The sequence below is a fragment of the Duncaniella muris genome (assembly GCF_003024805.1).
GTDB lineage: Bacteria > Bacteroidota > Bacteroidia > Bacteroidales > Muribaculaceae > Duncaniella > Duncaniella muris.
The window spans coordinates 57,216-172,558 of sequence record NZ_PUEC01000003.1; the positions used below are offsets into that span (position 1 = coordinate 57,216).

Sequence of the window (115,343 nt, forward strand, 5' to 3'; positions counted from 1 at the left end):
CTATGACACCGGCCGCCGCACCGCCCTCGCCATCCTCCCCCGTCTCAAAAAATTCCTCCTCTGAGAGCAGAATTGTGAATTGCACGGAATATAATTGAATGACAGCCTAAATGAAAAATATCCGTAAAAAAATTACGGCAATCGGATTTATTCACTATATTTGTGCAACTAAACAATTGATTCAATATGCTCACCAGATTTGAAGTATCCAATTTTAAATGTTTTGATGAGGTGCTGAAATTTGACCTTTCGGCTCCAAGCAGTTACACATTTAATGCCGAATGTATAAGAAACGGCAATGTAAATTGCGCGATGGTCTATGGATACAACGGCTCAGGGAAATCAAATCTTGGATGGGCAATATTTGATATAATCGAGCATCTTACAGACCGGAAGCGTTTCGAAAAACCGTATAAGCATTACACCAATGCAGCCAACAGCTCCGCCGAGGCTTCGTTTCTCTATGAATTTTTGATCGGAGGGAAGAAAATCCGCTATGAGTATTGCAAGATGGATTACAAGACTCTGACCTCTGAGACACTTTGGATTGACGGGCGCCGGATGGTCTGCTTTGACCGCCGGGATGGCAACGAGACATTCTGCTCTGACCTCAAAGGCACGGAATCGCTCAATAATGTGATCCGTGACCCGCAGTTGTCAGTTCTGAAATATATCAGAAACAACTCTTCGCTTGATGAGAACGCAGACAACAGAGCCTTCCTTGATCTCTTTTCATTTGTGGAGCGGATGCTCTTTTTCCGTTCGCTGGAAGACCGCACTTATATCGGGCTTCAGCATCATGACGGATCGCTCACCGACTATATCATAAACACTGACAAAGTCAAAGACTTTGAGGCCTTTCTGAATGAAGCCAATATAGACTGCCGGCTTGTTGTGGTCGATGTCATGGACAGCCAGGAACTTGCATTTGATTTTGGCGATAAGAAGATTCTGTTTCGTGACATCATGTCAACAGGCACAAGCGCACTGATGCTTTTCTATTGCTGGTATCAGCACATAATTTCATCAGAAGTGTCATTTGTGTTTATAGATGAGTTCGATGCGTTTTATCATCACGAACTTTCACGGCTGGTGGTGCGGAAACTCATTGATTCAGGAGTGCAGTTTGTGCTGACAACCCACAACACTTCGATAATGAGCAACGACCTGATGCGTCCTGACTGCTATTTCCTGATTTATAAAAGCCGCCTTCTGCCTCTGTCAAAATGCACGGAACGCGAACTGCGCGAGGCTCATAATATTGAAAAAATCTATAAATCAGGTGCATTCCATGTCAGATGATAAAGCGCGCCATCTCTTCATTTTCGAAGGAGGAAGAGCTGAAAACAAAATCTTCAAAAAACTTGAGCAGAATTTTCTTGGCCGGAAATTCGGAATAAAGTGTGTCTATGATGCAGAGGTCTATCAGCTGTACCAGCAGTTGAAAGCTGATGATTTCGCGCTTGACATAGTAAATCTGCTCAAAGAACGGAACTCGATACTTGCCGAAGAGCTTAAAGATTATAACCGCGACAGCTTTGCCTCTGTCTATCTCTTTTTCGATTATGACGGTCATTCGACTCTCGCTGATGACAGAAAGTTGATCGAGATGCTTGATTTTTTTGACAACGATACAGACAACGGATTGCTCTTTATAAGCTATCCGATGGTCGAGGCCTTGCGCCATTATCGTGATATGGAGAGTTTCAAAGATCTGACTGTCAAATGCAAGCGCGACAAATGTCCGTATGCCGATGACTGTGACAGCAAGGACAGTTGCCTGGAAGAACCTCATTATAAGAATTTTGTCCCGACAGACAGCAGACCGTCGTTGTCAAATATCAACGGTTATACATTTGAGGTCTGGAAAGAATTGGTTACAGCCCATCTCTGTAAGATGAACTATCTTGTCAATGACAGTTTTTCAATGCCGGAGACCGTCGTCGGGCAGCGGCAAGTATTTGACAGCCAGTTGGAGAAACATATTCTGCACAGATGTCCTGAAGTTGCAGTTCTGAGTGCCTTTCCTCTGTTTGTGCTTGACTATTTCGGAGTGGAAAGGCTTATTTCCATGCTTAGATAAACACCCGGTCGTTGAACAGGCGCCCTTTGAGTGCCGCGAAGTGGCGCGAGGCGTCTTTGGAGCGCAGATAAGCGTCGATCGTGTCTGCATGGCGGTGGTTGTGGAGGTCTGTACCGAGAAAATCCACATAGCCTTTTTCAATCAGTTTTTCAGCCGCTTTTTTCTCTTTCCGGGTATAGCTTCCGGCAAGCGAAAGCACATTGATCTGAAACAGATTGCCGGCACGGTGAAGTTCATCGTAACGATTGGGATGCTCCTCGAAGTAATAGAAGAAACGCTCCGGATGAGCGAGTATCGGGCGGTAGCCTTTCAGTTTCAGGTCAAACAGAAACTGATCAAGCTGCCAGGGCTCTTGAATAAACGAATTCTCCACAAGAATGTAATTGTTGGGATAGGGCGTGATATTTCCGGCTGCCAGTTGAGTGCGGAAATAGTCGTCGATGCGGTTTTCCGACGAACGGCTCAGATCAATGCTGATTTCGCGCTTGGCGAGTTCGTTTTTAAGAGCATCAAGCGCCCGGTCGAGCGTTTCAGGCGTATTTTCAAAAGAGCTTTCAGTGATGTGAGGAGTGGCTATGATGCGGCTGATGCCCCATGATTTCATCCGTTCCACAAGCTCAGCCGAAGTCTGCACATCGGGAGAGCCGTCATCGACATCCGGAAGAATATGGCAGTGAATGTCTGTTGCGAACGGCAGACATAACGGATCGCTTGATTTTGAAAGAAAACTGAAAAGGCCCATAGGTCATTCTTTAAACAACTCTTAAATAATTTGCAAAGTTAAGCATAAGCGGTTAGAATAGCCCGCTTCGGGTAGTTAAATTCTTATAAGGACTCAGAGCTGAGATAGTCGGTCACCATGTAGTCAACGCCGAGATTGCTGAGGCGTGAACACTCCCGGCGAGTATTCACGGTCCACACATTCACCTTTACGCCGGCTTCGTGATAGCGCCTTACGCAGTCGGCATCCACAAGATCGGCTCTGATCTGCACGTCAAGTCCGTGGGCTGTCGACCACTCGAACATCTCCTGCCACTTCGCATCGGCCTGATACTGCAGGCGGATGTCGGGATGGGCCGCGTTGTCTGGAGTTTTTAAGTCGGATTTCAGTATATAGTTATTTCAATGGGATCATACTCTTATGAAGGGGAGGAGGATGGAATTGGAGGTGAGCCAGCATGATTCGGGGATCACGTAAGCGCCGGAAGGGGAGATTTCGAGGTCGCCTGCAGAGATCAGCGGAATGGCCGTTGCCGTGAAAAAGTCGCGGACCGACCGCCCGAAAAGCCGCTCAACTTCATCGGGGTGCAGCCCGTGGCGGGTGCGCAGGCGGGTGATCAGCAGGTCATTGAAACGGCTGTCGGTGCTTTCTTCCTCCGTGATGCCGAAACCGCGGCCTCCGGAGGCTATATAGTCTTTAAGCGACGACGGGTTGAATGATCTTCTGAATCCGTCAAACGAATGTGCCCCAGGGCCGAGGCCTATGTAGGGCGAATTGTCCCAATAGGCCGAATTGTGTACGGCCTCGCAGCCCGGAAGCGCGAAGTTTGAAATCTCATAGTGAACATATCCGGCCATGCGGGTCATGTCACACAGAGCCTCATACATCGCCTCGGCCATATCATCGTCCGCCTCGGTGACCGTCCCTTTCCGGCGCATCGCATCCAGGCGGGTTCCAGCTTCATATGACAGCAGATAGGCCGAGATATGTTCCGGTCTGAAACTGATCAGCCGTTCAAGAGACCTGCGCCATGATCCGGCCGTCTGTCCGGGAAGTCCGTAGATGAGGTCGCAGCTGAGATTGTCTATGCCGCCACGGCGCAGACAGTCGATAGCCTCCGCCGCACGGGCCGCACTGTGGCGGCGTCCTACGGTGACAAGTTCGTCATCGCAAAACGACTGGACCCCCATGCTCACGCGCCTGAACGGAGTCTCGCCGCTGATGAATCTTACCCAGTCATCGGTCACATCCTCGGGGTTTGCCTCTATTGTAGCCTCGCGCAGATTCTCGGTCTGAAGAGCCTCAAGCAACCGTCGGAGCAGTTCAGCCGGAAGTGACGACGGGGTGCCGCCGCCGAAGTAGAGCGTATCGACCGGCTCGCTGAGCCCGGCTGACCGTTCTCCCCACTCGCCGATGGCCGCATCGACAAAGGCCTCCATCCACTCGCGGCGCGGAGTTGAATAGAAATCGCAGTAAGCGCATTTGGCATGGCAGAAAGGTATGTGGACATATAGTTTCATAGACGGTATGAGTGTGGGGGGATAGCTGTAAGACGGTCAGATCATTGCGGATTCCTGCGACAGATAGCCTTGAAACTGCAGAAAGTGCAGCTGTCTTCCTTGAGAGCCTGCGTAAACGGTATGTCGGGGTTGAAAATCTCAGCGATAGTCGAGCGGAAGCGCTCCATGAACTCCTCGTTGACCGGGCGGTAGTCGTCAAGCGCCTCGCCGGAATACTTCAGAGGGGGCAGCCCCGAAGTGGAGAGAGTGCGGAAGGGATAGATCTGAGGCCTGATGGCTCCGTCATATCCTGTCTGCTGCGCATAGGCGTTGCAGTAGAACAGCAGCTGGAGTATGGCCTTGCGGCGGTCTTTCATCTCCGGATCGAAAAGCTCGTCCATATCTTTGAATTCCGTCAGATCGCCGCCGGTCTTGTAGTCGACAATTCTGAGCAGCCCTAGACCCTCGCCATAGCGGCCTGAGGGATAGACGCGGTCTATGCGGTCGATGATCTGATAGATGTTGACGCTCAGAGAGTCGGTGATGCGCATGGTGCCTCTGACCTTGTGCTCGCCGTCAATGAAGTCAAAGGGTGCGATCCCTTTTTCCGCGCGGAACATCAGTATCAGAAAATGTTTCATCACGCGGGCCAGCACCTTGCATTCGCCCACAAGCGGAGTGCGGTCGCCGGCCGGATAGCGGTTATATTTTTCGTTGATCAGTTCCGTGATCACCGTATCGAGCTTTATTTCGTCCTTTATGAACGAATCGAGAATCTCAGAGGTGATCTTCACCTCGTGGCGTGAACCGCGCAGCTCCTTATAGAGTCTTTCGGCTGCGGCGTGCATGATGTCACCGTAGGTTCCGGAATCCATATAGTCCATCACCTCCTCGTCAAGGTCAAGTCCGCAGACTCTTTTCAGGTAGAACGAAAGCGGGCAGTTGATATAGCCGTTGATCGATGATGCTGAAAGCGTTCTTCCGCCTTCAACAGTAAATTCTTTCAGTTTGGCCATTATTTCAGGCGTTTTCTCCACGGTCAGCCCGGCCTCCTCGGAGATTACGCTTGAGAATGACGCCAGGTCATGGTCCACCTCGCATTCCGGGAAAAGATAGAGCAGCTGGGCTATGTAGCGTGATATCTCACTGTTTTTGCCGCTGAGAGTTCTGGCATCGTAGAAGAGCCTCACATTGGTGGCGCGGGAGATCAGGCGGTAGAACGAATAGGCGAAGATCGATTCCTGCAGTTCGGTGGTGGCCATGCCGTAGCTGCGCCGCAGCGAATCGGGAATGAACGAGCGCGAATACTGTTTCCGGGGGAAGACTCTCTCGTTCATTGACAGTATGATGAGGTTGTCGAAGTCAAGCGCGCGCGTCTCCAGCACACCCATCACCTGCAGGCCTTTCAGCGGCTCGCCGGTGAAGCGGATGCTGGCCGACGAGATGGTTGACTGAAGCAGTTGTATGAAGGTGGTGTCCTTCATGCTGATCTTCCAGTTGCGGCAGGCTCGGCGTATGTTCTCAAGCTCTATCAGATAGGTGTCGAGAAAATAATTTTCGATCATCCTCTCCTTATCGCCGGCGGTGAACTCGCGCAGAGTGCTTGCGAGCCTGAAGAAATAGTCGTGTACCTCATCTATGCCATTGGTGTCGGTCACCGGAGTGAAAATGAAAGCCAGTGCCGGAGCGGTCTCGGCTATCAGAGCGGCGCTGACCATGTAGAGACGGCGCTCCACCATCAGGCGCAGCAGCGCATTGCATCCTTCAGGAGCATAGCTCTGGAGCATGGGGTGGGTGAGCACTGCCCGCATGTCTTCATAGAAAAAGCTCCACTCGCCGCGGGAGCGGGAACTCCTGAGATGAAGATTTACGATGGCCGACATGAGCGATGAAACCGCTGTGTTTTTAAGCGGGAAACCCATTGTGACATTCAGGGCGCTGATGGCGGGGGGTACGGCGTGGACCATCGGGATGAACAGGCTCTCGTCAGGAAGCACAACGGCTGTGTCTATCGCATCGGCCGTATCCGTAACAGCTCCTGAGGCTATCCACCGGTCAAGCTGCTGTCCGGCAAGTTTGGTCTGACCGAATGCGCTCGGCACTCCGGTGATATGTATTTTCGGGAAGTCCGGATTTTCAGGATAGAGTTCGCCCAGATCATAGAGAGAAGGGAAGCAGCCCACGTTCTGCTGCATGAAAAGCGATGCGCGGTTTCCTTTTGCGCTGAAAGCCGGCGAGGCCATGTCCCAGTAGAAATCGGCACATCCGCGCGCCTGCAGTTTTTCGAAAATCTTGATCTCTGAAAGCGTCAGCACATTGAATCCCACAAAGATGTAGCGGCTGAAGGGCAGCTTGCGGTCTCTGCCTTTGCTCAGAAGATTGACGGCGTTGCGGGCAAACATGCCGCGGGTGGCCATGCCGTTGTCAAGCAGGCGTTTGTGGAAGCGCTCGAAAAGCTCGTCAAGCACCTCCCACAGTTGCAGAAATTTGTTTTCGAGCGGAGTGGGGGTGGAGTGGATGTGGTTCCAGAATTCATCCGGGCTGGAGTGTACGAACTTCTCGCCCCAGTAGCGGTTGATGATCTCGGTCTGCTCCTCGGTCAGATAGTTGGCGCTCACTTCGCGGAAGCGCTGGAGATTGACAAAGAGCTTGTGGGGGTCGACCAGATAGAGATCCACATCATTGAAATCGTTAAGCAGCATCTCGCCCCAGAAGAGGAAACGGTCGAAGTCAGCCACGTTCTCGCCGCTCAGTTCGCGGTATTCATTATAGAGAATGAAAAGCTGGTCAAGGCGTGGAGCCTCGGTCAGAGCCGAAAAACTGCGCGTTACCTCTGCGATGGTGGCTATCTCAGGCATCAGGAAGGGCTTTCCTGCGGCTTCGAGCGCAAGATAGTGGGTGAAGAAGACTCCGCTTCGCTTGTTTGGAAACACGAAGCAATAGTCCTGGAGATTGCCGAGTTCATTGGCCGCATAGGCCCCGGCCACTTGGCGGAGGAAGGGGATCATTGGCTTTCACATTTGGTTTTAAACAACCTCAAAACCTCTTAAGGCGAGTGGGGTGGAGTGCTGGTGAGTGGGGGGATAAGGCCTCTGCGTCATGCGCGCCGGGGCCGGACTGTCAGAAATTCTTGATCAGGATGATCATTTTAATCGCGAAATCGAAGTTCACTATCTTGCCGTTTGCATTTCCGGCAATGTCAGAAGCCGCCCGGTTCATTTCGGCGATGATGCGCTCGGCATTGTTCTCGGTGATGAAGCGGGCGAAGTTCTTGCTGAACTGGGCCTCGTTGCGGTTTAGATAGAGAAGATCGGGAATATTGAAGTTGTAGATGAAATTCTCGCGGATGAGGCGCTGGGAGTAATCATAGAACTTTACAGCCTGCTCTCTGCCGAGGGCCGCCACATCGGCGCTCCACTCCTTCAGGCCTTTGACATCGCGCTGGTAGGCCAGGCGCATGAGTCTGACAAAGAGATCGAAAAACATCCGGCTCACGCTTGTGGCATCCATAGCGCGCAGCGCGCTGTTGACATCGCCGGCGGCTATATGGGCCATCGAGAGCGCATCCTGCGGATCTATGGCCAGATTCTCGGTCAGATAACGGGCCACAGTCTCATCGCTGAGACGCTTCATCTCTATCGGGCGGCAACGCGAGTAGATTGTCGGTAGAATGGAGGCCGCATTGTCAGAGACGAGTATGAAAATCGTGTCGGCAAAAGGTTCCTCAATGAGTTTCAGCAGTTTGTTGGCTGTCTGTTCGTTCATCTTTTCGGGAAGCCAGATGATCACGGTCTTGTAGCGCGAGAGGGTGGTTGTCACCGCAAGCCGCTGCTCAAGAGCCTCGCTCTCTGAAACGTAGATCGCCGGCTGGGCGTTTTTCTTTTCGAAATATCCGGTCCAGCGGTCGAAATCCATGAAGGGGCTCGCGCCGACAAATTCCTTGAACTCCGACATATAGTCATCAGATACCGGAGATTTCAGCTTTTCGGTCTTGACCACCGGAAACACATAGATGCTGTCGACATGGTTGAAACTTTCATGCTGAACGCATGACCGGCAGCAGCCGCAAGGCTCGCCGTCAGGCGTGGGTGACTGGCAGTGGACAAACTGGGAGAACGTGCGGGCAAGCATGAATTTTCCTATGCCTGCCGGACCGTGGAGAAGCAGCGCGTGGGGAATGCGGCCGTCGGCCACCATGTCACGCAGCTGCCGCTTGACATTTTCATGTGATGGAATCTGACTGAACTTCATGGTAATGCAAATTTAGCATAAAAACATGAGATTTTAGACATTCTCTTGAACCGCCTGGGTAAAATCTCGCGTTTTTATACTAAATTTGCATCTGTTATGCTTGACATGTTGAAATTTTCGCGCAAGCCATATAAACTCGGACTTGTCCTCAGTGGAGGGGGAGCCCGCGGTTTTGCCCATGCCGGTGCTCTCAAGGCTCTTGAGGAGGTCGGCATAAAGCCCGACATTGTGGCCGGCGTGAGTGCCGGCTCGGTAGTCACGGTGATGTATGCATCCGGAATGGCTCCTGAAGAGATCATCAAGGTATTCAGCGATGCCAAATTCGGCGATTTCGCTGAATTGGGTGTGCCGCGTGACGGCTTCTTCTCGATGGACGGCTTCAAAAAGTTTCTGCGCAGGCAGGTGCGCTATGAAAATATCGAAGATCTGCCTCTGCCGGCGGTGGTCTGCGCTACGGACCTTGACAACAACCGTCCGGTGGCCTTCTCGGAAGGCACTCTTGTGGACTGTGTGGCGGCTTCGTGCAGCATTCCTATTATATTCAAACCTGTAAGAATCAAAGGTGTCACTTACGTCGACGGCGGAGTGCTCGCCAATCTGCCTGCCTGGGCGCTCAGAGACAAGTGCAAATATCTCATCGGCATCAACTGCAGCCCCATGCCATCGCGCGGCAAGCCGAAATCTCTGATGGACATAGCCCACCGCACCTATGATCTGCTTGTCAAAAACAATTCGCAGGCTCAGATGGAGCTTTGCGACCTTGCCATCTCTATTGACGATGTGGCATCTTACAAAGTGTTTAATCTCAAAGAAATAACCCGTGTGTTCCGCTCAGGTTACGACAATACGCTCCAGGCTCTCCTGGATGCGGGATTCACCCTGCGCGGCGAACGGCGGAAGAAAAAATGAAACCATCCATAATGGACAGAAAACCCATCATCTATCAGCTATTACCAAGACTTTTTACAAACTCAAACCGTAACTGCATTCCCGGAGGCACATATCAGCAGAACGGTTCAGGCAAGTTCAACGACATAAACGAGGCCGTGCTTTCAGGCATCAAGGAACTTGGAGCCACCCACGTGTGGTACACCGGAGTGATCGAGCATGCCACACGGACCGACTACAGCAGCGAGGGCATAAGCCCCGACAATCCTCACGTGGTCAAAGGCCAGGCCGGTTCTCCATATGCCATCAAGGACTACTATGACGTTGACCCCGATCTTGCTGTCAACGTCGGCAAGCGAATGGAAGAATTCGAAGCTCTCGTGGCCCGCACCCATGATGCCGGTCTTGACGTGATCATCGATTTTGTTCCGAACCACACAGCCCGCTGCTATCACAGCGATGTGAAGCCGGCCGGAATCAAGGACCTCGGCGAAGATGACAATACCGACATGTTCTTCGATCCGAACAACAATTATTATTATATAACCCGTCAGCTTTTCGCTCCGTCGGTCGACATGGGCAGCGGGAAGAAAGCATATATCGAATTTCCGGCCAAGGCCACGGGTGATGACTGCTTCTCGGCTTTCCCTGGCGTCAACAACTGGTATGACACCGTCAAGCTGAACTACGGGCGTGATCCCGGCAACTGGAGCACTCACTATTCGCCCATCCCTGACACCTGGATGAAGATGCTCCACATTCTGCGCTTCTGGGCCTCGAAAGGAGTCGATGCGTTCCGCTGCGACATGGTCCACATGGTGCCGCTGGAATTCTGGCAGTGGGCCATCCCTAATGTCAAGGACCGCTATCCGCACGTGAAATTCATAGCCGAGCTTTATGACATCCATATCTACCGCGATTTCATCGAAAAGGGCGGTTTCGACTATCTCTATGACAAGGTGAACCTCTACGATACTCTGCGGGCCATCCAGTGTCACAACCATTCGGCTGCTACAATCACAAACTGCTGGCAGACTGTCGAGGGCATTTCCCGGCACATGCTCAACTTCCTTGAGAACCATGACGAGCAGCGATTCGGCTCAAAGTTCTATGCCGGCGATCCCGCCAAAGTGATTCCGTCGCTGGTGGTCAGCTCCATGATTTCTACAGGTCCGATGATGATCTATGCCGGCCAGGAACTCGGAGAGCAGGCCACAGACAGCGAGGGCTTCAGCGGTTATGACGGACGAACCACAATTTTTGACTACTGGAGTGTCGGCACTCTGCGCCGGTGGTATAACGACGGCAAGCCAGGCGGAGCCTTGCTGACTCCGCGTGAGCGCTGGCTGAGGTCAAAATATTGCACCATTCTTAACATCTGCAACCGCGAGAGAGCCATCTCCGAGGGGCGTTTCTTCGACCTTATGTATGTCAACTATCATAACCCTACACTCAATCCTCACCGCCAGTATGCCTTCATGCGCCACTGCGACGGCGAGACTCTTGTGATAGCAGTGAACTTCTCGGCTGATTCCTGTGATCTCGGCATCAACATTCCGCGCCATGCGTTCGAGATGTTAGGCATAGCAGAAGGCGAGGCCGTAGCCACAGAGCTCATAACCCGCGAGCAGGACACCAAACAGTTGAGCAGCACCGAGCCTTTCCGCACAATGGTGCCGCCTTATGATGCCGTGGTCTGGAAAATCCGCCACAATCAGATCCGTCAGAAAGCCAAAAAGTGATCAACCCGCAACCGCGTCGTTGCGGTCATGAAATAGTGAAAGGGGATGCGCCTGTCACCGGACGTTTCCCCTTTCATATTTTAAGATGGCTCTCTAATAGTCCAATACTATCGGCACCCGGTGTTCTTCCGCAAATCGGACAGCCTGGTAGAGCATCGAGTAGGCGCATTGGGCAAGATCTTCAGTGCGGTATTTTTCCTTTGGTGTTTTGTTAGTCCGTCTGATGAATCCTAAAATGAGTTTCGGCTCTTTGGTTTTTACCGGAACATAGTATTTATCGTTGCGCCATGAGAGGATAGTGGCCTCATCGGCTTTCCACAGCTGCCGGTTCAGTTCTTCCAGTTCCTTTTTCAGAAGTGACACCGTGGAGATTGAGCCTTCATTGCCTGTCGGGTATGCCGCTATAAAAATAGCATTGTCAGGAATGGGCAGCCAGAGATCTACATTATAAAGCAATGAATTGACAATCTTTTTCGACATAGCTTCCTTGACTATAGGATCTTCAAGTGCGTCCCATCTGTTTTCCACATATTCCGGCAACGGGCGATTCAGAGACTGGCAGGCCTGCAACAACATCAGTGCGCCGAATGCTTCCCAATCCGGTTTGTCGGTATAGTAAGCGCATTCGCTTGTCTCGTCCCATAATGGCGAAGGGAGAGGCTGGTCGATGCCGGTGGCGATATTGTCAATCCATCGTGTGACCGTTTCTCTTATCTGATCAATTTCCGACGGATCTTCAACCGGTTTCATTTCATTGCCTGAACCGTCTGTCATTACGCATTTCTGTCCGTTTTCCTCAGACATCTGCTGGACGATGGTTTTCCAGTTGCGGCTGTAGTAGCGGGTCAGTTTTCCTGAATATATATCTAAGCCCATATTGCGAGAATGTTCTTTAGTCCGCTTGCAAAGTTAATCTTTTTATTCAGATATACATTCTTTATTGTTCCGTAAATGGCGATTTTCAAGGTGAAAATTTTGTATTCCGACTCGATTGTGTAATTTTGTAATAGTATTGGCATTGTTCAGTCCCTGACATTTTGAAATAGCAGGAAGTGTTGTGCTTATCATGTCTTCTATATCATAGAAGTTAAATCAAAATAATTAAATATAACATGAAGAAAATTACTGATTATCTGCTTGTGGTTGTAATGCTTTTCGCTTTGCAAGCTTGCTCGGACGATGACGAGCCCAAACATGTCGATCCCGCACGTATTTCGGGCAATTGGTACATTACAAATATCAGAGGTTGGGAATATGTTGGTGATGCTCAGGATGAAAAATATGAGTTTGACGAAACATTTAACTTTAATGGACAGGGTATTCCTGTCGGTGACAACATTATAGACGCTCAGAAAGTTGATATCGAAGTTGGCAGTTTCGATTCGGGAACCGAATCCTATAATATTGAAATTATCAGTTATTATTGGAGTGCATCAAGCCGGGAATGGAAGTTCAATCAGTCTGGCGAAGTAAGACTTAAGGGTAACCAATTCATTGACGGAACAATGAAAGCTACAATTAAAAAGCTCACTGACACTAACATGACAACGTATCAGAAAGACCAGGATGGGGAAACTTATATAACTTACACCAAGCTGTAATACGAACTCCACATAAGCTCAACTGCTGAATCATACAAATCCATAACTTGTGAAAAAAACAATCACAAGTTATGGATTTTAATTTGCTTTAATTTTTTATCAGAGGTTGTTTTTAATGACCTCTGATAAAAAATGCCGTCAGAGGCTGCGATATCAGACGCAATCTCTGACGGTCAGATTTTAGAAACTGTAGGTTAAACAGCCTTTCGGTTTCGGGTACTGTTATTTCACTACCACGCGGCGGATGTCGGTGAGGTTGGAGACGATGTAGAAGCCGGGTGTGAGCGGAAGTGTGGCGCTTCCGCTGACTGTGCGGTCGGCGAGGATCATGCCTTCGAGATTGTAGACGATGAAGCGGGAGGCTTCGCCGTGGTTCTCGATGACGAGTGAGCCGCCGAGCGAGTAGGCTTCCCAGGTCTGGATGTCATCTACTATCTCTATGGCTGACTGGCCTGCATAGTCGGTCACGGTGAAGTTGTCGATGTTCACGCGCTCGCCGGAGGTCTGGCGCAGACGGATGAGGTTGTCGCCTTTGACGTTGACCGGGAAGGTGAATTCCGTGTAAGCCGATGAGCTTATTTCGGCTTTGCCTGCGCTCTGCCATGTCTGGCCGCTGTCAGCCGAGTATTCCACTTCGATGACTGCGTCATCATCGGTGCCGAAGCGTTTGGCCTGGAAGCTTATGGTGCCGATGCCGGCAGGCTTGGCCGATGCGGTGGTGATGGAGCTTGATGTGGTTTTGCCGAAGCGCACGGCGCCTGTTTTGTCAACACCTTCCGATGCGCTGAAGAGCACATCTTTGCAGTTCCATGTGGTGGCCGAGCCTTTGTAGACGTGGTTTCCGTAAGAGGTGCTTCCGATGGGGTTGAATGTCTCGATGAATGTCGGCACCGAGGGATCGGTCACGATGGCTTCCACCATTGAGTCGTCGGTGGAATAGCTTCCGGCGGTGGCAGTGATGAACGTTTCGTAGTGTCCGGCAGGGCTTGCGGCGATGCGGATGTAGAAGCGGTCTTCCATCGGGCGGAGGATCAGGGTGCGGGTCCATTCGGCTTTGTCGGTCGAGAGTTCGAACGGGCTGTTTACCGAGAGGGTGATTTCAGAGTCGATGTTTTCGGTCTCCAGCCAGAATTCCTCGCAGTCAGAGGGTTCGCCGGGCATTGCGGTGAGCACCACGCGGCTGTCGGAGCCATAGTGCATGATGTCAATTGAGGGCTGTGGCACGGCTGTGGTCACGGTCACGATATTGGATTTCATTGTGGCCGACGAGAGCTGATAAGTATAGGTGGTGCCGGGTTCGAGACCGGTAACGATGTGGCGTCCGTCATCGGCACGCACGGTCACGGGATAGCCGCTGATCGGTGTGCCGTTGAGGCTGACGGTCAGAGTGTAGTCCGAGTCTCCGGCAAGACCGGTCCAGCAGGCGGTGAAAGAGTCTTCGGTCACATAGGCCGCCTCATGGGCCGGGATGCCGTTGATGGCACTGGCTGTGAGGTTAACTTTTGTCACGAGTGATCCGGAGCTGAGAGTCAGGACAGCAGTGGCGTTTTTTGCTGTCGATGAGCGGAAGGTGACATTGACAGTGGCTGCCGAGCCGTTGATTTCGGCTGCCGGGACTGATGTGCGCGAGAGTGAGAAATCGGAGGAGCTGACGGTCAGGCTGACAGCCGATGTGAGATTCATGCCTTCGATTCTTACCGGCACCTGCAGGGGATAGTTGACGGCTGTGACTCCGAAGTTGACTGTCGAGCCGTTAAGCGGTAAATTGATCACCGGCTGCTGGACTGCTGATGAGTGCCAGCCTTCGGTTTTCTTGTCACCCCAGATGTGTTCGGCCAGATCGGGGCAGTCAATGAAGGGGTTGCGGTTGCCCTGATATCTGCTTACGGCTTCGTTGCGGTCTATTTCTTTCTGGCTGACCGGGTCCTGGCGATGCCATTTGAGAAGCAGACTGACGGCCCAGGCATCGAACACCGGATAGCTGTTCTGGTCGAGCATGGCTCTGGCTTCGGTAGCGTTCCAGGAGGCGATGCGGTCGTTGTAGGCCGCGGCCATATAGAAATAGGAACGCGCGAAGTCACCTTTGTATTCATCAACGGGCTCAAACACAGTGCCGGAATAGCCGGGGAAGGTTGAGGCTCCGAGCTTGCCGAGAGGCTTGACTCCGTTGGCGGCGGCAACAGAAGAACCGTTGGCGCATTCGCCGTAGGGATGGTTGCTGCGCTGTCCGTTGACCTTGCCGTCAGTAGGATAGATGTGGAAAGCATCGGAATACATCGGACTTGCATCGTTAAACCAGCTTTTCGGCAGGGAGTGTTCGCGGTTGTAGCAGTCGCCTACTTTCGTGTAGCCGCTTCCGCATTGTTCTTTGCGGAAGGTCCAGCGTTTGGTCGAATACATGTCCCAGATCTTTCCGTTTTCGTCAATATCGGAGGATCCGTAGACGTCCCACAGGCCTTTGTAGCCTACGTTGGTGTGCGGGCCTACAACCTTGCACAGGGCTGACAGAAGATCAGCTGCTTTTTTGCCTTCGCAGCTTTTGTAATAGTCGGAGGGAGCGGCCCCCCAAAGAACTGCCGCCATTAGGAATGACGGCAGCAATGAGAGCAGACGTTTCATAGATGTCATATGAAGTCTTTATGTTGTCGGGTGAATTATCGTATAGATTATTTCAATGTGCGATATTGTTTCGAGTAGCGGAGCACCTGGGGGAGATAGTCTTCGTCGTAGCTGATTGTCACGTCGGTGATGTTGCCGTCTTTGTCGGTGACAGGTGTGTAGACGGGGTTGACGAAGCCTTTGTAAGGTGCGATGTTGAGTTTGGCGTAGCGTCCGAGTACTTCCTTGTGGAGGGCTGGATCGACTTTGACACCGTAGTTCTCCACGAGATCGCGTCCGGCCTGGTAGTCGCCTTCGCTCTTGATGCGCTGCACTTCGCCGAGAAGCTGACCGAAGAGTTCACGGAGTTTGGCGTAGTCGTTGATCTTGATGTAGGTTTTGCCGTCGCGTTTCACCATTTCGATCACGTTGTCGGGCTTGCCTTTTTCATAGACCCAGGCCGAGATGAGCTGGCGGTTGCGCATGTGGGCTTCCTCTACGTCTTTTCCGGGCTCGATGCGCATGAGCTGTGTCATGAGGCCGTTGAGGATGTATTTGTAGTACTCGGCCTTGTAGGCATCGGGGTTGTCGAGCAGACCGAGCTCAAGGAGCTTCGGATCGGCCAGGTAGTAGAGGGCAAAGAGGTCGGCGCGTGCTTCTTCAAGGGTTGATCCGTGGGCTTTCAGCGCATCGGGGTCTACACCGGGGAGCAGGCGTCCGGAGGCATGGCCGAGGCATTCGTGGAGGTCTGTGTGGAGGTTGTCAGTGATGAAGAGGTATTTGTCAAGGAGGTCGGATGTCTCCTTGTCGATGACGAATTCTTCGTTGAAGCCGTTGCCGTGCGATGCCTGGTCATATGCCTCGGTGATGTTTTCGAGGGTTACAGACTTCGAACCGTGGGCTGCGCGGATCCAGTTGGCGTTGGGAAGGTTGATGCCGATTGGTGTGGCAGGGTAGGCGTCGCCGGCGAGGATGGCGGCGGTGATCACCTTGGCGCTTACACCTTTCACTTCGTCTTTGCGGAAACGGGGATCGACGGGCGAGTGCTGCTCGAACCATTCGGCGTTGCCTGAGATAACCTCGGTGCGGTGGGAGGCTTCCTGATTTTTGAAGTTGACGATTGATTCATAAGCACCGGTCATTCCGAGGGGGTCGCCGTAGCTTTCGATGAATCCGTTTATGAAGTCGACCTGCGAGGCTGTGTCTTCAACCCATGCTATCGAGTATTCGTCGAAGGTCTTCAGGTTGCCGGTGCGGTAATATTCGATGAGCTTGTTGATGATGGCGCGCTGGGAGTCGTTTTCGGCATATTCCGCAGCTTTGCCGAGAAGATCCACTATTTTTGAGATGGATTCGGAGTAGAGACCGCCTACTTTGTAGACCTGCTCGACTACTTTGCCGTCCTGCTTTGTGAGACGTGCGTTCAGGCCCCATGAAACGGGGGTGGCATCGGTAGTGTCTTTAAGTGCGTTGTAGTAGTTTTCTACTTCGGGCTGCGAGATGTTGTCGTAGAGATTGTTGGCAGATGTGAGGATGAGGTCCTGTCCTTCGGCCTGGTTGACGCGCTTGGGCATCACTGAGGGGTCGAAAATGATGGTCAGGAGTGTTTCCAGATCTTCGGGCTGCTGGTCGGCGGGGAGTTTTGCCGCCAGGCCGGCGAGGAATTCGCGGCTGAACACGGGGGTGAACTTATCCATCGAATAGTGGTGATGGATGCCGTTGGCAAACTCGATCTGCTTCAGATAGAGTTCGAGACCTTTGAATTCGTCGCTCTCGCGGTCGCCGTCGAAGTTGGTGTAGACGTTCTCGATGAGGTCGCGGATAGCGAGGTTGTATTTGCCGTTCTGCTCCCAGAGAATGTCGCGGCCGGTGATGGCTGCCTCTGTCAGATAGTAGATGAGGATGCGCTGCTGAGGGGTCAGATTCTCAAAATCGGGCACTTTGTAGCGAAGCACCTCGATGTCGGCGAAACGGTCGACTGTGTAGTCGAAATCGTCAGCCGTTTCCTGTGTGGCTTTTGAGCCACAGGCTGTGATTGCCATTGCTGCCATTGCAGGAACAATAAATTTGGTTAATGACATGATTATGAGATTGGTTATGAGAATGTTTTTTTGACGTTCTGTCAGTTGGTTTGGCCAACTCTCTTACTCGACGTAGAGCACGAGGCCTTTGAGGTATTCGCCTTCGGGGTGGTAGATGTTGACCGGATGGTCGGCCGGCTGGGTGAGCTGATGGAGAATGCGCACCCGGCGGCCGGACATGGCTGCAGCGGTGAAGACGGCCAGACGGAACTGCTCTTTGCTGATGGCCTGCGAGCAGGAGAAGGTGAAGAGCACTCCTCCGGGAGCGATTTTCTCGAAGGCGGCGGCGTTGAGCCTGCGGTATCCTATCATTGCGTTGCGGATTGCGCTGCGGTGTTTGGCGAAGGCCGGGGGGTCGAGTATGATGAGGTCATAGGCGCCTTTTTCAACCTTTGCAAGATATTTGAAGGCGTCTTCGGCAAATGATTTGTGGCGGGTGTCGCCGGGGAAGTTCAGCTCGATGTTGGCATCGGTGAGGGTTATGGCTTTGGCCGAGCTGTCGACGGAGTGGACCAGTTCGGCGCCGCCGCGCATCGAGTAGACCGAGAAGCCGCCGGTGTAGCAGAACATGTTGAGCACTCTGGCTCCGGCGCTGTATTTCTGCAGCAGCGAGCGGTTGTCGCGCTGGTCTACGAAGAAGCCGGTTTTCTGCCCCTTGAGCCAGTCGATGTTGAATTTCAGGCCGTTTTCAATTGCGATATTAGTGTTGTAGCCACCTATTATATAGTCGTTGACCGGATCGAGGCGGGCTTTGAAGGGGAGGGTTGTCTCTGATTTGTAGTAAACGTTCTTGATTCCGGCATCGGGCAGGCGGGTCAGTTCTTCGGCTATGGTCAGGCGGGCGTAGTGCATGCCGGGGCTATGGGCTTGGAGCACTGCTGTGTCTCCGTAGATGTCTACAACGCATCCGGGCAGGAAGTCACCTTCGCCGTGGACCAGGCGGAAGGTTGAGTTGTCGGGGCGTATCAGGCCGAGGCGCCGGCGCAGGTCCCAGGCGTGGCGCAGACGCGAGGCGTAGAAGTTGCCGTCGATTGCCGAGTCGGTGTTTTCGAGCATACGCACGGCTATGGAGCCGATCTCATAGTGGCCTGTTCCGAGACAGCGTCCGTCAGAGGCTTCTACTCTTACGGTCTCGCCTTCTTCAAGACCGTCGGGCAGGCTGGCGATGGCACCTGAAAATACCCACGGGTGGAAGCGCAGGAGCGATTCTTCTTTTCCGCGCTTGAGGGTTATGGTTTTAAGCTGTGATGATGACATATTGACAGTTTATAACAATGTGTGTGGGCGGGGGAGAGGGGCCGGGTTATTTGAAGAATGCCCGGAAAATATCGTTGCCGTTGGCGTAGAGCAGCAGAAGCAGCAGGAAGGCCATGCCGATGTATTGGGCTACGATCAGAACCTTTTCCGGAGCCTGCCTGCGGGTGATGATCTCGTAGAGGAGGAACATGACGTGCCCGCCGTCGAGTCCGGGAATGGGGATGATGTTCATGAATGCGAGCGCAACGGAAAGGAAGGCGGTTATTTCCCAGAAACTGAGCCAGTTCCAGCGTTCGGGAAACATGTTGCCGATTGCTCCGAATCCTCCGAGGCTCTCGGCCCCCTCCTGCGAGAAGACGTGTTTCATCGAGCTGACGTAGTTTGTGAGGGTGGTGGTGCCGATTTCCCAGCCTTTGGGGAATGACTGGAAGAAGCTGTAGTCAATAGTCACTGGGTTGTAGACGGCTGTGATCGGTCTGAGCTGGAAGCCGAGTTTGCCGTGTCCGTTGGGGGTGACTGGCAGACGCAGGGTCTTGCCGTCGCGCTCCACGGTCACTGTGGTCTCTTTCCCGGCATGGCTGACAAGGGCCGGGGTGAGCTCGGTGAACGAGGGAGTGGCTGTCGAGTCAACGGCTATGATGTGGTCGCCTTCTTTCAGTCCGGCCTTAGCGGCGGCCTCGCCGGGTACGATGCGGTCTATGTAGACCGGCAGGCGGTAGGCCAGGAAGCCCTTGTCTTCGTTGAGACGGAAGATGAAGTCATCGGGGATGGCGATGTCGACGGTATCGCGGTGGTTGCGGATCACTGTGACCACGTCGGCGTCGGCCATATGGTAGGGATAGTCACCCTTCGATGCGTCAAGCAGACGGCCGTCGGCCTTGTAAGGGATGTCGCCGTTGCGGAATCCTGCTTTCTGGGCAGCGGGAGCGAAGTCGAAGCCTTCGGTGGCAGCTTCGAAAGGTATGTACTGCGATCCCCAGTGCATGGCAATGCCGGCATAGATCAGAATCGCGAGTATGAAGTTGAAGAGCACGCCGCCGAGCATCACCAGCAGTCTCTGCCAGGCCGGTTTGGTGCGGAATTCCCAGGGTTTGGGCTCCTGCTTCATCTGTTCGGTGTCCATCGACTCGTCGATCATGCCGGAGATCTTGCAGTAGCCTCCGAGCGGGAGCCAGCCTATGCCGTATTCAGTGTCGCGCCATGAGCTTTTGTTTGGGTCTGCGCCCTCTTTGGCTTTGGGTTTCCACTTGAACAGCGAGAAGTAGGGGTCGAAAAACATGTAGAATTTCTCGACTCTGATGCCGAAAATGCGGGCGAAAATGAAGTGGCCGAATTCGTGGATGATCACGAGGAAGGCCAGGGCCACTATGAGCTGAAGGGCTTTTATAAGGAATGTTTCCATAAAAATTGTCAGTGTTGCTTATGATGTTGTTTTTTTACAACCTCTTTATTTGCGTGTCAGATTTTCTTCGGTAAATTTGATGGTGGCGTGATGTGTGGCCACATAGTCATCGAGCGACGGATATGCAATGAAGTCGATGGCCTCAAGCGCCTGGGTGATGCAGCTGTAGATGGCTGGGAAGGAAATGCGTCCGTCAAGGAAGGCGCGCACTGCCACTTCGTTGGCGGCGTTGATGATGCAGGCCGTGTTTCCGCCGCGGCTGAGGGCATAGGGGGCGAGGGTCAGGCAGGGAAATTTTTCTGCATCGGGCTTCTCGAAGGTCAGCGTCGAATAGTCGGCAAGACTCAGCGGGCGTTCCGATGAGGGCAGGCGCGAGGCATCGCCGAGAGCATAGCGGATCGGCAGGCGCATGTCAGGAATTCCGAGCTGGGCTTTGACGGCACCGTCTATAAATTCGACCATCGAGTGGATGATTGACTGTGGATGCACCACGGCCTCGATTCTCTCCGGCTCAATGTCGAAAAGCCAGCGGGCCTCGATGATCTCAAAGGCCTTGTTGAGCATGGTGGCTGAGTCGATAGTGATCTTGGCTCCCATCTGCCAGCGCGGGTGCAGCAGGGCCTCGCGGGCGGTCATCCGGGCTATGTGCTTGCTGTCCATTGTGCGGAACGGACCTCCCGAAGCGGTGATGATAAGTTTGTTGACCGAGCCTTTTTCCTCGCCGACCAGACACTGGTAGATCGCCGAGTGTTCCGAGTCGACGGGTATCACTTTTGACTTTGATTCGGCGAGAAGGCGGCTGACCAGTTCGCCGGCCACTACAAGAGTTTCCTTATTGGCCAGAGCTATTTCCTTGCCTGTGCGGATGGCGCGGACAGTGGGGAGCAGGCCGCTGTAGCCTACGGTGGCGGTCACCACCGTGTCGAAATCGTCGCGCTCCATCGCATCGGCTATTGCCGCGGCGCCGGAGGCAGTCTCTATACCTAAGGGAGAGAGAGCCTCGTGCAGACGGGCATATTTCGACTCATCGGCTATGATAGCAAGAGCCGGACGGTGAATGCGCGCCTGCTCTATCAGCTCGTCGACCTTAGAGCCGGCTGTCAGCACCGTGGCCTTGAACCGGTCAGGGAAGTGGGATATGACATCGAGTGTCTGCGTTCCGATCGAACCGGTTGAGCCGAGGATTGCTATATTATGTGGCATATGTTTTCAGATTGGTTGCTTTAAGAAGTGCAAAAATACGGAAAAATCCTCATTTTGGCATGATTTTTGCGGGAATAATAGTAAATTTGCATATACACGAACTCCAATGAATCACCATATAGATATTTCAGGAGACATTGACCGTCTTCTTGACTCAGGGCGCATCAACGACGCTCTCGATCTCATCGACAACGCAGCCTCGTCGCTCGGAGCCATCGCCGAGATCCGCTCGGCCACAGCCCGTCTGCGCGAAAGCTACAGGCTGATGACCCACTACGCCCTTCAGGGGCTGCCCGATCCGGCCCGTCCGCAGCTCTTCGCCGAGCTTTGCGGCTCGGTGCGCTCGCTTGCCGACGATCTTCACCGCCGTTCGCGCATAGCCGATGCCCCGACGCTATATTTCAACACCCTGCGCTTTCAGCTCAGCAGCCGCGACCTGACAGTGGCCGCACTCATCGGCGAATATCACCGCGTCAACCGCCGCCTGCAGATGGCAGTGCTGACCGAAGACGCTGAAAAGGCAGGCCGCGAACTGACCGTCAGGGCCGAGTCGCTGGAGAAAGATATCTTCAACTTCATCTGGACCACCTCGCCACTGTCGGTCGACGATGCCGTCGCCATAGGCAATGTCATGGCCGATCCCTCGCTGCCGCGCCATTTCAAACTGCTCTGCATCGGGGCTGTCATGATGGGCGAGCTTGAATATCACGACGAACGCCGCCTGCGTCTGCTGATGGATGCCTATACTGTTGACGATGCCGAAATTTCAGTCCGCGCTCTCTGCTCTCTGCTGATAGTCATGTCGATGCGCCGCGACCGTCCGTTCTCACCCTCGCTCTCGCGCCGCTTCGACTCTCTGCGCGAGGATCCGCGCTGGCGCTCTGACGTGCGCATGGCTTTCATGCAGTTTATCCGCGCGCGTGACACCGAGCGCATAGGTCGAAAACTCACCGACGAGGTGATTCCCGAAATGATGAAACTGCGTCCTGAGATCGAGAAACTCGGCCGCAAGCCGCTCGATCCTGAGGCTATGGAAGAAAACCCCGAATGGGCCGAACTGCTTGACAAATCCGGAATTTCCGACAAGCTGAAGGAGCTTCAGGAGATACAGGAAGACGGCGGCGATGTTATGATGGTGACCTTCAGCAAGCTCAAGACATTCCCGTTTTTCAACGACATATCAAACTGGTTTCTGCCCTTCCACTCGTCTCACTCCTCGATAGCCGGAAGCGGCGACACCTCAGTGCGCCTCCTCGGCGAGATCATGGATGCCGCGCCGATGTTCTGCGACGGCGATAAATTTTCGATCATCCTCTCGCTCTCACAGGTGCCCGCATCGCAGAGAGAGATGATGGCCTCGCAGCTCAAGGCCCACTCGGCCCAGATGGCGGCCATGAGTTTCGGCGATCTGCCGCAGGCTGGCAAAGACCGCGAGCGCATTGCCGGGCGCTATGTGCAGGATATCTACCGCTTCTTCCGCCTCTTCCGCCGCAAGGGTGAGTTCCGCGACCCCTTTGCAGTGGCCTCGTCGCTCAACCTTGTCACCCTGCCGCAGCTCTCGGAGGTGTTTGACGATGCCGACACCCTGCGCCTTGTCGGAGAATTCTATTTCAGACACGGCCACTATGCCGATGCCTTTGACCTCTTCGACCGCCTCTCGTTCAAAATGCCACCTTCCGCCGAACTCTTCCAGAAGATGGGCTACTGTATGCAGATGACCGGCAATCTCGCCGAGGCCATACGCTATTATGAACAGAGCGAGTTGCTCAACTCGCAGAGCGAATGGACCGTCAAGCGTCTCGCCTTCTGCCACCGTCAGAACGGCGACTGGGAAAAAGCTCTCTCTTATTATATCCGTGTGGCCTCAGCGCGCCCCGACGACTCCGCCCTGGCTCTCAACATGGGCCGCTGCCACATGCTCTGCGGACGCTATGAAGAGGCCCTGAAATTCTTCTATAAAGTCGAATTTCTCGCCGGAGAGTCTGACCGCTCCTCGCGCCCAATAGTCCGCTGCTCACTGCTCTCAGGCGATCTCGAACGCGCGCGCCGTTATTCCGCTCTGATTCTCTCTCGCGATCCTTCCGCATCCGACTTCCTTGCCGCCGGCCATCTCGAAGTGCTGAGCGGAAGCCTCGACAAAGCCGTGGAGCGCTATGCCTCCTCAATTGCCGCGCGCAACTTCGACCGCGATGACTTCATGCGCGACTTCAACGCCGACCGCCACCTGTTCAGCTCGTTTCCCGCGCCTGACTCTCTGACCCTCGGCCTGCTGCTTGACGAAGCCTTCCGCCGCTCCTCCGAACTCGGCCAGAGCCTCTGATCAGCTCCTCTCAGATATCCACACCAACCGCACAGAACCTTTACCCCTCCTCCGATCCCCACATGTCACAGACCCAAAATCCATTTTTCTCGGAATTTACCTCCACTCCATACGGCACCGCACCCTTTGACCGCATCTCGGTTACCGACTACGAACCCGCCATCGACCGTGGCATCCGTCTCGGCCTTGAGGCTGTCGATGCCATTGTTGCCAACCCCGAACCCCCGACGTTTGAAAACACCATCGTGGCGCTTGAACATGCCGACCGTGATCTCAACCGCGTGCTTATGGTCTTCGACCCGCTGCTCTCGGCCATGACCGACGATGCCATGATGGAACTCTCGCTCAAGATCACACCCCGCCTTTCTGACTATTCCACATCAATCTCGCTCAACCGCAGACTCTGGGAGCGCGTCAAGGCCGTCTATGACAAGCGCGATTCACTTGGCCTCGACACCGAAGACTCCATGCTCCTGCGCCGCACCTACGAGTCGTTTGTGCGCAGCGGCGCTCTGCTCGAAGGCGATGACCGCGAGACCTACTCATGGCTCTCAAGCCGTCTGAGCGAACTGACCACTCTTTTCGGGCAGAATGTGCTCAAAGAGCTCAACACCTACGAGATCTGGCTCTCTGCCGATGACCTTTCCGGACTCCCCGAAAGCTCCGTCGAAGCCGCAGCTCTTGCCGCCAAGGAGAAAGGCCGCGAGGGGGAATATCTCTTCACTCTCGCACAGCCCGTCTACATGGCTTTCATGAAATACAGTGACCGCCGCGATCTGCGCGAAAAGATGTATCGCCTCTACTCCGGACGCAACGTCAGCGGCGACTTCAACAACCTCCCCGTCATGAAAGAGATAGCCGAGACCCGTATGCACCTCGCACGGCTTCTCGGCTACGAGACCTTTGCCCACTACCGTCTGGAGAAATCTATGGCGAAGACCCCTGAAAAGGTCTATGAGCTGCTAGATTCGCTGCGTAATGCCTATCGCCCCGCAATGGAAGCCGAGCTCCGCGAACTTTCGGCTTATGCCTCGCAGACTGAAGGCCGGGAGATAGAGCTGTGCCCCTGGGACTACAGCTACTATGCCAACAAACTGAAAAACGCGCGTTATGCCTATGATGAAGAGGCCCTGCGACCCTATTTCGAACTCGGCAACGTCATTGACGGAGTTTTCGGACTCGCCACCCGTCTCTACGGTGTCACATTCAGGGAAAACAATGAAATCCCGGTCTATCATCCCGATGTAAGGGCCTATGAGGTCATTGACCGTGACGGTTCCTTCCTCGGAATCATCTACACCGACTTCTTCCCGCGCGACAGCAAGCGCCCCGGTGCGTGGATGACTGAATTCCGCAGCGAGGAGATCACCCCTGAGGGTGAACATATCCGCCCTCACGTCACCATAGTGATGAACTTCACAAAGCCTACCGCCACCCGGCCCTCGCTTCTTGCGCCCTATGAGGTCGAGACCTTCCTCCATGAGTTCGGCCACGCGCTCCACGGCCTCTTCGCCGCCACAAAATATGCCTCGCTTTCAGGCACCAACGTGTTGCGCGACTTTGTGGAACTCCCCTCGCAGTTCAATGAAAACTATCTGACCGAAAAAGAATTTCTCGATGGCTTCGCCCGCCACTATCAGACCGGCGAACCGATTCCCGCCGAACTCGTTGACCGCATAGTCGCAGTCTCGCGCTTCGGTGCGGCCTATGCCTGCCTGCGTCAGCTCAATTTCGGACTGATTGACATGGCCTGGCACAGCATCACCTCGCCGGTCGACGATCCGGAGGCATTCGAATGTGAGGCCGGAGCGCCGGTCGCAATGTTCGCCCACATTCCCGGATCCGTCATCGGATCTACCTTCTCCCACATCTTTGCCGGCGGATATGCCGCAGGCTACTACAGCTATAAATGGGCCGAAGTGCTCGATGCCGACGCTTTTGCAAAATTCAAGGAAAACGGTATTTTTGACCGTGCCACGGCAGAATCATTTCGCACCTGCATTCTAATGCGCGGAGGCACCGAAGACCCCGATCAACTCTACCGCCGTTTCCGAGGCCAGGACCCCTCCATCACAGCCCTTCTTGCCCGCGACGGCATCACCGAATAGCTCCTGACAGCCCTGCCTCGGAGAGGCTATGTTTTCGAGACATTTAGGAGAGTTGCGATCTCATCCGAACCCCGCCTTGTCGGACACCCGACGTCTGTGGTGCCATCCGGGGCGGTAAATCGGTGTCCTTGACCGGACACCACATTTGTTTGAATGTCTTTTATCCCCCGACACCTACGCGCAATGCGCTGCGGTGTCGGGGGCTACTATTAAATCGGTGTCCTGCCGGACACCCGCTGACCGGAGACCCTCCGGCCCCCCGTCATCCACGGCCCATCCGGACACACTTTGTCTGACCCCCGCTGACCGCAGACCCTCCGGCCCCTGCCATCCACGGCCCATCCGGACACGCTTTGTCTGACCCCCGCTGACCGGAGACCCTTCGGCCCCCGCCATCCACGGCCCATCCGAAACCCGTTTTGTCTGACTCGTTTCAGTCTGTGGATCTGTCTGTGTCAAGCTTGCGCGTGTTGGTCCGGATTTGTCCGTGTCAAGCTTGCGCATGTTGAGACCGGATCTATTCGGGCCACGCAGCGCGCTGAGACCGGATGGTGATGTCCGTCAGGACATCGGTTTACTCGTAGCCCGTGACACCGCAGCGCAAAGCGCGCAGGTGTCACGGGTTTGGAATTCCCACCTGCATGTGGTGTCCGGCAGGACACCGATTTACCGCTCCGGATGGGGTTCCTCCGCATTATCGCACTATTTTCGGGGGTGGCGTGGTGTATATTTGCAAAAATTATAAATTTTTGTGCTCTATGAAACCCACCATCCCCCAGGACCTCCCGGTCTCGAAAAAATTTTATACCCGTCTGAGTGACAACATCCGCTCGGCCATCGAGTGCGTCAGCTGGACCGGGCGTACAGCCTCATATTACGAAACTATGGAGGCCATCAACATCTATCTGGTCCACCGTATTGAACCCGCAGGTGACATCTCGACAGACTCCCTGCTGATCTTCTATCTGCTCCGCCCCGACATAGACAAAGCCGTAGAACGCTCCCGCAAGGCACGCGAAAGCGCGGCCCGACGGCGCCGGGCAAAGAAGTCAGTTTCTGATGAAAAGGGTAATAGCTTGTCAGACAGTGAATCACATTCCGACCATGCGGGCGAACGAGGCCGGTACCGGAGTGGAGAAGTTCATGTCCTTCCGGGTCATCGGATGGATAAAACGAAGCGTCTGAGCATGAAGTGCCATACGGTGAATGGGCGAACTTTTCGCCCCGTAGCGGCGATCGCCGGCAATGGGGTGACCAAGATCTTTCATATGGACACGGATCTGGTTTTTGCGTCCGGTGTCCAGAGAGACCTCCATCAGCGAATACCCGTTGCGCGAGCGCAGGGTCCGGTAACGCGTAACGGCTAACTGTCCCTCCTCAGGCTTATCGGTGGAATAGACTTCAAAACGCGAATTTTCAGCAAGATAGCTGCGCACTTCCCCCTCTTCGGATTCCGGACGTCCCTCCACAACCGCAAGATACTTGCGGGCAATCACCATATTGTTCCAGTTGTGCTGGAGCTTGTCTTTGGCCTCCTGGCTCTTGGCGAAGACCATCAGTCCGGATGTGTCGCGGTCGAGACGGTGAACTATGAAGAGCTTGTTGCGCGGGTCCTGCCATTTCAGATATTCGCGCAGTATGCTGTAGGCCGTCCCTTCCTTGATCTTGTCAGTGCCCATTGACAGCAGTCCGTAGCCCTTGTTGACCACTATGATGTCATCGTCTTCATAGACCAGCTTAAGACGGCGGTTGTAGAACACGCGGAACTCGCGGGTGAGATTGGCTTTCACCTCGTCGCCGGCCTTCAGCGCCATGTCAAACTGGGTGGTCGGAATGCCGTTGACTGCTATCTGGTTGTGGCTCAAAAGATTCTTGATCGCTGTGCGTTTGCGCTGAGGCATCGCGCCGATCAGAAATTCAAGAAGTGCGGCCTCCTCGGCCACCTGATAGGTTTCGATTACATCGGGCTTGAACTTGTTGCGTTCGGCGCCCGGCTTGGTTGAATATGTTCTTTTGGCCATTGATTGGGTAATGTGTCTGATGCTGAAAGGGGGTAGGGGAGAGCTATTGATTATTTCTTGCGTCGCACAGTGCGCTTGGGCGCCTTCTCCTGGTCTGCCATGATAGCCTTGACCTCATCGAGAGTAAGAGCTGCCGGATCGGTCACACTTTTCGGAATCTTATAGTTGGTCTTGTTGTGGGCTATGTAGACACCGTAGCGGCCGTTGAGTATCTGTATCTCCGGTTCCTCGGCGAACGTCTTGACAACCTTGTTGCTGTCAGCCTCGCGCTTGGCGCGGATCAGCTCGGCGGCTTCTTCAAGGGTAATCGAAGTCGGTGAAAGGTCCTTGGGGATGCTGACAAACTTGCCGTCGTGGCGTATGTAGGGCCCGAAACGGCCTATTGCGGCAACCACTGTCTTGCCTTCTATTTCGCCAACAGTGCGGGGCAGGTCGAAGAGTTTCAGAGCTTCCTCAAGAGTGATGTCAAAAACGCTCTGGTCTTTGCGCAGAGACGCGAAACGCGGCTTTTCCTTGGAATCGGCTGACCCGATCTGCACCACAGGCCCGAAACGGCCTATCTTGACCGAAACAGGTTCGCCGGTGGCCGGATCGGTGCCTAACTGGCGTTCGCCCACCTTATGCTCGGTGCGCATTTCGTTGGCCTTCTCCACTTCCGGATGGAAGAGTCCGTAGAAACGGGCTATCTCCTTGTTCCAGTCACTTTCGCCTTCGGCTATGCGGTCGAATTTCTGCTCCATGTCGGCTGTGAAGTCATAGTCGAGAATGTCAGGGAAATTGGCCGTGAGGAACTCATTGACAATAATGCCGGTGTCGGTCGGGATGAGCTTCCCTTTTTCTGCACCTACGCTTTCGGTCTTTGTGGCCGAGCTTAGTTTGCCGTCGGCTTTAAGTGTCAGAACCTTGAACGGACGCTTCTCGCCGGCTTTCTCCCCTTTGACTATGTATTCGCGGTGCTGGATGGTCGAGATGGTCGGAGCGTAGGTCGACGGGCGGCCTATGCCGAGCTCTTCCATCTTCTTGACGAGCGATGATTCGGTATAGCGCGGAGGCGCGAGAGTGAAACGCTCCGTGGCGCTGATGTTTTCGGCTGTAAGCTGTTCGCCGGGATTGACCTGCGGCAACATGTCGTCACCTTCGGGACTCTGGCTGTCATCATCATCGTTGCCTTCGAGATAGACTTTCAGGAAACCGTCAAACTTGATGACCTCACCGCTTGAAGTGAAATGCTCCTGACGGCCTGAGGGACTGATGTCGATAGTGGTCTTCTCCAGTTCGGCATCTGCCATCTGTGAAGCCATTGTGCGCAGGCGGATCAGGCGGTAAAGCCGCTTTTCCTGCGAGGTGCCTTCCACCGTCTCCTTGTCGATATAGGTCGGGCGGATGGCCTCGTGAGCTTCCTGCGCGCCTTTAGAGTTGGTGTGATAGCGGCGCACCTTCAGATATTTATCGCCGAGCTCTTCGGTGATGAGTTTCGATATGGTTGCCACAGCAAGCTTCGAGAGGTTGAGCGAGTCGGTACGCATATAAGTGATGTGACCTGCTTCGTAGAGCTTCTGGGCCACCATCATGGTCTGTGACACAGTGAATCCGAGCTTGCGGCCAGCTTCCTGCTGGAGGGTCGAGGTGGTGAAGGGGGGCGCCGGCGACTTTTTGAGAGGTTTGACGCTGATGTCGGAAACCGTAAACACTGCCTTCTTGCAGGCTTCGAGGAATTCACGCGCGCTTTCCTCATCAGGAAGACGCTTTGACAGTTCCGCCCTCAGCTGGGCACCGCCGGGAATGGTGAAAAGCGCTGTCACTCGGTAGTAAGGCTCCGACTTGAAGGAATTGATCTCGTTCTCGCGGTCAACTATCAGACGAACGGCCACTGACTGCACACGGCCGGCCGAGAGCGCCGGCTTGATCTTCTTCCAGAGCACAGGCGACAGCTCGAAGCCCACCAGACGGTCGAGCACCCGTCGGGCCTGCTGGGCATCGACAAGATGCAGGTCGATGTCACGCGGATTCTCGATCGCTTCAAGAATAGCGTTCTTGGTGATCTCGTGAAAGACTATCCGCTTGGTGTTTTCCGGCTTCAGTCCGAGCACCTCGTAGAGATGCCATGCTATGGCTTCTCCCTCGCGGTCCTCATCAGATGCGAGCCAGACTGTCTCAGCCTCCTTGGCGGCTTTCTTTAGCTCGGTGACAAGATTTTTCTTGTCGGCCGGAATTTCATAGACTGGCTGGAAGTCGGAATCAACCTTGATGCTGATATCTTTCTTGCGGAGGTCACGGATATGACCGTAGCTCGACATGACCTTATAGTCCTTGCCGAGGAATTTCTCAATGGTCTTGGCTTTGGCCGGAGACTCTACTATGACGAGGTTTTTCAACATATTATAGTATAACGCTATGGGTGGTGCGCCTTGACTGACACTCTGCCCCACCGATTCGGGTGGCCTGGATGATGGCCGGATTCAGAGCGCAAAGGTAGGAAAAATATAAACAGATTCTTAAAATTAGGTTAATCCTTTAACAATTTCTCACATTTAGAGATTGTAGCAAACTGTTTTGCAAGGATTTTCAACTTGCCGGAAAGCCGCTTAGAGTTTTTTTAACCTCTTATTTTCCTTCGGGCCTGAGAAGCTCTATGAGCCGGGTCACTCCCTGAGTGGCGGTCGCAGGGATCACTGTGACATTGTCAGGAACTGCCGCCGGACGCGGGTCTATGTAATAGACCGGAACTCCCGGCCTGACGTAGTGAAGCAGACTCGCCGCCGGATAGACCGCGAGCGAAGTGCCTATCACCGCGAATATGTCGGCCTCGCGCGTCCATTCTATAGCCCGCTCGATGTTGGGCACAGCTTCCTGAAAGAAGACTATGTGGGGTCTCACCGGATCTCCGTAGCTGTCGCGCGTATCCGGACTGGTCTCAAGATGCTCTTCATCGAGCGTGTAGATGCGGGTGTCATCACGCATGGACCTCACCTTCATCAGCTCGCCGTGGAGATGCAGAATCTTCGAACTCCCGGCCTTCTCGTGGAGATCGTCGACGTTCTGTGTGATCACATACACGTCATACCATTTCTCCAGCTCCACAAGCCCCCGGTGGGCGGCGTTGGGCAGGCACTTCACCAGCCCCTTGCGCCGTTCGTTGTAAAACTGGTGGACAAGCGCAGGATTGCGCGCGAAGCCATCCGCGCTACACACTTCCATCACTGGATAGTTCTCCCACAGACCTCCCGCATCGCGGAACGTCGAGACTCCGGATTCGGCCGAAATACCGGCTCCGGACGAGATTACAAGTTTCGGTTTCACTGTCAGGCTATCTTTTATTGATCAACTTATGTTTTTTTGATTATCTATGGAGAGGGAGCCGTCAGACTTTTCTGACACCGGCATATTCTAATCTAACGCTTCGACTTGAAAAAAGTGCGCATCAGCTCCGCACATTCATCGCCGAGCACACCGGATGTCACCGTGGCCCGCGGATGGAAAGGCGATCTCGACGTGAACGACCGGTAGCCCCGCTTCTCATCCGCCGCCCCGTAGACCACACGGCCTATCTGCGCCCATCCTATGGTGCCCGCACACATCAGGCAAGGCTCCACTGTGACATAGAGCGTACAGTTCTGAAGATACTTCCCGCCAAGCATCTGCGCCGCAGCGGTTATGGCCTGCATCTCCGCGTGGGCCGACACATCGGCCAAAGCCTCCGTCAGATTGTGGCCACGGCCTATGACCATGCCCCGCGGCGACACAATCACCGCACCTATCGGCACTTCGTCTCGCTCCATAGCCTCCCGCGCCTCGGCCAGAGCCATGCGCATGAACTTCTCGTCGCTTTCCTCTTGAGTCATAAATCCAAATCTTGATTGTCGGAATGCAATTGTAAGTAACTCTGAAAAATTAATTTATACGATATGCGGGATTTATTCAGAGGCAGAATCGAGGACTGAAGAGGGAGTTTATAGACATAAACGACCGATGAAGAACTTGATTCTGACCGGAATAAAACCGCAGAGAGTATAAAAGATCATCCATAGGAGATACTAATGTACATTATATCGTTTAATTTTGAAGAGTTACTTAAGTGCAAATATAAACTTAAAAATCGAATGGACAAAACCGGAATTGCCTTTGCCCGCCTACGGAGCAATCCCCGGTCTCAGCCATGTGAAACCGGGGATTGCTCTGGTGTAGTCGGTCCGTTGATAGAGCGCGGACTCTCTTAATCGGTCTTATTGGGGATTCTGTACAGTGATATCCGCAGACGGTGATAAAGGCCGACGAGGCGGGGGATGAAAAAAGCCCGCTTGGTGAAGCGGGCTTGGTGTGACTCCTACAGGATTCAAACCTGTAACCTTCTGATCCGTAGTCAGATGCTCTATTCAGTTGAGCTAAGGAGCCGTTGTGTTGTCGTTTTTGACTCTGCAAAGTTAGAAATAATTATTCAATTGTGCAAAAAAAATATCATTTTTTGGCAATTTTTATATCAGGGGTTGCTTATAAGGGCTTTTTGATGTAATTTTGGATTGAAATAAAGCAGTCAAATATAATCACACACGCGCTAATGTTATGAAAAAAATCTTTACCGCCGCCGTCATCGCTGTCGCAGCTCTGTTATTCCCGACAGCTGTAAAGTCACAACTGATTGTCTATGGTAAGCCCGATAAATTTTTCGAGACCCAGGTCCACTTGCTGGCAGGTGGCAGCTACGTGACGGAAAACTATAAGAGCTGTTTCCCGGCTGTTTCTGATGTCAACAATTCGATGGGTTTCGCCTGGGGTGTGGGCTTCAGGGCCAAGTTCAATCTGACTTCTTTCGTCGGGCTCGGCACTGAGCTGAACTATCTGCGCAATTCGGGCAAACTGGATCTGGCGGTGACCCAGGAGGGTGAGGCCAATGTGTCAAATGTATTCATCAAGAATAATTACCGTACGTTCAACGTGCCTATTTTCGCGTCATTCACTTTCAATCTGGCTCCGAGAGTAAAATGGAATGCCGACGGCGGTATATTCATGAGTTTCGGCATAGGAGGTAAGCAGAAGGCTACGATATATAATGCCAAGGTCAATGAGCTTGGCCAGCTCGTGACAAACATATCGCACCCGACGGCCGATTACTATAAGAGTGACCGCGGATTTATCAACTCCTATCGCGATTTCGACATGGGATTGCATCTCGGCACGGGCCTTACGTTCATGAACAAGATCTCGCTCGGAGTGAGATGCCAGTTCGGTTTCCGGAATGTGGCTATGGGCACAAGTGCCGCGATAAAGACTCCGAATTCTCATAATGTCAATGTGATGGCTACCGCAGGCTATATTTTCTGATATTCCTGATCCGATCTCAGATCAGGTCGCGGAAGATGTCAAAGGCGGCCAGAATTTCGTCTGCGGATGCGGTGCGGTCGATCAGCGGCTGTCCGGGAGCTGAGAGGAGGGTAAAGTTGATCTGCGAGGGAGTGTCGTTTTTCTTGTCGTGGCGCATATATTCGAGAAGAGCCTGATAATCGTTGCATGAAACGTCTGGCGATCCGTAGCCCTGGTCCTTCAGATAGGCGGCATAGCGGTAAAGTTCGGCCGAGGGGAAGGCTTCGAGCGAGTGCGAGATGATCATTTCCACCAGTATGCCGAATGCGACTGCATAGCCGTGGGGCATGGGTCGACCTTTGTGCATGGCAAGCGCCTCGAAAGCATGGCCGGCTGTGTGGCCGAGGTTCAAGGCACGGCGTATGCCTTTTTCGCAGGGGTCTTCCTCGACTATGCGCTCTTTGACACGCACGCTTCTTTCGAGCAAGGGAAGCAGACGGCTAAGATCGGCATCAAGAATGTCGAAATCAAGCAACGCGGCATAGTCGGCGGCTGACGAAAGAAGACCGTGTTTCAGCATCTCGGCATAGCCTGAGAGCAGTTCGGTTTTCGGAAGAGATGCAAACAGGATTGTCGAGATGACCACTGCTTCTGCAGGGGCAAAGGCTCCGATCTCGTTTTTGAGTCCCTCGAAGTTTATGCCGGTCTTTCCACCTACAGCCGCATCGACAGCCGAAAGCAGAGTGGTCGGCACATTGATGAAGCGCACTCCTCGCTTGAAGGTGGCTGCTGCAAATCCTCCCATATCGGTTACAACGCCGCCACCTATATTAATTACGAGTGATTTCCGTGTGGCTCCCTGGTTGATCAGGCTACTCCAGATGTGGCTCAGAGAATCGAGATTCTTATGGTCGTCGCCCGCAGGGACGGTGATTACCGGATAGTCGAGTCTGAGTTTCGGGAGCACTGCATCCGCGACGTTGGTGTCGGTTATTATGTGGACGCTTGCGGGTGCGAGTTCGTTGACGAAAGTTTTTATAGCTTGGGCTACTTCATTTGTGTAAACTATTTTCTGCATTTGGAAGGCGTGGGTGTAAGAGACGGGGTTAATGAGATTCAGGTGGCTCTTGGATGGTGCTTAATAGTCGCTGGTGATAGTCAGCAGCGAGAGGAGCAAGGACGGAAGCATGTGGGCGAATTCAGGCATTGAGCTGAACACTACTGCGGCTCCTGCTTCTTCCATAGCCTCGCGGGGAATAGGGCCGGTGGTCACTCCGACTGTAAAGGCTCCGGCACGGTCGCCGGCTTCGACACCGAGGGGGGCGTTTTCAACAACTATCGATTGTGAGGGGCTTACCCTTGCAAGCTGCATGGCTTTGATGAAGGGTTCGGGGTGAGGCTTCCCGTGGGTGACGTTGCGGGCGGTGATGCGTTTGTCATCGTCAAACATTCCGGGGAAGTCGCGCGAGATGTTGTCAAGCACCGACTGCTGTCCGGAACCTGTGACAAGCACGCGCTGCATTCCCACTTCGCGGAAAACGGAGAGCATATCGAGAGCTCCCTCCATAGGAAGCACCGGTGGCAGTTCACGGAAATATTCGGTTTTGCGCTGATAGAGCGATGTTTTTTCTTCATCTGTGGCATCGCGCCCGAACTGGCGCTGGAACAGGGCGTTGATTGTCGATGCTCCGGTGCGGCCTTCATAGAGATAGAATTCATCGCGTGTACATTCGACTCCGAGTTCGGTCATGAGCCGGTGCCATGCGCGGGTGTGGTTTTTCATCGAGTCATAGAGAGTTCCGTCCATGTCGATGAGGGCCGCGCGCGGGGTGACGCGTTCGTAGTGATGGCGCTTGAGAAAGCGGAGTATTTCAGGGGCAAAGGGAAGCGGAGGCTGTGTCATTTGCGTTTCTTTTTCTGTTTGGCAGACTGGAGCGGTGTGGCGGTGACGGTGTCAGGGGCCGGGATCAGTCCTTCTTTGATGAAATATAGCGAATCGGCGTGAGAGATTGTGTCGGTAGCCGGATAACTGTCAGCCGGACTGACGGCGGGACTGCGGGAGAAGTCGAGACTGTTGATTCCGGCTGTCCTTACACCTCGGCGGAATATGTTGCCAATCTCGCGCACGAGGTTGATGCGGGTGGTGTCAGCAATCGCAACGGTGCGCGGGATGTTCTTTTCGTTGAACTTTGCGCGGCCAAGTCGTATCTTCATGTTGTCTACATCGCCTTTGATGTTGATGCCGAACTTGAACGGCAGGGGTGATTTGAGCACGGCCACATGATAGTTGAGGTTCATGGCCATGTCATTCGAGCCCATTACGCCGAGTTTGTAGCGGTCGAGATTGAAGATGAAGGGGAAGAGTTCGAGCTGCGAGTTGTTGACTATCATCTCTACGTTCATGCTGTCAATGACGTTTTTCTCTTTGTGCTTGAACAACAGCCATTTGCCTATTGTACGGAATGTTTCCTGGTCAATCAGCACAAGGCTGTCGCCTGAGAGCTTGACGGCAGCTTTCAGAGTGGGTATGTCAATGTTCATGTCTGAATCCAGTCCGGTGGTAGCGGCGATATCGGCGTTGATGATGCCGCTGATGTCGGAGAGGAGCGGCATGATGGTGTCAAGCGACGGAACGAGGTCGAGGAACTGGGCTATGTGGAAATCATTGACTCTGAGTCCGAAGGCAAATGTGGCGTCATGTTTTGTCGGCGCACTATAGAGGGCGTTCAGATCGAGCGATCCGACATCAGAGCGAGCCGTCATCTGCTCAAGATTTATTGCACCCTTGTAGACGTTGAGCTTTCCGTTGAAATCGTGGAAAACCATGTTGGAGTATAATATGTCAGCGGCATTGACTTTTAGAGTTCCCTCGATGTTTGCCGGAACTACGAGCAGGGCCGAGGTGTCTGCTCCGGCCTGGACTGAAGCTGCAAGCACTGCCTCATTGTCGGTGTCAGGCGCGACGAAAGTTCCGGCAGAGTCTTTTTCGGCGAATGCTGCGCCTGAGAAAGCGGCTGCGGCGAGTTGGTTGATGTCAAGAGTGTCGCCTGAGAGCGTGAAGTCGAGTTTCAGAGGCTGTGAGTGGGTTCTTGATGTCAGGGCCTTGGTGATGTTGCTGATAGATCCGTTGATGGTGAGACCGCTGTTGCCTGACCGCAGGCGGGTGTCGGAGATGGTGACAGAGTCAGATGTGAAGCGCATGTTGAGATCTGTCAGGCTGTTGCGCAGCGGGAAGTATGGTGTGAAGACTGCCACACGCTTGGCGCGCAGTATGCCTTTCGCATCCCAGTGGCGCATGAGGCGGCGCATGGAGTTGTCGACCGAGATGTCAATCACCTCTCCGTTGGCCACAGCGGCGCTGTCGGCGTTCAGGCGGTTGTTTCTACGGGTCTGTCTGATCGAAGCCGCGAGGCTGCGCAGGGAATCCTGAGAAAGTTCGGGATGGGCCACAGCGAGAGAGTCGAGCAGACGGCTGTTGCGGTTGCGGGAAACCGCCGGGAGTGAGTCGGGATGAACGGTGACGTAGAGCAAGGCCTTGTGTAGCATGGCGCGGTTGACGCGGTCGCCGTAGAAGGCGCCTTCGGTGGCTACGTCCAGATGGAGTTGCGGTTTTTTTGCATCGCCTTTGTAGCGGCGGAGTGTGGCCCCGACGGTGGCCTTGCGCAGCCGCACCCGCAGAGAGTCTTCCTGCGATCTGAAGTAGAGTTTTTCAGCCACTATGCGGGCGCCGAGGGGATTGATCATTGTAGTGTCGGCCGACGAGGCTGTGTTGCGGCTCCCGACACCCATTTTCAGTCCGTTGCCTATGAGGGTCATTCCGGTGACATCGGCTGCTATGGTGTCGATTTTCAAAGATGCCGTCAACATCGAGTCGACAGCCACGTCTCCGCGGGTGAAAGAGGAGTTGGTGCCGAGTTTCAGTTCCACGGTGCGGGTATAGAGGTCAGCGGGGAGTTCAGGCATCGAGGCGCGGAAGTCGCGCAGAGTTGCATCGCCGGTCAGGCGTATGAGGTGGAATTTCTCTTTTGTCAGATAGCTTTTGCGCAGTGCGAAACGGCTGTCGGCACGCAGGTTGCCCGACAGTTCGCAAGGCAGTTTCTTAAGCATGGCGGAGGGGAGACGGTCAATGTCTATGCCGCCTCGGAATGTTCCTTCAGCCGAGGGGTCGGAGATCAGATTGGCGAAGTCGGCAATCAGTTCGAAGCCTACTCCGTCGCCTATAGCCGAGAGCTTCTTGAGTCTGACGGCTGAGCGGTCGAGATCACGGCCGTCAATGTCGGCCTCGGCCGAGAATGAGAAGCTTTTGAGATTCAGACGCTCGTAGCGCGCACGGCATTCTGGGATCTCGACATAGAGATGGCAGGATGGTATCGAATCAACAGTCGGAGCGTAGGGGGCGGTGAGCTGCAGAGCGAAGCTGATTCCGAGGTCGGTCTTGATCTTTGACAGTTCACCGGCATAGGCGGCTGGGACGAGTGCCGCCAGGTCGTTGTAGGGAGTCAGCGGCAGCTTGAAATCCAAGGTGCTGACCCGCAGAGTATCGGCAAAATCAATATCGGCAGAGAGCGAGGCATTGACCTTGCCGGCCCGCAGCGCGAAATCATCGAGAGTCACCTGATAGGGGTTGTGGCGGTTCCAGCCTATGTTTCCGCCTATGCCGAAACTGAGATCTTCGAGAAGCAGCGCGGGCATATTCAGATCGGTCAGGCCCTGAAGGTCGAGTCTGTAGACCGGCGCATGGCTGCCGCTGAGGCCGGCAGTGGTGAGGCAGAGCATCGCGTCGATCGAGTCAGGCACGGAGAGATAGCGCACCGGCATGGAGTCGCGGATCTCGAAGGTGCCGAATGAGATGTCCGGGACCAGCAGCGGTCCGGAGTCTTTTTCGGACTCTTCGGATGCCGGAAAAATGTCGAGGTTAGACAGATCCGGGGTGAGCTGTACGATGTTGATGCGTGGGTTTTCAAATATGATGTCATAGAACGCCAGCGCTCCTACCGAAAGTTTCGGAATGTTTATTGCAGCGTTGAAATGGCGCAGCGACAGAAGCGAGTCGGCATAGGCAGGAAGCGAGTCGGCCTGTGAGGCAGGAAGCGAGTCGAAGGTCTTGCTTCTGACCGAAAGGTTGCGCACGTCGAGTTCGAGCCGCGGGAAGGTGCTCCAGAATGACAGTTCCATGCGCCCGATGCTGACATCGGCGTCAAGATATTCGTTGGCATATTTCTCGATGAGCGGTGTCAGCCGTTCCGGTTTGAGATATGAGACGGCTATGGTGATCACAATGGTTACCACCACAAGTAGTCCGAGAATGGTGAAGAGCAGAGTACGCAACACCTTTTTCCAAATGGACTTTTTAGTCTTTTCCTCTTTGCCCTCAGGGGGGGCGGGCTTCTGCTGCTGATCGCTCATGAGAATGAGTTTTTAGTGGTTTATTCCTCAGGTTTGCGGGCTGTGATGTGGAAGCATGGCTGCCCTACTTCATATTTCACCCAGATCTTGCCTTCGTCACGCATTGAGCGCAGCACTTCAGAGAGCACACCTTTGAGATCGTCGGTGCTGCGGGCTTCGCCGGCAGAGTTGGCTATGAACGAGGCGTAGGATATGTCGAATGTCGTGCCTAACTGGTGGACCGACGAGTCGATTGCATTGCGGTTGCGGCGGCGCAGGCGCTTGACGGTGCGTGGGGTGCGCAGGATGCTTGTCACCTTTATGCGGTAATCGCCTCCGCCCCTTGCCTCAAGGCTGTCACGGAAGCGGCGCCCGATTTCACGGAGGCGTCCGGCGGCTGCCGGCACAAAGTAGGGACGCGAGAATATCAGGGTGTCGACATAGTAGTCAGTGCAGGTTGTGACCTTGACTATCGGCGAGCGCAGCTGCCAGTGTGAGCGGGTGTCGGTCAGAGGCTCCAGGCCATATTGCTCGGCCTCGGCCCAATGGATGTAGTTGCTGTCGTTGAAATTCTGTTTGAGACTGCCGAAATAGTTTACTTTGAGCCGCCCGTTTGGATCGGGCATCTCCGGCAGATGGCCTGTATAGGGGCTTACGGTGTCTACCTCAAGGTCGTAGACCGACGTGAAGCGCGACACTTTCACTTCGGGCACCACTACCGAGCCGTCGCTCTCGCCGTGATGTGTCGGGGTGCACATCACCACACACAGACTGATGAACAGCATCAGAGGAAGCAGGAGTCTGAGGGTCTTGACAAGGCTGAAACGGCGTCTGGGTTTGCGCCGGCTGACGTGCTGGTCCATCGTGAGGTGCGGGTGCGGGTTGCTGCGGTTAGAAAATCAGTCATTATCAAGGACAATGCCGGCGAATTCGAGAGCTTCGCGACGTTCCACACAGGTGCCGCACTTGCCGCAGTGGTGTTCGCCGCCTTTGTAGCAGGAATATGTGTGCGAATAGTCGACGCCTAAGTTTTTGCCTCGTAAAGCGATTTCTCCTTTTGTCATATCAGTATAAGGCGCAAGGAGTTCAAGGTGTTCATATGTGCCGTCGGAAATCGCGGCACCCATCGAACGGACAAATTCCGGACGGCAGTCGGGATAGATGGCATGGTCACCGGAATGGTTGGCTATCATGACTTTTTTGAGCTCCATGCTTTCGGCAAGCCCTGCTGCCACGGCGAGCATGATGCCGTTGCGGAAAGGCACCACGGTGGAACGCATGTTGTCATCGGCATAGTGGCCCTCTGGAATCTCGTCGGCTCCGGAGAGAAGCGAACTCTTGAAGTAACGGCCCATGAATTCAAGATCAATCTCGATCCAGCGGATGCCGAGCCGCTCGCAGTTCCAGCGCGCACATTCGGCTTCGCGGCGATTGTGGTTTGAGCCGTACTGGAAGGTGACGGCTGCTGCTATAGTGTCGGCGTAGTCCCAGAGCATGGTAGTGGAGTCCATGCCGCCTGAGAGCACCAGGAGTGTATCTTTTGCCATATTTATAATATTATAATGATGTCAGTCGGTGAAATCTGTCTCAGAAATCCGAGGGAAATGAGTCGAGCATACGGCGGCGGGCCATTTCCTGATGCTCGCTGTCGCCGTGGTTGGCGAAGGGGAGTATGGCTATTCCGCCACGCGGGGTGAAGATGCCTTTGACTTCGATGTAGCGCGGGTCCATGAGGGCTATGAGGTCTTTCATGATGATGTTGACGCAGTCTTCATGGAAATCTCCGTGGTTGCGGAAGCTGAAGAGGTAGAGTTTCAGACTCTTGCTTTCGACCATCTTCTCGCGCGGGATGTAGGAGATGATTATCTTCGCAAAGTCCGGCTGGCCTGTCTTGGGGCAGAGCGAGGTGAACTCCGGGCAGGTGAAGGTCACGAGATATTCGTTGTCGGGGTGCTTGTTGACAAATGTCTCCAGCACTTCAGGCGCATATTGTGTCGGGTATTTGACTCCGGTGTTGCCGAGCAGCGACACGCCGTCAAGTTCTTGTTCTGATCGCATACTTTAGAAATTGTAATAGTGTTACATTCAAATTGCAAATGTAACACTTTTTCGCAAGAGCAGCAAACCCGATCTGTGGGTTATGGCGCACCATCCGCCACGGCAGCACAGCCACCGTCCCCAGCAGCGTTGAAAGACTCGATGACACAGCCATCAGATCCGACATGGCCAACAATAAGATTAAATTCAAAAAATCGACATGCAAAACCTTTCACTTTTTCATCTTTTTGATGGGATTGATAACAGATTTAATGCTGTAAACTTTATAATTAACAAACTTTCACATTAAACAAACCCTATGCTACGCTAAAAAATATTACTTTTGTGACCGAATTGAAACATCTGTGTAAAAATTTTTTAATTCGCACAGTTGTATCTCATACAGGAGACTGGCGCGTAGCCACCCTCGCCCCCAACCTAAAATTCCATTTTATTTCAAGTTTCCAATAATGACATTACGACATCATTAGAAGTTCCCCGCTTCCCGACAAAGCTCTCTCTTAACACCCCCAACCGGGAAGCACCCCGCAGAAAAGGGACTTTTCCGCACCGCTGTTTAAAATTATCATCATTTTATACTTTAACTAATTTCGTATTACTTAACTATTAGGTATGAAAAAGCTGTTTCTACTACTGACGGCCCTCGTCGTGGCTGTCGGAACGCTTGCGGCTCAGAACCGCACAGTTTCCGGCACCGTGATCAGCGCCGCTGACGGTGAGCCGTTGATCGGAGCCACTGTCATGGGTGTGGGTACCAAGATCGGTACCGCTACTGACATCGACGGAAAGTTCACTCTGAGCCTTCCCGAATCAGTGACCAAAATTCAGGTTTCTTACATCAGCATGAAGACTGTCGAGGTGGCTATCACTCCCGGTCAGATGATGATCTCGATGGAGAATGCCAACACTCTTGACGAAGTGGTCGTTACCGGTTACGGTGTTCAGCGCAAGGCTGCCTTTACAGGTGCCGCCTCTGTGCTCGACGGTGAGGTCATCGACAAGAAGTCTGATGTGAACTTCGTGAAGGCTCTCGAAGGCTCGGTTACCGGTTTCCAGTACAACAACTCTACTTCTTCGCCCGGTACATTCGGTTCGGTCTACGTCCGTGGCCGCGGTTCGCTTTCTTCAAGCTCGCAGCCTCTGTATGTGATCGACGGTGTGCCTGTCAATTCTGATGCCGATGGTATCAGCAGCGGGTCAAACAACTTCTTTGACCCGATGGCTGCCTACAATCCCAACGATATCGAGAGTGTGACTGTGCTCAAGGACGCTGCAGCAACCGCTATCTACGGTTCACGCGCAGCCAACGGTGTGATCGTCATCACTACCAAGAAGGGTGGCGAGGGCAAGTTCAACCTCAACATCGACATCAAGCAGGGTCTGACCAAGATGGGCAACCATAACATGGATTATGCCAATGCCGCAGAAACTATTGACTGGTTCACCAAGGGCTACATGGCTTTGAGAGGCGGTACGTATGACGAATGGTATGACAAGCTTGTCGGCGTTCTCGGTTGGGACGGCAAGACTGACACAGACTGGATCGACGCTGTGACCCGCACCGGTTATTTTCAGGAATACAACATCAGCTTCAACGGCACAAGCGGCAATACAAACTACTATGCCTCTATCGGCTATGTAGATTCAGAAGGTATTGTGATCAACTCAGGCAACACCCGCTATTCAGGCCGTGTGAACATCGATACCAAGTATAAATATTTCTCTGCAGGTGTCAATGCTTCTCTTTCATGGAGCAAAAACAACAACTTCAGCCAGTCGACAACTGGCGCAATGTCGAACCCTCTGACCGGAGCGGTCTCTTCATGGCTCCCGACTGATCCCATCTACAATGAAGACGGTTCATATTACGGCGTTTCAGGCTACAACCCTGTGGCTGTCAATGACGAAAAACTCGGTAACCTCTATGAGGTGACAAACCAGACCATCAATGCCAATCCCTGGCTTCGCATCGACCTGCCATTCGGCATCTGGGCCAAGACAAATCTTGGTGTCAACCTCGTTGACCAGACCGACTATGACTACTGGAGTGCCGTCTACAACCCGCAGGGTATGAAATATAACGGTCTCGGCCAGCAGTATAAGCAGCGTATCAGCACTATTACCTGGACCAACACTTTCGGCTGGACCAAGACTTTCGACAAGCATGACATCAACCTCCTTCTCGGTCAGGAATGCCAGCGCTACGACTACCACGAAGATTTCTATTCACGCACTGACTTCCCATTCGCTGACTCAGGCATGCGCGATCTGACAACCGCAGCCACAGACAACGGTAGCGCATATTACCGCAGCGAATCGCGTCTTGCATCATACTTCATGGATGCCCACTATTCATATGACGACCGCTACTACCTGTCGGCTTCTTTCCGCCGCGACGGTTCATCGGTGTTCGGCGCTGACAACCGCTGGGGTAACTTCTGGTCAGTCGGCGGCAAGTGGCGTCTCTCGCAGGAATCATTCGCAAAAGATCTCTCCTGGCTCAGCAATGCCGCGCTCCGTATCTCTTACGGTACTGTCGGCAACCAGTCTCTGCCTAACCTCTATGCTGCCCGCGGATACTATTCAGCCGGAGCTAACTACAATCAGGTTCCCGGTATGATTCCCGCTCAGATCTCAAATCCGGATCTTACATGGGAAACTTCCCGCAAGTTTGACGTTGGCTTTGATCTTTCGCTCTTCAACCGCGTGAACTTCACTTTTGACTACTACAACGATGAGACTTCCGATGCTCTCTACAAGGTGCCTCTGTCAATGACCACCGGTATGAATTCATATTATAAGAACATCGGCAAGATGCGCAACCGTGGTGTTGAATTCGGTGTCAACGGTGTGGCCTACACAAGCCGTGATCTGACTGTCAGCCTCTTCGCCAACCTCACCTGGAATGACAACAAGATCCTCAAGCTTGCCGACGGATCTGTGGAATACACCTGGCAGATTCTTGAAGAAGGCCGTCCATTCACCCAATTCTATACTCAGGAGTATGCAGGTGTAGACCGCGAGACCGGTAAGGCTCTTTATTACCGTTATGCCAAAGGCACAAAAGACGAGAACGGCAACGATCTCAGCAATGTGCTTACCGATGACTACAATGCAGCTGAAAAACGTTATGTAGGTTCGGCAGCTCCCAAGGTGTTCGGTGCATTCGGTCTCAATGCCCGCGGTTATGGATTTGACCTCTCCATGCAGTTCAACTACCGCCTCGGCAGCAAGGTGATCGACACCGGCCATGACTTCACCGGCTGGAACATGAGCACCTACCGCACACCGCTGAAGGAAATGATCAAAAATTCATGGACTCCTGAGAATCCTGATGCCAAGTATCCGCAGTACATCATCAGCGACCCCAACCAGATTTCTACCGACAACTATTCGTCACGCTGGATCATGAGCGGAAACTATCTCCGTCTTAGCAACATCACATTCGGCTACACTATCCCTGCCTCAATCACCCGCAAGGCTCTTATCTCTAAGTGCCGTATCTACACCAGTTTCGACAATGTGCACACCTGGACTGCATCTGATTTCATCGGCTACAACCCTGAAACCTATGCCAACGGTGAGATCGCATGGCAGTATCCCGCAGCGTTTACCTTCACCGGCGGCATCCAGCTGACATTCTAAAATTATCTTCTATCTTTCAAGAATCATAATTCACAAACTAAAGGAAAATATGAAAAAACTACATATCAAGGCTCTTGCTATGCTGCTTCTGGGCGGAAGCATGGTCAGCTGTGGCGATGACTTCCTGGATTCAAAGATCTATGATGGCATCGACATAGAAACCGGCCTTAACAGCGTCAACAATATAGGCCATGCTCTCAACGGTACATATTACAGTTTTTACCGTTACTATTTCGCCGGTAACTATGCCACTTCATTCGGCGACATCGCATCTGACCTGGCATACTGGAACCGTTCGTCGAGCCACTTCAATGCAATCAACCAGTTCACTCCGTCAGTGACTGACACTTATCTCTCATACATCTGGGAGTATGGTTACAAGGTGGTTGACAACAGCGCCCGAATCATCAAGGCCGGTGAAGCCATGAAAGAGAATGTCCACGAAGATGAAATCGCTGATCTCGACATGTATCTTGCTGAAGCTTATGCGCTCCGCGCCTATGCGAATCTTGTGCTTGTCAATGTGTTCGCCCATCAGGTGATGGTTGACGGTCAGGATTTCTCGGCACAGCCCGGTATCGTTGTGATCAACGAGCCTGTGGCTGCCGGTACGATGGTCAGCCGTAGCACTGTAGGCGATGCCTATACTTCGATTGTCAATGACCTGAAGTCTTCGATCAGCTATTTTGAACTTGCAGGCCAGACAAAAGAAAACCGTGTCTATATGTCGCCGGCGGCAGCATGGGGTCTTCTCTCTCGCGCTTATCTCTACATGGAGAAGTTCGATGAATCGATTGACGCAGCCAAGAAGGCTCTTGCCGCAGCCGGAGATCCGGCGCTTGCCTATACTCCCGCCGCCTACAAGGCTCTCTACAACGGTGAAGGCAGCAACACTGAAAGCTTCTTCTATCTTGCCATCAATACTTCCGATAACTGGAGCGCAAACTCCTGCGGTACACTTTGGTCGAACTACAGCTATGGCCCCACTCCCTATCTGAAGTCAATCATGACAGACGGTGACGTGCGTCGCGCAGTGTGGAGCTGGAATACTAATGACAAGGGTGTCGAAGAATTCGGAAGCGGCAAGTTCGGAGCCTATGGTCTCGGTGGAAACTCGGCTTACGGCACAAACTATCTGATCAATGCTCCTGAGATGTATCTCAACCAGGCTGAAGGCTATCTGCGCTCTTCGTCGGCTGACATCACCAATGCACAGAACGCACTCCTTGTGGTTGCAAAGCGTAACCCGGCCATCACTTCGGTTGCCGATCTGCCTTCTGATAAGGACGGTCTCATGAGCTTCATTCAGGAAGAACGTGCCCGCGAGCTCTTCCAGGAAGGTCACCGTCTCTATGACCTCCGCCGCTGGGATGTAAGTGCAAATCTTGCTCAGGACAATGTTTCTTATCCTGAAATCGACTGGGCAATCACCGGTTTCAAGATCTCTGACTGTGTTTATCCCATCCCTGCTGATGAGATCAATGCCGGATTCGGTGTGACACAGAATGAAGGTTGGCAGAACACATTCCCCAAGAAGTAACTACTACATCAGCCCATAGCATCTATATCTATAATACCGAGGCCGCGTCTGAATTCAACTCAGGCGCGGCCTCCGTTTGTTATTGGGTGTTTCCGGTTTCAGGTGATGGATTTTGGAGAACGACCTCTAATAAAATGGAGCAGGATAGCCGTTGAACTCATATCTGAGATTGTGGTTGCGTTCGCCGATTTTTCTTGCCGGAATGCCGGCCATGATTGCAAATGGTTCTACATCTTTAGTCACCACTGCACCTGCTGCGATAACGGCTCCCTCGCCGATATTTACCGAATGAAGTATCGTAGTTCCGGGGCCTATCCAGGCTCGGTTGCCGATTGTCACCTTGAAAGCGGCACTGCTGTTACAGGCGAAGTCCGGATCGCGATGATCATGCTGTTCGGTCCAGATATGCACATTGGATGAAAAATTCACATTATCGCCGATCTCGATCCCGTTTCGTGCATCGAGAATCACATGGTCGCCGATAATGGTTCCGCGTCCGATTTTCAGTTTGTGGTGATCACGGATTTCTGCCCCCCAATATATGGTCGCCATCTTGCCTAATTTCACGCCAAAGATTTTTCGGTATATAAAATTGCGGATTGTGTGTGACGGTATTAATCCTACCTGGAAATCAATATATCGCCTGTAGCCGAAGAAATAGTATTGAGGGGTCTGCAGAACCTTATGCAGAAATGATTTCCGTGTAGGAGTGCGGTCGGTTGCGCATGTTTCCGCTTCATCGGGTTTGTCTGCGGTGCGATTGTGCTGGTTTTCGGAACTTTTCCACGATTTTTCCTTCCGGATGCGGAATGCGACAAGGAGCGGACACATGAGAATAAAAGCAATCCATTTGCCGCATACAATGAGCGCAAGCAGTAGAAGGATGTATGATTCAACATTTAGCATAGGTTCCATAATAATCAGTTGGTTGTTTGGAAGCAGGTTTATATGTGTAGGGTTTTGTTACTTGGAGTGTTGCCGGCGGCCGGAGAGAATGAGGACGATGACGGCGAGGATGATGAGCACGATTCCAATCGAGGCTCTTACAGTCAGGATTTCGCCGAAGAGTGCCACTCCGAACATTACTCCGGTGATAGGTTCGAGGGCGCCGAGAATGGAGACTGGAACCGAGCCGATGCACTGGATTGAGATGGCTACTGTCAGCAGCGAGACTATGGTGGGGACAATCGAGATGCCCGCCACGCAGGCCCAGGGGAGCAGTCCGGAGGGCACAGGCTGCACTTCGGTGAAGCCGTCGGTGCGCACGGCGAAGACAATCATGCCGAAGAGCAGCGAGTAGAAAGTGAGTGTGGAGCCTGCGAGATGGCGTATGCGGCTCTTGTTGATCATCACCATGTAGAGCGCATAGGCCAGTGACGAGAGTATGACAAGGGTGACGCCGGTGGCTGTCACATGTGCGCCTTCGCCCGGATTGCACAGAAAGACTACTCCGGTGAGGCAGATGGCTATAGAGATGAGGGTCCACAGCGAGATGCGTTCGTGGAAGAAGATCCAGAGTATCAGCGCTATGAAAACGGGCTCGACAAAGAGCAGCGTGGAGGCAAGGCCTACGTCCATGTATCTGTAGGCCTCGAACAGCAGTACGGACGACATGGCGAAGAAGATGCCGAGGAGCACCATCAGCGGCAGGTCGCGGCGGGCAAGCCGGAAGCTGTCGCCGCGGATGAGCATGATGGTGCCGAGTATGATTGTGGCAAACAGATAGCGGTAGAAGAGTACGGAGGAGACGCCCATCCCAAGTTCATAGAGGGGGACGGCGAAGAGCGGGTTGGTGCCGTAGCTCACAGCAGCAACCGCACCAAGAATATATCCTTTGGTGGTCCGGGTCATGAGATTATGTGAAAAAACGGTGCGGCCGCCGGCCGGTTTTGCGCTTTAACAGTTATTGAGAAAAAACCTCTTAGTTTTTGATGAATGGGAGCAGGAGATTGTTGAGCTGATTGTATTCCACGAGGAAACCGTCGTGGCCGAAGGGGGAGTGGATCTCGCCGTAGACGGCTCCGGGAATCTTGGAGCAGAGTTCCTGCATCTCGCGGGGCGGGAACACGATGTCTGTTTCGAGGCCTACCACAAGGGTACGGGCCTTGATGCGCTTGAGAGCGGCGTCGAGGCCTCCGCGGCCGCGGCCCACGTCGTGGGTGTCAAAGGCTTTCAGAATGGCATAGTAGGAATAGGCATCGAAGCGGCGGCAGAGTTTCTCGCCCTGATACTGCTGGTAGCTCGATGCGCGGTGTATTTCGGGCAGCTCCTCGACATCTTTCTGGGTGAGATTGTAGCCATAATATCCGCGATAGCTCAGCAGGCCGATGGCGCGGGCGGCGGCAAGGCCTTTGCGTCCGGCCTGAGGGTCAGGGTCGCCGAAGGTCGGGTCGGCCTCGATGCTCATGCGCATGGTCTCGTCGATGGCTATGGTCCAGGGTGTGGCTATGGCGTCAGTGGCCATCAGAACGAGCCGTTCGAAGCGTTCGGGTTCCATCACGGCCCATTCGATGGCCTGAAAACCGCCCACAGAGCAGCCTACAAGTACCTTTATCCGGCCAATGCCGAGCGCTTCGGCAAGGACGCGGTGGGCGTTGACGATGTCGCGGATGGTGTAGGGTGGGAAATCTTTGTAGTAGGGTGAGCCTGTGGCGGGATTGGTGTGGAGCGGGGCAGTGGTGCCGTAAGGCGATCCGAGAATGTTGGCGCAGATTATGAAATTGTCGGCCGGATCGAGGAATTTGCCTTCCTCCACGGTGTGTGGCCACCAGTCCTGCACATCGCTGTTGCCGGTAAGAGCATGGCACACCCAGATGACGTTGCTTTTGTCGGCGTTGAGTGTGCCATAAGTGTGATATGCTATGCGTAGGGCATCGAGCTGCCCGCCGAGTTCAAGGCTGAATGGTTCGGAATGGTGATAATAGTTGATCATTATGAGGCTTCTTAACAGTTGCGGAGCAAAGTTAAGCATAATAAGTAACTCTTCAAAATTACGCAGTCTGTTAGAGAGACGCTATTTGGGCGAATTTCAGAGTTACCAAGCCTGAATGATCAGAATATCACGTTGTATTTGGCCAGAAGTTCTGCGGGGTGGTATGATTCTTTGGCGTGGCGCAGACCGGGATCACCCACGTCTTCCTCACGGTTGATGTAGATAAGGCCTGGATGGCGTCCGGTCATCATTTCGGCGAAGAGTTTGTTGACGGTCTCGCCGGCTCCGTTGACTTCATGGTCCATTTTTTCGATGTGGACAAAGAGGGTGTCGCCCTTGACTTCGCCGAGGGTGAATGCCACTATGCCGTTGGCCGGAGTGGAGAGTACTGCGCCCTCGAAGCCGAAGAGGCCTGGGGTGGAGAGCACCTGTATCACCTGCTCGCGCTCAATGTCGGCAAGCGCCGGTTTTGACAGCGGAAGATGGCGTGCAAGGAAAAACTCTTTGACAGCGGGAATCAGCTCCGGGGTCAGCGGTTCGAAGGTGTAGCCGGGATTTTCGGCTTCGAAACGGTTGACGTGGTTGCGTTTCTTGCCTAATTTCTTGCCTGAAAGGGTTGCGAGGGCCGAGGCCTCGTAGAGGTAGTCGCTCCAGTCGGCAAGCTGCTGGACGCTGCTTGCTCCGAGGGCTTTGAGCGGGGCCACGAAGGCTTCCGGGACGGCCGAAAAGATGAGGCGGCAGCCTGTGGCGGCGCAGTATTCACGCAAAAGAGCGACCGACTCCTCAAGCCCCATTTTGCCTACGGGGATTGAGAAAGCCGGCCGGCTGACATCGTCTTCAGTGACACCTTTGATGAAAAGAGTGTCATTGAATATACAGTATGAGTAGTCGAAGTATTCGAGCCACATGAATGTGCCGCCTACGGTGAAGTCGCATGTGCGGCAGCATGTCTGCGCGAGCAGCGGTCGCAGAGTGTCGATGTCTGCTATGCGCAAGGGCTTGAAGCTGAGTGAACATTCCTTTTTCGGTCTGGCCTTGAGCGCCGTCTGCGTGGCGGCCGCCGATTGTCGAAGCGTGATCATAATCTGAGATTTCTATGATTGTGTGTTTACTGAAAAACACACTGAGCCCCGATGAGGTTCATCTCAGGCTCCGGAGTGAGGCCCGATTGTGGTGGCTTACTGACGGCCAGAGGTGGCTACTTCGCGGTTGATCTTGGCAACGAGGCCCTGGAGCACCTTGCCGGGTCCGACTTCGATGAATTCGTCGGCGCCGTCGGCGATCATGTTCTGTACGCTTTGGGTCCAGCGCACTGGAGCGGTCAGCTGTGCCACGAGGTTGGCCTTGATCTCAGCGGCATCGGTGTGGGGCTTGGCATCGACATTCTGGTAGACGGGTACTGCGGGGTTGTGGAATTCAGTCGCAGCGATGGCTTCGGCGAGTTCGGCGCGGGCGGGCTCCATGCAGGGTGAGTGGAAGGCACCGCCAACCTTGAGGCGCATGGCGCGCTTTGCACCTGCTTCCTTGAGTTTCTCGCAGGCGGCGTCGATGGCTTCTTCTTCGCCTGAGATCACGAGCTGACCGGGACAGTTGTAGTTGGCACAGACAACCACTCCGGGAATCGAGGCGCAGATTTCCTCTACTTTTTCGTCGGGGAGGGCTATCACGGCAGCCATTGTGGAGGGCTTCAGCTCACAGGCTTTCTGCATGGCGCGGGCACGAGCGGCTACCAGACGGAGACCGTCTTCGAAGCTGAGGGCGCCGGCGGCTACGAGTGCCGAGAATTCACCTAAAGAGTGACCGGCTACCATAGAGGGCTGGAAGTCTTCGCCGAGTGTCTTGGCGAGGATCACAGAGTGGAGGAATACGGCGGGCTGGGTTACTTTGGTCTGACGGAGGTCTTCGTCAGTGCCTGCAAACATCAGGTCGGTGATGCGGAAGCCGAGAATCTCGTTTGCCTTCTCGAACATTTCCTTGGCTACTTCATTGCTTTCATAGAGGTCTTTGCCCATTCCTACGAACTGGGCGCCCTGACCGGGGAATACGTAAGCTTTCATTGAATTGTCGTGAATTTGAATTCGTTTGAATATGATTGGTTTGGGAGTGCAAAGTTACGCTTTTCTATTGATTAGTTAAGGTTCAAAAACCATTTTTAACATCAGCGGAGTCTGCGGTGACGGGTTTTAAACAGATTTGCAGCAAAAAAATCACTAACTTTGCAGAAAACCCAAATATCAGAATGACACCCTGCATTTTCAATCTCGGCACCGGAGAGATCATTGTGATTCTCGTGGTGGTGCTTCTGCTTTTCGGCGCCAAGCGCATACCCGAACTTGCCCGCAGCATGGGCAAGGGCATCAGCCAGTTCAAACAGGGCATGAATGATGCCGTCAGCGAAATCAAAGATAATACGACCGAAAATTCCGACAAAAGCGCTGCTGAAAAGTGAGCGGCGAAATGGGATTCTGGGATCACGCCGAGGCCCTGCGCGGAGTGCTGCTCCGCATGGCGGCCGTCATCGTTGTGCTTACGGTCGGGCTGTTTGCGGCCATGCCCCACATTTTCGATTCTGTGATTCTGGCTCCGTGTCGGGGCGACTTCATTCTCTACCGGTGGCTTGACAGCATTTCTGCGACTTCACTGATGCCGGGAGGCAGTGGCGGCGATTTCGAAGTGCACTTGATCAACATCCGTCTGGCCTCGCAGTTTTTCATCCACATGTCAACCTCCTTCTGGCTGGCTGTAGTGCTTGCTTGCCCGATATGTGTGTGGCTGCTCTGGGGCTTCATAGCACCTGGGCTTTACGAAGAGGAGAAGCGTGGGGCGCGAGGCGCGTTTTTAGCCGGAAACCTGATGTTTTTCTTAGGCGTTGCCACCGGCTACTTCCTTGTGTTTCCACTGACTCTGCGCTTCCTTGCCGATTATCAGTTGAGCGCACTGATTCCCAACCAGATCTCGCTCGATTCCTATATGGACAATTTCATGATGCTGATTCTCGTGATGGGCATTGTGTTCGAACTGCCCCTGGTGGCATGGCTACTGGGCAAGGCCGGAATTGTCAGCCGCGGACTTTTCAACCGCTACCGCAGACATGCCGTGGTGGCGCTTCTGGTGGCGGCGGCTGTCATAACCCCGACGGGCGATCCGTTCACCCTGATGGTGGTCTTCCTGCCTCTCTATCTCCTCTGGGAGCTTTCGGCTCTGACTCTCCCTTCTAAGAGGTCGTTTAAAAAAGAAAAATCAGAAACTGAAACGATAAGTAACTTATGAAAATTGGCATTATAGTGGCCATGAGCAAAGAGCTGGCCATGATATTACCCCTTCTCTCTGATGCAACTGTAGAAACCCGTGGTGCTGTCACTCTCCACCGCGGACGCATAGGCGGCAATGACATTGCTGTGATGCAGTGTGGTATAGGCAAGGTCAACGCGGCTATCGGCGCCGTGAGCCTGATCGATGCTTTCTCACCTGATCTGGTGATCAATACCGGAGTTGCGGCAGGCGCCGGAGATGACATCCGGGTGATGGATATAGTGGTGGCCGACTCTCTCGCGCATCATGATTTCTGGTGCATAGGCGAGGAGTGGGGCCATGTGCCCGGCTGTCCCCGTCTTTTCCCGGCCGAGGTGCCGGCTGTTGCGGAAAAAAGCGGAGCGAAGAAGGGTATCATCGCCTCCGGAGAGCTGTTCATAAGCCGCAAGGAGGAAATCGATTCGATCCGCTCGCACTTCCCGATGGTGAAGGCCGTCGACATGGAGTCGGCCGCGATAGCCCAGGCCTGCTGTCTGCGCCAGGTGCCGTTCATGTGTCTCCGCGTGATCAGCGACTCGCCCTGGACCTCTCATGACAATTCGAGCCAGTATGAGGATTTCTGGACTGAAGCTCCGCAGAAGTCGTTTGCAGCAGTGAGCGAGATTCTTGCTTCATTGTAAGTCGATGATCCTGAAAACAATCTCTTAAGACTACTTATGGAAAAAATAGCAAGCTTTACGATTGACCACAACCGTCTGCAGCGGGGCGTCTATGTGTCGCGCCGCGATGTCACCCCCTCAGGCGATGTGCTCACTACTTTTGACATACGAATGACCGAGCCAAACCGCGAGGAGGCTCTGACACCTGAGGCGCTGCATGCAATGGAGCATCTTGCCGCCACCTTTCTGCGCAACCATCCGCAGTGGAAAGACCGGGTGGTCTACTGGGGGCCTATGGGCTGCTGCACCGGCAACTATCTGATTCTGCAGGGCCGGCTCGACTCGGCCGAAATCACCGGTCTGATACGCGAGACAATGGAGTTTGTAAGCTCCTTTGAAGGCGAGGTGCCGGGAGCCACTCCGCGTGACTGCGGCAACTGGTCGTTCATGGATCTTGAGGCTGCCCGCAAGGCTGCCCGCCGTTATCTCGACGAGGTGATCTGCTGTCTGAAACCTGAAAACCTTGTCTACCCTCAGTGATGAAAGACCTGAAAGGGATCAAGGGTAAATATTACATAGCCCGTCTGATAGAAGAGGGCGAGCATGAGCACCAGGATTTCAAATTTGCCATCTCGGATGCCCGTAAGATTGCCCGCAGCATATCGGCCTTTGCCAACAGAGACGGCGGCCGTCTGCTCGTTGGGGTGAAAGACAACGGCGTGGTGGCAGGTGTCAGAAACGAGGAAGATATCTTTGTCATCGAGCAGGCTGCCGAGATGTATTGCCGTCCTCCGCAGGAAATCCGGGTCACGGCTTTCAAGGCCGAGGAAGAGAAGACGGTGCTGCGCATTGAGATTGACCGCGCGCAGCGCCGGCCGGTGCTTGTGATAGAGGCTGACGGATCGGCCCATGCCTATTACAGGGTCAAGGACGAGAACATCTCGGCTACGCCGCTTATGGTCCGGGCATGGGAGGCTGCTTCTTCCGAGACCGAGGGGGTGCTGATCTCGCTGAGCGAGTCGGAAAGCCGGCTTGCAGGTATGCTTGCCGAGGGGCCTGTCACGCTTGAAGAGTTCATGCTTGCGGCAAAGGTGTCGCGCTCGACGGCCGAGGATATAGTGGTCAGACTCCACACCATGAATCTGCTCGATTTCGTCTACAATGGCAAGACCTTCCTGCTCTGCCGCATGGAGGAGCCCGAAGATGAATAGCGACAGCGTCTGCGCCCGGAGGGCTATTGAAGTCCGCTCCGGTCTGAATGATAAAAAACTCGTCTGGCTGACATTTGTGTCTGCCGGACGAGTTTTTTTATGGATTGAAGTGGGCTCCTGTTGATGCAGGAGTCTACCTGTCATGCCACTTTATCAGATGCGGGCTTTGATGGCTTCAGTTTCTTTTTCATAGCCGGGTTTTTCGAGGAGAGCGAACATGTTGCGCTTGTAGGCTTCCACGCCGGGCTGGTTGAAGGGGTTGATGCCGAGGATGTAGCCGCTGATGCCGCAGGCTTTTTCAAAGAAGTAGATGAGCTGGCCGAGATATTTCTCTTCGAGGGCGGGGATGGTCACAAGGATGTTGGGAACACCGCCGTCGACGTGAGCCAGACGGGTGCCGAGTTCTGCCATCTTGTTTACTTCGTCAACGTGCTTGCCGGCGATGTAGTTGAGACCGTCGAGGTTAGCCTCGTCAGAGGGGATGAGTTTTTCGTGCTTGCTTTCGCCTACAGAGATCACGGTTTCAAATATGGTGCGTTCGCCTTCCTGAATCCACTGGCCCATCGAGTGGAGGTCGGTGGAATTGTCGACAGCGGCGGGGAAAATGCCCAGATTGTCTTTGCCTTCGCTTTCGCCGTAGAGCTGCTTCCACCATTCGCCGAAGAAGTGGAGTTTGGGGTTGTAGTTCACGAGGATCTCGGTCTTCTTGCCGGCCTGATAGAGGGCGTTGCGGGTTTCGGCATAGAGATATGCGGGGTTCGAAGCGTCAGCCGAGTTGGTCATCTTTTCCATTTCAGCCGCACCGTCGATGAGAGCGCGGATGTCAAAACCGGCCACTGCGATGGGGAGCAGGCCCACGGGGGTGAGCACCGAGTAGCGGCCGCCAACGTTGTCGGCGATGACGAAAGTCTTGTAGCCTTCTTCAGTAGCGAGGCGGCGGAGAGCACCACGCTGGGCGTCGGTGATGGCCACGATGCGCTTGCGGGCTTCTTCAAGGCCGAGCTGGCGTTCGAGCTGTTCTTTGAGCAGGCGGAAGGCGATGGCCGGTTCGGTGGTTGTTCCGCTCTTTGAGATCACGATGATGCCGAAGCGTTTGTCTTTGAGATAGTCCTGAAGTTCATAGAGATAGTCTTCGCCGATGTTCTGGCCTGCGAAGAGCACTTTTGGGGTGCCCTGTTCTGCGGGACGGTATGCGGCAAAGCTGTCGCTGAGAGCTTCGATCACGGCTTTTGCTCCGAGATAAGAGCCGCCGATGCCGATGGCTACCACTGTATCACAGTCGCGGCGGAGCGATTCGGCTGTGGCCACGATGTCGTCAAGGAGAGCGTCGGTGGTTTCCGTCGGGAGGTTGACCCAGCCGAGGAAGTCGCTGCCGGCTCCTGTTCCGTTGAGAACTTTGTCGAGCGCGCTTGCGGCATTCGCATCGAGCTTATTGATCTCGTCCTGGCTCACTGTGCCGAGGACGTCTTTGATGTCAACATGTAAGGTCTTCATGTTATTTTATTTTTTAATTTGGTAAGATCTCTGTTGCGTGGGGCGCTGATTGCAGTACCCGCTTATTTATATAAACCATTTTCCGAGCGATCTGATTGACCGTTCGGCATTGGCGTGGCGGTAAAGCACATCGTAGACGGCATCAAGGATCGGCATTTCAACCCCGTAGCGTTTGTTGATTTCCTTTATACACTTTGTGCCGTAATAGCCTTCGGCTGTCTGCTCCATCTCCATCCTTGCGGTCGACACGGAGTAGCCTTTGCCTATTATGGAGCCGAAATTGTGGTTTCGGGAGAAGCGTGAGTAGGCCGTCACCAGCAGGTCGCCGAGATAGACCGAGTCACAGATGCAGCGCGGGCGGGGGCATACTTCATCGATGAAGCGTTCCATCTCGCGGATGGCGTTGCTGACGAGCATAGCGAGTAAATTGTCACCTCCCTTCATGCCGTGGACAATCCCGGCGGCTATGGAGTAGACGTTTTTCAGCACGGCCGCATATTCGATGCCTTCCACGTCGCTTGAGGGTATGGCGCGGGTGTTGGGTGAGGTGAGCAGCTTGCCGAAGAGTTCAGCGTTGGCCACGTCATGACAGCCTACGGTCAGGAAACTCGGCCGGTCAAGGGCCACTTCCTCTGCATGGCAAGGGCCGGCCACCACCAGCACGTGTTCTGGCTTTACCCCGAAATGGTGGATGACGAAATCCGAGATGATCTCGTTGTCGCCGGGCACTATGCCCTTGACAGCCGAGACAATGTGTTTGTCGGATATGTCGGTGGTGATTTTGTTGATATGGGTTTTGAAGTATGGCGAAGGCATGACCATCAGCAGAGTGTCAGCCTGGGAGCATACGTAGTTTATGTCGCTTGAAAATTCAATCCGGGAGACGTCAAACTGGACGTCGGTAAGGTAAGCGGGATTATGGCCGAGCTTTTTGAAGTCGTCGATACGGTCATCGCGCCGCATATACCAGAGTATGGAGTCACAGTTGCGCAGGAGGAGCTTGGCGAGCGCTGTAGCCCAGCTCCCGCCGCCCATCACTGCTATTTTGTTGAATGCCATGAGTATGCGCGAAATGATTTATTTGTCAGAGTCGAATATGTGTGGAGTCTGTTATTCGCCTGCCGCGAGTGTGGCGGCTGCTATCCACTTTTCGATTTCGTCGACGAGGGGAGCTTTGAAACCGAGTTTGAATTTCTTGTTGATGCCGCAGAGTTCCTGGTGGAGTTTTCCGGCGCTCTGGGCCGAGAGGAGTTCAACGGTGTAGACTCCGGCTTTGTAGAGGGGTGCTACCCATTCGGCGGGAACGCCGAGGGCGGTGAAGGCTTCCTCCTTGTCGCGGCGCTGCACCTTTTCGGGGCGCATCTGCGGGAAGAAGAGCACTTCCTGGATGGTGCTCTGTCCGGTCATCAGCATGACGAGGCGGTCGATGCCCATGCCCATGCCTGATGTGGGGGGCATGCCGTATTCGAGAGAGCGCACAAAGTCCTGGTCGATGATCATTGCTTCGTCATCGCCCTTGTCGGCAAGCTTCATCTGCTCAACGAAACGTTCATACTGGTCGATCGGGTCGTTAAGTTCCGAATAGGCGTTGGCGAGTTCCTTGCCGTTGACCATCAGTTCGAAGCGTTCGGTAAGTTCGGGGTTCTCGCGGTGTTTCTTGGTCAGAGGCGACATCTCGATGGGGTAGTCGATGATGAAGGTGGGCTGTATGTAGCTGCCTTCACACTTCTCGCCGAAGATTTCGTCGATGAGTTTGCCTTTGCCCATAGTCTCGTCTACTTCGATGCCGAGAGAGGTGGCAGCTTCTCGGAGCTGCTCTTCGGTCATGCCGGTGATGTCTATTCCAGTGTGCTCCTTGATGGCATCGGTCATGGTGACGCGGCGGAAGGGGGCCTTGAAGCTGATCATGTTGTCGCCAACCTTGATCTCTGTGGTGCCGTTGACTTCGAGACAGATGGTCTCAACGAGTTTTTCGGTGAATTCCATCATCCAGTTGTAGTCCTTGTAGGCCACGTAGATCTCCATGCAGGTGAATTCCGGGTTGTGGGTGCGGTCCATGCCCTCGTTGCGGAAGTTCTTGCCGATTTCATAAACTCCGTCAAAACCACCTACAATGAGGCGCTTGAGATAAAGCTCGGTGGCGATACGCATGTAGAGCTCCATGTTGAGGGAGTTATGGTGGGTGATGAAGGGACGGGCGCTTGCTCCGCCGGCTATCGACTGGAGAATCGGGGTCTCTACCTCCATGTAGCCGTGGTCATTGAAGAACTTGCGCATTGAGTTGAGCACTTTGGTGCGCTTTACGAAGATATCTTTCACGCCGTCGTTGACAATGAGGTCCACGTAGCGGCGGCGGTAGCGGAGTTCGGGATCATCAAAAGCGTCGTAGGTCACGCCGTCTTTCACCTTCACGATAGGCAGCGGGCGCAGTGACTTGCCGAGCACAATCAGTTCCTGGGCGTGGACCGAGATCTCGCCGGTCTGAGTGCGGAACACGTAGCCTTTGATGCCTACAAAGTCACCGATGTCAAGGAGTTTCTTGAACACCACATTGTAGAGGTCTTTGTCTTCGCCCGGACAGATTTCGTCGCGGTTCACATAGACCTGGATGCGGCCTTTGGAGTCCTGAAGTTCAAGAAAAGAGGCTTTGCCCATGATGCGGCGGCCCATGATTCGGCCTGCTATGGCCACATCGCGGCGGGGGGCTTCGTCTGCAAAAGTTTCTTTAATTTCGTCGGAGTAGCCGCTGACCGGAAATTCGGCTGCGGGGAAGGGGTCTATGCCACGGCGACGCATTTCGTCAAGACTGCCTCGACGTACGATCTCTTGTTCACTGAGTTCAAGGACATTCATATATTGATGATTTTGATTTTATTTGCTTATATATATTAAGGTGTAAATGTAGCTTGTTTTCCGACCGCAGTGGCGGGAAATAAGTGCAAATTTAAATAATTTTTCGCCTATGCCCAACAAAATAGGCTCCAAAACCTAATGGTTATTGTTAAAAACGCTAAAAATGAGGCCGTTGAGGCCACACTGAAATTTGGCCGGCGGTCAGATGCCGGAGCGTCTATTCAGGAGGGTTTTAAACAGTTTCTTAAACAGCCTCGAAATGATTCGCCTCGGCGAGGCTGGTTGACAGATCTGTCTGCTAACCAGCCTTGCCGAGGCGGAATATCGTGGGGGACTAATAGCGGTTGTCAGCTGCGGGTCACGGTCAGACCGGAGCGCGAGAGCGACATGTCGACGAAGCGGGCGTTGGGACGGAGCGGGTCGGCATTCAGTGTCTGACGGATGCGTGCGGCGGCTTCCGGATCTTTTGCCACCATGTAGAGATAGCCTCCGCCACCGGCTCCGGGGAGCTTGTAGCCGAGACAGAGATCGTCGATGCGGCGGGTGATGGCCTCGACTGCCGGCGGGTTGGTGCCGCTGTCAAGAGCCATGTTCTGGGCCCAGGTGTCGCGGATCAGGCGCCCCATGCGTTTGAAGTTGCAACGCTGGATGGCGTCGAACATTTCAAGCGTGTGGGCTTTCATGTGGCGCAGCAGGCGCAGCTGTTTCCCTTCGTTGAGGAACATGTTGCGGACAATTTCGGCGAGAATGTCTTTGGCGGTGCGGGTGATACCTGTGTAGTAGAGCAGGTGGCAGGCCGAATAGCCGGGATCGGTGAACACGGTGTCGGGGAGCCAGTTGACAGCCGGGTTCTGGTCGAAGCCCTTGGTGCTCTGCAGAAGTTTGACTCCGCCGAGCACTCCGCCGTACTGGTCCTGCCAGCCTCCGCCGGTGGTCAGGAGCTGTTCGAGCACGAGAGTGCGCTTGCAGATCTCGTTTTTGTCCCAGGCCAGGGCGCAGAAGTCGCTGAGGGCGCCGAGCACTGTGGCTGCGAGGATGCTGCTTGTGCCCAGACCGCTGCCTGCGGGGATGGCTGAGAAGAGGGTGATTTCCAGTCCTGAGCCGAAGTCGAGAAGCTGGTCGCGGAGTGAGGGGTAGCTGACACTGCAGAAACGGGGATGGAAACCTGCAAGCGCCAGTGCGGCCTTGGGGATTGAGAATGGACTGCCTACGCGGTGGAAATCAAGGATTCCGTCAAAGGATTCGATGATTTCTTCGGCGCCGAGGTCGATGCTGCGGCAGATAATGTGGGGCTCCGGGCAGGGCCGCACGTAGGCCTGGAGCGGCTGCTGGCCGTTGAGCTCGATGGCGAAGTTGATCACATTGCCACCTTCCATCAGACAGAACGGCGGGGTGTCGGTCCAGCCTCCGGCTATGTCGATGCGCACCGGGGAGCGGCTCCAGACAATCTGGTCGGAGCAGACGTCGCGCCGGGGGAGTTCCTTGTGTTCGAGCACGGTGCGGGTGAGGCCTTCGCGCAGGAGCGAGAAGGCACGCTCTTCATGGGCCTGCGGGTCGGCTCCGGTGAGTCTGCTGACCTCCGCGCGGAACATCGAATCGCTGATGCGGGTGATCAGCGGTTCGTCATCGGCGAGCGGAGCGGGCATCTTCAGGGAGTCATTGGCAAAGGCCGTTGCGGCTTCGCGCAGGTCGCTCTGATAGAAGACGCTGTGGCGGTGGTTGGCGGCAAGGGCCTCGCGGTTGGCACGGCGGAATCTGCGGCGCTGGTCAACGAGGCGGTCCAGGCGGGCTATGTCGGAGATACGCTCGGCGCTGATCAGCTCATAGGCCGAGAGGTCGGCATCTCCGGCGAGCATGGCTTTGATGACGCGGCCCGTTTCGGCGATGTCGCTGACGATGGGGAAGCGCGGGCGGGTCTGCTCTTCGCCGGCAAATTTGTCGTCGATGCCGTAGACGCGCACGGCGAATCCGTCATCGCCCACGGGGACAATGTCTATGCACTGGCCTGGGGCGAGAGCCAGCTGCCAGTCGTTTTCAGGTATGCCTGTGAGGATGTGGTCAGAGGTGAGCTGCCATCCGGCGCCTATGCAGCTGTTTTCAATCCAGATGTTGGTGTTGGCCGAGGTGAATCTGATTCCGGCCTTGGAGTTCTGGACGAAAATTGACGGATGGGGCTTGCGGTCGCGGTGCATGATCTCGCGCTGGTCGTTGACAATGTTCTGCACGGCGAGGGTAGAGCTGATCATCTCGCGTCCGGTGCCGTAGTGGTAGAACTCTCCGCCCGGCAGTGGGACTATGGCTACCTTGAGCTGGCTCAGTTCCGGATCGGCTACACCGGGATTGGTGCCCAAGGCGCATCCGAAGTCTGAGTAGAGGTCATATTCGCGGAGCGCTCCCTCGGCGTCGCGGCTACGCCGGCGCAGCAGTTCCACGGCCCGGTCGCTCAGAAGCCATACGCCTATGTCGGTCAGGTAGTAGCCGGTCTGCAGGAGTGAGTTGAGAGTGTCGACGGAGGGTTTCTGCAACATGCGGTCGAGAATCGAGGGAGCGGAGTGGGTGCTGTAGAAAACGCCGTGGTCTTTGGCTATGGATGAGTCGAGCCAGAGACCATAGCAGACCACGTCTGCCTCAGGCACCGGGGGGAGCTGGGCGGCCGCGCGGATATAGACATCGCCGCTGACAATCATGGTGTGGACGTTGGCCGGAGCGGCGTCCATGATGCGTTCGTAGAGAGGCAACTGGAGGTCAAGCAGGGTCTGGGTGATGGACTGTCCGCGCTCCCAGCGGAACACGGGGACCGGGGTGAGAATCTTGCCTGAGGGTGCGTAGGAGGGGAGGCGGCGGCTCTGCCCTCCGGCGTGGAGTATGATGCGTTTTTGGCCGGCAAGCCAGTTTTCGAAGGGCTCGGCCGATGATTCGGAGGCTCGGTGGCATTCTTCGAGTATCCAGGTGGTGCCGCCGCCGCTGCCGAGGCGGTGGCCGATGGGGTCTGATGTGCAGAAGTAGTCCGAAGCTGGAAGTCCGGTGATTTTATGAAAACAGCCCACGAGGTTGGGTGGGAGCGATAGCAGTTTTTTTGTCATGGTGATGATGGATAAGACAGGGGGTGGGGTGGAGGAAGTGTGGTTTGCTTCTTATTCAGTCTCGCCGGAGTGTGTGCGGCGATAGGCGCGGGTTCCGTAGGCTGTGATGACAATGAAGCAGATCAGAGGAATGGCGAATGAGAGATTGGTCGACGGAAGTCCGCCGGCGGTCACTCCGGAGTCGATGACGAGGGCCTGGAGCGGGGGGAACACCGAGCCTCCGAGAATCGACATGATAAGTCCGGCACTGCCGAATTTGACATTGTCGCCGAGTCCGCGCAGGGCTATGCCGTAGATGGTGGGGAACATGAGCGACATGCAGGCGCTGATGCCTACGAGGCAGTAGACTCCTGAGCGGTCGGTCATCACTATGGCGCCGACAGAGAAAATGGCCGCCAGGATGCCGAGAATTGAAAGCAGGCGTCCGGGGGCTATGTATTTCAGGAACCAGGTACAGACAAAGCGGCTGCATGTGAAGCAGATCAAGGCCGCGATGTTGAATTTCTGCGAGAGTATCTCGGCGCTGCGTTCGTCCATGCCTTCTGACATGAAGACGTGTGTGCCATACTGGATGATAAATGTCCAGCACATCACCTGGGCGCCTACATAGAAGAACTGGGCTATGACACCTTCGCGGTAGTTTTTGATTCTGACAAGCTCGCCGAGAGCGGTAGAGAGTTTCTTGCTCGAACGGGTGTCGCCGGCCTTCGGCATCTTGAGCAGGCGCACGAGTATGATGATGGCCACGAGCACGGCGGCTATATAGATATAGGGCTGGATGAGCACCCACAGGTCGTCGCTTTTAATCTGTTCGAATTCTTCGGGCGAGAGCAGGGCGCGCTCGGCGGTGTCGAGTGGATGAAGCCGCTCCTGCACGAAGTGCATGGCCACATACATGCCTGCCAGTGCCCCGATCGGGTTGAAAGCCTGGGCGAGGTTCAGACGCCGGGTGGCGCTTTCTTCCGGTCCCATGCAGTAGATATAGGGATTACAGCTCGTCTCAAGGAAAGACAGGCCGCAGGTCATGATGAAATACGCCGCGAGGAAGGGATAGTAGAACCCGGCCATCTGAGCGGGGATGAACATGGCGGCGCCGACGGCATAGAGCGAGAGGCCAAGAAGCACACCGGCTTTGTAGGAATACCGCTGGATGAACAGTGCGGCGGGGAAGGCCATGCAGAAATAGCCGAGATAGAAGGCCACCTGGACAAGTGCGCCTTCGGTAACGCTCATGCGGAAAATCTTTGAAAAGGCTTTGACCAGCGGACCGGTAATGTCATTCGCAAAGCCCCATAGAGCGAAACATGAGGTGATGATGATAAAGGGCAAGAGAAGGCTTACGCCGTCGCGCGACAGCAGCGGAGCTTGTTTTGAAGAACTCATGAGTAATTAGATATCTGTATGATATGAAAGTTTAGAAGGCTTTTTATCCGTGCAAAGTTACAATAAATCGTTGATATTTCACCTATAAATAAGGCGTGATTTGAATGACGCTCGTCAGCAGGAGAAAGTGGGAGGGGCGGATGTTTTTGCAGAGCTGAGGTCGAATTTAAGCCGAATTAAACTCGTCAGATAGCACAAATTCGATTTATTTCCTTAAATTTGCTGCTGTAATGGCAAAGTTTCAGATCAATATTCTCGGATGCGGTTCTGCAACGCCCACGGCGCGGCACCAGCCGTCGTGTCAGGTTGTGAATTTTCGCGACAAACTTTTTATGATAGATTGCGGCGAGGGCGCGCAGTCGCAGTTCCGGCGCATGGGGCTGAAATTCTCACGCCTCAACCACATCTTCATCTCGCATCTTCACGGCGACCATCTTTTCGGGCTGCCGGGATTGCTTTCCACAATGGCACTCCACGAGGTGAGCGGTTCGGTGACAATCCATATCTTCCGCGACGGCGCAAGACTCATGAAAGAGTGGATGGATTTTTTCAACCGCAACTCTCCGTTTGAGATCATATATGACGTGATCGAAGAGGGCGAACGCCGCATCGTCTATGAAGACGGCGGACTGACCGTGGAGACTTTTCCGCTCTACCACCGCACCCCCTGCACGGGCTTCATCTTCCGCGAGAAACCCAAACTGCGCCATCTGCGCGGCGATATGGTGAAGTTCCACAATATACCCATAGCCATGCTTCAGGCTGTCAAGGAGGGAGCCGATTTCGTCAGAGAAGACGGCACGGTGATTCCCAACGCGCTTCTGACCTCTCCGGCCGATCCGTCGGTGAGCTATGCCTATTGCAGCGACACGATGATGGACCCGCGGGTAGCGGCTGACATCAGCGGGGTCGACACGGTGTATCACGAGGCGACTTATGACGACTCGATGGCCGACCGTGCCCGCGAACGCGGCCATTCAACCGCCCGCCAGGCTGCGGAAATCGCACTGCAGGCCGGCGCCCGGCGCCTGATCATAGGCCATTTCTCAAAACGCTACAATTCGGAAGAACTCCTGCTCCGCGAAGCCGGAGAGGTGTTCCCAGATGTCATTCTGGCCAACGAGGGCCTGAAAGTAGATCTCGAATAAAACAGTTCAGACAACTTAAATCAAACAGAATACTTATGCAAAATCCCGTCATCGAGCGCATTGACGCTCTCCGCAAGGAAATGAATGAAGCCGGAGTCAAGGCTGTAGTCCTGCCCCGTACCGACGCCCATCTGAGCGAATATATCTCGGCCCACTGGCATATTGTCCGCTATCTCAGCGGTTTCACCGGTTCGGCCGGCACTATGGTTGTCACCGATAAGGAGGCCTTGCTGTGGGTAGACAGCCGTTATTTCCTCCAGGGAGCACAGCAGATTGAAGGCTCAGGCATAATCCTTATGAAAGACGGCTTGCCTGACACTCCGTCAATTGCCGGCTACCTCTGCGAGAATCTTTCGAAAGGCGACAAAGTGGGTATAAACGGAATGCTGATGTCAATCGACGAGACTGCCGTCCTGCGCAGCCGCCTCAATGCCGCAGGCATAGAGCTTGACGTGGACTTCGACCCGATTGACCGCATCTGGACCGACCGTCCCGCACTCCCCTCTGACAAGATTTTTATCCACGATGAAAAATATGCCGGTGAATCAGCCGTCTCGAAAATGGCACGCATCCTCGACTCAGCCAAAGCCCAGGGCGCACAGGCTTATTTCACCTCGGCCCTCGACGAAATAGCCTGGATTCTCAATATCCGCTCTAACGATGTGCCCTGCAACCCGGTGGCAACCTCCTTCCTCTATGTGGCCCCGTCAGGCAGCACTCTCTTTGTCGATGAAGCCAAGCTGACCCCGGAGGTCAAGGCTTATCTGGCAGAGGCCGGAGTGGCTACAGCTCCCTACGCCTCTGTGCTCACCGCACTGGCTGCCCTGCCAGCCGGAGTGAAGGTGCTGTTAAGTGGTTCAAGGGCATCCGGTGCGATAGCCCATGTGCTCGAAGACCGTTATGTCAAGGGTGATTCTCCTGTAGCGCTTCCGAAGGCAATCAAAAACGATGTGCAGATCGCAGGCATTCGTCAGGCCCATCTGCGCGACGGTGTGGCTATGGTCCGCTCACTCATGGAAATCGAGCGCACGGTTGCCGCAGGCGAACGCCTCACCGAAATGGACGTGGCCGACATCCTGCTCCGCCACCGCTCTAAAGGCGAACTCTACTTCGATCTTAGCTTTGAAAGCATCTGCGGTTTCGGTGCCAACGGCGCGATTGTCCACTACACCGCCGACGAAACCAGCAACACCGTCATCACCAAAGGCAACCTCCTGCTGATCGACTCAGGCGCCAACTACCTCGACGGAACCACTGACATCACCCGCACCATCGCTATCGGAGAACCCTCGGCCGACATGCGTCACGATTTCACCCTCGTGATGAAAGGCCACATAGCCATCGCCACCTCAGTCTATCCCGAAGGCACCCGCGGGGCACAGCTCGACGCACTTGCCCGCATGCCGCTCTGGAAAGAAGGCAAGAGCTATCTCCACGGCACAGGACACGGAGTAGGCCACTTCCTCAATGTCCACGAAGGCCCGCAGAGCATCCGCCTCAACGACACACTCGCACCGCTCACCCCCGGTATGCTCACCTCAAACGAACCCGGAGTCTACCTGGCAGACCGCTATGGCATACGATGCGAAAACCTCGTGCTCACAATCCCTTATGAAGAAACCGAGTTCGGCAAATTCTATGCCTTCGAGACCATCACGCTCTGCCCGTTTGACCGCTCGCTATTCGACACCTCGATCATGTCGGCCGAAGAAATCCGCTGGGTCGACGACTACCACCGCACCGTCTATGACCGTCTGGCCCCGCTGATGGAAGCCGACGAACGCCAGTGGCTCGCCGCAGCAACCGCACCCTTGAAATAACCCCACAAAAAATACCAATTATAACATATGGCTCTGATCATACCCGTAAGGGGATTTACACCCGAAATCGGCGAAGATACATTTCTGGCTGAAAACGCCACCGTCATCGGCGATGTGGTGATGGGCAGCGAATGCAGCGTCTGGTTCAACACCGTGATCCGCGGCGACGTCAACTCCATCCGCATCGGCAACCGCGTCAACATCCAGGACGGCTCCGTGCTCCACACCCTCTACAAAAAATCGACCATCGAAATCGGCAACGATGTCTCGATCGGCCACAACGTCACCATCCACGGCGCCAAAATCCACGACTACGCCCTCATAGGCATGGGCGCAGTGGTGATGGACGATGCCGAAGTAGGCGAAAACGCCCTTGTGGCCGCCGGCTCCGTAGTGCTCTCCCGCACCAAGATCGGCCCCAATGAACTCTGGGGTGGCGCTCCCGCCAAATTCATCAAAATGGTCGACCCGGAAACATCGCGTGAGCTCAACACCAAGATAGCCCGCAACTATCTGATGTATTCCCGCTGGTACACCGACCCTGACGCACCGACCGATTTCTGACCTCCCCCTCATCGGCAAAAAACAATCCGCAGGTGTCTTCCGGGTCAGTCCGGAAGACACCTGCGGATTGTTTTTTCAGCCAAATTTTGAAAAAGCCGTGCAAAACCACGCTCAAATAATTGGCGGGAATAAAAAAAATCACTACCTTTGTGGCCGTCTAAATCACGGACCACTTGCAAAGTCCTCCGTGAGCCGAAGTTGAAAAGCATTTGCCCGGATGGCGGAATCGGTAGACGCGCCGGTCTCAAACACCGGTGGAGCAATCCATCCCGGTTCGATCCCGGGTCCGGGTACACAGAATAAACCAACGATCACAGGAAGGATGCCGGAGTGGTCGATCGGGGCGGTCTCGAAAACCGTTGTTCCCTTACGGGAACCCAGGGTTCGAATCCCTGTCCTTCCGCAGAAAACTCGAATGAAACCCGCTGCTGGCCAGCGGGTTTCATTCGTTTTACATCTCCCCGCGCCCCCGGCAGAAGAACATTGGGGGGCAGCGATTCCGGAGCCATCCGGCTCGCATCTGACACCCGTTTTTTTGCATAGACCACAAAAAAAGCCCTGCCGGAGCAGAGCTTTTTAATGTTTGTTTCAATTGAGGATCAGAGGCTTTCGAGGAGGCCGGTCTCGGAATCCATAATGTAGCCCGCCACGCGGACATCCTTGGCCATCAGCGGATGGTTGCGTATCAGATCCACAGTCTCGTTCACCGCCTCGGCTGTATCTGAAAAACCATGCAGCCAGCTGTTGAGATCAATACCGCAGTGGCGCATGAGCGAGATATGCTCCTCGTCGATACCGCGCTCGCGCATCAGGCCGAGCATCTCCTCGGCATCCATCCCCTGCACTCCGCAGCCGGTGTGGCCGATGACCATCACCTCGTTGACCCCAAGTTCGTAGACCGCCACCAGCAGGGAGCGCATCGTGGAGTCAAACGGATTTGTAATCGTGCCCCCGGCATTCTTTATCATCTTCACATCACCGTTTCTGATGCCGAGAGCGGCAGGCAGAAGTTCGACAAGGCGTGTGTCCATACAGGTCACGATAGCGATACGTTTGTCGGGATATTTCGAGGTCTTGAACTGCCGGAAACCCTCCGACTCGACAAACTCGCGGTTGTATTTCAGAATTTCGTCAATCATAATGCAACAAACTTCGGTTGATTTGAAAAATTGCTGCAAAATTAACTCAAAAAATCCTCACGGCGTAAATTTTCAGACGAAAAAGCCGAGCGCTCCAGCCGCTGAACACCAATTCCTTGAAAAACCTACACATGCTCCGGCAGATGAGACATGACAGCCCTCTTCCTCCGATATTCGCCAAGAAGCAGCCGCGGAAGCGACCTGATTATGTCAATGCAGCGGCCTATCTGTTTGCCCGGCTCCGAGAAAATGCGGTGGACAAACTCAAGGTGGTTCCTGATCATCCACTCAGGCGCACGTTTGATATCTTCCGAGCCGTAAAACTTAAAGGCCGCACCGACAGCTATCATCACCCCGTGGCGCAGATGAGGCTTCAGCTTGCTCATGAACCACTCCTGCTTCGGAGCACCCAGCGAAACCCAGATGATGTCAGCCCCGTCGCGGTTCACCATATCGGCTATCGCCTTATAGTCAAACTCATCGGCCCCGCAATATGGTAGCTCCACAAACTGCATCTGCTCTACGTCAGGATTCCAAGGTAAAATGTTTTTTTTCAGCCCTTTAAGAATCTCGGCCGATGAACCGAGAAAGATCATGCGGTAGCGCCGGCTGCTGACAATATCCTTGAAAATCGAACTTCCGCAATATTGCGGGAAGCGCTTGCCGTAGATCCATTTTATATAGAGTGGCACATATGAACTGTCGCAGATGGAAAACATTCCTCCGTTGACCACATCGAGATACTCCTGATTGCGGTTGACCTCATTGAGAATCACCCCGTCAGCCACGCACACATAATCGCCCCCCGGCATCTCCACCCTGCGCGCAATAGCCCTGTGGACCTCATCACGGTCAAACTCGTAACGTATGTTGAAATAATTATCCATTTATATATGAGAAGAATTGTTTGTAGGCCGTATTACTGACGGCTTTGGTTGCATAAAGTGTCGTGTATTTTATTTATTTCCATGAAAGGACATCCTTATAGATATTGACCATTTGTCTGATTTTATTGTCCCAGGAAAGTTCTTGTTGTCTTTGGTGGCAGTTTTCCCGAAAACGTTGTAGAGTTTCAGGAGATGCTATTAGTTTGGAAATTGCTGTTGAAAAATCATGTACACTCTGTCTGGTGTTCGTCACGGGTATTTTTACTCCGATCTTATCATTGACAACATCTCCCTGGCCGCAGGTGTCGAAGCAGACAACAGGAAGATTGTTTTGAATAGCTTCTAAAACCACATGTGGTGTGCCCTCGTCAATACTTGTAAATAGGAATAGATCAGAGTCTTTCATCAGTTGATGGACTTCGGTGTTTGGGATCTTTCCATGAAAGGTTATGGCATTCGCGCAATTCAATTGTTCAGCCAGTCTGTTGGCCTCCTTGATTTGCTCTGGAGTGCCACTCCCTGCTACATGCAGCTGTAGTTCTGGATGCTGAGCATGAAGCGATGCTACCGTTTTGATTGCCAATGGCAATTGTTTCCGGTAGTCGAATTTTCCAACCCATAGAATGGAAAATGAGTCAGAAGACTTTTTGATTGATTCAGTCTCCTTAACATAGCATCCGGTTTCGTTCATGACGATCACATCTTTGCGATGGTGAGTTCGGATGAATTCGCCTACTTCAGATGTCGCGGCCAGAACTTTCACCGCTCTTTTCATCGCATTTTTCGACAGGGGATAATGAAGCATCTGCCATCTGCTGACATGATTCTTCAGCCATAATTTAAATTTGGCTTTAGAATCCAAGCCATCGGTATAACCCAATGAAACTTCTTTCATTGCTCCTATAGGCCCCCAGACAAAAGGAATTCCATCAATTTTCCAAAGTGATCCTGGCTCTCTGAACCCGATCATGTTAAGCTGGTGGATAATATCAATCTTTTGATGATTTATGATTTCGCGAGCGATTTCGAGCGTTTTTTCCTGCCATTTTCTGTAATGCCAGTAAAATCTCCAGTCACCCTGATTCCAGCACATTCTGCGCACCTTATCCGGTAACGGGTTATAATAGAAATGAAGATTAGCCTTATGAGGGAGTTTGTCAACTGCCTCTTCTATTTCTTTTCTCCATTCACCTTCAGTTATCACATGGACGTTACAATATTTAGCCAGGTTAATCACCCAGTTCCATCCCAATCCTTGCTCACTGCCCCAGTTTGGAGCTACAGCATATGCGTTTATCAGAACGTTGATCATAAATTTTGTATAGCTTCCAGATGAATGTTTTCCTCTTCTTCCGTATTGAATCTCTTTTTGATGACTTTAGCCGGATTACCACCGACAATTGTCAGAGGGGCTACGTCTTTAGTAACAACCGAACCAGCCGCAATGATCGCTCCGTCTCCGATTTTTACGCCACCCATTATTATGGCGCCATGTCCGATCCACACATCGTTGCCTATTTCGGTCGGTGCATCTGTCCCTCTCGGAGACTCCCACACGGGCGTCCCTGCTATATTATAGGAATGCTCGTTGCGTCCGATGAACGAGACATGAGCGGCACATAACACATAATTGCCGAAATGTGCATCGGCCGACACATGGCAGTGTGGACCAAGTTGCACATGATGTCCGAACGTCAGAATCCGGTGAGGAGCATTGAGATGGACTGTACTGTGGATGCGAGTCATGCCGGATGTCTTTATCCATCGTTGCCTTATGCGGAAGCGGACAAAACTTCTGGCCCAATTGGCAATGCTTCGGAGTTTATAGACAAAATTTGAGCGTCCGACAGGCTTGTTGTTGCTGATATTATTTTTCATAAGAGAGTTTTTGGCAGTGTCATGAAAAAAGTTTTTTCAGTTTTTTTCTCAATCCGATCATGCGGATACGGAAAAAGTCTTTCCGTTCAAATTTTTGCATCTGTCGGTCTACGGCTACTTTTGCCGGAGCTTTAAGAGGCCACTTCATCGGCTCGATCTGAAGATGGGCATAAGGATCAATGTCGGAGCTTTCATAGTGAGCGCCTCCGACACCGGAACAGCCTATGTTTTTTGACAGATTTGTGCGTGGCACCAGACACAGTCCTCTGTTGGACATGATTGAAAATGCCCATCGGGTGTACCATGAATTGACGCGGTCGCCGTTTGCGATATGCCTGTGGTCAGACGACCAGTAGTAGGTCCTCATAAGCCCCTCGAACAGGCCGTAGGCTTTTATGACATCTGAAATCCCGGTCGAAGGCCATTTTGACATTGACATATCCATTCTGGCCCATGCGCGGCGCCAAGTGGCCCATCCCCATATGAGGACCGAATTAGAGAAGGTGTATTCGTCGGCGATATAACTCTCTTTGGGTGCATAGCACTGAGCTGTGACCATCATGACGCGGTCATCATTGGCATAGAGAGGCATGACCTCCTCACACATCCGATAGAAATCAGGTGACACAATTACATCATCCTCGATGATGGCACCCCATTCCACGTTTTCGAAAAACCAGTCGATAGCCGAACTTACAGCCCCGGCACAGCCGAGATTTTCTGTCCGGAACAATGTGTTTACCTCGCATTCCCAGTCTATCATATCCAGTACGGCCTTGCGGGTCTGGTCACAGCGTCCGGCCTCACCCTCTTTGTGTGGGCGCGGACCGTCAGCGGCGATAAACAATCTTTCAGGCTGATATTCTCTGATGGCCTTGAATGCTTCTGCCGTTACATCTTTTCTGTCAAAAATCAGAAAAAGGATCGGAGTCTTATGTGGTGTTTGATTGCTCATTTTTGCCATATGGATGGAAATAAGACATGAATGAAATTTGAACAGAACGTCATGCAGGCCGGAAGCAATCCGGAGTGGCGCCTGCGGAATCTGAAAAACTCAAATGGATTCGCTCCTGTCGGTGACATGAAATGACGCCAGCGTTCGGAAAACGGCTTTGAACTGTCAGCCCACTTCGCAATATTTGGATGAGTGTCACAGATCCCCTGAAATCCCGGTGCTACCACGCTGTCTATGCCCGATTCCGATGCCCGGAGACCATAATCGAAATCACCGAGACTATGGCGGAAGACCGGGTCAAGAGTGCCGAGTTTTCGATAGACCTCTGCGGGAACTAAGACGATGTTTCCGTTGAACGTTTTGCACCGGCTGGTCTTCTCGCTGTCCGTCGGATCAATCAGCTTCATATTGGTGTCTCGTCCTCCATATGTGATCCGGTCAGGATTGTCTGAGGCATGACAGGTGCCGACAATGATGCTGCCCGTATTCTTTTCTGCTGTCCGGATCAGATTGCCGATAGCATCAGAGAGAAGCGTAGTGTCATCATTTAGCCATAGATAGAATTCAGGGTCAGATTTTGCCGCCTCATTCCAAGCGGCGATCATCCCGCGGTTCCAGTAGAGCGAACCGTCACCTGCAACGATTCTCACATCCGGAAATCTTTCTCTGACAGCATCGGCGGTTCCGTCCGTACATCCGTCATCGGTCAGATAGACCTCGATGGAATATCCTTCGGGAACACTGCCCGAAAACAGCGACTCCAGACAAGTAAGAGTCGTCTCTCTTCGGTTGAACACTGTAAGAAGAACTGCAATTCGCTTGTTCATGATCATCTGTTATACAGCTTATATATTTCCTTGATATTTCTTGGCAGAAAATATTTTGAATTGACAAGTCTATAAGCATTCTCTACGATTTCATTCTTCAATGTCGGTTCGGCTTGTAATTTGTTTACTGCTGTCACAATCTCCTTATTGCTCTCAGGAATTAGTATCGAGCATTTTGAATCGGAATTGAAATCGCGCAAACCGGGAACATCATAAAGTATAGCCGGAATTTTGCAAGCCATAGCCTCGATAGTAGTGATCGGGATTCCTTCGTATCGAGAAGTCATGATATAAATGTCTGATGCGATCAAAAATTTTCTGACATCCCGTTGATTGCCGAGGAAGCGGATATGTTTTTCAACTTTAAGTTCCTTGGCAAGGGCTTTCTCTGCATCAGTAGAAATTCCTTGTCCTAAATGCAGGTAAACGATATTGGGATATCTGGCTGTCAGTTCTGGTATAATCCGGATTATTTCATCATGACGCTTTACTGAAGAACAACCTCCTACAGAAATAATAACAAGAGCGTCTTCCGGGATAGACAACGCTTTCCTCGTCTCGCGTTTTTCATCATCGGTTGCCGGGTAAAAACGTTTGTTACCGAACCAGTTGTAAACTTTCGTTGTCTTATTGTGATAATAATTGCGTTCGTTGTTATAGACACTGTCGGAAATCGACTGGAACTGGCAGCCCAAAAGTTTTTTCGCACTCCATCTGAGCCATGCCTGATATGGCCATGTCAGCAGTCGTGAGCGGAAGCAGCTGTGAAAAGTGTACACAGACTTTATTCCGGCCATTCGGGCTACAAAAGCCATCCCCCATTTCATTTTTGATGAATGAGTGTGGATTATATCAATTTGTTCATCTTTTACAAACTTCACCAGATTTTTGTAATACGATATTTTACCGATGACACTATTAGGATAGGGACGATGCAGCACCGTATAACCGGCATGCTCAAATGCCGGTGCATATTCTCCGAGTTCTGATGCGGTGTTCATGACATATAGCTTGCAGCCTAATTTATTAAATTCATCAGCAGCATCAACATACATTATCTCCGCACCCGAATAGCAAAGTTTATTTAAAACGTGTAGAATTTTCATCTTGAATCAATTAAAATAGTAAATATGTAATTAGATCAGATACAGCAATCCTGATTTCAGCAGATTGTCTAAATTGGTATAAGACCAGACACTATGCAGTGTCAGATATATAAATATTACAAGGATCATGATGGAGCCGAATAAAAACATCAGGCGGCTGATTTTGGAATTTCTGAACAGAGCTGCGAAAATCAGCGATATAAACGGATAGAGCAGCATCAGAAAGCGGGCGAATATCTCACTGAGATTTATATTTAGCAGGACAAATACAGCGATTATTGCAGGAATGTTGAACAGGTGCCTTAATCCGTTAGATGTATTGTCGGTCGCGTTTCGGGTCTGCATCTGACTGCAATAAAAGGATGTAACCAATATGGTCACGGCAAGCAGTATTGATGCCGGAGTGGCTTCGCCGAGATCGAATACTTTGGTGGCACTCGCACGTTGCAGGGCATATGATGCTGTAGAGTCGCTGAATATTGACAGGGAAAGCAGGTAGCCGCTTATCAGACGGATGCTTCCTATGATCAGAAGAACGATTGAATAGGCTGTAATGTTCTTTTTGATCGGTTTGTCAAGAATCGGGATAAAAAGCAGTATCACCGGAAGCAACGTCATAGTGTGGATGGTAGGGCAGAGTATCAGTAGTATCCAGTGTGTTTTCTGATACAGACACCGTTCCACCATGACATATATGAAGATGCTGATTGCTAAACTCTGGCGCAGCAACTGGATTGAAAGTGAAAAAACATATGGATTAAAGCAAGTCAGCATTACCGCCGCCATGACCACACCTTTGTTGACTGTAGTTTTCTGGCAGAACTTTAATGTGGCCAGATTGAGAAAAATATATTGTATTACAGTCGTTAAAATTTTATATATTTCCTCCTTGCTGCTTATGAAATGATTGACACACCAGACATATGTGGCATACGCGGCCTCACTCTTTTTTTTCTGACCGGATAGATATGATAATAGGTCTGTCTTGCCGCTTTGTTTGAACCACCGGACATAATAGAACAGGTCGTTGTCATTGACCTTTGACGAGTTGATGATAGCGAGAAGCAGAATGGAGAAAATGATCAGGAAAATAATGTTTCTGTGCCATATCCTCTGACCCATTGACGGGGAGGCATAGCAGACCAGTAGCAGCACCGCCAATGCCCCGACCGGCTGGATGAGGAAAAGGCAGGAAATAAAAACGTACAGTATCGTGTACTGGCTTTGTGTATAAGTTCTCGTGGCTATCATAAAAACAAAAACTTATATGTAATATCATTTGTTCCAATAACCCGTGGCGGTATTATTGAGAATTTTATTGATCTGTACATGTCCAGATATAGCTTGGCAAAAGCATACCAGTGTTGGAACCAGCAATAGTCCGGGAACCCCATAGAGGCGACACAGCCATGACATACATGGATATGCGATAACGGCAAATGTAAGGTATATTACAAGCTGAATGTGGATCTTGCCGATACCGTTTATCATACACATGTAGATGCCTCCGCATAAATTTGCAAAAATATAGATGGCCTCGCTGATATTGATTTCTGCCGGAACAATTACTTTCTTGTCAATCCATAGGTTGATAAACGGAGTTGCCAGAAAGTACATTATGGCCGTTACAGGTATTCCGGCCAGAAGTGCTTTCTGCAGAATGGAGGCTATTCTGCGCATCCATTCAAAATTTTTCTGTGCATAGGCATCTGTGAAAGCAGACCAGATGTTGCCTAAAGCAAGGCTTGAAACCATAGTCAGTATGCTGAAATATCTATGCGATATATTGTACTGAGTCACGACTTCCGGCCCTAAATTGCGAGAGATGATAATGTTCATTATCTGATAGATAAACAACATGGAAGTCGTGATAATGAAAAATTTCCCTCCGATCCCAAGGATATCTTTCACATATTTGAGCCGTATGTAGCCGAAATTCGGGCGAAACTGGCGGTAGCGGGTATTGAAGAATATGATTGAGCAGAGCACCAGCGTGACAAACGGGATGCCGGAAAAAATGAATGCAAGTGAGGTTATGGACCCTGATTTAACAGTCTTGGTCAGAATGAAGATCACCAATAACGCAAGACCCTGGCCCAGCACTTGTATTCCTGATGAGAAAGCTGACCGCTGATCGGCTATCAGCATGGTAGAGAATGTCTGAAAAACTATATTCAGTCCAAAAAATCCCAAAAGAACCGCAAATGTCATTCTCAGTTCCTCGCAGTATGACTGATCTACTTTAAGCACAGAACTCCAGTCTACTATGAAGCTGACAGGGATCATTACCGACATGAAAACCACAAACGAAATGAACAGCGCCGCATACGTGGTCGACACATACACGCGGGCCATCTTCAGTTTCCCACATGCTTTCAGAGTCGTAAAGCGGTTTCTGAATCCGTTTGTCAGGCCGATGTCAAAGAAATAGAACCAGGCCATGAGCGAACTCAGAGTCAGCCAGATGCCATATTGGACCGGATTTACGTAATTGATGGTTATAGGAACGATGAACAAAGAAATCAGCATACTGATTCCTTTAAGGACAACCGATGCCAGTATATTTTTCTTTAATAATATCGTGCGTTGGTCTCCTTTTTTGAAGAACATCCTGAGTGATTCAAGATTCATGAGCCGATGCTGTGGTTGACGGATTTTGTCAGTGGATTAAACAGTACTGCCTCTCTCAGTCGCGGCTGAAGAGATCTCTGGTGTAGACTTTGTAGCTGACATCCTTAAGGTCGGCGGAAGTGCGGTTGGCAAGGATGGCATGCGAAAGGCGCTTGAACTCTTCCAGATCATTGACAACCCGCGAGCCGAAAAACGTTGTCCCGTTCTCAAGCGTAGGCTCATAGATGATCACCGTGGCGCCCTTGGCCTTGATGCGCTTCATCACGCCCTGGATCGACGACTGGCGGAAATTGTCGGAATTCGACTTCATGGTCAGGCGGTAGACCCCGATCACACACTCCGTCTCAGCCCCTGTCGAATAGGCGTTCTGGGAACTGTAGTCATAATATCCGGCCTTCTTAAGCACCTGGTCGGCTATGAAATCCTTGCGGGTGCGGTTGCTCTCAACGATTGCCGACATCATGTTCTGAGGCACATCGGCATAGTTGGCCAGAAGCTGCTTAGTGTCCTTCGGCAGGCAGTAGCCGCCATAGCCGAACGACGGATTGTTGTAGTGTGTACCGATGCGCGGATCAAGTCCGATACCCTCGATGATGGCCTGCGAGTCGAGACCCTTGACCTCGGCATAAGTGTCAAGCTCGTTGAAATAGCTAACGCGGAGCGCGAGATAAGTGTTGGCAAACAGCTTCACCGCCTCAGCCTCCTTCATGCCCATGAACAGGGTGGGGATCTCCTCCTTGATGGCTCCCTGCTGCAGAAGCGAAGCGAAAGTCCGGGCGGCCTCATCGAGACGCGCAATGTCTGTCACAGCTAAAATAGCCTCGTTTTCCTCGCTGAACCGTTCGTCGGCAATGTTCTTTGGAGTGCCTACAATGATGCGCGAGGGATAGAGATTGTCATAGAGCGCCTTGCTCTCGCGCAGAAATTCCGGCGAGAAGAGCAGATTGAACTGCTTTACACCCTTGGCGGCATACTTCATATAGAGCGAACGGCAGTAGCCCACCGGGATGGTCGACTTTATGACCATCACCGCATCCGGATTTACTTCAAGCACCAGATCGATGACCTCTTCCACGTGCGACGTGTCGAAATAATTCTTCACCGGATCATAGTTGGTCGGAGCGGCTATCACAATGAAATCTGCCCCGCGGTAAGCCTCGGCGCCGTCAAGCGTGGCCCGCAGGTCAAGATCCTTTTCGGCAAGATATTTCTCGATATACTCATCCTGGATCGGAGACTTGCGCCGGTTGATGGCCTCGACTTTTTCGGGGATCACGTCAACGGCGGTGACGTGGTTGTGCTGAGCGAGAAGAGTCGCTATGCTGAGTCCTACGTAGCCTGTCCCGGCTACAGCTATGTCATATTGTTTCATTTGTGACTGTATAATGTGATATGCGAAAACGTGAGAGGCCTGAGCGTTTTTTTAGCTCGCGCCATGAAAAATGAGTGGAGCCGGTCAGGCACCAGAATGTAATGCAGTAAGGCCACAGGCCCTCAGCATGAGGCAGATGCGTGATATGGGCGAAGTGTAGACCGTACCGTCGGGTTAGAACAATTATTAGCAGAGGCCTGTGCTGACGCGGCCTCGGAAAGTGAGAAGATAGTATAGTACCGCAAAATTAATAATTAACATTTAAATTAGCAACTTTTAAGGAAACGGTTACAATGTCATACTAACATCTGCGGTCTGCCGATTGTTCATATCCCCGCCGTTTAAAAAGGCAGGGGACCACGGTCAAAGGCATCGATGAAAGACCCTGGAGTGGAATTGACAACTGTGATTCCGCAGGCTTTTGCATAAGCTTCCACCCGGTGATACGACCTGAAGGCAAGATAGAAACTCAGCAGCACATCGTGGAGCCTCACGTTGCTGTACACGCTCGCCACCCTCGAATGCTCCTCGTCATTATCCTTATAGAAATGGGGCTGAAAGTTCACCACCGTGTTCTCCTCGGTCACGCCAAGAGTCGACAGCCAGCCGTGGTCAGCCCCCGTCAGATAGATGGTGCGGAATCCGGCGAGCATCGCGGTCATCAGCGCCGGCACCAGCACATTGCGCGGACGCGGCATAGCCAGCCCGGTCCCGTAGAGCCACCGTTCAAGCCATCCGAACCCCTCGGCCCCTATGAAATTGAACCGTTCGATGCTGATATTCCGGTTAGTGATCTTCAGCCCCGACGCTTTCTGCGAGGTCGGAATGTAGAGCGTCATCGGCCAGTCCACAAGGCTGTTGAAGCGCTCAAACATTTTTCTGACATTCGGATCCGACTCGCGTCCCTCAAAGAAATGCGGATCTGCCAGAAGATAGAAATCAGGCCGCAGCATCGGAAACTCCTCGGCATTGGCCGCGAAATTCAGAGCCATCGTCGTAGCCCTGCACAGCTGCTCACCCCTGGAGTCGATCAGAGCCCTGAGCGACGGCCCGTTGCCGAGAATAATCAGAGGCTTCCCATCCGCGGCCATCGGCGAGGGCTTCACACCGGGCCTGCGCCCCAGAAGCGCCACCTTGGCCAGACTCTTCACACTCGTTCCGAGCCTCGCTCCGAAAACACTCAATTTTTCTGTCAGTTTCATGAAGACTTATGAATTGAATTTGAGAGGTCGTTTAAAAACAACGACCTCTAATTGCACGCTGTTCGTCTCAGCTTACTGCAAAGGTAGCCATTTTCATCGGATTGGACAACGGTGAGAAAAAGCCGGACCCCATCGTGCCCGGAGCCGTATTCCGACAAAAACGCCACCGGTCCCGGTTGCCGTGACACAGACGGCTCCCGCACCGATGGCGCTTGTAGGGGCTTATTATTCCCTTCGGTCAGATATGAGGATTCTAAAAAACTCAGACTTCCACCTTGACTCTGGCGCTGCCGAAGACGTTGAGCTGAAGTTCAGTCAGTATCTTGAAATCATGACCGGCGTAATGTGTTAATTATGGAGTGATGTTCAACAATTTAAGGCAAAATTATGTTTAATCTGTATAAAAATCTTCATCTACAAATCTTCTACTGCTTATGAGCCGCCTTGAAAAATTCCTCTTCCTGCCGATAGTTGTCGGCATCATTGTTCTTGGAGCCTGTTCATCCAATGTCTGGGACGAAGTTCCATCCCCGATAACATCCTTTGTCGAACAGTATTATCCCGGAAGCGGGCTCAGTTCCTACAATCAGACCGACAACGGCTATCAGGTAAAAATCGCCAACGGAGCCACTCTGTCATTTGACAGCGACTATTCCTGGACTTCGATTGACGGCAACGGTGTCCGCCTGCCTGAAGTCCTTGTCTACAATCAGCTCCCGCCGGCTCTGTTCAACTATCTTCAGAGTGTAGAGCAGCAGAACTCCGTCTATCGCATGAGCCGCGATGCGCATTTCTATAAACTGACTATGGAAAATACAGTCATCACCTATGACATCGCCACCGGAAAAGTCACCTATCCCGACGGCAAGACCGTAGACTCATGATATTCCCGCCCCTCGCAATTCTGACCGGTCAGATGAACTGGCTGACCAGCACTGTCGCTATCAGCAGCGGAGCCACCCATTTCACAATGAAGGCCACAATGCCGAAAATGTGTGATTTCAGCGTGCCGCCGTTTGTCATCTCGTTGCGGAAGAACGAACGCGGAGCCACCCATCCCATGTAGATGCACATCAGAATGCCGCCCACCGGAAGCATGATGTTTGTAGCCACCGTGTCGAGAAAATCGAATATGGTCATGCCGCATATGGTATAGCCGCTCCACGGCCCGACAGAAAGAGAGCAGATTGAGCTGAGAACAAAAAGCGGCAGAATCACAGTCAGCACAGCCTTTGTCCTGCTGAAACTGAAACGGCATTCCAGAAATGCTACCGAGACTTCGGCCAGCGATATGGTCGATGTGAAAGCACCCACCGACAGAAGCAGGAAGAAGAGCGCTGACCAGACCTGGGTGCTCCCCATCTGGGCAAAAATTTCAGGCAGCGTGATGAACACCAGCGCCGAACCGGCCAGATTGTGATCGGCAAGTCCGAATGTCATCACCGCAGGGAAAATTATGAGCCCCATCAGAATAGCCACTCCAAGATCCAGAAGCGAGACGGTGACAGCCGTGCGGGTGAGCTTTGTGTCTTTAGGATAATAGCTCGAATATGTCACGAGGATACCCATTGCAAGACTGAGCGAAAAGAAGGCCTGGCCCAGAGCGTTGACCACAGTCCCGGCCGATATTGCCGAGAAATCAGGCTCCAGGAAAAATTCCACTCCCTCGGCAGCCTTTGGCAGTGACAGCGAGACCGCACAGAACACCACCAGCAGCACAAACAGCAGCGGCATCATGATATTCGACATCTTCTCGATTCCTTTCTGCACACCCTTCAGCAGCACAAAAAGGTTGGCGGCAAGCATGATGTAGGTCATCACAAGCGGGCGATAAGTCCCGGTGATATATTGGGCCATCTTGTCACTGAAAAGTCTTTCCGCATCATCAGGTCCGACAGCCGGCGATGCCGAAGAATAGAGATGGCCGGTGACGGACTGCACAAGATATTCAAGCGTCCAGCCGGACACGACCATGTAGAATGACAATATCAGATACGATGCGAGAATGGCAAGCGCGCCTACAAGCCACCAGCCCTTCTTGCCGGGAGTGACGTTGCGGAAAACTCCCGTGGCGTCAGAGGCTCCACCGCGTCCGAGCGAGAATTCGGCTGTCATCACCGGAATTCCGAGCAGAAAGACGCAGGCCATATAGATGAGCAGGAAAGCCGCGCCTCCGTTGGCCTGGGTTTCGGCCGGAAAGCGCCACACGTTGCCGAGTCCGACCGCAGAGCCTACAGTAGCGGCGATCAGCCCGATTTTTGATGCGAAAGTAGTTTTCTGTGACATTTGCAATTATATAGATTGTGTGTTTTAGTGTGTTTCAGAAGCTGTTTTCAAACAAACTCCATTATCCTCTGACCCTCACGGCCAAGTCGCTGTGTCATCCGAATTTGGAGATCTTGCGGAGCATCGGTTCGTTAAGTATCTTGATCTTGCGGCCGTCTACCACGATTATTTTTTCCGTGACGAAGTTCGACAGTGTGCGGATGGCGTTCGAGGTGGTCATGTTCGAGAGATTCGCAAGGTCCTCACGGGCCATATAGATCTTCAGAGTCATGTTGTTATCCTCCTCATAGCCGTAGGTGTCAAGCAGCACTATCAGGGCTTCGGCAAGGCGTCCGCGGATATGCTTCTGGGTGAGATTGACGATTTTAGTGTCTGAATTGCCGAGGTTGCGTGACAGCTCATGGATGAAAAACATGGCAAGCCGGTTGTTTTTGCTGATCATCTCCTCTACAAGGCTCATGGGCAGAGTGCCTAAAGTCGAAGGCTCGATTGTCGCGGCGCTTGACACGTATGGCTCGCCGGCAAAGAAAGCTCTGTAGCCGAAATACTGGCCGGGATTGACAAGCCGGAGAATCTGGACTCTGCCGCCTACACCGTCCTTGTATTTCTTCACCTTGCCGTCAATAAGGGCCCAGAGATATTCTGGGTCCTCCTTTTCTGCATAGATGATCTGGTTCTTTTTGTAGTTGTGGATGGTGAAATTATCAATCAGTTTGCGCTTTTCCTCGTTGGTGAGAAGCGCCCAGATTTCAGCAAGTTCTTCCGTCAGAATTTTTTCAATTGTACTTTTGACCATGAGTAGAGTGTCGAGCAACTATGTTATATAACACGCAAAATTAGCAATTTATAGTGGCCCGCATCCTCAAAGAGATGTTAAAAATTACAAATATGAAGGCTGAGGCCTATGGATGAGCCTTTGCCTTCATATAAATTGTGGAAATCTGCTGTTGAAACAGTTTTTTATTGACGATTGTATGGGGTAGTGCTACTTGCGGTTGTAGAACTGCAGCACACGGTTGCGCAGAATCAGCTCATATTTGGCCTGTACCTGTTGGGCCAGGGCGGTTATATAGTCCGACTGTGTCTGTTCCCACTCGGTGGCATTGGCTTTTCCGTAGGTATATTTTTCGGTCATTGCATCGAGAGATGCCTTGGCGGCCTCGACTGCTATTTTCCCGGCCTCGAACTTCTTTTCGGCTCCGACTGCCTGATGATAGGCGAGCCGGATGCTCTTGTGGAGTTCGCTTTCCTGCTGTGCGAGGTTGATCTGGGCACTGAGTTTGCGCACTTTGGCCTGGCGTACGTTGCTGCGGGTCGAGAGTGCGTCGAAGATCGGCACCGAGAGCGAGAAGCCGAGCTGCTTGGAAAAGTTGTCTTTCATCTGGGCTGAGAATGATTCTCCCTGCTGGCCTGACACGGTGTAGTAGCTGCTGCCGAGCCCGGCGTTGAAATTCAGACGCGGGAGATAGCCGCTTCGGGCCACTGATATGGCATCGTCAGCCGCTTTGATATTCTGCCGTGAGGCCCGTAGAGCCGGATAGTTGGCCAGGGCATTGGCATAGACTTCGTCGGCGCTTGCAATGGCCGGACTGTTCTCGTCGATCGGCGTCACTTCAAAGCCGCTGATATCATCAAGTTCAAGGTCTTTGGCCAGATTTATAAGCGAGGTCTGATATTCGTTCTCTGAATTGACCACCTGGACCTCGCTCTGCGCCACCTTTGACCGGGCCTGGATCACGTCGACCTCAGGCACTTTGCCTCCTTCGAGCAACGCTTTCTGGCGTTCGAGCTGCACCTGGCTCAGGCGCAGTTGCTCGCGGCTCACTTCAAGGAGTTCCTTGTTGTAGAGCACCTGCAGGTAATCGGTGATGACGCTGAGGCGCACTTCGTCGCGGGCGGCTTCGGCCTGCATCTCAAGCGCTGTCAGAGAGGATTTGGAATAGCGCAGCTGGCGTATGTTTCTGAGCCCCTGGAAAACGGGCAGTGACATCTGCGCGCCCCATGAAAACATGGAGGTGTTGCGGTTGGCATAGGTGTTTGACGAGGTCAGGCCGCGCCCGAAGTCCCAATTCTGCGAGGCAGAGGCATTCAGAGTGGGGAGGAAAGCGTCTTTGGCCTCGGTTACGGAATATTCGCCCTGGATGCGTTCGATCTCGGCCGACTTTATCCGCAGGTTATGTTCGAGTGCGTAGCTGATGCAGCTGTCGAGGCTCCAGGTCTCGGCCGAGGCCGAAGCGATGGACATCGAGCACAGCAGCAGCGGTAATGATAAGCGTTTCATCTGTATTCTTTTTAAATAACCTCTTGTGTGTTAGCGAAATGACGGCTGTCTGTCAGTTTTTCTTGACCGCGCCGCCGCGCAGCAGCTGAGTCTTTTCGATACCGTCGGTCACATGGATGTTGATGCCGTCAGAGGTGCCGGTTCTGATGGCCTTGCGCTCGAATTTCTGTTCGGGCAGGCTGTCGGTGAGTACATAGACGAAAGTGCTGTCGCCTTCCCACTCGATGACGCTTTCCGGAATGGTAAGCACATCGGAGACCTTGCTGAGGCTCACGGTGGCGTTGGCGCTGTAGCCTGCGCGCAGGGTGTCGCCTGAGGGCACTTTGATGGCCGCCTTGATCTCGAAGGTGTTCGCTCCGTTGGTCTCGGTGCCTTTGGGGGCTATGAGTTCGATGACGGCATCGAGTTTCAGATCGGGGAGGGCGCCGATCGAGATGCTCATGGGCTGCCCCACGGAGAGGAGTCCGACCTCGGTCTCGTCGACCTTGCCTTCGAATATGAGATTGTTCATGTCGGCAACGGTGGCCACGGTGGTGCCGTCGTTCATCGTGTTGGCCTGGATTACCGAGCTGCCCACTTTGACGGGCACGTCGAGCACAAGGCCGGTGATGGTGGCGCGCACAAGGGTGTTGCTCTCCTTGGCATTGGTTTTCGACACACCTTCCTTGACAATCGAGTAGGCGTCTTCAGCCGCATTCAGTTCGGCCTTGGCCTGGGCGAGTGCGGTGGCGGTGGTTTCGAACTCTTCGCGGCTGATCACTTTCTTGTCATAGAGCAGCTGGTTGCGCTCATGTTTGACGCGCGCGTCATCAAGGCTGATTTTGGCGGTCGCTATCCGTGACAGGGCCGAGGACAGCTGGCCTTCGTCAGGCACAACCTTGATGTGGGCTATGACATCGCCGACCTGCACCATGTCGCCTTCCTCTACGTTGATCTCCGAGATGATGCCCGATACCTGAGGCTTGATCTCGATCTCGTCGCGCGGTTCTATCTTGCCTGTCAGCACAGTGCTGCGCTCGATCTCGCCGGTCGAGGGGCTGACGAGTTCATATTTTTCTTTTTCCGGGCGGGATTTCATGAAAAGATAGACGAATGTCCCGATGAAAACAGCGGCGATCAGACACCACATGAATATCCGCAAAATTTTCTTCATAGCGTTTTTTATGGGGTTACGTTGGTTATATTTTCTGTTGTTTGTTCCGGTGTGGCATGATGGGTTATTTGTCGTTGAGCGCCTCGATCGGCTTGATCCTCATGGCTTTTATGGCCGGGATCAGACCTGCGGCCGTACCGAGCACGAGGAAGGTGGCAAGGATGGTCACGGCCTGGCTGAAGGAGAGCTGAAAGGCTATGGTGCCGCGGTCATCGGAGAAGGCCATTTCGGCTCCTCCGAGCAGCAGGATGGCCAGGACTATTCCTGCCAGGCCTGCCACGGTGGTCAGCACCATGCTCTCGGAGAGAATCTGTGTGATGATGTCGCGTGGCTTGGCGCCGAGCGCTCGGCGTATGCCTATCTCATGGGTGCGCTCCCGCACTATTATCCACATGATGTTGCCTACTCCGATGATGCCTGACATCAGAGTGCCGGCGCCTACCACGAGGGCAAGCAGCGTGATGCCCAGGAAGAGATTGTCGACCATCTTGAACTTCTCCGAGACGTCGATGAAGAACACAGCTCCTTTGTCAGCCGGATCGACCGGGTGGTTGCGTGCAATCAGGCGGCGCACGGTTTTCTCATAGTCGCCGGGCAAGTAGCCGCTGCGCAGAGTCATCATGAACATGCCCACATCGTTACCGAGATTGTAGTTGGCCCGCATCGAGTTGTAGGGGATGATGACAGACTCGTCAAGTTCGGCACCCATGCGTATTTCGGATGTCTGTCCGGCAATGCCTACCACCTTGTAATATATGCCGTTGAGCGAGATGTCTTTTCCTATGCCTGACTCGGAGCCGAAGAGTTCGTCGGCGGCCTTTTTGCCTACCACGCATACTTTGCGGCTGTGGGCGTTGTCGGCCTCGTTGATGAAGCGGCCCTCGTAGATCTTAGGCACGAAGATTTTGTCATAGCCGCTTTCCACTCCGGTCAGCTGTGCGGTGGTCTGGTTCTGCCCGTAGAGAGCCTCGCCCCAGAGATTGTTGACAGCCGATGAGTTTTCTATCTCAGGGATGGCGCGGCGGATGTTGATGACATCCTGCAGGTTGAGCTGCACTTCCATCCCTTTGTTGAAGCCGCCGTATGAAACAGTGGTGCGGCCCGGAAACACGATGGCCACGTTCGTGGCAAAGCCCTCGAAGTTACGGCTCATGAAGCTTTTGAGGCCTTTCGAACCGCCTATGAGCATGGCGAGAATCGCCGTTCCCCAGAAGATGCCGAAGGCGGTCATGAAAGTGCGCGTCTTGTTCTGAGCCAGGGTTGTGCCTATCTCGCGCCAGTTTTCTATGTCAAATATTGGATTTTTCATTTATCGTAGTGGCGTTTTGGCTGATGGTCATTCATCTCTGAGGGCTTCGACCGGTTTGATTTTCAATGATTTCATGGCCGGGAAGAGGCCTGCGAGCGCTCCGGCTATGATGAGCACGAGTGTCACCTGGAAGGCTATCGCAAGATCTACAGTGGGATCTTTGAGTATCTGGTGTCCGCCTTCGCCGTCTCCTGCCGTGAGGGCGGCGATGCCCTGGGCGGCGAGCACTCCGAACACTATGCCGACATAACCGAAAAGAGTGGTGATGGCCACGCTTTCGAGTATGATCTGCCGCAGTATGCTGCGGGGCTTGGCTCCGATGGCGCGGCGCACGCCTATCTCATGGGTGCGTTCGCGCACCGAGACAAACATGATGTTGCTCACGCCCACTATGCCTGAGAGCATGGTCAGCAGCCCGATTATCCAGACAGCCATGCCAAGCACTCCCATTGCCGAGGAGGTGGTCAGATAGTCAGAGAAACGGTTCCAGATCCAGAGGGCTCCGCTGTCATCGTCAGCGAAGGTGTGCTGGCGGCCGAGGGTTGAGCGGAAGCCTTTCTCGGCGTTTTCGCTCTCTTCAAGCGTCCTGACATCTTTGAGTTTGACGGTGATGTTGTTGACGTAGTCCGACCCTCCGCTCATGGAGCGTGCGGTGGTGTAGGGGATGAAGTTGTCGCGGCGCCATTCCTGCCTGTAAGTGCCTACGACTGTGAATGACAGGTTGCAGATCTTGACCTGCTGCCCTATGGGATCTTTGTCGCCGAAGAGGGTTTCGGCCGATTCCGTGTGGATCACCACCACGCGCCGTTTGCTGTTGATGTCGCTTTGGTTTATGAAGCGGCCTTTCTCGATGGTCACGCCGCTGTTGCGTATTTCGGCCGGATAGACCCCTTTGTAGCCGTCGGTCAGATAGTCTTTGGAGGTGGAGATCTGAGCCGAGTCGTTTGTGACGCTTGCCACTACCTCGGCTGCGACATTGCTGTTCTGCGAGGCCACTATTGCTATGTCTTTGTCGCGCAGGCGCACACGGCGGTTTTCTTTCAGTCCTTTGTAAGCTTTCTGGGCGTAGCCGCCGCGGATTGACACTGTCTCGGTGTCGTGCTGTCCGAACATCGCGTCCATGCCGTTGACCAGTCCGCGTGACACGCTCAGGAGCACGATCAGCAGGAAGATGCCCCACGAAACGGCAAAGCCGGTCAGCGCGGTGCGCAGTTTGTTGTTGCGCAGCGTGGCTAATATTTCATTTAAGAGATCAAACATTTGAGTTGTCAGACAAGGTTGTTGAGTTTAACTGACTATACGGCCATCGGCAATGCGGATGATGCGGTTTGTCTGTTCGCCGACACCGGGGTCATGCGTGACTATAACTATGGTCATGCCTTCGGCGTTGAGGTCGCGGAACACTTGCATCACCTCACGCGAGGTCTTTGAGTCGAGAGCGCCTGTGGGTTCGTCGGCGAGAATGATGGAGGGTTTGGTGATCAGAGCGCGGGCAATGGCCACACGCTGTTTCTGTCCGCCTGAGAGTTCGCTGGGCAGATGGGTGGCGCGGTCGGCCATTCCCATGCGTTCGAGCTGTTCCATAGCGAGTCTGTTGCGCTGCCGGCGCGACACTCCGCGGTAGAAGAGCGGAAGAGCCACGTTTTCAAGAGCGTTCTTGTAGCTGATGAGGTTGAATGACTGGAAGACGAAGCCGATCATATAGTTGCGCAGGTCGGCGGCCTTGTTCTCGCTCAGATTCTTGATGAGGACACCGTCGAGCCAGTATTCTCCGGAATCATAATTGTCAAGAATTCCGAGTATGTTCAGCAGTGTGGATTTTCCGGAACCGGACGCACCCATGATTGAGACAAGCTCTCCCTTGTCAATGGTGAGGTTGATGTCTTTGAGCACATGCAGGGGCACGACTCCGGGATAAGATTTATTGATGTCCTTCAGGCTGATAATCATAGCAGAATTAAAATTATACCGATTGGCATGGTGTCAGGTGTGCAGGAAACACTGACGGTTTTTAAGATGTTTTTTCCTAATTAGACGCAAAATTACCTAAATAGTTACAGCCTGAGTCAGAAAAAGCTCTGAAATCCGTATCTTTGTAGTGTTAAATTTATGTAAACAACTGAAAATACGATAAAAATGAAATTTGTTTCATGGAATGTCAATGGCCTGCGAGCTGTGTGCGGCAAGGGCTTTGACGAGCTTTTTGCCTCAATGGATGCAGATTTTTTTTGCATTCAGGAAACCAAACTCAGCCCCGGCGCGCTTGAGCTCGAATTCGAGGGCTATCACTCCTACTGGAATCTTGCCGACCGCAAGGGCTATTCGGGGACGGCCATCTTCACCCGTCAGCAGCCGCTGTCGGTCAGCTATGGCATCGGTGTGGAGGAGCATGACCGAGAAGGGCGTGTCATCACCCTTGACATGGGTGACTATTATCTGGTGACGGTCTACACTCCCAACGCGCAGTCGGAGCTTGCCCGGCTTGACTACCGCATGGCCTGGGAGGAGGCTTTCCGCAATTATGTCTGCGGGCTTGACAGTCAGAAACCGGTGATTATCTGCGGTGACATGAATGTGGCCCACAAGGAGATCGACCTGAAGAACCCCAAGTCCAACCGCCGTAACCCCGGATTTACCGACGAGGAGCGCGGTGAGTTTTCAAAACTGCTTGACTGCGGTTTTGTCGACACCTTCCGTGCTATCCATCCGGATCTTGAGGATGCCTACACATGGTGGAGCTATCGTGCACGGGCCCGCGAGAAGAATGTGGGCTGGCGTATAGACTACTTCCTGATCAGTTCGCGGTTGCTTCCGCGTCTGGCCGATGCCAATATCCGAGGCGATGTAATGGGGTCGGACCATTGTCCCGTGGAACTGTATCTGACCGATCAGTCCTGACCAGGCCATAAATTAAGAAGTGACATCTGATAAAGAAAGTCACCGTCAGAGAAGTTTTCATCCTTGACGGTGACTTTCTTTATCAGAGATTGATTTATTATCTGTGGTGATCTGTCAGAATGGCGTTCAGATTTTTACCTTGATGGTCTTGAGGTCTTTGGCATCGCTTGAAGAGCCGACCATCAGTTCGTATTCACCGGGAACGACGCGCATTTCCTGAGCGGCCTCGTCCCAGTTCTCGAACAGTTCGCGTGGAAAGTCGATTTCCACGGTCTTGCTCTGGCCGGGAGCGAGATCCACGCGGGTATAGCCGCGGAGGGTCTTGTTGGGGCCTGCCGTGTCAGAGGGGCGGCGCATGTAGACCTGCACGATTTCTGTGCCGCTGACCTTGCCGGTGTTTTTGACGCTGACAGTCACTTTGCCGTTTTTGTATTTCGGCTTCGAGATGTCAAAAGTGGTGTAGCTCAGGCCGTAGCCGAAGGGGTAGAGCGGAGCCTGCCGCATGTAGCGGTAGGTGCGGCCTGCCATCAGATAGTCGTCGAAGGCCGGGAGCTGTGAGTCGTCCCTGTAGAAGGTGACTGGGAGCTTTCCGGAGGGATTGTAGTCGCCGAAGAGCACATCGGTCACGGCATATCCGCCCTGTTCGCCGGGATACCATGCCTGAAGAATGGCATCGCAGGTTTCGTTTTCGGGAGTGAGGGCCACTGCGCTGCCGCTGCAGTTGACAAGCACAATTTTCTTGCCGGCTTCGTGGAGGGCCTTGAGGATTTCACGCTGGGGAGCGGGGAGCTCGATCGAAGTGCGGTCACCGTCGTCAAATCCCGGTTCGCGTACCTTGGCTTCTTCTCTTTCATAGGCGGGAGATATGCCGCCTGCGAAGATCACCACGTCGGCATCCTTGGCCTGGGCTACGGCATCAGCCGCTGTCACCTGGCGTGTACGCATGATGTCGAAATTGAGAGTGGCATCGTCTTCAAGCTGCATGTAGTCAACCTCGATGTCATATTTCTGGCCTTTCTTCACCGGGAGTTCACGTTCGCGGAAGCCGAGGGGATCGGTTTTCCAGCGGTTGTGGACGGTGTCGCCGTTGATGATGATGCGGAGGCCGTCATCGTTGTTGTAGATCATGTTGAGGGTCTCGTCGCGGTCGGCCACGAGGGTTCCCTTGATGCGGGTGGTGAAGTTGGTGAGGTTGACTCCGGGGGCGAACACGGTGTTGCCTCCGTTGTCAAGCTGTATGGCTGAGGTATAGACGGTTTCAGCTGCTGGAGTGCCTTCCATTCTGGTGTTGTTCCAGTAAGTGGCCTCCATGCCGCGGCCTTTGGAGCTGGTCATCGATCCGAACACGCTCTCGCGGTCGGTCATCTGAGTGACTGCACATCCGCGCACGTAGGGCAGATCCTGGCCGAGGCGTTCGCGCAGAGCCTCAAGGATGGTCACTGTGTGGCCGGGCTGTCCGTAGTAGATGCCCCACTGCATGGTGGAGTCAGCGGCATTGGGGCCCATGACCATAATTTTGCCAGACTTGGGCGATAGGGGCAGCAGGCCGTTGTTTTTCAGGAGCACCATCTGTTCGCGTCCCATTTTGCGGGCGAGATCGCGGTGGGCTTTTGAGTTGACCACGCTCAGAGGTATCGAGGTCCAGGAGACGAGTGAGTCTGGGTCGAAGTCACCGAGTTCGAATCGGCCTTTGAGCAGACGCTTTACGCTGACGTCGATGTCAGACTCTTTTATGTCTCCGCGTGACACAGCCTGCGGGAGCCGTTTGTAGACGCTTCCGCATTCCACGTCGGTGCCGCTGAGCACACCCAGGGCCGAGGCGGCGGCAGCGTCTTTCGATACTTCGTGGCGACCTTCGCGGTAGAAGTCGCCGATGGCGCCGCAGTCGCTGACCACGAGGCCGTCGAAGCCCCATTTGTAGCGAAGTATGGAGTTGAGCAAGCGGTCAGATCCGCAGCAGGGAGCGCCTTCGAAACGCTGGTAGGCACACATGACCTGCTGCACCTTGCCTTCCTGCACGAGCATCTTGAATGCGGGGAGATAGGTTTCCCACAGTTCACGGGCGGGGAGGGTGTTGATGTCGAACTGGTGGCGGGTCTTTTCAGGTCCGCTGTGCACGGCATAGTGCTTGGCGCAGGCGTGGAGTTTCCAGTATTTGTCGCTTCCGTCACCCTGGAGTCCGCGAACCACTCTGAGGCCCATCCGGCCGTTCATGTATGGGTCTTCGCCGTAGGTTTCCTGACCGCGTCCCCAGCGGGGGTCACGGAACACGTTGATGTTCGGGGTCCAGAAGGAGAGGCATTTGTATTTCCCGACATTACCTTGCTTGCGGGCGAGGGTGTTTTTGGCGCGGGCTTCGTCACTGACGGCGGTGAACACCTCTTCTATAAGGTCATCGTCAAAAGAAGCGGCCATGCCGATACAAGAGGGGAAAACTGTGGCCAGGCCGTTGCGGCCCACACCGTGTAGAGCCTCGCTCCACCAGTCGAAAGCGGGAATTCCGAGGCGCTCGATGGCCGGTGAGGAGTTCATCATGAGTTTCACTTTCTCTTCGAGAGTGAGTCTCGAACAGAGATCCTCGGCACGCTCGGTCGACGAGAGGGCCGGGTTCTGATAGGGTAGCATCTGGGCGCTTACAGCCGGAGCTGTCATGGCGAGCAAGGCGGCAGATACTATCGCGTGGGTAAGTTTCATGGATCTATGAATGGTTTAATTTGATTGGATTGGCGATGCAGGAGCCTGGGAAGCCTTATTGTAAAGAAGACCATATCCCGCGGGCTATCGACTTTTGTCATAGCCGATTGGTTTTATGCAAAGATACGATTAAAACTTCTTAAATCCAAATGCCCTGGCGGGGGGCTGTTTGGCAGTTAGGCGGATTCTTACTACTTTTGTGCTGAAATCAATATCCGTTTATCACAACCTCTAAAACCAATGAAAAAGTTAAAGCTAATGCTTGCCGGGGCTGTAATGTCGGTTTTTGCAGCCGAAGCTGTGGCTTCGATGCCCGCCGCGCCTGCGCCCGAAAAGCCCAAACACTATTCGGAATGGATGACACGCTCTGAGATGAAGCGTCAGCCGAAAAGTTATCTCCTGGACTTCTCCAACCGCCCGAAATGGAGCTATGTCATGGGTATCGAACTGGAGTCTATGCTCGACACCTATCTGCGCTACGGCGGTGACGACATCAAGGCTTATTGTATAGAATACACAGATACGATGATCTCTCCTGCCGGTGAGATACGCCGCTACAATCTGAAGGACTACAATCTCGACAATGTCCGCACAGGCCACTTCGTGACCCGCATGTATGAGCACTTCCCCGAAGCCAAGAATCTCCGGGCCATGAACACTCTCATGCTCCAGCTCAACGACCAGCCCAGAACCAAAGAGGGTGTCTACTGGCACAAGGCCATCTACGCCTATCAGGTGTGGCTCGACGGCATTTTCATGGGCCTTCCCTACCGTGTGCTGACCGCGTCAATGATCTATGCGCCCGAACAGGCTCTCCCGATCTACGACGATGCTGTCGATCAGGTCAAGAAGACCTATGAGCGCACTCTCGACCCTGCCACCGGTCTCAACCGCCATGCCTGGGACGAAAACCGCGACATGTTCTGGAGCGACAACGAAACCGGCCTTTCGCAGCACTGCTGGGCGCGCGCCCAGGGCTGGTACACTATGGCTCTCGTGGAACTTCTCGATGCTCTGCCTGAGGACTATGCGCGCCGCGGCGAGGTGATCGAGCTGCTGACCAAGACATTTGACAATGTGATCAAATGGCAGGACAAGAAGACCGATGTGTGGTATCAGGTGATGGATTCACCTACCCGCAAGGGCAACTATCTTGAATCAACCGCGTCTTCCATGTTCGCCTACTCTCTGCTGAAAGCCGCCCGTAAGGGTTGGGTAGGCCAGAGCTACCGTGACGCCGGCATCAAGGCCTATCGCGGAATTCTTAAGGAATTCATCAAGGAAAATCCTGACGGAACCATCTCGCTCACCGACTGCTGCGCTGTGGCAGGCCTCGGTCCGGGCATGAGCCCCTCGGTTAAAGCCGCCGCTCCCAAGGTGAAGGAAAACACCCGCCGCGACGGTTCTTATGACTATTATCTCAGTGAGCCTGTCCGCGATAATGACGCCAAGGGCATCGGCCCGTTCATCTGGGCTTCGCTTGAAATGGAACAGCTTGGCTACGACACAAGCATGAAGAAAAAATAATAGAATTCGTATTTTTTCACAATCATCGGCTGCTGCCTGTCAGGGATCGTCCCGGCGGGCAGCAGTTTTTTTGTGCGCTTTTGCGGGCCATGCGCCGCAGGGCCATCTCGCGGAGGCGTCGCTGACGGCGGTTGAGCATTACGGTGACGGGAGCCTCTTCGGTTTCGGGCTCCTCTTCAGGTTCATCGGCGCGTATTGCCGAAAGGTCTTCGGCTGGAGCGGCGGCCACAGAGGCTTCTTTGCGCCTGCGCTGACGGGCTTTGGCCGAGCGGGCTATGGCTTTCTCGATCTCGGCTTTCAGCAGCATGACGGTCAGAAGTTGCCGCCCCTCAAGCCGGCGTCCGGGCGCTTTTCCGTCTCTCAGATATTCGTAGATGTAGGCTTTGACCTGATAGGTCTCTTCCTGGGTGGCTCTGACGGCCTTCATGGAGCTGTCGATGCGGGCTATTATCCCGTCATAGAAGTTTTGCGATACGCTCAGATTCTGTTTTTTCTGTCTTTTCATAACCGTATGGATGTGATGTGTGTTTGCAGTGATTTTTCACTGCAAATATACGGTTGTGCGGCGATGGTTTTAGTGCGATAATGCGGGACGGCCTGTGAATTTTCTGATTTCTTCCCTCACTTTACCGCCGAGAAGCAGCAGGGTGATCATTGTCGGGAAGGCCATGAGCGCGTAGAACAGGTCGCAGAATCCTATGGCCACTCCGAGCGGCATGACAGCGAAGACCACGAGTGTCAGGATGAAAAACCAGGTGTAGAAGCGCGCACGGCGTTCGCCGAAGAGATAGGCCGCGCAGCGGTTGCCGTAGAAACTGTAGCTGAACATTGACGACAGCGAGAAGCAGAGCACTATGCCCATCAGCAGGTACTCGCCGGCGGGAATGGCGGCGGCGAAGGCTTTCATGGCCACGTCGAGGCCCTTTATTCCTTCCACTGCCTGCAGATCGCCGCAAAGCAGCAGGGCGAGGGCGGTGAGGGTGCAGACAAGGCCTGAGTCAATGGCCGGACCAAGCATGGCGATGAGGCCTTCACGCGCTGGCTCGCTGTTGGCCGAGGCTCCGTGCATGATGGTGGCCGTGCCGACACCCGCGTCGTTGACAAGTGCGGCTCTGCGGGCGCCTATGATGGCTATGCCGGCCAGAGCGCCCCAGCCTGCGCGCAGGTTGAAGGCTTCGGCGAAGATTGATCTGAAGGCTGCGGGGACTTCGGCGGAATGAGTGATGATTATGTAGAGCACAAGGAGGAAATAGAGCCCTACCATGAAGGGTACGAGCCAGCTGGCCACTCCGGCTATGCGGCGTATGCCGCCTACCACTACCGATGACACAATCAGGGCTATGGCTATTCCGACCATGAGGCGGAAGGCTGCTTCGTGGCCCCAGCCGAGAGCCGAGGCGAGAGAGCCTACAGCCGGACTGTTTTCAAGCCATTCGGGAGTGGTGAAGGTGCTGACCACGGCTTCGGTCAGCTGGTTGGCGTTCATGATGCAGAGCGTGCCGAGCATTCCGGCCACGGCAAAAGTCAGCGCCATCCAGTGCCATCGCGGGCCGAGGGCTCGGTCTATGATATACATTGTGCCGCCTGATGTGCGTCCGTCAGGGCCGGCGGTCTTGTAGCGTGTGGTGAGGACTCCTTCATAGAATTTGGTCGACATTCCCACCAGGGCGCTGACCCACATCCAGAAAATGGCACCCGGCCCGCCCATCACAAGAGCAATGGCCACACCGGCTATGTTGCCCATGCCCACGGTTGCCGCTACCACAGATGTCAGAGCCTGGACCGATGAGATCTGCCGTCCGGATTCGCGCGACTGCTTGCCGCGCAGTTCACTGAACGCCGCAGGGAGCAGTCGCAGCGACACCATGCCTGAACGCAGGAAGAGGTAGAAGCCGCCGCCGATGAGCAGGATGAACAGCGGATAGCCGCAGAGGAAGTCGGCGAGAGCCGTCACAGATTCGCCTACCATCGTCCGCCTGCGCCTCCGCCGCCTGTCATGCCACCGCCGAACGATCCGCCGCTGAAGCCGCCGCCACCGCCTCCGCGGAGTGAGCTGCCGAGAATGCTCCCGGCCACTATGGCGGCTGTCGGATCGGCTTTCCTGGGGATGCGGAAGCGTTTCTGATGCTGGTTTCCGCAGTTTTTGCAGATGTAGATGTCTACGCCCTCGCCTTCATGGGAGACGGTGGGCTGACGCAGGGTGCGGCGGTCGACGAGCGACATGGCGCGTGCTCCGCAGCGCTCACAGATGCTGTAGTTGTTCTGACGGTTGATGTAGGGCAGTATCTCGGTCTGGTGGCACTTGGGGCAGTGCCACACGTCATAGTCGATCGAGTTGATGCGCTCCTCGGTGTCTTGCGCCGGGGTGAGATAGTCGTTGTCATGCTCTTCGTCGATCAGCTCCATGCGGGTGCCGCAGTGGGGGCAGTCACGTCTGTGGCGGCGCACACGTTTCATCTTGAAGACGAGGAGCAGGAAGGCAGGCAGTGCCATGCCGAGGGTGAGAAAGAGGCCGAACAGGGTGGGGGTGCGGTACTGGTCGAGTGCACGGTAGCGCTGCACGTCATCGAGACGGCGGGTCGATGCGATGGCGTAGACCACCATCACCAGGAGCACCAGGGCCACTGCGCCTGCAAACGAGAGATACATGCTGAAGAACTCGCTGCCGCTGAGATCATTCTCGAACTCACGGCGCGAGTCATTGGCATATTTCGATTTCAGTTCTTCGGCAAGTTCCGGATTGCGGATTATCTCTGCGATGCTGCTGACTCCTGCCGCGGTGCCTTCGTCATAGCGCCCTTCGCGGTAGAGGGGAAACATGACGTTGCGGATGATGCGTCCGGCTATTATGTCGGGGAGGGCTCCTTCCACTCCGTAGCCGGTGCGGATGATGGCGGCATGGTCGTCGCGCGACAGCAGCACCAGTATGCCGTTGTCTTTGTCTTTCTTGCCGATGCCCCATTTTTCGAACAGTTTTGTGGCGAATTCCTCAGGAGTCATCGAGGCGTCTACGCGGTCCACGGCCACGACGGCCAGTTCGACAGAGGTGTCGGTCCACAGCGATCCGATTTCGGCATCAAGACTGCGGACTGCGGCGTCGGAGAGGACACCGGAGGGGTTGGAGACGTAGCGAGAGCGGTCGGCTACATGCACGTTGGGCACCTCGTCGACGGTGATGGCTTTCGCTGTCACCGAGCAGAGGAGGAGCAGCAGGGCAAGGCCCAGGCGCAGGGCGGAGGGGTGGTGGTTTCTGGTCATCATCAGTTGTTGATTTTAAGACTCATGCCCTTCAGACGGCTGTAGAGGTCAAGGGCATATACATCGGTCATGCCTGAGATGTGGTCAAGCACAGCCTGGAGTTTACCGTAGAGCCCCGGTGAGTCTACTTCATATTGCTCCGGCACTTTAGCCAGAAGTAGGCGCGAGTAGTTCAGGTCGGGGTTGCAGACGGCTTTGACAAGTTCGTGGATCAGGAATGATATGATGCGTGTGCCGGCAAGCTCGATGTCGACCACATCGCCGGCGCAGTAGATCTTTTTCCAGGAAAGGGCCTCGCAGTCGCGGTAGGCCCGGTGTTCGGGATCGGGAATGTGGTCGAGCAGCGAGCCTCGGAACTGTCCGCGGAGTATCTCTTCCTCGTGGCAGAGGAAGGCCTCGGCGCAGCGGTTGACGAGCGCTCCGATGATGCACGAACGCAGATAGGCTATCTTCTCGTTCGGATCGTCGACGCTTTCCATGACGCGCGTTATGTGGGCGCGGCGGGCTTCGTCGAAATAGCCCAGGAAGAGGGGGATGACTTCTTCGGTTGAGAGTATCTTCAGTTTGTGGGCGTCTTCGATGTCCATGATCTCATAGCAGATATCGTCAGCGGCCTCCACTATGTAGACCAGCGGATGGCGGGCGAAGCGCACGGCTCCTGAGGGTTCCTTGTGGCGGATCATGCCCAGTTCTTCGGCCACTTTTATGAAATCGTCCTGCTCGGATGAGAAGAATCCGAATTTGCCGTGTGAGCCTGCCAGCGATGAGTCGAAGGGATATTTCGCTATCGAGGCGAGGGTGGAGTAGGTCATGGCGAATCCGCCGGGACGGCGTCCGTTGAAGCGGTGGGTGAGAAGACGGAAGGCGTTGGCGTTGCCTTCGAAGTTGGTCAGGTCGGTCCACTGGAGGTCTGTGAGGCGGTCGCGGAAACAGCGGCCTTCGCCTTCGCTGAAATAAGTCGAGATGGCTTTTTCGCCTGAGTGGCCGAAGGGTGGATTGCCGAGGTCATGGGCGAGGCAGGCGGCGCTGACTATCTCGCCGATGGAGTAGAGCTTGCCGACCCACGGTTCAGAGGAGTATTTCTGCCGCAGTCCGGCGGCTATCTCGGCTGCCATCGAACGGCCTACGCTGGCTACTTCGATGCTGTGGGTCAGGCGATTGTGGACAAATATGCTGCCGGGAAGCGGAAACACCTGGGTTTTGTTCTGCAGACGTCTGAACGGCGAGGAAAAGACCAGCCTGTCAAAGTCGCGCTGGAAGTCACTGCGCGAGCCGGTTTTCGGGTCGTGGAAGTGTTCGAGCCCGAAGCGTTTGTCGTTGATGAGTCTGTCCCATGACATCTGTTCCATAATCGAGTTTTTTGAAGATGGTTTGTATTTGCGAAGATACGCAATATTTGTGAGTGAGTCTGATAACAAATGTTAAGAAACGCTCTCTGAAGCCGGATAGACTGAAAAAGGAATGGCTGGAAAATCGGACAGGGCTGATGCGCACCGCGCATCAGCCCTGTCAGTCAGAGTATTTTTTTGTTCGGCGCGGATGCTGATTATTCAGCCTTGCCGTTTGAGCCGAGCACTGCAACAATTTTGTGCTTGTAGAGCTTTTCCATTTCGTCGCGGGCCGGACCGAGGTATTTGCGGGGGTCGAATTCTGCGGGCTTGGTGGCCATCACCTTACGCACGGCGGCGGTCATTGCCAGACGACTGTCAGAGTCGATGTTGATCTTGCAGACAGCGCTCTTGGCGGCCTTGCGGAGTTCTTCTTCGGGGATACCGATGGCGTCGGGGAGCTTGCCGCCGTATTCGTTGATTTCGTCAACGTATTCCTGGGGAACAGAGCTTGAGCCGTGGAGCACGATGGGGAATCCGGGGAGTTTTTCCATAACGGCATCGAGTACGTCGAATGCCAGCGGCGGGGGAACGAGACGGCCGTTGGCGTCGCGGGTGCACTGTTCGGGCTTGAACTTGTAAGCGCCGTGAGAGGTGCCGATTGAGATTGCGAGTGAGTCAACACCGGTGCGGGTTGCGAAGTCGATAACTTCTTCAGGGTCGGTGTAGGTGTGGTGGTCGGATGACACTTCGTCCTCAACGCCTGCAAGCACGCCGAGTTCGCCTTCTACAGTCACGTCATACTGGTGGGCGTAGTCGCATACTTTCTTTGTGAGGGCAACGTTTTCTTCATAGGGAAGGTGTGATCCGTCGATCATCACTGACGAGAAGCCGTGTTCGATGCAGTCCTTGCAGAGCTCGAAGCTGTCACCGTGGTCGAGGTGAAGCACGATCTGGGGATTTTCCCATCCGAGGCTCTTTGCATATTCAACAGCACCCTGGGCCATGAAGCGGAGCAGGATGGGGTTGGCATAATTGCGTGCACCTTTGGAAACCTGAAGGATTACGGGTGATTTTTCTTCAGCCGCAGCCTTGATGATGGCCTGGAGCTGCTCCATGTTATTGAAGTTGAATGCGGGGATCGCATAACCACCCTTGATGGCCTTTGCAAACATTTCTTTGGTGTTTACGAGACCTAATTCCTTATAACTTGTCATTTTAGTTAAGAGGTTTATTGATTAATAATAGTAATTAGAATTGTACTGGCTACAAAGTTAACAAAAAAATCCCGGTCTTGATCATGATTCGGGCAAAAAAGTAAGCTGAATTTGCCGGATGGACGCTGAATAAGTGTTGCTTTCGGCTAAACGTCCGTCAATGAGGCTGTTTTGGTCCGGCGGGGTCAGCGGCGGTCGTGGAAGCGGTAGCCGAGGCCTATCATTAGATTGTTGGGGTTGCGGAAACTGTTGAGCTGATAGCCGATGTGGAGGAAGAGGTGCTGCCAGACGTTGACTTTCAGGGCGAGGACCTGATAGAAGTTGCGGCTGTCGCTGTTGCCGATGATGTTGTAGCCCATGCCGGCGTTGATAGAGAAGATGGGCATCACGAGCTCGCCGCGGGCCGAGAGTCCGGCCGAAACCTGGTGGAAAAAGCCGGGGCGGCGGAATTTGATGTTGTCGCCGTAGGTGCCTTCGACGTAATATTTTCCAAGTCCGGAACTTTCGTCATACTGTATGTCGGCTGAGATTCCGGCACGCAGAAAGCGGTTGAAGTTATACATCGGGGCGAAATTCAGCCCTGCTATGCCGAAGCGTCCGGGCAGAAGCTGGGGGGCGGAGTTGATATGGAGCATACGCTTGCGGGCGGCGCCGTAGATGACCAGGTCGTAGCTGAAGTGGGGTTTGACCGGTTCGGTGCCAGTCATGTCCGAGAGGGTGGCCTGGGTGGCGCGGCTGTCAAAGGTGTAGATCAGTCCGGCGCGGCCGCCTATGGAGTTGACTCCGGGGTTGGGCCATGAGGTGTTGCCGTTTGACCAGTGGGTCATGTCGATGCCGGCGGCAAGCGCGAGCCGTGATGTCAGGCGGTAGCGCAGCATGAAGCCTACGTTGATGTAGGCGTTGGTCTTCGAGCCGACTATCAGGTTGACGGGTGTGTGGTCTTCGTCATATTTTTTCCAGCCGAATGACGCTCCGAAGTTCCATTCGTAGTCGAAGGTGAGCCGCGGGGTCAGCCTGAAGATCGGTGCGCCCTGAAACACGTAGATGCCCAGGGGCGTTCCTACGCGCCGGTTTTCGAAAAACGATGTCATTGACAAGCCTATGCCTTGGTATGCACCCGGATAGAGCCGGCCGGTGCGGGTTGAGTGGGAGTAGCTGAACGAGTATTTCAGGTGGGCCGACATGGCCGAGCGGAGCTCTTTCTGGTCATCGCCGTAATAGCCGGCGTCACGCAGGGCTGAGGTGGAGGAGCCTACATATGCCCCGCACATGTCGAAGCCAAGATGGCTGACTATTGACGAGGTGCTGTCAGCCGCTGCGGGGGTGGCTGCTGAGACGGGTGAGAGTGCCGCGCCGGTCAGGACCGCGGCGGCTATGGCGCGGAGCTTTGTGGAGATCGCCCCGGTCAGTGATGTCCGGTTGGTGTTATTCATCGAGGGGTGATATTTTCCAGTTGAATGTATAGAAGAATGGCTGGATGACGGTTACCGTTGTCGGCAGATCGTGGCTTCGGCCTGAGATGGGGTTGCTTATGCGGAGCGATCCTTTGGCCGTCATTATGATTCTCGATATAGTCATATTGCTTATAGCGGCTGACATGGGCGGTATCTCCACCGGATAGACTGCCGAGAAACTCAGACCGTTGACCGAGGCGCTGTCGAGTGGTTTGATATAGGAGAGCTCTTCGGAGTAGCGTACTTTCTCGCCGTTGAATTTTCCGGTGACCATCTCGGTTTCAGTTGTCTGGATATAGGTCGGTATCTCCACCAGCGGAAATTCCGAATCGGTGTCGATGTCGAAGTTGCGGAGCGACGGGGTTTCGAATCTGACATATATCTGGCAGATGTTCTCCACGCAGTATGACTGGGTGATGGTATTGGGTCCTCGGTTGTTGATGGTGATACGATTGCTGGTGGTGGTGCGGAAGTCATTCGAGATGTCTGGTTCGTAGGTCAGGGCGGTGATGATGTAGTGGCCTTCTTCCTCCTCGCGCATGATGGTGAAGCTGACATATTCGGTCTTGTAGGAGTATTCGAGTTTTATGCGCCCGCTGACGTTTTCGCCGGAGATGTTTTTCAGAGAGCTGATTTTGATCTTTCCGAGCTTTTCCTGCACGAATTCCACCGTCAGATCGTTGCTGACGGCCTCGACTCTGCTGATGAAAGGCAGGCTTGAGCTGACGTCCATCAGATAGAGGCGGGTATAGTCGTTGTAGGTCTGGGAGTAGCCGTATTCGTTATAGGTTGTCCAGTCATAACTGAAACGGTCAAGCTGGAGCTGAATGCTGCGCAGATAATCGGTGGCGAATGTGACCTCTTTCCCTTCGCCGATGGCTATTTCAAAATCGGAGGATGAGGGAGGGGTATCGTCAATAAAAATATCGTTGTTGCAACCTGTCAGCAGCAACAGGGCGAAGAACAGAAAGGATAGTTTTAAGCAGTATGTGTGCATGAAAAGAAATGTGAACCGCAAAGATAGCTATTATAAATAAAAAAATGGCAGCATTTATTGGAATTTAATTAAAAAATCATTAATTGCAAACGATGAAAAAAATTTCCCATCCCGACAGCAGCATTAGGAAATATGTGGCTCGCGGGAAGAGATTCTACACGGACTGGCGGACATTATTTTCATACTACGATTACGCCGCTCTTAAATTTATGCTGCGTTTAACTTATTTTAAGTCTACGGATGTGAATCTTTCAAAATTCAATTTATAAATTTGTCCCAAATTCGATTTTTGCAAAATACAATATCTCTGCTGCAGGAACCAATGTTGATACCATGATTCAAGCGCCTATGGTTCTGCTTGGAAACTATTGAATTTTATCAGACATTCATTATTTACATCAATACAAAAACCATGAAACCCCTGAAACTGATTTTCGGGCTTGGACTTCTGGCAATGGCCGTGACGGCTCAGGCTGACTCGAAGGTGACCACCGTCATCAACGGGCAGACAATTGCCAAAGATCTCACAAAGCTCACGTTTAATGACAAGATGGTTACTCTGACGTTCAGTGACAACACCAGCGAGACTGCTGAAATGGGCCTCGTAGCCGTGACTCTCGACCACAGCGGCGAGTCAGGCATCAAGGAAATCCTCGCTGATCCCAAAAAGCAGAAGGGCGTCTACAACCTCAAAGGCCAGTATCTTGGCGAAAAACCTGATGGCCTCTCACAAGGAATCTACATTGTCAACGGTCAAAAAGTCTACGTCAAATGAAACATCTCTACTCTTTGCGCAGACTTCTGACCGCCGTAATAGCTTTATTTGCCCTTGTGCCGGCAATGAATGCCGAAACCTTGCTTTGCAGTTATGCGAACGGGTCGATGACCAACATCATGATCTCAGGCACTACTATTTCAAAATCAGTTAAGTATGCGTCTAACAAAACGAGTGTTACTTGTCTGCAGCTTGCAAACGGCTTCACGACAGAGAACGTCTATAACGGAAACGCTATCAATCTTATCTGCTCTGAGGGATTCAAGGCCGGAGATGTCGTGACTATACAAGGCTTTATAAACAATAAGGATGCCGCGAAGCGCGGCGCTGTCAAACTTATTTCTTTGGGAGATGGAAATAAAATAGTCGAACTTAACGCGTTCCCCGATTTCATCAACGGTTACAGCTCTCCTGACACTCCTGAGAAACTGACCTACACTCTCGTAGAGGATCAGCCGAATCTCTCGCTTGTGCGTGACGGCAATACAGGCACTAACCTTATGTTCATCTCGGTTGTCCGCGATCCCGGAACCGGCGGCGAGAATCCTGAGCCGGGCCCCACTCCGTCAGGCGACCATTCGGTGGGTATGAACACTCTGAACAATCAGATGCTCCTGCAGCTCGGAAGCGGTGATGTCAAGTATTACAATACCGCAGATCTTGCAGAGGTGAACATCGACAAGGCCACCGGAACAGTGAGCGTGACTCCTCTCGCCGGCGACTGGAACGATGAGTTCAAGCAGAATGTAACCGCCATCAGATTCGCCAAGGCTCCCGAAACCGGAGCTGACGCGGAAATCAGCAACAAGGGTGTCAACATCACCGAGGCCAAAGGTTGGCTGGAGTCGGTCTATGCCAAGTGGGTGCCGCTTGAAGACGCGTCTACCTACCGTGTATATATTAAAGGTGGCAAGTATAGCGACTATACCCGCATAGACCGCGAGCTGGTGCGCAACTATGGCTCTTACGGTCGTGTCGACATGGTTGGGCTTCCTGCCGGGGTCTATTCGCTGAAGGTTGTGCCCGTGATCGGCGGAGCGGAAGACGAGAGTATGGCCAGCGAGGCCAAGGAAATGGCCGTCAAGGCTTATGACCGCAGCGGTTTCGCTCATTTCAACAACAGTGGAGTCGGTGCCTATAAGGACAATGGCGAGCTCAAGCATGATGCCCGCGTGATCTATGTCACCGCAGAGACTGCCAAGACTGTGAAGTGTCTGGTAAAGCAGAGCGACAAAGACGGCGAGGGCACTGAGTTCACCGGACTCCAGGCCATTATCAATGCTTATCAGAAGGGTGTGGAGACCCGTCCGCTCGCTGTCCGTCTGATCGGAACAATCCGTGACTCCGATATGGACGCATTAGGCAGCTCGGCAGAGGGTCTGCAGATAAAGGGCAAGAACAATACCATCCCAATGAATATCACCATCGAAGGTATCGGTGATGACGCAACCACCTGGGGCTTCGGCTTCCTGCTCAGAAATGCGGTCTCTGTTGAGCTGAGAAACTTCGCAAACATGCTCTGCATGGATGATTGTATCTCGATCGACACTGACAACAAGTATTGCTGGGTCCATCACCTTGATCTGTTCTATGGCAACGCCGGCGGCGATTCAGACCAGGCGAAAGGCGATGGCACGGTAGACATCAAAAATGATTCGCAGTATATCACAGTGGCCTACAACCGTTTTCATGACAGCGGCAAGAGTTCGCTCTGCGGCATGAAGTCGGAGTCAGGTCCGAACTACATCGATTATCACCACAACTGGTTTGACCACAGCGATTCGCGCCATCCGCGTGTGCGCACTATGACAGTGCATGTCTGGAACAACTATTATGACGGCTGTTCGAAATACGGAGTGGGTGCCACGACCTCATCGAGTGTGTTTGTTGAGCGTAATTTCTTCCGCCACTCTCTTGCTCCGATGATGAGCTCGCTCCAGGGCACCGATGCAAAGGGCGATGGCACTTTCTCAGGCGAAAACGGCGGCATCATCAAAAGTTTCGGAAATCTCTATGCCGAAAAGGGCACGGCCGATAAATATAATGTGATCACTCACGCCATGAGTGCTACGGATTTTGACTGCTACGAGGCATCGAGCCGTGACGAAAAAGTGCCTTCGACATTCAAGGCGCTTGTAGGCGGCGGCACCTATGACAACTTCGACACAAATCCGGCTCTGATGTATGACTACACTCCGCTTGAGGCGTCAGAAGTGCCGGCTGTGGTGACCGGTTTCTACGGCGCAGGCCGTCTCAACCACGGCGATTTTGTCTGGGATCTCAACTACAGCGGCGCCGATACAGACTATAGTGTGAACACTCAACTCAAAGCTGCTCTCGAAAGCTACAAGAGCACGCTCGTAGGCATTTTCGAGTAAGGCGTAAAAGACCGGATTGCCGGAATCAAAAAGAGAGTCCAACTTCTGCTTTTCAGGAAGTTGGACTCTCTGTTGTAATAAGTGATTTTTGTAATTAAGAGCGGAGAGAGGAGGAGTGGAGGGATGATTATTTGCGTACGCAGCGGATGGAGTGGCCGAATGTGTAGGCATGGCAGTCATCCGGGCCGCTGACCGCTACATTTTTGGCGGTGCCATTAACGCGGAGGGTGCTGAGACCTTCGACTCGGAGCCAGCTGGTGGAAACGGTAGAGCCCCAGAAATATGTGTCGGAATACAGGCCGGTGATGTCTCCGTTGGCATAGGTGCCGGTTGCGACAGCATCAAATCCGGTGATGTTGTTTCCTGTCATGCCTTCTGACCACATTCCGAAGTCGGAGGCCTTGAAGTTGGCAGCGGCAAGACCGCCGGCGGTGCGCAGTTTTGTGAGTTGCTCGGTCGATGGTACTTCCCAGCCTTCCGGGGCGATGCCTTTTTCGCTGGTCACGCAGTAGCCGTTATACATGTAGCCTGCAACCTGGAGCCAGTCATAGTCGGTGCTTGCGAGGTAGGCTCCGGTTGTGTTGGCTTTCCAGGCGGCGTTTTCGCCTGAGGAGATGGAGGCTATTGAAGAGCCGTCGCGGAAGCAGGTGGCGCGGAGATTTTCGGCCATCCAGTATTGTGTTCCGATCTTTACGATCTTGTATGTGTTGCGGTCAAAGAGGCCTCGGTTGTCGGTAATGACATCAGGCTGAAGAGTGGCTGCGGTTGTCTCGCCGCTGTAAGAAGAGATGATTTCTCCGTCGGCTACATAGACGGTGGAAAGAGCATTGCCTTCCTCGCTTACGGTGGCGGTGTTTGCGTCAAGATTCCAGACCACAGAGGCTCCAGTTGAGGTGAGGCCTTTGGTGAGATCGGCGCGTCCATCGGCTCCCATCGGGTAGATCACCACTACCTGTCTGTTGATGGAGCGGATGTATTCCTTGGCTACTTCGGCCACCTGTTTACCATCGGCCATGACTTTCTGTACCCATCCGGTAGAGAAGTCGGTGGGGATTTCTACTGCCACTGCCTGGGTGGTTTCCTTGGATTCATCGAATGTCATGCTGTCGATTTCATCGACGCGATACTGGACTTTGTCGCCGTTTTTGAGATTGATGCTGAGTGTGTAGGCCGGGGTCTGGGCGAAAGCCGATGCGGCGCAAAGAAGAAGGGAGGGAAGCAGATATTTTTTCATGTCTGTGATGTTTCAGTGATTGGTGGTGATTAACGGGTGAATTTGATGGTTTTGCCGTTGGCTTTTACAATGTAGATGCCCGGCGCCATAGGATTGAAGTCGATGCTGATGTTTTCAAATCCGGTGTGGCGCGCCACGGCGACCCCTTTGAGGTTGTAGACGGCTACCGAGAGGGGGACGCCTGCGGGGGCTGAGACGGAGAGAATGCCTCCGCTGATGCCGAGGGTAATGTCGTCACGGAGCGAGGTTTCGATACGGTCGGCCGCGCTTGCTTCAAGGTCAAAGGCAAGGTTGTCAATCGCTCCTAACTGATAGTCGAGATCGCCTTTGGTTGTGGCGATTTTCATTTTGTCGCCGTTGAAGGTGATACGGCTGACATCCGCGATGCTGATGGCGGTCTGTTTGCTGTCGGTTCCTGTTACAACCAGCTTGTCGTCAGCTCCAGCTTGGGCTGTAACAGCTAATGCTCCGGTCACGGCAATAGCAAATTGCAAGTAATGTAATTTCATCAATTATGATTTTAGTTAAAAATGGGTAGTTCCAAGCAAGAGATGAGGGGAAGGACAGTAAAATTTTGATTAAGCTCCTTCTGAATTTATAGGGATAGTCTGAGATTGCATTTTGTGAATATTCTGGCGGTAAAATTAACGATTGTTGATTAAATATGCAAATATGTGTTACAAAATGTGTGTTTTATGGGGATGTCGCTTTAAAATTGTTATTTTGGTGGCGATTCCGGGCTGTCCGCCAAATTGTGAAAAAGGCCGTTCAGAATTCTGCTGAGATTTCTGAACGGCCTGTAAGTTTTGGGTCGCCGGGCTATTGCCGAGCGCCTTTTATGGATGATGCTTTCCTGAAGTGATTACCATGCGAACATGGGGTAGGGCTGCATCGTGGCGTTTACTTTTGCGCGGACGGCTGCGATGTTTTCGGGGCTTTCGGGGTTGCGGAGCACGGTGTCGATCATCTCGGCGATCTCCAGCATGAGTGGTTCCTTGGCGCCGCGGGTTGTAATGGCGGGGGTGCCGAGGCGGATGCCTGAGGTCTGGAAGGGGCTGCGAGAGTCGAAGGGAACCATGTTTTTGTTGGCAGTGATGTCGGTGAGCACGAGGGCTTTTTCGGCTACCTTGCCTGTGAGTTCGGGGAATTTGCTGCGGAGGTCTACGAGGATGCAGTGGTTGTCGGTGCCGCCGGAGACGATGTCATAGCCCATTTCGATGAGTGCGCCTGCAAGTGTAGCGGCGTTTTTCTGCACCTGGAGCTGATATTCGCGGAATTCGGGGGAGAGGGCTTCGCCGAAAGCGACTGCCTTGGCTGCGATGACGTGTTCGAGCGGACCGCCCTGCACTCCGGGGAATACGGCTGAGTCGAGCAACTGCGACATCATCTTTACTACGCCCTTGGGAGTGGTTTTTCCCCAGGGGTTTTCAAAGTCCTGACCCATCATGATGACGCCGCCACGGGGACCGCGGAGGGTCTTGTGGGTTGTGGTGGTCACGATGTGGGCATATTTCACGGGGTTGTCGAGAAGACCTGCGGCGATGAGGCCTGCGGGGTGGGCCATGTCGACCATGAAAATGGCTCCGATTTCATCGGCGAGACGGCGCATGCGGGCGTAGTCCCATTCGCGGCTATAGGCGCTTGCGCCGCCTACGATGAGGCGCGGACGTTCGCGACGGGCCACTTCTTCCATCTGCTCGTAGTCAATGCGTCCGGTTTCGCGGTCAACGTTGTATTCAAGAGCCTGATATACGAGGCCTGAGAAGTTGACTGGGCTACCGTGGCTGAGGTGACCGCCGTGGCTGAGGTTGAGGCCGAGAAATTTGTCGCCGGGGTTGAGGCAGGCCATGAAGACAGCCATGTTGGCCTGTGCGCCTGAGTGGGGCTGTACATTGGCCCACTGAGCTCCGAAGAGTTCTTTGAGGCGTTCGATGGCGATGCTTTCGGATTCGTCGACCACTTCGCAGCCTCCGTAGTAGCGGTGGCCGGGATAGCCTTCGGCATACTTGTTGGTGAGACACGAGCCCATTGCGCGCATCACCTGGTCACTGACGAAGTTTTCGGAAGCGATGAGTTCGATTCCTTTTTTCTGGCGCTGGTGCTCGCGCTCAATGATGTCGAAGATTACTTTGTCTTCTTTCATACCTTAAATAAAATATAGGGGGTGAGTTTTGGATCGGTTAGGGGTTATTTTTTCTTTACGCTCCAGCCGAAGCGGCCTATTTCAGGACCTTGCTCGAAATAGTGGCCGTGGGAGTAGTTGAGGAGTCCGGCCGATGCGAGGTCAAAGGCTCCGGTGGCGGGGTCGATGAGGTTTTCTTCGGCAAGGACGTTGATGACGTCGGCTATGAACATGTCATGGCTTCCGAGTTTTACTATCTCTTTGACGCGGCATTCGATGGAGAGGGGCGATTCGGCTATGGAGGGGCAGCTGACTTTTTGGCCGGCGACGGGAGTGAGCCCGGTTTCCTTCCATTTGTCGTAGTCGCTTCCTGAGCGGACTCCTGCCCAGTCGGTGGCGCGGGCCATTGCGGTTGTGGTCAGGTTGATGGTGAATTCCATCTGTTCTTTGATCATGGCGTAGGAGTGGCGTTCGGGGCGCACTGAGATGTAGCACATCGGCGGGTTGGTGCAGATGGTGCCTGTCCAGGCCACGGTGAGCATGTTGCTGCGTTCTTCCGTGCCGCATGTCACGAGTACGGCCGGAAGGGGGTAGATCATTGTGCCGGGTTTCCAGGATGTTTTCATCGGGGGCGGGAGGTGGTGACCGGGTGATCAGATTATTTTTGCGTCGATGCTTTTTACAACCTGCGAGCAGTAGTGGCAGCTGATTGTCACGTCGTCGCGGTTGATTACGTGGAAGCGTGTGCGCATCGGTTCGTTGTTTGTGATGCATTTGGGGTTGCCGCACTTGACGATGCCTACAATGGTGTCAGGGAGTGAGACGGGGAATTTTTCCACTACTTCATAGTCGCGGATGATGTTGACTACCGCCGATGGTGCTATCAGCGCTATGCGGTTGAGGGTCGATTCGGGGAAGAATACGTCGGCGGCCTTGATGATGCCTTTGGTGCCGAGTTTCTTGCTGTCGAGGTTGTAGCCAATGGTCACTGCGCCGGTGAGGTTTTCGATTCCGAGGATTCTGACGGCTTTGAAGAGGGAGGCCGAGGGGATATGGTCGATCACGGTGCCGTTGCGCAGGGCGGCTACTGCGAGTTCTTGTTTTGAGACGGTCATGGGTGATGGTTGTTTTATTTCGAGTGTGGTGTTAGAGGGGTGGAGTGAGGGGTGAGGTGGTGAGATGCGCCGGCGCGGGTCAGGCTTCGATGCCGAGTGCGCGGCAGATTATGGCCTGGCGGGCGTAGAGGCCGTTGCGGGCCTGCTCGAAATAATATGCGTGGGGGTTGTCGTCGACATCCTGTGCTATCTCGTTGACGCGGGGCAGTGGGTGGAGTATGCGCATGTTGGGGCGGGCGTCTGTCAGCATGGCGCTGTTGAGATTGTAGAGGTCTTTGACGCGCTCATATTCCATGATGTCGGCGAATCGTTCGCGCTGCACACGGGTCATGTAGATGATGTCGCTTGTGTTGATGACTTCGGGCGAGAAGTCGCGGTGTTCGGTGTAGCGGATTCCGTTTTCGTCGCAGAAGCTCTTGTATTCTTTCGGCATACCGAGTTCCTCGCATGCCACGAAGCGGAAGGTTGGGTTGAAATATCTCATGGCCATCAGCAGAGAGTGGACCGTGCGGCCGTATTTGAGGTCGCCGACGAGGGTGATGGTGAGATTTTCGAGGGTGCCCTGTGTCTTGTAGATCGAGTAGAGGTCGAGCATTGTCTGGGAGGGGTGCTGGTTTGCACCGTCGCCGGCGTTGATGACGGGGATGTCAGTGACTTCCGAGGCGTAGCGGGCGGCACCTTCGAGATAGTGGCGCATGATGATGATGTCCACATAGTTGCTGACCATCTTGATTGTGTCTTTGAGGGTCTCGCCTTTCGATGAGCTGGTGGTGTTGGCATCGGAGAAGCCTATCACACGGCCTCCGAGACGGTTGACAGCGGTTTCGAAACTCAGGCGTGTGCGTGTTGACGGTTCGAAGAACAGGGTTGCGACTACGCGCCCTTCAAGCAGACGCCGGTTTGGATTCTCTTCAAAGCGACGGGCCGAGTCGAGAAGCGACATGATTTCATCGCGGCCTATATCGCTGATTGAAACAAGACTTTTGCTATTCATTGCAGTGAAATGTGAGTTCACTGCAAATTTATAGAATTTTCGTCTAATCCGACGGATAAAACGGCGGGAATTTTCAGATTAATTTTTATCCGTGGCTTCGGAGTCGGAGAGCTGGCGGCGCATTTCGCGGATGATTGTCATTGATTTGCGGTTGATGAAGAAGCCGATGGTGGCTCCGATGACTCCTCCTGCAAGGCAGCCGTAGAACATCAGGTGGCCGTAGAGCGATGAGAATGTGAAACACATGTAGAGCAGCAGCGGGAAGGCGAGTGTCATGGCTATGGCTTTGAGCCGTACTCTCGATGTCTCGATGGCGCAGACGGCGGCGAGGGCTTCGCGGACCGACATGATCGAGAAGTTGAGGCGGCGCACACGGAGGTAGTTGCGAAGGTGTAACGAGCCTATGAATATGAAGAAGCATATGGCGAGGATGGCCAGAGTCGGGGTGGCCGCGAAGTATGGAATCATGATCAGTACACCCATCAGGCAGAGCATGGTCAGTGCGAAGCTGATGGAGGCGAGACGATCGCGCAGAGTGGAGACACGGCCGGCTCTGACGCGCGACATCAGTTCGGCTGTCTCCGGCACGCCGCCGTAGCCGGGAGGGAAGCTGATGGAGTTCCAGTTGCTTTTCAAATCGTCGATATTCATGATGGGTTGTGCTTTGGGGTCTTTGGTAAATTCAGGTCGGGGGGGGAGGTGGTGGATGGTGTCAGCGGTTGCTCTGGCGGGCCAGCCGCGATTTGATGCGGTGGAGCCGGGTGGCCACGTTGTTGCGGGTGAATCCGGTCACTTCTGCGATCTCGTCGTAGGAGCGTTCGTCGAGCCACATTAATATAATAGCTTTGTCGAGTTTGTCAAGTCCTGAGATGAGGCTGTACATCTCGCGTAGCTGTTCGGCCCTGAGGCTACTGTCGTCTGCTTCGAGGTCGGCAGCGAAATCGAGAGAGGTCATGGCGGTGGCGTGGGTGTTGTGGCGGCGGAAAAATGTCACGCAGGTGTTGATGGCCGTGCGGTAGAGCCAGGTTGATATTGCCGCCTCGCCACGGAAGGAGTCGAGGCCCACCCATATGTTTGCGAGAACTTCCTGATAGAGGTCCTGGAAGTGGTCGCGGTCGGTGGCATACATGTAACAGACCTTGCATATAAGCTGACGGCTGTCATTGACAACCTTCATGAACCGGGATTCTTTTTCGCTCTGTCGCATGTGATGCTGCTGATGGGGTTTACTGGGGGGAAGTGGGTGATGGTTTTCTTCATTAGACGCGAATTCGGCAGAAAAGTTACAGCGGATTGAAACTTTTTCGGTAATTTTGCGTCTAACGAAGAAAAAAATATCAGAAAGCTATAAAAGAATATACCAGTTATCACAACATGGACATCCTACAGGTAGAAAACGTCAGCAAAAGCTATTCGTCACACCGTGCGCTTGACAATGTCTCGCTCAGCGTTCCCGAAGGTCAGGTCTACGGACTGCTGGGCCCCAACGGCGCGGGCAAGACCACTCTCATCCGCATCATCAACCATATCACCGCTCCTGACAGCGGCCGTGTGCTTCTCGACGGCCATCAGCTGACCGAGGCCGATGTTTGTCACATAGGCTATCTGCCCGAAGAGCGCGGTCTCTATAAGAAAATGAAGGTGGGCGAGCAGGCTCTGTTTTTCGCTCGCCTGAAGGGGCTTCCGAAGCATGAGGCCACGAGGAGCCTGCGCGAGTGGTTTGAGCGCTTCGATATTCTCGACTGGTGGGACAAGAAGGTCGAGGAGCTGTCAAAGGGTATGGCACAGAAGATACAGTTCATAATCACGGTGCTACACCGGCCTAAGCTACTGATTTTCGACGAGCCTTTCTCCGGTTTCGACCCCATCAATGCCGAGTTGCTTAAAAACGAGATACTCAGGCTCAAGGAAGAGGGTGCCACGGTGATTTTCTCGACCCACAACATGGCTTCGGTCGAGGAGATCTGTGACAATATCACTCTGATCAACAAGAGCCGCAACATACTGAGCGGAAATGTGGAAGAGATCCGTCGGAAGTATTTCGGCAACCGTTATGATCTTCTTTACGAGGGCGATGACCGCAGCCTGATGGAGGCTCTGCAGTCTGTGGGCAATGAGTTTGAAGTCACGGCGGCCGATCAGCTGCAGGGACGGCGCAGACTGACATTCCATCTGAAAGAAGGCGTCGGGCTGCGCGATGCGATAGCGATAGCCAATGACTCTGTGAGGCTTGCCGGCATAAGCGAGAGCATAGCCTCGATGAACGATATATTCATCAGAGCTGTCAGAGAAGACGAAAGCTGCCGATAGGAATCAGCGGGTAAATTTTACGATTAATAAACAAACGGAGAAAACATCACAATGTCAAAAATAGGAATAGTGATAGAGCGCGAATACATGGAGCGCGTCAAAAAGAAAAGTTTTATCATCACCACGCTGCTGATGCCTCTGCTGATGCTTCTGCTGATGGCCATGCCGGCGCTGATCATGAGCTATGTCGACTCGTCGGCCGCTACGGTGGCTGTGATCGACAATACAAGGGTGATACTGCCGGAGCTGAGAAGTTCGGAAGATCTGAGATTCTGTCCGGCGGTCGATGCCACGGTGGATTCGGCGCTGACCCGCGAGGGCATAGACGCGGTGCTGGTGATTCCTGAGAATATCATCGACAATCCGCGTGCCGGGCTGAAGTACTACACCAGCGGTCCGTCATCGGTAGGCACTGAGGCCGGAATCACCGACCGCATCAACAGCATCATCGAGGCCCATCGGCTCAAGGCTTACAATATCGAAAATCTTGATGAGATTCTGAGCAGCGTGAAGAGCGATGTAAGCCTCACCACTGTGCGCGCCGACAAAGACAGCGAGGAAAGCAACTCGTCGATGTTCAGCTACGGCATAGGCATTGCCATGACTTTCGTTCTCTATATGTTCCTGCTGATCTACGGGCAGATGGTGATGACATCCATAATCGAGGAGAAGGGCAACCGTGTGCTCGAAGTGGTGGTCTCGTCAGTGAAGCCCGTGCAGCTGATGATGGGCAAGATCATCGGCGTGGCGCTTGTGGCAGTGACGCAGATGGTTATCTGGGGAGTGCTGCTCTCGGTCATGTCGGCCTTCGTGCTTCCCGCGCTTGTTCCGGCCGATGCGATGGCTGATGTGGCGGCTGTGCAGAGCGGCCATTTCGACCAGGTGGGCGATTCTTCGTCAATCGAGATCATCCAGGCCATCGGGATGCTCGGCAATGTCGGCAATATCGTTACGCTGATGGCGCTGATGACGGTGTTTCTGGTGTTCGGCTTCCTGCTCTATTCGTCGATTTTCGCAGCCGTAGGATCAGCCGTCGACAATATTCAGGATGCCAGTCAGCTGACATCATTGGCCGTGTTTCCGATTCTCTTCGGACTGATTTTTGCAATGGTGGCCGCCGCAGACCCGATGGGGAGCGTGGCGTTCTGGATGTCGATGTTCCCGCTGACATCGCCGATGGTGATGGTGGCCCGCATACCGTTCGGGATTCCGGGCTGGGAAATAGCGTTGTCGCTCGTGCTTCTTGCCGCGGGGTTTGTGGCTATGGTCTGGCTTGCCGGAAAGATCTACCGCGTAGGCATCTTCATGTATGGCAAAAAGCCTTCGGTCAAGGAACTTGTCAGGTGGATCAGATATAAGTAGGGCGAAAGCATGAAAAGCAAAATATATACGCGCGCGATTAAACTTTTGAGACGCTCGCTTGTCTAAACTATATCACAATATCTCTCACACACTATGAATATCAAGCGTATTTTCACATTCTTAGCCGGGACTCTGGTTGCAGCCGGAGCGGTGTCGGCACAGTCGTATTACGATGACGACATATATTTCGACGCCTCCAAAGCCAGCAAGCCAGCCCAGAAAACGGCCAAAAAGAACAATAATAGGACCGCAGTTGTTGTCTATGACTATCCGTCGGCTGACAATTATACGGTCAGCGGCACCCGCACCATCAGCGTCGATGACTATAACCGGCGCGGAATTTTTGCGACCGACTCTCTGACGGCCGACACTACCGCTACTGACTTTGCCTATACCCGACGCATAGAGCAGTTCTACAATCCGCAGATTGTAAGCGGTTCAGGAGATGAGGAACTGGCCAATATCTACTATATGGAGCCCGACCAGGTCAATATCTACGTGAATACCCCGTCGGCCTATTGGGGATATGACTATTTCTATCCCTACAACGCCTGGGCATCGCCTTACTGGTATAACAACTACTGGCGCTGGAACTCGGCATGGTACTGGGGATCATGGTATGATCCTTACTGGGCCTGGGGATGGGGACCTTCATGGGCTTATCCGGGCTGGGGTCCGGGTTGGGGCTATCCGGGCTGGGGTCCAGGCTGGGGCCATCCGGGCTGGGGCTGGGGAGGTCCGGTCTATACCGGTCCGCGTCGCGCTCCGAATCTTCTTGCCGGCCGTCATCCCGGTGTGGGCAGTGCCGCCCGTCCGTCGTCAAGCGGACGGCGTCCCGGATCTTACGGCTATACAAACAGCCGTCCGGGTGTGTCTACCAACCGTCAGCCGGCAGTCACCAACCGTCGGCCCAACGTGACCACCAACCGCCGTCCTGCCACCAATCAGCGTCCGAACAATAACAACAATTATAACAATAACAGCAACTACAACAATTACAATCCCAACAGCATCGGCGGCCGTTACGGCACAGGCAGCTATGGCTCCGGCAGTTACGGCGGCGGTAGCCGCGGAAGCGGAATGAGGTCAGGCGGTGGCAGCCGCGGCGGACGCGGTCGTCATTGATCAGAAGTATAACACAAAAACACTCACACTCACAAACTTCAGCTTATGAACAAGAAAGTATTGGCAGGGATGCTGGTAGCTCTTCCGTCAGCAATGATGGGCCAGACTGCACTCGATGCGTTTTCGATTTCGCAGACCGATATGCGGGGTAGTGCCCGCTTCATGTCGATGGGCGGTGCGTTTACCGCTCTCGGCGGTGATATCTCGACACTCAATCAGAACCCCGGCGGTATCGGTGTCTACCGCAGCAGTGACATCACGGCCACTCTCGATGTCACCTTCAAATCCGGAAAATTCAATGCCGGAGCAGGTTCCCAAAGTTGGAACCACACCGGTGTGGCCTGCAACAATTTCGGCTATATCGGCACCGTGAACCTTGGGTCGAATTCGGTGATGCCGTTTTTCAACTGGGGTGTGAGCTATTCGCGTGCGGCCTCGTTTGACCGCCGCTACCGCGGATCGCTCGGTTCGATCAATACCTCGCTGAGCAACTTCGTGGCTGACAATACCAACCGCACGTTTGTCAACAACGGCGGCATACCTCCGCAGCAGATGCAGTTTGTGGAAGGCAGCGATTATAATCCTTACTGGGACGACTACAACGGAAATCCATATGCGCCCTGGCTGAGCACTCTGATGTACACTGCCGGAGCCATCAATCCGCTTACCGCCAACAGCTCCACTTATAACGGTCTCTATGACTATCAGAAGTCTTCTGGCTTAGCATCTGTGGAGGTCGAGGAGAAAGGCTATGTAGACGAATATGCCATAGACTTCGGTGGCAATATCTCCAATACGGTGTTCTGGGGCATAGGCTTCGGAATTACTGACGTGGAGTTCCGTTCGCGTTCATACTACTCAGAGAGCATCAACAATGCTATGGTTCCCGGATCGGCCTATGACGGCGGCTTTGTCACCGGTACGGCTGACTATACTCTTGCGAACTATAAGCACATCTGGGGAAGCGGCTTCAATTTCAAAGCGGGTGTGATCCTCAAGCCGGTCAATGAGTTCCGCATCGGTGTGGCAGTGCATACTCCCACCTATTATAATCTTTCATATGAAGGCAGCGGCCAGCTGGGTTATCTCTACGATTCTTCCGAATATGCCGAGCCGGTTTCCGGCACAGCGGTTACGGATGACGGCTATATGCGTGAATTCGACTGGAAATGCCGCACTCCGTGGCGCTTCATGGTCGGAGCGGCCGGTGTGATAGGCGGACGCGCAATCATCAGTGCCGACTATGAATATCGCGCAAGCAATGACATCAAGGTCCAGGATTATGAAGGCACCGATTTCGCCGATGTCAACGGTGATATCAAGAACTACTACAAGGCTACCAACATCATGCGTCTCGGTCTGGAGTATCGCGTGACACCACAGGTCAGCCTCCGCGCCGGCTATTCCTATGAATCATCGCCAGTGACTA

At 53.6% G+C, this 115,343-nt stretch carries 92 protein-coding genes, 3 tRNA genes and 1 pseudogene (2 of these 96 cut by a window edge); 30 read left to right on the plus strand and 66 right to left on the minus strand.

Annotated elements, in window-relative coordinates:
• The 3 genes from C5O23_RS01800 to C5O23_RS01810 form a co-directional block, all read left to right on the plus strand.
• Positions 1-64 carry the 3' portion of a patatin-like phospholipase family protein gene (locus C5O23_RS01800; protein WP_107031247.1) on the plus strand. 782 nt of this gene lie to the left of the window's left edge, so only the last 64 of its 846 coding nucleotides appear in the window; its start codon lies off the left edge, out of view; the stop codon is at positions 62-64.
• Between the two features lie 122 nt (positions 65-186).
• Complete coding sequence (locus C5O23_RS01805) at positions 187-1,302, plus strand: AAA family ATPase (protein ID WP_107031248.1); 1,116 nt, start codon at positions 187-189, stop codon at positions 1,300-1,302.
• Positions 1,292-2,083, plus strand: a complete 792-nt coding sequence (locus C5O23_RS01810) for a hypothetical protein (RefSeq protein WP_107031249.1) — start codon at positions 1,292-1,294, stop codon at positions 2,081-2,083. The genes C5O23_RS01805 and C5O23_RS01810 overlap by 11 nt, the downstream gene beginning before the upstream one ends.
• Here the strand turns inward: C5O23_RS01810 and C5O23_RS01815 are convergent.
• From C5O23_RS01815 to C5O23_RS01835, 5 genes are all read right to left on the minus strand, one after another.
• The gene (locus tag C5O23_RS01815) at positions 2,076-2,825 is read right to left on the minus strand and encodes a tyrosine-protein phosphatase (RefSeq protein ID WP_107031250.1); all 750 of its coding nucleotides are present in this window, start codon (positions 2,823-2,825) and stop codon (positions 2,076-2,078) included. The genes C5O23_RS01810 and C5O23_RS01815 overlap by 8 nt on opposite strands.
• Positions 2,826-2,908: 83 nt before the next feature.
• Positions 2,909-3,109 (minus strand): glycerophosphodiester phosphodiesterase, encoded by a 201-nt coding sequence (locus C5O23_RS01820; protein ID WP_107031251.1) that lies wholly within the window; start codon positions 3,107-3,109, stop codon positions 2,909-2,911.
• Positions 3,110-3,214: 105 nt separating this feature from the next.
• Positions 3,215-4,324 (minus strand): radical SAM family heme chaperone HemW, encoded by a 1,110-nt coding sequence (gene hemW / locus C5O23_RS01825; RefSeq protein WP_107031252.1) that lies wholly within the window; start codon positions 4,322-4,324, stop codon positions 3,215-3,217.
• Positions 4,325-4,365: 41 nt separating this feature from the next.
• Positions 4,366-7,311 carry a PD-(D/E)XK nuclease family protein gene (locus C5O23_RS01830; RefSeq protein WP_107031253.1) on the minus strand — a complete coding sequence of 982 codons (2,946 nt, stop codon included), beginning with the start codon at positions 7,309-7,311 and terminating at the stop codon, positions 4,366-4,368.
• A 112-nt stretch (positions 7,312-7,423) separates the two neighbouring features.
• Positions 7,424-8,554, minus strand: a complete 1,131-nt coding sequence (locus tag C5O23_RS01835) for a DNA polymerase III subunit (RefSeq protein WP_107031254.1) — start codon at positions 8,552-8,554, stop codon at positions 7,424-7,426.
• A 96-nt stretch (positions 8,555-8,650) separates the two neighbouring features.
• Here C5O23_RS01835 and C5O23_RS01840 point away from each other — a divergent pair, with 96 nt between their 5' ends.
• Both C5O23_RS01840 and C5O23_RS01845 read left to right on the plus strand, forming a co-directional pair.
• Entirely contained in the window at positions 8,651-9,463 is an 813-nt protein-coding gene (locus C5O23_RS01840) for a patatin-like phospholipase family protein (protein ID WP_124075592.1), read from the plus strand.
• Positions 9,460-11,184: an alpha-amylase family protein gene (locus C5O23_RS01845; RefSeq protein WP_107031256.1), complete on the plus strand. Its 1,725-nt coding sequence runs from the start codon at positions 9,460-9,462 to the stop codon at positions 11,182-11,184. The genes C5O23_RS01840 and C5O23_RS01845 overlap by 4 nt, the downstream gene beginning before the upstream one ends.
• Before the next feature lie 93 nt (positions 11,185-11,277).
• Here the strand turns inward: C5O23_RS01845 and C5O23_RS01850 are convergent, their stop codons facing one another.
• Positions 11,278-12,060, minus strand: coding sequence for a hypothetical protein (locus tag C5O23_RS01850; RefSeq protein ID WP_107031257.1), 783 nt, complete (start codon positions 12,058-12,060; stop codon positions 11,278-11,280).
• 236 nt (positions 12,061-12,296) lie between these two features.
• Here C5O23_RS01850 and C5O23_RS01855 point away from each other — a divergent pair, with 236 nt between their 5' ends.
• A complete protein-coding gene (locus C5O23_RS01855) occupies positions 12,297-12,785 on the plus strand; it encodes a hypothetical protein (protein ID WP_107031258.1) in 489 nt (162 codons plus the stop codon).
• 222 nt (positions 12,786-13,007) lie between these two features.
• Here the strand turns inward: C5O23_RS01855 and C5O23_RS01860 are convergent, their stop codons facing one another.
• The 5 genes from C5O23_RS01860 to C5O23_RS01880 all read right to left on the minus strand — a co-directional run bounded on the left by C5O23_RS01860 (position 13,008) and on the right by C5O23_RS01880 (position 21,326).
• The gene (locus C5O23_RS01860) at positions 13,008-15,404 is read right to left on the minus strand and encodes an endonuclease (RefSeq protein ID WP_161553527.1); all 2,397 of its coding nucleotides are present in this window, start codon (positions 15,402-15,404) and stop codon (positions 13,008-13,010) included.
• A gap of 47 nt (positions 15,405-15,451) precedes the next feature.
• On the minus strand, positions 15,452-17,464 hold the full coding sequence (locus C5O23_RS01865) for a dipeptidyl-peptidase 3 family protein (RefSeq protein WP_107031260.1): 2,013 nt from the start codon (positions 17,462-17,464) through the stop codon (positions 15,452-15,454).
• Positions 17,465-17,527: 63 nt separating this feature from the next.
• Entirely contained in the window at positions 17,528-18,721 is a 1,194-nt protein-coding gene (locus C5O23_RS01870) for a class I SAM-dependent rRNA methyltransferase (RefSeq protein WP_107031261.1), read from the minus strand.
• Positions 18,722-18,767: 46 nt separating this feature from the next.
• Positions 18,768-20,123 (minus strand): RIP metalloprotease RseP, encoded by a 1,356-nt coding sequence (gene rseP, locus C5O23_RS01875; protein WP_107031262.1) that lies wholly within the window; start codon positions 20,121-20,123, stop codon positions 18,768-18,770.
• Between the two features lie 45 nt (positions 20,124-20,168).
• A complete protein-coding gene (locus C5O23_RS01880; protein WP_107031351.1) occupies positions 20,169-21,326 on the minus strand; it encodes a 1-deoxy-D-xylulose-5-phosphate reductoisomerase in 1,158 nt (385 codons plus the stop codon).
• 106 nt (positions 21,327-21,432) lie between these two features.
• On the opposite strand from C5O23_RS01880, the gene C5O23_RS01885 reads away from it, so the two are divergent.
• Positions 21,433-23,646 (plus strand): tetratricopeptide repeat protein, encoded by a 2,214-nt coding sequence (locus C5O23_RS01885; protein WP_161553528.1) that lies wholly within the window; start codon positions 21,433-21,435, stop codon positions 23,644-23,646.
• Positions 23,647-23,708: 62 nt separating this feature from the next.
• Positions 23,709-25,754, plus strand: coding sequence for a M3 family metallopeptidase (locus C5O23_RS01890; RefSeq protein ID WP_107031264.1), 2,046 nt, complete (start codon positions 23,709-23,711; stop codon positions 25,752-25,754).
• Between the two features lie 1,091 nt (positions 25,755-26,845).
• Here the strand turns inward: C5O23_RS01890 and C5O23_RS01900 are convergent.
• The 5 genes from C5O23_RS01900 to C5O23_RS01920 form a co-directional block, all read right to left on the minus strand.
• Positions 26,846-27,775 carry an RluA family pseudouridine synthase gene (locus C5O23_RS01900; RefSeq protein WP_107031266.1) on the minus strand — a complete coding sequence of 310 codons (930 nt, stop codon included), beginning with the start codon at positions 27,773-27,775 and terminating at the stop codon, positions 26,846-26,848.
• A gap of 50 nt (positions 27,776-27,825) precedes the next feature.
• Positions 27,826-30,153, minus strand: a complete 2,328-nt coding sequence (gene topA, locus C5O23_RS01905) for a type I DNA topoisomerase (protein ID WP_107031267.1) — start codon at positions 30,151-30,153, stop codon at positions 27,826-27,828.
• Positions 30,154-30,379: 226 nt separating this feature from the next.
• Complete coding sequence (locus tag C5O23_RS01910; protein ID WP_107031268.1) at positions 30,380-31,075, minus strand: SIR2 family NAD-dependent protein deacylase; 696 nt, start codon at positions 31,073-31,075, stop codon at positions 30,380-30,382.
• Positions 31,076-31,167: 92 nt separating this feature from the next.
• On the minus strand, positions 31,168-31,617 hold the full coding sequence (locus tag C5O23_RS01915; protein ID WP_107031269.1) for a nucleoside deaminase: 450 nt from the start codon (positions 31,615-31,617) through the stop codon (positions 31,168-31,170).
• Positions 31,618-32,093: 476 nt separating this feature from the next.
• A tRNA-Arg gene (locus C5O23_RS01920) sits at positions 32,094-32,167 on the minus strand.
• A 168-nt stretch (positions 32,168-32,335) separates the two neighbouring features.
• On the opposite strand from C5O23_RS01920, the gene C5O23_RS01925 reads away from it, so the two are divergent.
• Positions 32,336-33,094, plus strand: a complete 759-nt coding sequence (locus tag C5O23_RS01925; protein ID WP_107031270.1) for an outer membrane beta-barrel protein — start codon at positions 32,336-32,338, stop codon at positions 33,092-33,094.
• A 16-nt stretch (positions 33,095-33,110) separates the two neighbouring features.
• Here the strand turns inward: C5O23_RS01925 and C5O23_RS01930 are convergent, their stop codons facing one another.
• From C5O23_RS01930 to queF, 6 genes are read right to left on the minus strand one after another with little or no spacing between them, the layout of a single operon-like run.
• Positions 33,111-34,151 carry a 3-dehydroquinate synthase gene (locus C5O23_RS01930; protein ID WP_107031271.1) on the minus strand — a complete coding sequence of 347 codons (1,041 nt, stop codon included), beginning with the start codon at positions 34,149-34,151 and terminating at the stop codon, positions 33,111-33,113.
• A gap of 60 nt (positions 34,152-34,211) precedes the next feature.
• Positions 34,212-34,976, minus strand: coding sequence for an HAD family hydrolase (locus C5O23_RS01935; protein WP_107031272.1), 765 nt, complete (start codon positions 34,974-34,976; stop codon positions 34,212-34,214).
• Complete coding sequence (locus C5O23_RS01940; protein WP_107031273.1) at positions 34,973-38,479, minus strand: AsmA family protein; 3,507 nt, start codon at positions 38,477-38,479, stop codon at positions 34,973-34,975. Before C5O23_RS01940 ends, C5O23_RS01935 begins: the two co-directional genes overlap by 4 nt.
• 20 nt (positions 38,480-38,499) lie before the next feature.
• Positions 38,500-39,321: a DUF5715 family protein gene (locus C5O23_RS01945; protein WP_107031274.1), complete on the minus strand. Its 822-nt coding sequence runs from the start codon at positions 39,319-39,321 to the stop codon at positions 38,500-38,502.
• A gap of 36 nt (positions 39,322-39,357) precedes the next feature.
• The gene (queC, locus tag C5O23_RS01950) at positions 39,358-40,005 is read right to left on the minus strand and encodes a 7-cyano-7-deazaguanine synthase QueC (protein ID WP_107031275.1); all 648 of its coding nucleotides are present in this window, start codon (positions 40,003-40,005) and stop codon (positions 39,358-39,360) included.
• Between the two features lie 40 nt (positions 40,006-40,045).
• Positions 40,046-40,516, minus strand: a complete 471-nt coding sequence (gene queF, locus C5O23_RS01955) for a preQ(1) synthase (protein WP_107031276.1) — start codon at positions 40,514-40,516, stop codon at positions 40,046-40,048.
• A gap of 612 nt (positions 40,517-41,128) precedes the next feature.
• On the opposite strand from queF, the gene C5O23_RS01960 reads away from it, so the two are divergent.
• Both C5O23_RS01960 and C5O23_RS01965 read left to right on the plus strand, forming a co-directional pair.
• Positions 41,129-44,161 carry a SusC/RagA family TonB-linked outer membrane protein gene (locus C5O23_RS01960; protein ID WP_107031277.1) on the plus strand — a complete coding sequence of 1,011 codons (3,033 nt, stop codon included), beginning with the start codon at positions 41,129-41,131 and terminating at the stop codon, positions 44,159-44,161.
• Between the two features lie 49 nt (positions 44,162-44,210).
• Complete coding sequence (locus tag C5O23_RS01965; protein WP_107031278.1) at positions 44,211-45,701, plus strand: RagB/SusD family nutrient uptake outer membrane protein; 1,491 nt, start codon at positions 44,211-44,213, stop codon at positions 45,699-45,701.
• Between the two features lie 126 nt (positions 45,702-45,827).
• On the opposite strand, the gene C5O23_RS01970 is transcribed toward C5O23_RS01965, so the two are convergent.
• The 5 genes from C5O23_RS01970 to fabD all read right to left on the minus strand — a co-directional run bounded on the left by C5O23_RS01970 (position 45,828) and on the right by fabD (position 50,690).
• Positions 45,828-46,616, minus strand: a complete 789-nt coding sequence (locus C5O23_RS01970) for an acyltransferase (protein WP_240597592.1) — start codon at positions 46,614-46,616, stop codon at positions 45,828-45,830.
• Positions 46,617-46,664: 48 nt separating this feature from the next.
• Positions 46,665-47,552, minus strand: coding sequence for a DMT family transporter (locus C5O23_RS01975; protein ID WP_107031279.1), 888 nt, complete (start codon positions 47,550-47,552; stop codon positions 46,665-46,667).
• A 70-nt stretch (positions 47,553-47,622) separates the two neighbouring features.
• Positions 47,623-48,633: a homoserine O-acetyltransferase family protein gene (locus tag C5O23_RS01980; RefSeq protein ID WP_107031280.1), complete on the minus strand. Its 1,011-nt coding sequence runs from the start codon at positions 48,631-48,633 to the stop codon at positions 47,623-47,625.
• A gap of 119 nt (positions 48,634-48,752) precedes the next feature.
• Positions 48,753-49,715, minus strand: a complete 963-nt coding sequence (locus C5O23_RS01985; protein ID WP_107031281.1) for a DUF2156 domain-containing protein — start codon at positions 49,713-49,715, stop codon at positions 48,753-48,755.
• Between the two features lie 96 nt (positions 49,716-49,811).
• Positions 49,812-50,690 (minus strand): ACP S-malonyltransferase, encoded by an 879-nt coding sequence (fabD, locus tag C5O23_RS01990; protein ID WP_107031282.1) that lies wholly within the window; start codon positions 50,688-50,690, stop codon positions 49,812-49,814.
• Positions 50,691-50,872: 182 nt separating this feature from the next.
• On the opposite strand from fabD, the gene C5O23_RS01995 reads away from it, so the two are divergent.
• From C5O23_RS01995 to C5O23_RS02015, 5 genes are read left to right on the plus strand one after another with little or no spacing between them, the layout of a single operon-like run.
• Positions 50,873-51,082, plus strand: a complete 210-nt coding sequence (locus C5O23_RS01995) for a Sec-independent protein translocase subunit TatA/TatB (RefSeq protein WP_107031283.1) — start codon at positions 50,873-50,875, stop codon at positions 51,080-51,082.
• An 8-nt stretch (positions 51,083-51,090) separates the two neighbouring features.
• Positions 51,091-51,903 carry a twin-arginine translocase subunit TatC gene (gene tatC / locus C5O23_RS02000; RefSeq protein ID WP_107031284.1) on the plus strand — a complete coding sequence of 271 codons (813 nt, stop codon included), beginning with the start codon at positions 51,091-51,093 and terminating at the stop codon, positions 51,901-51,903.
• Positions 51,900-52,565, plus strand: coding sequence for a 5'-methylthioadenosine/adenosylhomocysteine nucleosidase (locus C5O23_RS02005; protein WP_107031285.1), 666 nt, complete (start codon positions 51,900-51,902; stop codon positions 52,563-52,565). Before tatC ends, C5O23_RS02005 begins: the two co-directional genes overlap by 4 nt.
• Positions 52,566-52,601: 36 nt before the next feature.
• A complete protein-coding gene (locus C5O23_RS02010) occupies positions 52,602-53,084 on the plus strand; it encodes an S-ribosylhomocysteine lyase (RefSeq protein WP_107031286.1) in 483 nt (160 codons plus the stop codon).
• Entirely contained in the window at positions 53,084-53,755 is a 672-nt protein-coding gene (locus C5O23_RS02015; RefSeq protein WP_107031287.1) for an AlbA family DNA-binding domain-containing protein, read from the plus strand. The genes C5O23_RS02010 and C5O23_RS02015 overlap by 1 nt, the downstream gene beginning before the upstream one ends.
• A gap of 153 nt (positions 53,756-53,908) precedes the next feature.
• Here the strand turns inward: C5O23_RS02015 and C5O23_RS02020 are convergent, their stop codons facing one another.
• The 5 genes from C5O23_RS02020 to fucP form a co-directional block, all read right to left on the minus strand.
• A complete protein-coding gene (locus tag C5O23_RS02020) occupies positions 53,909-55,249 on the minus strand; it encodes a glucose-6-phosphate isomerase (protein WP_107031288.1) in 1,341 nt (446 codons plus the stop codon).
• Between the two features lie 66 nt (positions 55,250-55,315).
• A complete protein-coding gene (locus tag C5O23_RS02025; protein WP_240597595.1) occupies positions 55,316-56,308 on the minus strand; it encodes an NAD(P)H-dependent glycerol-3-phosphate dehydrogenase in 993 nt (330 codons plus the stop codon).
• Positions 56,309-56,359: 51 nt separating this feature from the next.
• A complete protein-coding gene (gene lysS / locus C5O23_RS02030) occupies positions 56,360-58,102 on the minus strand; it encodes a lysine--tRNA ligase (protein WP_107031289.1) in 1,743 nt (580 codons plus the stop codon).
• Between the two features lie 347 nt (positions 58,103-58,449).
• Positions 58,450-61,185 (minus strand): bifunctional fucokinase/fucose-1-phosphate guanylyltransferase, encoded by a 2,736-nt coding sequence (locus C5O23_RS02035; protein WP_107031290.1) that lies wholly within the window; start codon positions 61,183-61,185, stop codon positions 58,450-58,452.
• A 51-nt stretch (positions 61,186-61,236) separates the two neighbouring features.
• A complete protein-coding gene (fucP, locus tag C5O23_RS02040; RefSeq protein ID WP_107031291.1) occupies positions 61,237-62,568 on the minus strand; it encodes an L-fucose:H+ symporter permease in 1,332 nt (443 codons plus the stop codon).
• Between the two features lie 230 nt (positions 62,569-62,798).
• On the opposite strand from fucP, the gene C5O23_RS02045 reads away from it, so the two are divergent.
• From C5O23_RS02045 to C5O23_RS02065, 5 genes are all read left to right on the plus strand, one after another.
• Positions 62,799-63,716, plus strand: coding sequence for a ribonuclease Z (locus C5O23_RS02045; protein ID WP_107031292.1), 918 nt, complete (start codon positions 62,799-62,801; stop codon positions 63,714-63,716).
• A 35-nt stretch (positions 63,717-63,751) separates the two neighbouring features.
• On the plus strand, positions 63,752-65,536 hold the full coding sequence (locus C5O23_RS02050) for an aminopeptidase P family protein (RefSeq protein ID WP_107031293.1): 1,785 nt from the start codon (positions 63,752-63,754) through the stop codon (positions 65,534-65,536).
• Positions 65,537-65,563: 27 nt separating this feature from the next.
• A complete protein-coding gene (locus C5O23_RS02055) occupies positions 65,564-66,100 on the plus strand; it encodes a gamma carbonic anhydrase family protein (protein ID WP_107031294.1) in 537 nt (178 codons plus the stop codon).
• Between the two features lie 211 nt (positions 66,101-66,311).
• Positions 66,312-66,393: transfer RNA gene (locus tag C5O23_RS02060), tRNA-Leu, on the plus strand.
• A 23-nt stretch (positions 66,394-66,416) separates the two neighbouring features.
• Positions 66,417-66,503: transfer RNA gene (locus C5O23_RS02065), tRNA-Ser, on the plus strand.
• A gap of 196 nt (positions 66,504-66,699) precedes the next feature.
• On the opposite strand, the gene C5O23_RS02070 is transcribed toward C5O23_RS02065, so the two are convergent.
• The 11 genes and pseudogenes from C5O23_RS02070 to C5O23_RS02120 form a co-directional block, all read right to left on the minus strand.
• On the minus strand, positions 66,700-67,239 hold the full coding sequence (locus C5O23_RS02070) for a beta-class carbonic anhydrase (protein ID WP_107031295.1): 540 nt from the start codon (positions 67,237-67,239) through the stop codon (positions 66,700-66,702).
• Positions 67,240-67,364: 125 nt separating this feature from the next.
• Complete coding sequence (locus tag C5O23_RS02075) at positions 67,365-68,126, minus strand: WecB/TagA/CpsF family glycosyltransferase (RefSeq protein ID WP_107031296.1); 762 nt, start codon at positions 68,124-68,126, stop codon at positions 67,365-67,367.
• A 73-nt stretch (positions 68,127-68,199) separates the two neighbouring features.
• Positions 68,200-69,438, minus strand: a complete 1,239-nt coding sequence (locus tag C5O23_RS02080; protein WP_107031297.1) for a glycosyltransferase family 4 protein — start codon at positions 69,436-69,438, stop codon at positions 68,200-68,202.
• 38 nt (positions 69,439-69,476) lie between these two features.
• Positions 69,477-69,650 (minus strand): annotated as a pseudogene (locus tag C5O23_RS14635) (DapH/DapD/GlmU-related protein); the annotation flags it as partial.
• Between the two features lie 373 nt (positions 69,651-70,023).
• Positions 70,024-70,959 carry a glycosyltransferase family 2 protein gene (locus C5O23_RS02090; protein WP_153062490.1) on the minus strand — a complete coding sequence of 312 codons (936 nt, stop codon included), beginning with the start codon at positions 70,957-70,959 and terminating at the stop codon, positions 70,024-70,026.
• Entirely contained in the window at positions 70,956-71,786 is an 831-nt protein-coding gene (locus C5O23_RS02095; protein ID WP_107031355.1) for a glycosyltransferase family 2 protein, read from the minus strand. Before C5O23_RS02095 ends, C5O23_RS02090 begins: the two co-directional genes overlap by 4 nt.
• Before the next feature lie 2 nt (positions 71,787-71,788).
• Positions 71,789-72,892, minus strand: a complete 1,104-nt coding sequence (locus tag C5O23_RS02100; RefSeq protein WP_107031299.1) for a glycosyltransferase — start codon at positions 72,890-72,892, stop codon at positions 71,789-71,791.
• Between the two features lie 30 nt (positions 72,893-72,922).
• Positions 72,923-74,143, minus strand: a complete 1,221-nt coding sequence (locus tag C5O23_RS02105; RefSeq protein ID WP_107031300.1) for an EpsG family protein — start codon at positions 74,141-74,143, stop codon at positions 72,923-72,925.
• Positions 74,144-74,167: 24 nt separating this feature from the next.
• Positions 74,168-75,523 carry a lipopolysaccharide biosynthesis protein gene (locus C5O23_RS02110; protein ID WP_107031301.1) on the minus strand — a complete coding sequence of 452 codons (1,356 nt, stop codon included), beginning with the start codon at positions 75,521-75,523 and terminating at the stop codon, positions 74,168-74,170.
• A gap of 55 nt (positions 75,524-75,578) precedes the next feature.
• Positions 75,579-76,895, minus strand: a complete 1,317-nt coding sequence (locus tag C5O23_RS02115) for a nucleotide sugar dehydrogenase (RefSeq protein ID WP_107031302.1) — start codon at positions 76,893-76,895, stop codon at positions 75,579-75,581.
• A gap of 341 nt (positions 76,896-77,236) precedes the next feature.
• Positions 77,237-78,097 carry a motility associated factor glycosyltransferase family protein gene (locus C5O23_RS02120; protein WP_107031303.1) on the minus strand — a complete coding sequence of 287 codons (861 nt, stop codon included), beginning with the start codon at positions 78,095-78,097 and terminating at the stop codon, positions 77,237-77,239.
• 434 nt (positions 78,098-78,531) lie between these two features.
• Here C5O23_RS02120 and C5O23_RS02125 point away from each other — a divergent pair, with 434 nt between their 5' ends.
• Positions 78,532-78,981 carry a PepSY-like domain-containing protein gene (locus C5O23_RS02125; protein ID WP_107031304.1) on the plus strand — a complete coding sequence of 150 codons (450 nt, stop codon included), beginning with the start codon at positions 78,532-78,534 and terminating at the stop codon, positions 78,979-78,981.
• Between the two features lie 28 nt (positions 78,982-79,009).
• Here the strand turns inward: C5O23_RS02125 and C5O23_RS02130 are convergent, their stop codons facing one another.
• The 7 genes from C5O23_RS02130 to C5O23_RS02160 all read right to left on the minus strand — a co-directional run bounded on the left by C5O23_RS02130 (position 79,010) and on the right by C5O23_RS02160 (position 87,073).
• Positions 79,010-80,383, minus strand: coding sequence for a sodium-dependent transporter (locus C5O23_RS02130; RefSeq protein WP_107031305.1), 1,374 nt, complete (start codon positions 80,381-80,383; stop codon positions 79,010-79,012).
• Between the two features lie 94 nt (positions 80,384-80,477).
• On the minus strand, positions 80,478-81,179 hold the full coding sequence (locus tag C5O23_RS02135) for a Crp/Fnr family transcriptional regulator (protein ID WP_107031306.1): 702 nt from the start codon (positions 81,177-81,179) through the stop codon (positions 80,478-80,480).
• Positions 81,180-81,368: 189 nt separating this feature from the next.
• Positions 81,369-82,664: a TolC family protein gene (locus tag C5O23_RS02140; protein WP_107031307.1), complete on the minus strand. Its 1,296-nt coding sequence runs from the start codon at positions 82,662-82,664 to the stop codon at positions 81,369-81,371.
• Between the two features lie 52 nt (positions 82,665-82,716).
• Positions 82,717-83,817: an efflux RND transporter periplasmic adaptor subunit gene (locus C5O23_RS02145; RefSeq protein ID WP_107031308.1), complete on the minus strand. Its 1,101-nt coding sequence runs from the start codon at positions 83,815-83,817 to the stop codon at positions 82,717-82,719.
• 64 nt (positions 83,818-83,881) lie between these two features.
• A complete protein-coding gene (locus C5O23_RS02150; protein ID WP_107031309.1) occupies positions 83,882-85,126 on the minus strand; it encodes an ABC transporter permease in 1,245 nt (414 codons plus the stop codon).
• A gap of 27 nt (positions 85,127-85,153) precedes the next feature.
• Positions 85,154-86,386, minus strand: a complete 1,233-nt coding sequence (locus C5O23_RS02155; RefSeq protein WP_107031310.1) for an ABC transporter permease — start codon at positions 86,384-86,386, stop codon at positions 85,154-85,156.
• Positions 86,387-86,413: 27 nt separating this feature from the next.
• Complete coding sequence (locus tag C5O23_RS02160) at positions 86,414-87,073, minus strand: ABC transporter ATP-binding protein (RefSeq protein ID WP_107031356.1); 660 nt, start codon at positions 87,071-87,073, stop codon at positions 86,414-86,416.
• A 189-nt stretch (positions 87,074-87,262) separates the two neighbouring features.
• Here C5O23_RS02160 and C5O23_RS02165 point away from each other — a divergent pair, with 189 nt between their 5' ends.
• Positions 87,263-88,024, plus strand: a complete 762-nt coding sequence (locus C5O23_RS02165; protein WP_107031311.1) for an exodeoxyribonuclease III — start codon at positions 87,263-87,265, stop codon at positions 88,022-88,024.
• A 126-nt stretch (positions 88,025-88,150) separates the two neighbouring features.
• Here the strand turns inward: C5O23_RS02165 and xyl3A are convergent, their stop codons facing one another.
• Entirely contained in the window at positions 88,151-90,718 is a 2,568-nt protein-coding gene (gene xyl3A / locus C5O23_RS02170; RefSeq protein WP_107031312.1) for a xylan 1,4-beta-xylosidase, read from the minus strand.
• Positions 90,719-90,958: 240 nt separating this feature from the next.
• On the opposite strand from xyl3A, the gene C5O23_RS02175 reads away from it, so the two are divergent.
• Positions 90,959-92,245, plus strand: a complete 1,287-nt coding sequence (locus C5O23_RS02175; RefSeq protein WP_107031313.1) for a glycoside hydrolase family 88/105 protein — start codon at positions 90,959-90,961, stop codon at positions 92,243-92,245.
• Positions 92,246-92,267: 22 nt separating this feature from the next.
• On the opposite strand, the gene C5O23_RS02180 is transcribed toward C5O23_RS02175, so the two are convergent.
• The 7 genes from C5O23_RS02180 to C5O23_RS02210 form a co-directional block, all read right to left on the minus strand.
• Positions 92,268-92,750 carry a hypothetical protein gene (locus tag C5O23_RS02180; RefSeq protein ID WP_107031314.1) on the minus strand — a complete coding sequence of 161 codons (483 nt, stop codon included), beginning with the start codon at positions 92,748-92,750 and terminating at the stop codon, positions 92,268-92,270.
• Between the two features lie 69 nt (positions 92,751-92,819).
• A complete protein-coding gene (locus C5O23_RS02185; RefSeq protein ID WP_107031315.1) occupies positions 92,820-94,214 on the minus strand; it encodes an alanine/glycine:cation symporter family protein in 1,395 nt (464 codons plus the stop codon).
• The gene (locus C5O23_RS02190; protein WP_107031316.1) at positions 94,208-95,506 is read right to left on the minus strand and encodes a TPM domain-containing protein; all 1,299 of its coding nucleotides are present in this window, start codon (positions 95,504-95,506) and stop codon (positions 94,208-94,210) included. The genes C5O23_RS02185 and C5O23_RS02190 overlap by 7 nt, the downstream gene beginning before the upstream one ends.
• The gene (gene dgt / locus C5O23_RS02195) at positions 95,506-96,843 is read right to left on the minus strand and encodes a dGTP triphosphohydrolase (RefSeq protein WP_107031357.1); all 1,338 of its coding nucleotides are present in this window, start codon (positions 96,841-96,843) and stop codon (positions 95,506-95,508) included. The genes C5O23_RS02190 and dgt overlap by 1 nt, the downstream gene beginning before the upstream one ends.
• Positions 96,844-97,049: 206 nt before the next feature.
• The gene (locus C5O23_RS02200) at positions 97,050-98,048 is read right to left on the minus strand and encodes a class II fructose-bisphosphate aldolase (protein WP_107031317.1); all 999 of its coding nucleotides are present in this window, start codon (positions 98,046-98,048) and stop codon (positions 97,050-97,052) included.
• 185 nt (positions 98,049-98,233) lie between these two features.
• The gene (locus tag C5O23_RS02205; RefSeq protein WP_107031318.1) at positions 98,234-99,481 is read right to left on the minus strand and encodes an acyloxyacyl hydrolase; all 1,248 of its coding nucleotides are present in this window, start codon (positions 99,479-99,481) and stop codon (positions 98,234-98,236) included.
• Positions 99,474-100,499: a hypothetical protein gene (locus tag C5O23_RS02210; protein ID WP_133166488.1), complete on the minus strand. Its 1,026-nt coding sequence runs from the start codon at positions 100,497-100,499 to the stop codon at positions 99,474-99,476. Before C5O23_RS02210 ends, C5O23_RS02205 begins: the two co-directional genes overlap by 8 nt.
• Positions 100,500-100,911: 412 nt before the next feature.
• On the opposite strand from C5O23_RS02210, the gene C5O23_RS02215 reads away from it, so the two are divergent.
• On the plus strand, positions 100,912-101,274 hold the full coding sequence (locus tag C5O23_RS02215; RefSeq protein ID WP_124076020.1) for a subtilase: 363 nt from the start codon (positions 100,912-100,914) through the stop codon (positions 101,272-101,274).
• A complete protein-coding gene (locus tag C5O23_RS02220) occupies positions 101,271-103,652 on the plus strand; it encodes a pectate lyase family protein (protein WP_240597597.1) in 2,382 nt (793 codons plus the stop codon). Before C5O23_RS02215 ends, C5O23_RS02220 begins: the two co-directional genes overlap by 4 nt.
• 127 nt (positions 103,653-103,779) lie before the next feature.
• Here C5O23_RS02220 and C5O23_RS02225 read toward each other — a convergent pair whose 3' ends face one another.
• From C5O23_RS02225 to C5O23_RS02265, 8 genes are all read right to left on the minus strand, one after another.
• Entirely contained in the window at positions 103,780-104,886 is a 1,107-nt protein-coding gene (locus tag C5O23_RS02225) for a fibrobacter succinogenes major paralogous domain-containing protein (RefSeq protein WP_107031321.1), read from the minus strand.
• A 29-nt stretch (positions 104,887-104,915) separates the two neighbouring features.
• Positions 104,916-105,395: a T9SS type A sorting domain-containing protein gene (locus C5O23_RS02230; protein ID WP_107031322.1), complete on the minus strand. Its 480-nt coding sequence runs from the start codon at positions 105,393-105,395 to the stop codon at positions 104,916-104,918.
• Between the two features lie 353 nt (positions 105,396-105,748).
• Positions 105,749-107,029, minus strand: a complete 1,281-nt coding sequence (gene glyA, locus C5O23_RS02240; protein WP_107031324.1) for a serine hydroxymethyltransferase — start codon at positions 107,027-107,029, stop codon at positions 105,749-105,751.
• 44 nt (positions 107,030-107,073) lie between these two features.
• The gene (locus tag C5O23_RS02245; RefSeq protein WP_107031325.1) at positions 107,074-107,634 is read right to left on the minus strand and encodes a flavin reductase family protein; all 561 of its coding nucleotides are present in this window, start codon (positions 107,632-107,634) and stop codon (positions 107,074-107,076) included.
• 27 nt (positions 107,635-107,661) lie between these two features.
• Positions 107,662-108,123, minus strand: coding sequence for an aspartate carbamoyltransferase regulatory subunit (gene pyrI / locus C5O23_RS02250; protein WP_107031326.1), 462 nt, complete (start codon positions 108,121-108,123; stop codon positions 107,662-107,664).
• A 79-nt stretch (positions 108,124-108,202) separates the two neighbouring features.
• Positions 108,203-109,117 (minus strand): aspartate carbamoyltransferase, encoded by a 915-nt coding sequence (gene pyrB, locus C5O23_RS02255; protein ID WP_107031327.1) that lies wholly within the window; start codon positions 109,115-109,117, stop codon positions 108,203-108,205.
• A gap of 78 nt (positions 109,118-109,195) precedes the next feature.
• Positions 109,196-109,768 (minus strand): hypothetical protein, encoded by a 573-nt coding sequence (locus C5O23_RS02260; RefSeq protein ID WP_107031328.1) that lies wholly within the window; start codon positions 109,766-109,768, stop codon positions 109,196-109,198.
• A gap of 61 nt (positions 109,769-109,829) precedes the next feature.
• Positions 109,830-110,294, minus strand: a complete 465-nt coding sequence (locus C5O23_RS02265; protein WP_240597599.1) for an RNA polymerase sigma factor — start codon at positions 110,292-110,294, stop codon at positions 109,830-109,832.
• A gap of 197 nt (positions 110,295-110,491) precedes the next feature.
• On the opposite strand from C5O23_RS02265, the gene C5O23_RS02270 reads away from it, so the two are divergent.
• From C5O23_RS02270 to C5O23_RS02285, 4 genes are all read left to right on the plus strand, one after another.
• Positions 110,492-111,427: an ABC transporter ATP-binding protein gene (locus tag C5O23_RS02270; protein WP_107031330.1), complete on the plus strand. Its 936-nt coding sequence runs from the start codon at positions 110,492-110,494 to the stop codon at positions 111,425-111,427.
• Positions 111,428-111,478: 51 nt separating this feature from the next.
• Positions 111,479-112,789, plus strand: coding sequence for an ABC transporter permease (locus C5O23_RS02275; RefSeq protein WP_107031331.1), 1,311 nt, complete (start codon positions 111,479-111,481; stop codon positions 112,787-112,789).
• A gap of 93 nt (positions 112,790-112,882) precedes the next feature.
• On the plus strand, positions 112,883-113,914 hold the full coding sequence (locus tag C5O23_RS02280; RefSeq protein WP_107031332.1) for a type 1 periplasmic-binding domain-containing protein: 1,032 nt from the start codon (positions 112,883-112,885) through the stop codon (positions 113,912-113,914).
• Between the two features lie 45 nt (positions 113,915-113,959).
• A protein-coding gene (locus C5O23_RS02285; RefSeq protein ID WP_107031333.1) for an outer membrane protein transport protein crosses the window boundary here: on the plus strand, positions 113,960-115,343 show its 5' portion. The gene runs 317 nt beyond the window's last position; 1,384 of the gene's 1,701 nt are visible here — the first part of the coding sequence; it begins with the start codon at positions 113,960-113,962; the stop codon falls past the right edge of the window.

Coding starts and splice junctions, on each gene's coding strand:
- C5O23_RS01805 (WP_107031248.1), top strand. CDS start 187: ATGCTCACCAGATTTGAAGTATCCAATTTTAAATGTTTTGATGAGGTG.
- C5O23_RS01810 (WP_107031249.1), top strand. CDS start 1,292: ATGTCAGATGATAAAGCGCGCCATCTCTTCATTTTCGAAGGAGGAAGA.
- C5O23_RS01815 (WP_107031250.1), bottom strand. CDS start 2,825: ATGGGCCTTTTCAGTTTTCTTTCAAAATCAAGCGATCCGTTATGTCTG.
- C5O23_RS01820 (WP_107031251.1), bottom strand. CDS start 3,109: ATGTTCGAGTGGTCGACAGCCCACGGACTTGACGTGCAGATCAGAGCC.
- hemW (WP_107031252.1), bottom strand. CDS start 4,324: ATGAAACTATATGTCCACATACCTTTCTGCCATGCCAAATGCGCTTAC.
- C5O23_RS01830 (WP_107031253.1), bottom strand. CDS start 7,311: ATGATCCCCTTCCTCCGCCAAGTGGCCGGGGCCTATGCGGCCAATGAA.
- C5O23_RS01835 (WP_107031254.1), bottom strand. CDS start 8,554: ATGAAGTTCAGTCAGATTCCATCACATGAAAATGTCAAGCGGCAGCTG.
- C5O23_RS01840 (WP_124075592.1), top strand. CDS start 8,651: ATGCTTGACATGTTGAAATTTTCGCGCAAGCCATATAAACTCGGACTT.
- C5O23_RS01845 (WP_107031256.1), top strand. CDS start 9,460: ATGAAACCATCCATAATGGACAGAAAACCCATCATCTATCAGCTATTA.
- C5O23_RS01850 (WP_107031257.1), bottom strand. CDS start 12,060: ATGGGCTTAGATATATATTCAGGAAAACTGACCCGCTACTACAGCCGC.
- C5O23_RS01855 (WP_107031258.1), top strand. CDS start 12,297: ATGAAGAAAATTACTGATTATCTGCTTGTGGTTGTAATGCTTTTCGCT.
- C5O23_RS01860 (WP_161553527.1), bottom strand. CDS start 15,404: ATGAAACGTCTGCTCTCATTGCTGCCGTCATTCCTAATGGCGGCAGTT.
- C5O23_RS01865 (WP_107031260.1), bottom strand. CDS start 17,464: ATGTCATTAACCAAATTTATTGTTCCTGCAATGGCAGCAATGGCAATC.
- C5O23_RS01870 (WP_107031261.1), bottom strand. CDS start 18,721: ATGTCATCATCACAGCTTAAAACCATAACCCTCAAGCGCGGAAAAGAA.
- rseP (WP_107031262.1), bottom strand. CDS start 20,123: ATGGAAACATTCCTTATAAAAGCCCTTCAGCTCATAGTGGCCCTGGCC.
- C5O23_RS01880 (WP_107031351.1), bottom strand. CDS start 21,326: ATGCCACATAATATAGCAATCCTCGGCTCAACCGGTTCGATCGGAACG.
- C5O23_RS01885 (WP_161553528.1), top strand. CDS start 21,433: ATGAATCACCATATAGATATTTCAGGAGACATTGACCGTCTTCTTGAC.
- C5O23_RS01890 (WP_107031264.1), top strand. CDS start 23,709: ATGTCACAGACCCAAAATCCATTTTTCTCGGAATTTACCTCCACTCCA.
- C5O23_RS01900 (WP_107031266.1), bottom strand. CDS start 27,775: ATGGCCAAAAGAACATATTCAACCAAGCCGGGCGCCGAACGCAACAAG.
- topA (WP_107031267.1), bottom strand. CDS start 30,153: ATGTTGAAAAACCTCGTCATAGTAGAGTCTCCGGCCAAAGCCAAGACC.
- C5O23_RS01915 (WP_107031269.1), bottom strand. CDS start 31,617: ATGACTCAAGAGGAAAGCGACGAGAAGTTCATGCGCATGGCTCTGGCC.
- C5O23_RS01925 (WP_107031270.1), top strand. CDS start 32,336: ATGAAAAAAATCTTTACCGCCGCCGTCATCGCTGTCGCAGCTCTGTTA.
- C5O23_RS01930 (WP_107031271.1), bottom strand. CDS start 34,151: ATGCAGAAAATAGTTTACACAAATGAAGTAGCCCAAGCTATAAAAACT.
- C5O23_RS01935 (WP_107031272.1), bottom strand. CDS start 34,976: ATGACACAGCCTCCGCTTCCCTTTGCCCCTGAAATACTCCGCTTTCTC.
- C5O23_RS01940 (WP_107031273.1), bottom strand. CDS start 38,479: ATGAGCGATCAGCAGCAGAAGCCCGCCCCCCCTGAGGGCAAAGAGGAA.
- C5O23_RS01945 (WP_107031274.1), bottom strand. CDS start 39,321: ATGGACCAGCACGTCAGCCGGCGCAAACCCAGACGCCGTTTCAGCCTT.
- queC (WP_107031275.1), bottom strand. CDS start 40,005: ATGGCAAAAGATACACTCCTGGTGCTCTCAGGCGGCATGGACTCCACT.
- queF (WP_107031276.1), bottom strand. CDS start 40,516: ATGCGATCAGAACAAGAACTTGACGGCGTGTCGCTGCTCGGCAACACC.
- C5O23_RS01960 (WP_107031277.1), top strand. CDS start 41,129: ATGAAAAAGCTGTTTCTACTACTGACGGCCCTCGTCGTGGCTGTCGGA.
- C5O23_RS01965 (WP_107031278.1), top strand. CDS start 44,211: ATGAAAAAACTACATATCAAGGCTCTTGCTATGCTGCTTCTGGGCGGA.
- C5O23_RS01970 (WP_240597592.1), bottom strand. CDS start 46,616: ATGGAACCTATGCTAAATGTTGAATCATACATCCTTCTACTGCTTGCG.
- C5O23_RS01975 (WP_107031279.1), bottom strand. CDS start 47,552: ATGACCCGGACCACCAAAGGATATATTCTTGGTGCGGTTGCTGCTGTG.
- C5O23_RS01980 (WP_107031280.1), bottom strand. CDS start 48,633: ATGATCAACTATTATCACCATTCCGAACCATTCAGCCTTGAACTCGGC.
- C5O23_RS01985 (WP_107031281.1), bottom strand. CDS start 49,715: ATGATCACGCTTCGACAATCGGCGGCCGCCACGCAGACGGCGCTCAAG.
- fabD (WP_107031282.1), bottom strand. CDS start 50,690: ATGAAAGCTTACGTATTCCCCGGTCAGGGCGCCCAGTTCGTAGGAATG.
- C5O23_RS01995 (WP_107031283.1), top strand. CDS start 50,873: ATGACACCCTGCATTTTCAATCTCGGCACCGGAGAGATCATTGTGATT.
- tatC (WP_107031284.1), top strand. CDS start 51,091: ATGGGATTCTGGGATCACGCCGAGGCCCTGCGCGGAGTGCTGCTCCGC.
- C5O23_RS02005 (WP_107031285.1), top strand. CDS start 51,900: ATGAAAATTGGCATTATAGTGGCCATGAGCAAAGAGCTGGCCATGATA.
- C5O23_RS02010 (WP_107031286.1), top strand. CDS start 52,602: ATGGAAAAAATAGCAAGCTTTACGATTGACCACAACCGTCTGCAGCGG.
- C5O23_RS02015 (WP_107031287.1), top strand. CDS start 53,084: ATGAAAGACCTGAAAGGGATCAAGGGTAAATATTACATAGCCCGTCTG.
- C5O23_RS02020 (WP_107031288.1), bottom strand. CDS start 55,249: ATGAAGACCTTACATGTTGACATCAAAGACGTCCTCGGCACAGTGAGC.
- C5O23_RS02025 (WP_240597595.1), bottom strand. CDS start 56,308: ATGGCATTCAACAAAATAGCAGTGATGGGCGGCGGGAGCTGGGCTACA.
- lysS (WP_107031289.1), bottom strand. CDS start 58,102: ATGAATGTCCTTGAACTCAGTGAACAAGAGATCGTACGTCGAGGCAGT.
- C5O23_RS02035 (WP_107031290.1), bottom strand. CDS start 61,185: ATGACAAAAAAACTGCTATCGCTCCCACCCAACCTCGTGGGCTGTTTT.
- fucP (WP_107031291.1), bottom strand. CDS start 62,568: ATGAGTTCTTCAAAACAAGCTCCGCTGCTGTCGCGCGACGGCGTAAGC.
- C5O23_RS02045 (WP_107031292.1), top strand. CDS start 62,799: ATGGCAAAGTTTCAGATCAATATTCTCGGATGCGGTTCTGCAACGCCC.
- C5O23_RS02050 (WP_107031293.1), top strand. CDS start 63,752: ATGCAAAATCCCGTCATCGAGCGCATTGACGCTCTCCGCAAGGAAATG.
- C5O23_RS02055 (WP_107031294.1), top strand. CDS start 65,564: ATGGCTCTGATCATACCCGTAAGGGGATTTACACCCGAAATCGGCGAA.
- C5O23_RS02070 (WP_107031295.1), bottom strand. CDS start 67,239: ATGATTGACGAAATTCTGAAATACAACCGCGAGTTTGTCGAGTCGGAG.
- C5O23_RS02075 (WP_107031296.1), bottom strand. CDS start 68,126: ATGGATAATTATTTCAACATACGTTACGAGTTTGACCGTGATGAGGTC.
- C5O23_RS02080 (WP_107031297.1), bottom strand. CDS start 69,438: ATGATCAACGTTCTGATAAACGCATATGCTGTAGCTCCAAACTGGGGC.
- C5O23_RS02090 (WP_153062490.1), bottom strand. CDS start 70,959: ATGAGCAATCAAACACCACATAAGACTCCGATCCTTTTTCTGATTTTT.
- C5O23_RS02095 (WP_107031355.1), bottom strand. CDS start 71,786: ATGAACAAGCGAATTGCAGTTCTTCTTACAGTGTTCAACCGAAGAGAG.
- C5O23_RS02100 (WP_107031299.1), bottom strand. CDS start 72,892: ATGAAAATTCTACACGTTTTAAATAAACTTTGCTATTCGGGTGCGGAG.
- C5O23_RS02105 (WP_107031300.1), bottom strand. CDS start 74,143: ATGATAGCCACGAGAACTTATACACAAAGCCAGTACACGATACTGTAC.
- C5O23_RS02110 (WP_107031301.1), bottom strand. CDS start 75,523: ATGAATCTTGAATCACTCAGGATGTTCTTCAAAAAAGGAGACCAACGC.
- C5O23_RS02115 (WP_107031302.1), bottom strand. CDS start 76,895: ATGAAACAATATGACATAGCTGTAGCCGGGACAGGCTACGTAGGACTC.
- C5O23_RS02120 (WP_107031303.1), bottom strand. CDS start 78,097: ATGAAACTGACAGAAAAATTGAGTGTTTTCGGAGCGAGGCTCGGAACG.
- C5O23_RS02125 (WP_107031304.1), top strand. CDS start 78,532: ATGAGCCGCCTTGAAAAATTCCTCTTCCTGCCGATAGTTGTCGGCATC.
- C5O23_RS02130 (WP_107031305.1), bottom strand. CDS start 80,383: ATGTCACAGAAAACTACTTTCGCATCAAAAATCGGGCTGATCGCCGCT.
- C5O23_RS02135 (WP_107031306.1), bottom strand. CDS start 81,179: ATGGTCAAAAGTACAATTGAAAAAATTCTGACGGAAGAACTTGCTGAA.
- C5O23_RS02140 (WP_107031307.1), bottom strand. CDS start 82,664: ATGAAACGCTTATCATTACCGCTGCTGCTGTGCTCGATGTCCATCGCT.
- C5O23_RS02145 (WP_107031308.1), bottom strand. CDS start 83,817: ATGAAGAAAATTTTGCGGATATTCATGTGGTGTCTGATCGCCGCTGTT.
- C5O23_RS02150 (WP_107031309.1), bottom strand. CDS start 85,126: ATGAAAAATCCAATATTTGACATAGAAAACTGGCGCGAGATAGGCACA.
- C5O23_RS02155 (WP_107031310.1), bottom strand. CDS start 86,386: ATGTTTGATCTCTTAAATGAAATATTAGCCACGCTGCGCAACAACAAA.
- C5O23_RS02165 (WP_107031311.1), top strand. CDS start 87,263: ATGAAATTTGTTTCATGGAATGTCAATGGCCTGCGAGCTGTGTGCGGC.
- xyl3A (WP_107031312.1), bottom strand. CDS start 90,718: ATGAAACTTACCCACGCGATAGTATCTGCCGCCTTGCTCGCCATGACA.
- C5O23_RS02175 (WP_107031313.1), top strand. CDS start 90,959: ATGAAAAAGTTAAAGCTAATGCTTGCCGGGGCTGTAATGTCGGTTTTT.
- C5O23_RS02180 (WP_107031314.1), bottom strand. CDS start 92,750: ATGAAAAGACAGAAAAAACAGAATCTGAGCGTATCGCAAAACTTCTAT.
- C5O23_RS02185 (WP_107031315.1), bottom strand. CDS start 94,214: ATGGTAGGCGAATCTGTGACGGCTCTCGCCGACTTCCTCTGCGGCTAT.
- C5O23_RS02190 (WP_107031316.1), bottom strand. CDS start 95,506: ATGATGACCAGAAACCACCACCCCTCCGCCCTGCGCCTGGGCCTTGCC.
- dgt (WP_107031357.1), bottom strand. CDS start 96,843: ATGTCATGGGACAGACTCATCAACGACAAACGCTTCGGGCTCGAACAC.
- C5O23_RS02200 (WP_107031317.1), bottom strand. CDS start 98,048: ATGACAAGTTATAAGGAATTAGGTCTCGTAAACACCAAAGAAATGTTT.
- C5O23_RS02205 (WP_107031318.1), bottom strand. CDS start 99,481: ATGAATAACACCAACCGGACATCACTGACCGGGGCGATCTCCACAAAG.
- C5O23_RS02210 (WP_133166488.1), bottom strand. CDS start 100,499: ATGCACACATACTGCTTAAAACTATCCTTTCTGTTCTTCGCCCTGTTG.
- C5O23_RS02215 (WP_124076020.1), top strand. CDS start 100,912: ATGAAACCCCTGAAACTGATTTTCGGGCTTGGACTTCTGGCAATGGCC.
- C5O23_RS02220 (WP_240597597.1), top strand. CDS start 101,271: ATGAAACATCTCTACTCTTTGCGCAGACTTCTGACCGCCGTAATAGCT.
- C5O23_RS02225 (WP_107031321.1), bottom strand. CDS start 104,886: ATGAAAAAATATCTGCTTCCCTCCCTTCTTCTTTGCGCCGCATCGGCT.
- C5O23_RS02230 (WP_107031322.1), bottom strand. CDS start 105,395: ATGAAATTACATTACTTGCAATTTGCTATTGCCGTGACCGGAGCATTA.
- glyA (WP_107031324.1), bottom strand. CDS start 107,029: ATGAAAGAAGACAAAGTAATCTTCGACATCATTGAGCGCGAGCACCAG.
- C5O23_RS02245 (WP_107031325.1), bottom strand. CDS start 107,634: ATGAAAACATCCTGGAAACCCGGCACAATGATCTACCCCCTTCCGGCC.
- pyrI (WP_107031326.1), bottom strand. CDS start 108,123: ATGACCGTCTCAAAACAAGAACTCGCAGTAGCCGCCCTGCGCAACGGC.
- pyrB (WP_107031327.1), bottom strand. CDS start 109,117: ATGAATAGCAAAAGTCTTGTTTCAATCAGCGATATAGGCCGCGATGAA.
- C5O23_RS02260 (WP_107031328.1), bottom strand. CDS start 109,768: ATGAATATCGACGATTTGAAAAGCAACTGGAACTCCATCAGCTTCCCT.
- C5O23_RS02265 (WP_240597599.1), bottom strand. CDS start 110,294: ATGAAGGTTGTCAATGACAGCCGTCAGCTTATATGCAAGGTCTGTTAC.
- C5O23_RS02270 (WP_107031330.1), top strand. CDS start 110,492: ATGGACATCCTACAGGTAGAAAACGTCAGCAAAAGCTATTCGTCACAC.
- C5O23_RS02275 (WP_107031331.1), top strand. CDS start 111,479: ATGTCAAAAATAGGAATAGTGATAGAGCGCGAATACATGGAGCGCGTC.
- C5O23_RS02280 (WP_107031332.1), top strand. CDS start 112,883: ATGAATATCAAGCGTATTTTCACATTCTTAGCCGGGACTCTGGTTGCA.